We start from the raw sequence: 101,991 nt of genomic DNA, 5'->3' as shown, positions 1-101,991 counted from the left end.
CAAACCTTCTTCGCCAGAACCACCGCTCTCCCGGCTAAAGCCGGTCCTACGGTTTGCAGGACCCTGTAGGACCGGCTTCAGCCGGGAGGACGTCGGAACATCCGACAAACCTTCTTCGCCAGAACCACCGCTCTCCCGGCTAAAGCCGGTCCTACGGTTTGCAGGACCCCGTAGNCGGCTTCAGCCGGGAGGACGTCGGAACATCCGCCAAACCTTCTTCGCCAGAACCACCGCTCTCCCGGCTAAAGCCAGTCCTACGGGGGTGGAGGCCATCGCGACCTCGCGGTGCACCTACAGGTCCGCGGTTTGATGCGAGACAGCGCGGTGTTATGGAGCAGCTAGTTTTGATAGAGGCAAAGTCGTCTATCTGTAACAAATCTTGAGTACCTTCAACCGTGCCCACTGATGGCGGGCACGCATATCGCAGTTTTTATCGGGGTTGTTCCTTAGGCAGGGGACAATCCCTTTTTTTTTGTCTTGCATATTCTTTTTGGATATTGGTTGATAGCTTCTTATTCCTTAACGAATATATGTCACCTCCTTATACTGCGCTCAATGAACGCACCCATGCAGGAGGCTGACCCCATGCATAACGAGTCGATCCGCTATTTGATCGTGCCAGGCTGGCAAGGGTCAGGCGATGAGCATTGGCAAACCCATTGGCAGAACAGCCTGCCAAACAGCACGCGTGTTGAACAAGCCGATTGGCTCAAGCCGCGTCGCGAAGACTGGGTTGGCGAGCTGCAACGCAGTATCGCGGCGGACAGCACGCCGGTGATTCTGATTGCTCATAGTCTGGGGTGCATAACCGTAGCGCATTGGGCACGGCTGGCTCCGCTGGAGTCGCTGCGGCAGGTGCAGGGCGCTTTGCTGGTCGCGCCTGCTGACGTCGAGCGGCCTGCCTGCTCGCCTGCGTTGCGTAACTTCGCGCCAATCCCTAAAGATCTGCTTCCCTTCCCGACCCAGATTGTCACCTCGGATAACGACGCGGCGGTCAGCACTCAGCGGGCCCTTGAGATGGCGCGGGACTGGGGCGCGGAAACCGGCATTCTCAGCCAGGCCGGGCATATCAATACCAAGTCAGGACATCGCCGCTGGGAGCAAGGCTTCGCTTACCTGTACCGCCTGCAGAGCCGAATGGAACAACACGCACTGCGTCGCGCATGAGCTTACGCAGCGCGAGACGTATCGCGCTTGCCTCACCGATCCACTTTGTTTTTTAGCGCTTGAGCCGTCGCAAGGCTCGGGCGGGAGTTTGCCATGAGTCTTAACGAAACCTTCGGTCAGCCCTTGTTGACCTTCCCCGATGCCGAAAAAAGCCCGCTGAGTATTCGCGCCAAAGCGTTGGTGTTCATCGATCCGCGTTCGCGGCAACTACGTGAAGAAATGGAGCAATTGGCGCCTCGTGCTCTGCCAGTGCTGATTCGAGGCGAGTCCGGCACCGGTAAAGAACTGCTCGCTCGGCACATTCATCGCGGCAGCGACCGCACCGGCTTGTTCGTGTCGGTCAACTGTGGCGCGATCAGCCCGACCTATGCCGACGCCGAACTGTTTGGCTATGCCGCCGGTGCCCACAGCGGTTCGGCCAGCAGCCGCGCGGGTTGGTTCGGCTCAGCCAATGGAGGCACGCTTTATCTGGATGAGATAGGCGACTTGCCGTTACCGATCCAGATCAAGTTACTGGCCGCCCTGGAGAATCACGAAGTCACCCGCGTCGGCGCGCAACAACCCAGCCCGGTAGACGTGCGACTGGTTGCTGCAACCAGCATCGATCTTGCCCAAGCCGTGGCCGCTGGCAAATTCCACGAGCGGCTTTTTCACTACCTCGGCGAAGGCCATCTGGAACTGCCGCCTTTGCGCGAGCAGCCGGGCAACATCTTGCCGCTGGCCGAATATTTCCTCGGCATCTATAGCCAGCGCTTGAACCTGGCTGTCCCGCTGATCAGCGAAGCCGCGCAGCAAGTCCTGGAGGGCCATTACTGGCCAGGTAACACCCGTGAGCTAGAGAACGTCATTCACTTTGCGCTGCTGGTCAGCAGTGGCGACGAAATCTTGCCGGAGCACCTGAACCTGCCTGCCAGCGTCGACCCGCTTGCGCAAGTGGAACAGCTTGTAGGAAAGCTTCTCCTTGACGCAAAGGTTGAGCAACTCTTTGCACTGCAACGGGTGCTAGGAGCGGTCGATTCCCGGTTGGATGATCTCGCTCGCTAGCCCACAACCCCCGGTTCCTCAGCGCCGCATCCTTGGCAGGGATGCGGCGTTTTTTTTTGGGGTGAAAACTAGGCGCTAGAGAGCTTTCAGAGATCGGGAAATAGTCCTACAGATAGCGACTCTTTATCCCCGATAAGTTGTTGTGATTTTGCCATTGAACTTGCGGTAAGTTCCATTTTTTAGGCACTGTTTATTACTTTCTATTTCGTACGCTAGACACTAAAAATTATTTAAACCAGTCTGGTGTTGAAGAGCGGGGATAGTTGCTCTTTTACTACGAGGGTTCCAGTTGATGCTAGTAAGGCTAACGCTGGCGTCGTTGATTTTAACTATGAATTTAATAAGTTCCCTTTTTAGGGTTTACAAGGAGTTTACATGACTGAAAAATGGGTTTCATTGGAAACATTCACGGTCGTCAGCGCAGCAGGTGGGGGACGTTTGTTTTGGAACGGTCTTCAGGCTGTAAAGTTACGAGTCGCTATCAAAGCCGTTGACATAAATAATCATCCGGTTGTTTTGAGCGAGAAAGAGTTGCGCTCTATTAAGTTGGTCAACCATCATGGTGGGGCGGCGATACATTACCGGAGGCCAGTGTCAGGCAAGCCCCAACCGGTGACACAGGAACAGGGCTGGGATTGGTCTGATGCCAATCTCGACGGTTATGACTATGTTCCGACTTCCTCCCAACAGCTAGCGTATGAAGAGCCCTCGGTAAAAAGTCGGAATACGCACTATGTAGATCTCTATGTTCGTACTGTTCGCCAGGTACCGTTAACTGTGAGTCTTACCGTTGAGCGCGACGATGGCATACAGTTTGATTCGCGGGGCCATGGCGAGGGCTATATGACGATTACCCCTCTTCGGCCGACGACTTACCCAGTAGACAGGTACAAGTTCGAGATTGTTCATACGATGGAGTTGGGACGGTGGGGGAGGCTGGATTATATCCCTCTCGTGCTCAATGATAATGGTGTGAACATCGAATTTAGAAGCATCAGTGTCTCACCCGTTGGCGTTGGATATCATGCAGGTAGCGCCACCGTAACCCGCGTGGGTATGATATCGGGTTACATGGCGCCAGGCGTTAACAGGATTACATATCTCCTTCCTCGTCCACCGGATGCACCGACCTCTGTTACCGGCATAACACCCCTCAGGGGGCAGCCTGCAATAGTTACATTTAGAGATCGCTGGCTTTCTCCTGGAAAAGTAAAAAATGCGACGATCACCGCTATCGATATGTACGGAAACTCTCATACTCTTCGGTTTCGTATTGTAAGCCCAGAGCGTGTGGACGGTCGTTTAGAACTGTATTGAGTTTTAGGTGTGCCCAGTTAGCTGGGCACGCCGCTTGTTATTTCAATGGCTGGACGATAATTATAAGGTAGGCCTCACGTGTATTCTAATGCGTATAATTTTCTAAGTTTTATCAATGCTGGAGTTGACCCCAGAACAGGCACGTACAGTTGCAATTTGTCGTTGTCTGATTTACTGGCCAACGCGTTAAGCGGTCCCTCTCTTCCACTGTCCATTTCCTTCAATGGGCTCAGCAACGCTAACATGGGCTTTGGTACAGGATGGTCGATGCCCTTAACCCGGTATAGCCGTACCACACGGCAACTGAATGTGTTTAACGGCGCAACCTATCTTGCCAATACTGCACCGGGCCTGTTCGTCATCGCTGATAAAAAAGTTCAAGACTTAAAAACCAGTCGCGTCGGTGATGAGTTGATTATCGAGCACAAATCAGGGGTCGTAGAGGTACTGTCTAACCCGGCGCTCAACTGGGAGGAGTGGACGATTTCAAAACTCTATTCTCCCGAAGGCCGGGTTTTAAATTTCTCATACCGTGTCATCGGCGGTCGGCGGATGCTGCGTGAGATTCGAGATGAAAGTCAGACGTTATTAACCGTCGATGTGCTTGACGGTTCATCGAGAGTCTCCAGTATCTCCCTCTGGCCTGACAGCCCCACGGACAAACTGGTGTTTACTCTTCAGATTCAGAGTAATGAGCTTACCAAGATCACCCTGCCGCTTGAAAATGGTAAGGCAGCGTCATGGCGTTTCACTTATCAATCTGTGGGTGGCCTGCGGCTAATCAGCAGGCTCGAATTGCCCACTGGGGGTGTTGAGCAAATTACTTATAGGGCTATGGAGTTACGGTTGCCGGCCGGAGCCCCGGTCAGGACTTTACCGGCGGTCGCTTCCCACGTCACATTTCCTCGCTCGAACCAGCCCCAGATAACCAGAAATTACAGTTACTCCAGCCGTAATTATCTGGGTAACGGGTCCGGCGCTCCTTGGCGAAACGACGGCGATAACCTTTATCGGGCAGCGGGTAATTATGAGTACGAGATTAACGAAGACCTGATGTTGGGGGTCGGGTCCAGTGCGCGTGTTGCGCGCAGAACCAAACGTGTCTACAACCGCTTTCATTTGCAGGTTGAGGAGACGGTCAATCAAAACGGCAAAACCGTGCGCACCCTTACCGAATATCATGCAAGAACAGGGCAGAGCTTTGAGAATCAACCTGGAAATTTCCAGTTGCCCGCAAAGGTTGAGGTGTCCTGGCTTGATGCTGCTAAACCCGGTGTCATCCGCACGGAAACCACGCTGACTGACTACGATGAAATGGGCAACATCCGCAGAAAAGTGTCGCCATCCGGGATTACAGAGGTTTTCGATTATTACTCGCCAGGAGCATCCGACGGCTGTCCGGCGGATGCTTTTGGATCGGAGCGCTGGCTCAAGCGCAAGACATTGATACCCGCAGCTGATTGCGCCCCCGCACCCACACTTGTCACCCAATACCGCTACACCGAACTACCATCGGCCAGCCCCGAGCGGGGAAGCTTTTTGGCACTGGAGCAAGAGTCGTTATTTCAGGGCGGGCAAATAACGCCACTGATGACCATCGCCCGACACTATGAAGCCGACTCCAAAAGCAAATTCCTGGGTCGCGTCAAGCGCAGGATCGAGACGGTTGAAGGCAGCAGTACGATTATGGAATATCGTTATGAGTTAAAGGGCGGCACTCTGTGTACGCAAACTACCTTGATGGCCAAGGATCGCACTGTCAGCACCCAATCCGTTTTGCAGAACGTTTTGACCGGGGCAGAAGTAAAAGTAGTCGAACAGATGGGCGTTGCCCTGGAAACGATCTATGACCGGTTAGGGCGCAAAACCTCTGAGATGCTGGCACCTGAAACCCCCGGCCAGGTTTCCAGAACGCACACCTACCAGTTGGCAAACACGTTGGCTGACGAGGTGTCCACGCGCACCACAGCCCCCAATGGTGCTCAAACGCTGACACGGCTTGACGGGTTGAATCGAAAAATTGCCGTTGAGGTTCAGGACATCGACGCTGTCGGTCAACCCATGCGTGCCGTTTACAGCGCTAACTACGATGGACTTGGCCAGTTGGTTGAAGAAACCAGCACTGACTGGCTCGACGGCAAAGCTGTTCAATTGAAGACCCGTTACACCTATGACGATTGGGGTAATCGCGTCTCGACCATCGGCCCGGATGGAGTCATCAGTCACGATCGACTCGATCCAGTCACGCTCGTCCAGACTCAGGGTATTGATCAGGCTGGTAAAACGGTCGTCAGCAAAAACTTATTTGGTAAAAACGATACGGTCGAACGCTTTGATCGCAAAGGTGTTTCATGTGGCGCCACAGAGTATATCTACGACGGCCTGGGGCGATGCGTTCAGCAAATTGACCCTCAAGGACGTACGACCAGGTTCGTGTACGACTTTGCTGATCGCCTGGTCATCACGCAATTGCCCGACGGCACACGGATCAAAAGAGCATTCTTGCGACGTAGTACGGAAGACCTGGCGACCCATATCTGGGTCAATGAATATCTGGCAGGCGAGCGTACCTACGACGGCCTGTTGCGAGTGACCAGCATCACGGTCGGTGGACGCACTGAAATCTTCACGTACGTAGGGGCTCAGCCAAACCCGGCTACCCATGTCAAAGCCAGCGGTAAAGTCATTTCCTATCAATATGACCCGTCACTGAATAATCAGATGACTGAGCGTAGAGTTGCCGGTGACAGCAGTCTCGCTGCCAGCTTCCGCTACGACAATGCGCACGCGAAATTGATTCAGGCCTCCTGCCCAGGTAACCAGCAGCAGCGCATTTACCTGCCGTCCGGCAAGCTGCAAAACGACAAGATAACTGAAGCTCAGGGCACACTGAATGCCACGCATCGCACCTCGCTTAAAGGCTTGCCACTGGAATATGTAGATGCATCGGGCGTTAAACAGATCACCCACTATGACGCGCTGTGTCGGATTGCCAAGGTCGTAAGGGGGGCTGTCACAGCGGACTACAGCTATGACTCATTCGGGCGTGTCAGCAAAATCGAAACGGTCGATAGCCAAAGTAAACGCACACTTGTCACGCAACTTGAATATGACGACTTCGGCCGTGAGGTGCGTCGGGTGCTGACGGTTGACTCCAGTCAGCCGGAAGAACTGTCCCAACAATTCGACAATAAAGACAAGCTCATCAGACGCCTCTTGCTGCGCGGGAGCACCGTGCTGCGTGATGAGTCATTTGCCTATGACTCGCGTGGTCGTCTAGAGCACTACGAGTGCGCCGGCCTGCATTTACCGGTGGATGCGGCAGGGAAAGAAATTCTTATGCAGGACTATCTGTTCGATGAACTCGATAACATCCGCCAGTTGAAAACCGTGTTCGCGGGTGGCGAAAACATCGCTACTTACGAATATGAGAACTTCGATAAAACCCAACTAAGCCAAGTTCGCCATAGTCATCCGGACTATGCAGCGCAACAAGCCAGATTTTCTTACGACCGGGACGGTAATCAGCTCAATGATGAGCGCCGTCGCCACCTGAACTATGACGACCTGGGCCGTCTTGAATCGGTCTCGGAGGCACAAGCATGAATCAGTTGATCAGTTATCGCTACGACGCTCTGGATCGCTTGATCGGTGTCGAGCCGGTGGGCGCTCCTGCCAGCACGCGAGTTTATCGGGATGGCCGGATCGCCACACAACTGGAGGGCGAGCAGCAACGTAGCGTGCTGGAGTCGGGCGGCTACGTATTGGCACAGTCGACCCACTCGGGTAGCTCCATAGTGAACAGCCTGTTGGGCTGCGACCAGCAAGGCAGCGTTTTACAGTCAGTCACGGGCAATCAGATACAGCGCAGTGTTTACACTCCGTATGGTGGCAGTGCCGTCGTAGGCGGGCTGCAAAGTTTGCTGGGCTTTAACGGCGAGCAACCCGACCCGGTGACCGGCTGTTATTTGCTGGGCAACGGATATCGAGCTTACAACCCGGTCCTGATGCGCTTCCACAGCCCAGATAGCATGAGCCCGTTCGATTCTGGTGGCGTTAATCCTTACGCCTATTGCGAGGGTGACCCAGTCAACATGACTGATCCGACGGGGCATTTTTCCTGGAGGAAGCTTTTGGGGATCGTGATCTCGGTCGCTGCCATTGCTCTTACGGTCGCTACCCTTGGTTCCTCGGCCCCTCTTACAGGTCCACTAATTGTGGCGGCGGCACTCAACATTGGCGCGGAGGTACTGAGCATCGCGGGGGAGGTGACGAGCCTATTAGCACCCACTTCCAAAGCGGGATCTATCCTGGGCTACCTCAGTCTTGGTCTTGCGGCTGTTTCATTTTCGGCCCCCTATACGGCAAAGCTTGCTGGGTCGGGCACTGCTCGAGCTGTGGGCAAGTTTTTCAAAGCGACTCCCTCGGCAGCTTTCCAGGCCATTGGACAACCCATTGGCGTACAGGGAGTGAAAAGTGCTGGTAGCTTGGCAAAGCTTGGGAGAGGTGCAAAAAGAACAGCGGCAGCGCTGGAACTGCTGGATGCCGGTATGCCGAAATATTTTGGTTACGCCAAATGGGCTGGACGTGCCGTAAAGGGAGCCACTTATGTAGAGGAGAACGGCATCCCGTACTTATACTCACCCTCTACCGGCCAGTCTGACGAAGCTCCCTCCACACTCGACGCCTTTGTGCGCGGCGATACCGATAAGGGCGCGCAAGGGCCGGGGCAAACCAATATCAAACCAGGCGACTTCCTGACTGCTGATCAGGATCGAATGCAGGCGCTACGCGAGTTTTGATTTGCGCTCGGCGGCTGGAGCCTTCCTGGCGGATAACTACAAAAAAGCATAAGTACTTGATAAAAAAGTATTGTATTGGAATAAAAAATATCGGTAATGTCCGTTCCACGCCCCCGACCGCGCCAGCAGTCCGGGGGCAACTCATTGAAGAGCTGTCGTACAGACCGACCTCGATTTTCTCTAAGGACATTGCATGAAAAAGACATTGCTGTTGACCGCTCTGGCGGCCGTATTTTCGGTAAGCGTGGCTCAAGCAGCCGAGAAACTGGTGGTCGGTGCTACGCCAGTTCCTCACGCGGAAATCCTTGAACTGATCAAGCCTGACCTGGCTAAAGAAGGCGTGGACCTGGAAATCAAGGTGTTCACCGACTATGTGCAGCCAAACGTACAACTCAATGAAAAGCGTCTGGACGCCAACTACTTCCAGACCAAGCCTTACCTGGATGGCTTCAACAAAGGCAAAGGTGCAACGCTGGTGACCGGTGTTGGCGTACACGTTGAACCGTTCGGTGGCTACTCCACCAAGTACAAGAACATCGCTGACCTGCCAGAAGGCGCAACCGTCGCCATCCCTAACGAAGGCAGCAACGCCGGTCGTGCCCTGCTGCTGTTGCAGAAAAATGGCTTGATCACACTGAAAAACCCGACCGACGCACTGGCGACTCCGAAAGACATCGCCACCAACCCGAAGAAACTCAAGTTCCGCGAGCTGGAATCGGCCGTACTGCCACGCGCACTGGGCCAGGTTGATCTGGCGCTGATCAACACCAACTACGCGCTGGAAGCGAAGCTGAACCCGAAGAAAGACGCGCTGATCATCGAAGGTGCTGATTCGCCTTACGTGAACTTCCTGGTGACCCGTTCCGATAACGCTCACACCGACGCTATCGAGAAACTGTCCAAGGCCCTGACCAGCCAGAAAGTTAAAGACTTCATCAACAAGAAGTACGAAGGCGCGGTACTGCCAGCGTTCTGATTGCTGAGCTGAACATGTGATCCCCAACGCCGACGCTGGCAACAGCGTCGGCGTTTTTGTTTCTGGTAAATATCGTTAGGAGCGCGCTTGCCCGCGATAAGGGCCGAAGGACCTTCATTTGGCGTCAACAGCGGTCTGCTGCGCAGCCCATCGCGGGCAAGCGCGCTCCTAAAGTCAGCGGATCTAGCCCCTAGCTCAATCCGGACTATCCATATGCAATAACGATATTTAAATTTCGATTCTTATACCTATAAAGTCGTGGCTCATTACCACCAGTCTTCTGGAGTCCGAGCCATGTCGTCAGCGTCTCTCGCGTCATCACCCGTTCAAGCTGCATCTCAACAGTTTGAAGTGCGTCCTTTCGCCGCCAACGTGGGCGCAGAGATCGTCGGGCTCGACCTGTCCCGACCGCTGAATGACGCCGATTTCGCTCGCGTACATCGCGCGCATCTGGATTACCACGTCGTGGTGTTCCGCGATCAGCAGATCACCCCGCAACAGCAGATCGACTTCAGCCGCCGTTTTGGCGTGTTGCAGATCCACGTGCTCAAACAGTTCCTGCTCGCCAACCACCCGGAAATCCTCATCGTTTCCAACATTGTGGAAAACGGTCAGCCGCTGGGCCTGGGCGACGCGGGCAAGTATTGGCACTCCGATCTTTCCTACAAGGAGCTGCCAAGCCTCGGCTCGATGCTCTACGCGCAAGAACTGCCAAGCGAAGGCGGCGACACCTTGTTCGCCAACATGCACCTGGCCTGGGACACCTTGCCTGAGCATTTGCGCAAAGCTGTTGAAGGCCGCTCTGCCGTGCACAGCTACACCTCGCGCTACCGCGACGGGCACAACGCTCAAAACTGGCGGCCAACCCTGACTCCCGAGCAACTGGCGCAAGTCGTTGTGGTCAGCCATCCGATCGTGCGCACACACCCTGAAAACGGTCGCAAAGCGCTATTCGTCAGTGAAGGCTTCACCACGCATATCGTCGGTCTGCCGGAAGACGAGAGCCAGCAGATTCTCAACGAACTGTACGCCCACAGCGTGCGCCCTGAAGGGGTCTATCGCCACAAGTGGGCACACAACGACATGGTCTTCTGGGACAACCGCTCGCTGATCCACCTGGCCGGCGGCACGTCTGACCATCTGCGTCGCCGCCTGCATCGCACAACCATCCAGGGCGATGCGCCGTTCTAATTCCGGGAGCTTTTAATGACTGTTCTGCAAAGCCACACGGCTAGCGCAAACTCGCTTGCGCAACAGGTCGATCAGCCCGCTGCTGAAGCCCTGCTGCAAGTCCAGAATGTAAGCCTCGAATACCGCACGCCCGAGCGTGTAGTGCGGGCGACTCATCAAGTCAGCTTTGAAGTGGATCCGGCGGATCGCTTCGTGCTGCTCGGCCCATCGGGATGCGGCAAATCCACCTTGCTCAAGGCCGTGGCGGGTTTCATCAAACCCAGCGAGGGGCAGATTCGTCTGGCGGGCACCGAAGTTCATGAGCCAGGCCCGGACCGCATCGTGGTGTTCCAGGAGTTCGACCAACTGCCGCCCTGGAAAACCGTCATCGAAAACGTGATTTTCCCGCTGCTGGCCTCGCGCACCTTGAAGCGCAAGGAGGCACTTGAGCGCGCGCACTATTATTTGGCAAAAGTCGGTTTGAGTGCCTTCGCCGATGCCTACCCGCACACCTTGTCTGGCGGCATGAAAGCCCGTGTGGCGATTGCCCGCGCGTTGGCAATGCAACCGAAAATCCTGCTCATGGATGAGCCGTTCGCCGCTCTTGATGCTTTGACCCGTCGCAAGATGCAGGAAGAGCTGCTGGAGCTGTGGGAAGAAGTGCGCTTCACCCTGCTGTTCGTCACGCACTCCATTGAAGAAGCACTGGTTGTGGGCAACCGCATCCTTTTGCTGTCGCCGCATCCGGGCCGGGTTCGCGCTGAAATCAACAGCCATCAATATGACCTGAAGAGCCTCGGCGGCGTTGGTTTCCAGCACACCGCCCAGCGTATCCACCGGCTGCTGTTCGATGAAGGCGAAGAGCAGGCGGTCGACCGCGAGCTGAATTTCCAGGACATCCGGATCGCTTATTAACACCGCCAACCCCGGTAGGAGCGAACTTGTTCGCGAGGCGATCTTCCTGGCGACACAGGTCGAATCTCTCGCTAACAAGTTAGCTCCTACCTGTGGGATGGTGAATTCAGAGAACACACCATGAACATCCGTCAAGAATACGAAGTTACGCTGGAGCCTTTCACTCAGGAAGACCTGGCCCGTGACATCCCGCTGGTGCAACGCATCTGGCAGGTGAGCTGGGTGCGTAAAACTGTGATCCTGATCGTGCTGGCCATCCTTTGGGAAGTCGCCGCGCGTATTCAGAACAACGACCTGCTGCTGCCCAGCTTTCTGCAGACCGCGGCCGCTTTTTACGAAGGAATTCTGTCTGGCGAACTGATCAGCAAGGTCTGGATTTCCCTGACCGTGCTCATTCAGGGCTACCTGATTGGTATCGTCCTGGCCTTCGCCCTGACCACGCTGGCGGTATCGACGCAGTTGGGTCGGGACCTGCTCGGCACTTTGACCGCCATGTTCAACCCATTGCCTGCCATTGCGCTGCTGCCACTGGCGCTGCTGTGGTTTGGTTTGGGGCAGAACAGCCTGATTTTTGTGCTGGTGCACTCGGTGTTGTGGGCGTTGGCGCTCAATACCTACGCGGGCTTTTTGGGTGTTTCGGAAACCCAGCGCATGGCCGGGCGCAACTACGGCCTCAAAGGCTTGCGCTTTGTCTGGCACATCCTGATCCCTGCGGCGTTGCCGTCGATTCTGGCGGGTTTGAAAATCGGCTGGGCGTTCGCCTGGCGGACCCTGATCGCGGCCGAACTTGTCTTCGGCGCATCGTCCGGCAAAGGCGGCCTGGGCTGGTACATCTTCCAGAACCGCAACGAGCTGTACACCGACAAAGTTTTTGCTGGCCTGGCTGCCGTCATCATGATCGGTCTGCTGGTGGAAAACCTGCTGTTCGCCAACGTCGAGCGCCTGACCGTCAAGCGCTGGGGTATGCAGCGCTGATTTAACTGAAAACACTCAACTCCCGTTGGAGCGAGGCTTGCCCGCGAATTAGTCAATGCGGTCAATCAGATACACCGCGGTATCGTTCTTCGCGGGCAAGCCTCGCTCCAACAAACTTTCCACGAGGTTTCAAATGGCAATTCCTTTCAAGCGCTCAGCCATCATCGCGCTCGCCGCAACCATCGGCCTGCTCAGCGGCGGCGCACAGGCCGAAGGCAAGATCAGCATCGCTCAGCAATTCGGGATCGGTTACCTGATTCTGGACGTGGTCCGTGATCAAAAACTGATTGAAAAGCACGGTAAAGAGCAGGGCATCGACATCAAGGTCGACTGGAACAGCATTTCCGGCGCGACCGCCATGAACGAAGCGCTGCTGGCTGGCGCGCTGGATGTGGTGTCCGCAGGCGTACCTCCGATGCTGACCATCTGGGACCGCACCAAGGGCAAACAGAACGTCAAAGCCATCGCGTCGCTGGGCTCAATGCCCAACTACCTGCTGACCAACAACCCGAACGTGAAAACCCTCAAGGACTTCACCGACAAAGACCGCATCGCCGTGCCAGCCGCTGGCGTGGGCTTCCAGTCGCGTACCTTGCAGATCGAAACCGCCAAAGAGTTCGGTAACGAGAACTTCAAGAAATTCGACAACATCTCGGTAAGCCTGCCGCACCCGGACGCGACCTCTGCGTTGATCTCGGGCGGCTCGGAAATCAATTCGCACTTCTCCAGCCCACCGTTCCAGTATCAGGCGCTGGAAAACAAGAACGTGCATAAAGTGCTGAGTTCTTATGACGTACTAGGTGGTCAGGCAACTTTCAACGTGCTGTACACCACCGAGAAATTCCACGACGAAAACCCGAAAACCTACAAAGCGTTTTATGACGCACTGGCTGAAGCCGAGAAGATCATCAAGGCCGACAAGCCTGCCGCTGCCCAGACCTACATCCGCGTAGAGCAATCCAAGCTGGCGCTGCCATTTGTAGAGAAGATCGTTTCCGATCCGGAAATCGACTTCACCATCACCCCGCAGCGCACCTTTATTTATGCTGAAAAACTGCAAGAGCTGGGCGTGCTGAAAAACAAGGCGGCGAGCTGGAAGGATTACTTCTTCGAAGAAGCGCATGGTGGTGCGGGTAGCTAACCTACGCCGATTCTGTTGGAGCGAGGCTTGCCCGCGAATTGGCCGCCTCGTTGGGTCAGGCGCACCGCGTAATCGTTCTTCGCGGGCAAGTCGGATCGCCGCCCGCTCGCTCCAACAGAGTCAAGTTGTAACTTCACCTCACGAAAAACCCAACTTTGAAGGCCATTTCCTGCGGTCCTTTCCCTTTCTTCTGTGCGAACTTTCCTAGAAAATCCTGAGCCCTTGCGCGTGCCAAATTCGGACACTAGGCTGCGTCCGTCACTGACTCATCAGTGATCGGGTTTAGCAGCCTGTCTGGGTTTACACGATATGCAAGTACCGCTACGGCGGCTTTGCGTGGGGCATCTTCGGGTGCGCCGGTAAATCGTGTCTCCACCGGTCTGCTAACCCGCGACAAAGCCGCCACCCTTTTTTCGTTTAGCAGCGATTATCCGGTGGTCTCACTTGTAAGGAGAGCACGATGATCAAAGTAACACCGGATCCACCGCTACCAACCCTCGAAGAATCGCTGCTCCACGTCAGCGATCTACTACGCTGCGCAGCCGCCACTGCCTACGAAACCGGCGACACCCTCAACGGCCCCAAACGCGACCTGGCCTTCTCGGTCGTCCACCTGATCGCCATGGCAAAAGCCGAACTCGACCGCTCACTGGAATGCGTCGAACCCCGCTGAAGCCCGCATAACAACTCAATCCTGAGGCCGAAACGCTATCTCTGTGGGAGCTGGGCTTGCCCGCGATACAGGCACCGCAGTTATCAGGTCAACCGTGTCCAGCCTTATCGCCGCCAAGCCCAGCTCCCACAAGTTCTGCGGATCCCGCGACACGCATGCACTCTGTGACAGTCGAGCTTGCTTGCGATACGAGCGCCACAGAGATCAGTCATGCCTATCTCCCACGTCTAGACCGCAAGCCCCGCTGTCTCAATCCGGCCAATGCCACGCCGGCGCATCCAGCACCCCTTGACCGACGATCCCGGTTTGCCCCAGCACCTTTTCAAGCTCGATCGCATTGCATTCCGGGCTTTGCTCCAGTGCTGCGATCAATCGGCTGGCATGGGATACGACCCACACCTGACAATTGTTGGAAGCTTTGATAATCAGGCGTGCCAGCGCAGGCAACAAATCAGGGTGCAGGCTGGTTTCCGGTTCGTTGAGCACCATCATGGTGGGTGGGCGCGGGGTGAGCAGGGCGGCGATCAGCAGCAGATAACGCAGCGTGCCGTCCGACAGTTCCGCGGCCGACAGCGGGCGCAACAAACCTTCTTGGTAAAACTCCACGGCGAAAAGCCCGCCAGGCACGACATTGATTTTCAGGCTCGCACCCGGGAAGGCGTCGTTGATCGCAGCATGTAATGCATTCGGGTCGCCAATCTCCAGAATGGTTTGCAACGCTGCGGCCAGGTCGCGTCCATCGTGATGCAAAACAGGCGTAAAGGTACCCAGTTGCGCCCTGCGTGCCGGTGCATCGGAGTCGGTGCGAAAGTGATCGTAAAAACGCCAGCCGCGGATGGTTTCACGCAGCTGTAGTACTTCCGGACAACCGCGCATGCTGCCCACCTGATCAAACATGCTGTCGAACGCAGGTGTGTGTTGTGCCAGCACGTCCCAGTCACGGCCATCGCGTGCGCGGATCATCGGGCCGCTGCGTTGTACCAACAGGCTGGCGGGTCGATACAACGGCCCGGCCCAGATGCATTCCTTCTTGATCTCCGGGTCCAGGGCGAACGCCGTCAGTGTGCTTTCAGGCAGGCCCAATGAAATGGCGTAGCTGAAATCCTCACCAGCAAAACCGAGTCGCAAGCGTTTAACTTTTTGCCGCGGCCCGCCCCGTACCTCGACCTCGCCCGCAAGCATGGCCCGGCTGATTTTCTCCGGCCCTGCCCAGAAGGTTGATTCCAGCCCGCCTTCACGAGCCAACGCATTGATGACCCCACCCTGAGCTGTTTCGCCTAGCAACCGCAACGAGCGATAGAGATTGGACTTACCGCTGCCATTGGGCCCGGTGATGACATTCAGACGCTCAAGCGGCACGACCAGGTTGTTGATCGACCGGTAATTAGCGACCGCGAGAGTTTTAAGCATGGCTGCTTCCTTGCCGGTGAGAAGAAGGGAGTTTAACCAGATCGCTTGGCGAATGATGGACCTGCGATTGTGCGAAATTGCCTGGATAACTGTGGGAGCTGGACTTGCCCGCGATGGACCGATACCGCGGTATGACTGAAAACCGCGGCGACCTCATCGCGGGCAAGCACCACATAGACCGCGCATTCCGTAGGACTGGCCGGGCGGCGCTCCGCTTTAGCCGGGAGGGCGTAGGGACATTTACTACATATTCCTCGTCAGAAATACCGCTCTCCCGGCTAAAGCGGGTCCTGCGGGATTGCAAGCAAACATAGAATCTCCCACAAGGGACATGGGTTACATCTGTAACTTAACCTCACGAAAAACCCAACTTTGAAGGCCATTTCCTGCGGTCCTTTCCCTTTCTTCTGTGCGAACTTTCCTAGAAAATCCTGAGCCCTTGCGCGTGCCAAATTCGGACACTAGGCTGCGTCCGTCACTGACTTATCAGTGATCGGGTTTAGCAGCCTGCTTCGTGAATTGACAGCGCAAGTACCGCGTTATGGCGGCTTTGCGTGGGGCATCTTCGGGTGCGCCGGTCTTGTTGATTCCACCGGTCTGCTAACCCGCGACAAAGCCGCCACCTTCTATTTGTTTAGCAGCGAACATTCGGTGGCTCCTTCAACACAAGGAATCAACGATGAAAAAGTTAACACCAGATCCACCGCTGCCAACCCTCGAAGAATCGCTGCTCCATGTCAGCGATCTTCTCCGCTGCGCAGCCGCCACTGCCTACGAAACCGGCGACACCCTCAACGGCCCGAAACGCGACCTGGCCTTCTCGGTCGTCCACCTGATCGCCATGGCCAAGGCCGAACTTGACCGTTCACTGGAACGCGTCGAACCCCGCTGATTTCAGGGCAGCGCAATAAAACTACCAACATACCCGCCATGCCTATGGTGGCCTCGGTCCACTACGCACAAATCGTGCGGGTTTTTACTACGCTGCCGCGCAGCAAACACCGGACCTGTTGGAGCGAGGCTTGCCCGCGAATCAGACGCATCGGTAAACCAGACACACCGAGTTATCGTTCTTCGCGGGCAAGCCTCGCTCCAACAGGTCAAGTGTTTGCCCAAAGCGACGCTTTGTATGCACAACCAATCACACACCCCAAGGAACCCTGATCTACGCTTAGAGTCGCATAGTCACGGCGCCACCCACTGTTTACAGCGAGGCACGCGCACGGCATCCGCATAAGGAGTCTGCATGCCCGCTTTCCCCCCAAGATTGGCGTTGTTTGGCCTGACATTGTCGCTGGCGATTCTGGCTGGCTGCGGCGAGGAAAAACCTGCTGACGCCAACCTGCCACGTGTCTATGTACAAGAAGTCGCGAGCATCGATTACGCCGCTCAGGTTGCATTGACCGGTGACGTTCAGGCCCGGGTGCAGACTCAGCTTTCATTCCGCGTGGGCGGCAAGATCATTCAGCGAATGGTGGATGTGGGTGATCGGGTCACGGCCAGGCAAGTGCTGGCGCGACTTGATCCCAAAGACTTGCAGACCAACGTCGATTCCGCCGTGGCGGCTGTCGCCGCCGAGCAAGCGCGGGTGACGCAGACCCGTGCTGCGTTCGTGCGACAGGAAAAACTGCTGCCCAAGGGCTATACCAGCCGCAGCGAATACGATTCCGCACAGGCCGCATTGCGCAGCAGCCAGAGCGCGCTCAATGCTGCGCAAGCTCAGCTGGCCAGTGCCCGTGAGCAATTGAGTTACACCGCGTTGGTCGCCGACGCGCCTGGGGTGATTACTGAGCGTCAGGCGGAAGTCGGGCAAGTGGTACAGGCCACCGTGCCGATTTTCAGCCTGGCCCGGGATGGGGAGCGTGACGCGGTATTCAACGTCTATGAGTCACTGTTCGCCCAGGCATCCGGTGATGAACCCGTGGTGGTGACGCTGCTCGATAACCCGCAAATCAAAACGGTCGGCAAAGTCCGTGAAGTGACCCCTGCCGTGTCAGCCGAAACCGGCACCGTACAAGTAAAAATCGGCCTCCAGAAATTACCCGCTGGCATGGACCTCGGCTCGGTGGTCAGCGGGGCGTTGACCACGCCGGGCAAGGCCAGCGTCGAACTGCCATGGGCTGCGCTGACCAAGGGGTTGGGCGATCAATTGGGCAAGCCGGCAGTGTGGGTAGTGGACGATCAAGGCCAAGCCAATTTGCGCGCCGTCACAGTCGGCCGCTACCTGACCGCCAAAGTCATCATCACCGATGGCTTGAAGTCTGGTGAGAAAGTGGTGGTCGCCGGGGGGCAGTTGTTGCACCCCGACATGCACGTGGAAATCGCCGCCAGTGAACAGCAGAAACCCGCGAAGGTGCAGCCATGAAGCGTTTGTCGTGGTTGTTATTGCTGCCGCTGTTGAGCGCGTGCAGTAAGGAAGAGCACGCGCCGGAGCCAGTGCGCCCCGTGCTGCATGTCGAAGCGAAGGCGATTTCTGAGGAAAGCCTTGGACGTTTTGCGGGCAACATTGAAGCGCGTTATGAAAGCACCCTCGGTTTCCGGGTCGCTGGGCGAATCGCTCAACGCAGTGTCGACGTCGGCAGTGAAGTCGCCCAAGGCGCATTGCTTGCCACTCTGGACCCCACCGACCAGCAGAATAATGTGCGCGCTCGCCAAGGTGATCTGGCGCGCATTCAAGCGCAGTGGATCAACGCCCAAGCCAATGCCCGTCGCCAACAGGAGTTGTTTGACCGGGGCGTGGGTGCCCAGGCACAACTGGACATCGCTCAGACCGATCTGAAAACCACCAACTCATCACTCGAACAGGCACGCGCGGCACTGAGCCAGGCCCAGGATCAGTTGGGGTACAGCGAGTTGCGCTCCGATCACGCTGCCGTCGTTACCCGCTGGCAGGTTGAAGCCGGTCAGGTTGTCACCGCCGGGCAAGAGGTCGTGACCCTGGCTCGCCCGGACGTCAAAGAAGCGGTAATCGATTTGCCCGGATCCCTGGCTGACCAGTTGCCCCAAGGTGTCGAGTTCAAGGTCGCCAGCCAGCTTGATCCGCAGATCAATACCACCGCGACGCTGCGCGAGATTGAACCGCAAGCCGAGCGCACCACCCGCACCCGCCGTGCTCGACTGACCCTGAAAGAGACGCCGGAAGCGTTCAGGCTGGGTACCGCTATCAGCGTCAGCCTGAGTTCAGCTATTGCTTCGCGCACTGAGCTACCGATCAATGCGCTGCAGGAAGTGGATGGCAAAGCGCAGGTGTGGATCATCGACCGGCAAAACCAGACGGTTAATCCTCGCGCTGTGAACGTCATCAGCCGTACGGGCGACAGTTTTGTATTGAATAACGGGATCAAACCCGGCGAGTGGGTGGTGAGTGCCGGGGTCAACAGCCTCAAGCCGGGCCAGAAAGTTAAAGTCGATGAGGAAAGCCCGCGATGAAAGGGAGTTTTAACCTGTCCGAATGGGCCATCAAGCATCAGTCTTTTGTCTGGTACCTGATGTTCGTTGCGCTGTTGATGGGCGTCTTTTCCTACATGAATCTTGGCCGTGAGGAGGATCCGTCCTTCACGATCAAAACCATGGTCGTACAAACCCGCTGGCCGGGTGCGACGGTGGATGAAACCCTTGAGCAAGTCACCGACCGCATCGAGAAGAAACTCGAAGAACTGGACTCGCTGGACTACGTGAAAAGCTACACGCGTCCCGGTGAGTCCACGATCATGATTTTCCTGCACGACACCACCTCTGCCGGTGACATCCCGGAGATCTGGTATCAGGTGCGCAAGAAGATTGACGACATCCGCGCACAATTCCCGCAAGGCACTCAAGGGCCGTTTTACAACGACGAATTCGGGGATGTTTACGGGTCGATTTACGCATTCACGGCGGATGGTTTTTCCATGCGTCAGTTGCGTGATTACGTCGAGCAAGTCCGTACGGAAATCCGCGAAGTGCCTGGGCTGGGCAAGGTCGAAATGATCGGCCAGCAGGACGAAGTGGTGTACCTGAATTTTTCTACCCGCAAGCTCGCGGCACTGGGCCTGGATCAAAGCCAGGTGGTGCAAAGCCTGCAATCGCAAAACGCGGTCACGCCAGCGGGGGTGATCGAAGCCGGGCCGGAGCGAATTTCGGTGCGCACTTCCGGGCAGTTTGCGTCGGAAAAAGATCTGGCCGAGGTCAACCTGCGTCTCAATGATCGCTTCTATCGTTTGAGTGATATCGCCGACATCACGCGCGGCTATGTCGACCCACCGAAACCGATGTTCCGCTTCAACGGCAAGCCCGCCATCGGCCTGGCCATTGCGATGAAGAAGGGCGGCAACATTCAGTCATTTGGCAAGGCGCTGCATGAGCGCATGGACGCCGCCACGGCCAATCTGCCGTTGGGCGTTGGCGTGCACAACGTCTCGGATCAGGCCGAAGTGGTCGAGAAGGCGGTCGGCGGCTTCACCAGCGCGCTGTTCGAGGCGGTGGTGATCGTGTTGATCGTCAGCTTTGTCAGTCTGGGCGTGCGTGCTGGATTGGTGGTCGCTTGCTCAATTCCGCTGGTGCTGGCAATGGTCTTTGTGTTCATGGAATACAGCGGCATCACCATGCAGCGGATTTCCCTCGGCGCGTTGATCATTGCTCTCGGCCTGCTGGTGGACGACGCGATGATCACGGTGGAGATGATGGTCACGCGCCTGGAAATGGGCGAAACCAAAGAACAGGCCGCGACTTACGCCTACACCTCGACGGCCTTCCCGATGCTCACCGGTACGCTGGTGACCGTCGCCGGGTTCGTGCCCATCGGCCTCAATGCCAGCTCGGCGGGGGAATACACCTTCACGCTGTTTGCGGTGATTGCCGTGGCGATGCTGGTGTCGTGGGTGGTTGCGGTGTTGTTCGCGCCGGTCATTGGCGTGCATATCCTGAGCGCCAACATCAAAAAGAAAGACGAAAAAGAGAAGGAAGGGCGCATTGCCCGCGGCTTCAATAACAGCATGTTCTGGGCGATGCGTCATCGCTGGATCACCCTCATTTTCACCATCCTGATGTTTGTGGCCGCGGTGTTCTCCATGCAGTTCGTGCAGAACCAGTTCTTCCCCTCTTCAGATCGGCCGGAAATTCTCGTCGACCTGAACCTGCCGCAAAACGCGTCGATCAACGAAACCCGCAAGGTTGTGGACCGCTTTGAAGCGACGTTGAAGGATGATCCGGACATCGAGCGCTGGAGCACTTACATCGGCCAGGGCGCTCTGCGCTTTTACCTGCCGTTGGATCAGCAACTGGAAAATCCGTACTACGCGCAGTTGGTGATTGTCAGCAAAAGTCTTGAGCAGCGCGCTGCGTTAAGTGAACGCTTGAACAAGCGCTTGCGCGAAGAGTTTGTCGGCATTGGCAGCTTCGTTCAGCCACTGGAAATGGGGCCGCCAGTGGGGCGTCCGTTGCAGTATCGGGTCAGTGGCGAAAACATCGACAAGGTGCGCCAGCACGCCATCGAACTGGCTACGCTGCTGGACGCTAATCCGCATGTGGGCGAGATGATTTACGATTGGAACGAGCCGGGTAAAGTCCTGCGTATCGACATCAATCAGGACAAGGCGCGTCAGTTAGGCTTGTCGTCTGAAGACGTAGCCAAGCTGATGAACAGCATCGTCAGCGGCTCGCCGGTGACGCAGGTGCGCGATGATATTTATCTGATTGATGTGGTTGGGCGCGCTGAGGACGCTGAACGTGGCTCGCCGGAAACCCTGCAGAATCTGCAGATTGTGACGCCGGGCGGCACGTCGATTCCATTGCTGGCGTTTGCGACGGTGCGTTATGAACTGGAGCAGCCGTTGGTATGGCGTCGTGACCGCAAGCCGACTATCACGGTTAAAGCAGCGGTAGCGGATGACATGCAGCCGACGGATCTGGTCAAGCAGCTCAAGCCTGAGATCGACAAGTTTGCTGCCGGTTTACCGGCTGGCTACAAGGTCGCTACGGGCGGTACCGTCGAGGAAAGTGGCAAGGCTCAAGGACCGATTGCCAGCGTCGTGCCGCTGATGATCTTCCTGATGGCGACGTTCCTGATGATTCAGCTGCACAGCGTGCAGAAGATGTTTCTGGTCGCCAGCGTCGCGCCTTTGGGCTTGATTGGCGTGGTGTTGGCGCTGATCCCGACCGGTACGCCCATGGGCTTTGTGGCGATCCTCGGGATACTGGCGCTGATCGGGATCATCATCCGTAACTCGGTGATTCTGGTGACGCAGATTGATGCCTATGAGCGTGATGGATACTTGCCGTGGGATGCCGTGGCCGAAGCCACCCAGCATCGCCGTCGCCCAATCCTGCTGACCGCAGCAGCCGCCAGCCTGGGCATGATCCCCATCGCCCGCGAAGTATTCTGGGGCCCGATGGCCTACGCCATGATCGGCGGCATCATCATCGCGACCTTGCTGACGCTGCTGTTTTTGCCAGCGCTGTATGTGGCGTGGTATCGGATTAAAGAGCCGAGTGATGAGCAGCGTAAAGACGCTGATCGTGAGGGGGGTGAGCCAGTTGTAAACCATTGACTCAACTGCTGGCAGGCCGGATCAGTCATTCAGCTTGCCAGTCGCACCGCGTAATAGTTCTTCGCGGGCAAGCCTCGCTCCAACATATTGCGTTGGAGCGAGGCTTGCCCGCGAAAAGAACGACTCGGTTTTTCAGAATGGACACATTCCGCCAAGCAATTCAGCGCACTCCTGAATCAGCTTGGGCTAGCTTTTGAACTCCAATCTCAAAAGCAATGGAATGCTGATGCGCTACCAAACCAGTCAAACCCGAGTCGGTCGATACAGCGAGCGTGGTCAGATTTATCTGCTGACCTCTGTCACCAAAGACCGAACCGCTTTTTTCTCCAACTGGCAAGTTGGAAGGCTTGTCGCCACACAGTTTGCAGCCGTTGAGCGGGAAGATTGGGTGTGCTCACTTGCATGGGTAGTGATGCCTGATCATTTCCACTGGTTAATCGAACTCAGAGAGAGAACGTCGAGCGAGGTCGCTGCACGGACAAAGTCTAGAAGCAATCATCTGGTCAACAAGGCAATGGGGCGCACTGGAAGTGTGTGGCAGCGAGGGTTTTATGATCGGGCGATCCGCCGGGAAGAGGATTTGAAAGCAGTCGCTCGTTATGTCGTCTTGAATCCTGTAAGGGCCGGGTTAGTCAGGCGAGTTGGGGATTATCCGCTTTGGGATGCTGTTTGGATTTAGTCAAACTCGGAAACCGTGGCGCGGCCTTCGCGGGCAAGCCTCGCTCCAACAGCGGCGATTCGCGTTAGAGCGGGCTTGCCCGCGAATAGGTCGACTCGGTCTGAAGTCTTACGTTAAACCGTAGCCCACGATGATGTCTTCACACTAAATAGGTGCAGAGTATTCAAAGTTTCATTTGTCTTTAGGTTGCTCAAATGCAAAGTTTCTGAAAAGTACAGGTGTGAGAATGCCTGTTGTCTTCATGTCTCGCTTACTACCGTCCTTGGTCCTGTCAGAAACGTCTACCATGACACTGCCTGAAACAATGGGGTTATCAGACTCAGTCACGCTAAGTGAAAAACGCTCCCACTCCGAGGCAACAGTCCGTTGTTCATAAATAGCGGCTCCGCCGCCAGTTGAAGTACCGTAAGAAATGCCCAAGGTGAATTCAGCGTCTTCCCCACTCGGCGCCACACGTTTAGCTTCAAACTCAAATGTGCCTGGCCAGTTCATCCGTATGTCTTGCTCAAGGAATATTGGCCGCCCGTTGTTGGGCGTGAGTTCAATGCAGAATCCGCCCGTGGTGCTATCGGTGTCACGGATAAATTTGAATGAGGGGTTCTCGCCGCGGAACGTCCAAGGATGCAGTTGGGCGTTTTGAAAAGTTCCGTTTTGTATGAGGTTAGTCATGGTCGTTACCTGATAGATTTAAATTAACTACTGTCAGTCAGGTTAGTTGAGTCGCCCGAAGTTGCCCCGGGGGGGTTATACGTTGTTGGAATGGTTAATTTTTATTAAATCACTGTTTGCTATTAATAAAGGTTGCGGTGCAGATTAAATTTACACGACGCAGGTCGCCACGCTGCTGTCTTATCCTTCGACCCAGGCTAATTAGTATCAAACCTTACGCCAAACACTCGCCAACCAAGGCTGTTGTTCTCTCGGCAACCCTGCTGGGCGGTAGTAGTGTTCGAGCTCGACAAACCCCGCTGCGCTGAGCAATTCGCGCCAGGATTCCAGGTCGTGATACGAGCCATACCGTGGGCCGTTCCAGCCTTCCTGGTTGTCTCCACGTGGGTTAGAGCTGAACAGCACTCCGCCCGGTTTTAGCGTGGCATGAAGTTCACCCAGCACACGGAGCAGTTCCTGCTTGGGGATGTGAAACAGCACGGCGTTGGCGAAGATGCCATCGAAGCGCTTAGCAGGCAGGTCCAGCTCAAGGAAGTTTTGTTGCCAGACTTCGCAGCCCGTTTCAGCCCGAGCCATTTCAGCGAAGCGTTCGGAGCCGTCCAGACCCACCGGGACATGACCCATGGCGCTAAAGGTCTTCAAGTCGCGCCCTGGCCCGCAGCCGAAATCCAGGATCTGCCACGGTGCCTGGCCTTCAATATGGCGCAGCAGTGCGGCAATGTTCTGGCTGACGTCGTGGTCGCGGGTGCCTTCGCGGAAGTCCTCGGCCACCTGGTTGTAGTGGCCGAGAGTTTGGTCGGTGATTTGTGCGAGGTCTTGCGCTTGGAGCTTCATGGCGAGTCTGTCTGAGCAGTGAGGCGCCAAATATAACTCACTCAGCGCTTGTTCAGACCTCTGGCCAGACGATCGCCGCCCAGTTGAATGACGGCGACCAGAATCACCAGCAGCACGATCACGGTCAGCATGATCTGGGTATCGAAGCGCTGATAGCCATAACGGTAAGCGATGTCCCCCAACCCGCCCGCGCCAATCGCACCGGCCATGGCCGAGGAGTTGATCATGGTCACCAGCGTGATGGTGAAACCACCGACAATGCCCGGTAGCGCTTCAGGCAGCAGCACGTGCCAGATGATGTGCCAGCGGCGGCAGCCCATGGCTTGCGCGGCTTCGATCAGCCCGTGATCGACTTCACGCAAGCTGACTTCCGCGATGCGCGCAAAGAATGGCGTGGCAGCAATGGTCAGAGGCACCACGGCAGCCCAGACGCCATACGTGGTGCCGACGATCATCCGGGTGAACGGAATCAGCGCCACCATCAGGATCAGAAACGGAATGGAGCGGAACAGGTTCACGAAGCCGCCCAGTACCTGATTAAGTGCGGGCGCTTCATAAATCCCGCCTTTGCCGCTGGTGACCAGAATGACTGCCAGCGGAATGCCCAGCACCAGTGCGATGAACGACGAGACGCCGACCATCAGGAAGGTATCGATGGCGCCTTGCAGCAAGCGATCAAACCACATAGCCCAGTACCTCCGCGTGTTGCGCCTGTTTGCGCGCCTGGCTCAACAGTGTGTCGATGCTGTGCGGCGAGCCTGTCACCGACAGCAGCAGGTGGCCCAGCGCATGTCCCTGAATCCGTTCAACTCCGCCTTGTAGCAAACTGACGCGGCCACCCAGGGCCGCAAACAGTGCAGCCAGATCAGGCTCTTCGCCGCTGTCACCGGTGAAGTGCAGATCCAGCACGACTTTGGCGTCTGGCGTTTGCGGTTCGGCAGCAAGTCGTGCCCGCAAGTCTTCCGGCAAGCCGTGTTGCAGAGGTGCTAGCAGGGTTTTACTCACCTCATGCTGCGGGTTGCCGAACACTTGCCAAACCGGGCCTTGCTCGACAACGCGGCCCTGCTCAAGGACCACAACGCGGTCGCAGATATCGCGGATCACGGCCATTTCGTGGGTGATCAAAATGATCGTCAGGCCGAGGCGCTGGTTGATCTCGCGCAGCAGACCGAGGATCGATTGAGTTGTCTCAGGGTCCAGCGCTGAAGTGGCTTCATCGCAGAGCAGAATAGCTGGGTCATGCACCAGTGAGCGGGCAATGCCGACACGCTGTTTCTGGCCGCCGGACAATTGCGCCGGGTATGCCTTGTGCTTGTCCTGCAGGCCCACCAGTTCCAGCAGCTCGGTGACTTTGCGCTGGCGATGTTCCTTGGGTACGCCTGCCACCTTGAGGGGCAGCTCGACGTTTTGCCACACGGTTTTGGCTGACATCAGGTTGAAGTGCTGGAAGATCATGCCGATGCGACGGCGCAGCTCCACCAGCTTGTCTTCGTTGAGCTCGCCGATGTCAGTCTGTTCGATCAGCACCCGCCCGCTGCTGGGTTGTTCCAGGCGATTAATAGTGCGGATCAGCGAGGATTTGCCGGCACCGCTGCGGCCGATGATGCCGAAGATTTCACCCTTCTGAATCGCCAGATCGATGTTTTGCAGCGCATCGACGGGGCCTTGCTGACCCTGATAGGTTTTACCCAGATTGATGAATCGCACGTGCGCGCGATTTAGTTCGGCGTGCAGTTCGGCCTTGGCTGCCGAATGCGCTGCGCCCGTGGTTTCGAGTGGCAGTTGGCGTTGCACGGATGCATTCATGTCAACCTTCCCAACCGGCTTGGTAGAGCTTGCCATTGACCTTGTCCAGGGTGGCGCGCACGACTGGCGAGTGCTGATAGATGTCGATGAATTTAGCCAGGCGTGGATCGTCTTTGCTTTGCGGCTTGATCACGAACTGGATGACGTATTCCGGGTGATCAAGACCATCAAAGAGAATCGCCGATTCTGCATCGAAGGTTTTCGACAGGCGAATATACGCTGGGTAGCCTTGGACCAGATCAGCGTCGTCATAGGCGCGAACCAGTTGTACGGCCTCTACCTGAATGATCTTTATTTTTTTCGGGTTGGCGACGATGTCTTCTTCGGTGGCCTTGTAACCCACGCCTTGCTTGAGGGTGATCAAGCCAGCCTTGGCCAGCAGTTGCAGACCGCGACCGCTGTTGATCGGATCGTTTGCGATGGCCACGGTGGCGCCGGTTGGCAGTTCATCGAAGCTTTTGTACTTCTTGGAGTACAGGCCGACGTTGTTGATGATCCCCGGCGCGTACGGTACCAGATCAAACCCGGCGGCTTCTTTGGCATTGGTCAGAAATGGAATGTGCTGGAAGTAGTTCACGTCGATATCACCCGCCGCGAGGCTGACGTTGGGTGCAATCCAGTCGGTGAATTCCACCAGCTCGACCTTAAGGCCTTGCTTGGCGGCTTCCTGAACAGCGGCTTCGAGGGGAATGGCGAAGGCGGCGGTGGTGCCGACTTTCAGCGGCGCGTCGGCGGCGTGGGCGGTGAGGGCTAACAGGCTCAGGGCCAGGGTGCTGATGAGTTTTTTCATGGTGGATGTCCGGTGTGTGGCAGGGGGTAGTTGTGTTGTTTGTTTGGTTTGATCGCATTCCATTGTGGGAGCCAGGCTTGCCTGCGATTGGGTTTTCACGCCATCGCGGGCAAGCCTCGCTCCCACAGGATCTACGCCATCAGCGGGATCTGTAACTGGCTCCGACATGCCGCTCTGGCAATCGCGCGCCGCCCTCTGGAAACAGCTTCTCGCGCAGGCTGCCGGTGTCGTAAGCGGTTTTGTATGAGCCGCGTTTTTGCAGTTCGGGGATCACCAGATCGATGAAATCCACGTAGCTTTCCGGGGTGACAATGCGGGTCAGGTTGAAGCCGTCCAGGCCGGTTTCGGCGATCCACGACTCCAGCTCGTCCGCGACGTGTTCAGGCGAGCCAACCAGGGTGATGTAGCGTCCGCCCAAGGCGTGTTGGTCGAGCAGTTTTTGCCGCGTCCAGTCGTTGTTTTTGAGGTTTTTGGTGGCTGATTGAATGGCGTTGCTCTTCACGTACTGAATGGGCTCATCCAGCTCGTACTGAGAGAAATCGATACCGGTTGAAGCGGCAAAGTGCGCGACACCGGCTTCGGCGCTAGCGAATTCGCGATACTCCGCAAGCTTGGCCTGCGCGTCGGCTTCGGTCTTGCCGACGATCACGTTCAGGCCCATGAACACTTTGATGTCTTCAGGATTACGGCCAGCCGCTACGGCGCTGCCGCGGACTTTGTCCACTTGCTCCCGGGTCGCGGCCTTGTTCTGGCCGCTGATGAACACGCACTCAGCATGTTGCCCGGCAAACTGCAGGCCGCGCTCCGAACTGCCTGCCTGAAACAGGACCGGCGTACGTTGAGCAGAGGGTTCACACAGGTGATACCCCTCGACCTGATAGAACTCGCCCTTGTGGTGAACCTTGTGCACTTTGTCCGGCTGGGCGTAAACCCGCTGCTCGCGGTCGTTGATGACCGCGTCGTCTTCCCAGCTGCCTTCCCAGAGTTTGTAGAGCACTTGCAGGTATTCATCGGCCTGATCGTATCGACGGTCATGCTCGACTTGCTCGGTCAGGCCCATGGCCCGCGCAGCGCTGTCCAGATAACCGGTGACGATGTTCCAGCCCACCCGACCACGACTCAGATGATCCAGCGTCGACATGCGTCGGGCGAACAGATAAGGCGCTTCGTAGGTCAGGTTGGCGGTCAGGCCGAAGCCGAGGTTTTTGGTGACTGCGGCCATGGCTGATACCAGCAGCAGCGGATCATTGACCGGCAACTGGATGGACTCTTTGAGCGTCACATCCACCGAGTTCTGATAGACGTCATACACGCCGACGATATCGGCGATGAACAGGCCGTCGAAAAGGCCGCGCTCCAGCAGCTGTGCCAGTTCGGTCCAGTATTCGAGTGTGTTGTATTGGCTCGAGTTATCCCGTGGGTGAGTCCACAAACCATGATTGATGTGGCCAATGCAGTTCATGTTGAAGGCATTGAGCAGGATCTTTTTCTTCGCCATCAAATCGTCCCCCGCAGCGGAGGATTCTTGTCATTGAGGTAGTAATTACCGATGGCGTGGAACTTCCAGCGTACCGGGTCGTGCAGCGTATGGACGCGCGCGTTGCGCCAGTGCCGATCCAGGCCATGTTCGGCCAGAGTTGCCTGGCTGCCCGCCAGTTCAAACAGCGTGCTACCAGCAGCGAGCGAGATTTCAGTGCTGATCGCGCGGGCTTCGGCGACGGCAATCGATGCGGCTGCGACGTTATCGGCATTGCTGTCGGCCTGAGCGATATCAAGGATTTCCCCGGCGCGATCCAGTAATGCTTCGGCGGCGAATAAGCGAATGCTGAGTTTGCCAAAGCTGCTCAGGGTCAGTGGGTCGTCCACGGCTTTTTCGATGCCGGAATCGATCCATGGGCGGGTGCGGGTACGAACGAAATGCAGGGCTTCTTCGAAGGCGGCGCGGGCGATACCGGTGTCGATGGCTGCGTGAAGAATCTGTGCCAATGGCCCAACGGTGGTCGGGCGCTCGAAAGCGCTCTGGAATGCCACGACATCGCGGGCATCCACATAGACGTTTTCAAACACTACTGAGCCGCTGCCGGTGTTGCGCTGACCGAAGCCGCTCCAATCGTCGATGACGGTCAGGCCTTCACTGTCAGCGGGCACGAATGCCAACTGCTGGACGCCATTTTCGTCGATCACTGAAGTGGGAATACGTTGCGCATACAGTGCGCCAGTGGAGTAAAATTTGCGGCCGTTGATGCGATAGCCTTCGCCGTCTCGAGTCAGGCGAGTGGCGCGATCGTGGGCTGTCTTTGTGCCTAACTCTGCGAGTGCATTACCGAAACGCAACCCGGCCAACGCTTCGGCATACAGACGCTTCTGTTGATCGGCATTGCCGTTAACGCGCAGCACTTCCAGTGCGTAGAAATGGTTCTGCGGGATCTGCCCCAAAGACCCATCCGCCTCGGCGATCAGGCGGATGACTTTTGCCAGCGTGACGTTTGACACGCCCGCGCCGCCAAATGCCTTGGGCACGCTGATGCCCCACAGGCCCGAGGCGCTGAAAAGGTCCAGTTCAGCATGGGGTAGCCGACGCTCCTGATCACGTGCCGCGCTCTCACGTTTGAAGTGGGCGGCCAGTTCCTGAGCAATGTGCAGGGCCTGTTGATCGTTTTCGATCAGGGCCGCACGGTCCCGCAGTGGGGATTGCAAACTCATAACGCTGTACTCCAGTGGTCTGGTTTAAATCCACGAATGGCGGGCGGGCAGGGTGCCGTTCAGGTGCCATGCGCCGACGGCGTGGTATTTCCAGCGCACGGGATCATGGAGGGTGTGGACGCGAGCGTTGCGCCAGTGCCGGTCCAGGTTGAACTCGGCCAGGGTGGCGCGGCTGCCAGCCAGTTCGAACAGCTTCTCGCTGGCCAGCAGTGACACTTCAGTGGTCAGGACTTTGGCGCGAGCCACTGCGATTGATGCGCGTGCTGCCGAGAATTCATCGATGGGACCGGCGTTGACCTCATCCAGGACTTTCGCCGCTTCGCGCAGCAGTGCTTCTGCTGCATGCAGTTCCAGCTTGAGTTTGCCGATGTCGGCGATCACATACAGGTCATCGCTGGCTCGTTCTACCTGAGCGTCAACCCAAGGGCGCGAACGCTCGCGCACAAACTCGATGGTGTCGTCGATGGCTCCACGGGCAATGCCTGCGTCGATGGCCGCCTGGATCAATTGCGAGACTGCGCCCTGAATATTGGGTGTCAGTGCCAGGCGCCAGTTTTCGACCACCAGTTCGCTTTGCACCTCTACGTTTTCCAGCAGGACCGTGCCGCTGGCGGTGGTGCGTTGGCCGAAGCCCGACCAGTCATCGACGATGCTCAAGCCTGAGCTGCCGCGCGGCACAAAGGCCATGATTTGCTGACCTTGGTCGTTCAATGCTTTGACGGCGACCCAATGCGCGAACAGGGCGCCAGTGGAGTAGAACTTCTGGCCGTTCAGGACCAGACGTCCTTTGTGATTAGTGATACGAGCCTTCAGCTCCAGGGTATTTTTAGTGCCGCGCTCAGGCCCGGCATTACCGATCCGCCAGCCGTCCAGCACGCTTTTGAGCAAGGCTCTTTTCTGCTGCTCGTAGGCACTGCCCAACAGCAGATGAATGATGCCGAACTGGTTCTGTGGGATTTGGCCCAACGCCGGGTCTGCTGCGGAGATAATTTTGAAGACTTCAGCGATGGTCACGAACGAGACTTGCGGCCCGCCATACGCACGCGGGATAGAAATACTGCCCAGGCCGCTGCGGGTGAATGCTTCGATCTGCTGCCAGGGGAGCAAGCGCTGAGCATCGCGCTCGGCAGCCTGCAAGCGGGCTTGTGCAGCCAATACATAGGCGGCTTCGATTGCCTGGGCGTCATTTTGTAATATCCGCGCAGGGTGCAATGGCGGCGCGATATCCGAGCCGTGCTCAGCCAAGGGGGTGTGAGACGTTGAAGCGACCATTCGAACCTCGCAAAAACGCCCTCCAAAGAAGGCGAAGAAAAAACACGATGTCCGGTGGTCCGGTGCATATACCCTAAGGCGACTAAAAAATTAAATATACGAATTTTTTGGAATAAGCATAGAAGACTAAATCATGCCTTCTCAGACGGTTTGTGCGTAAGTCAGGCATGAGCCAAGCAGCACAATAAGGATGCATGATTTTATGGGTTTACTGACTTTCATGAACGTATGTCCCTAATGACGACAGGTCGTTCAGATAAGCCTAGTCAGTTGTTTGTATATGTTATGAGTATGCTTGTAGGGGAATATGCAGTTGGCTGTAGGAATTGTCTTGGGAATAGTGGGTTTGTGAGGCAGTTCGCGCTTGTAGAGCGAGCAGGCCAATACACGAAGCTTTGAAAACTTCGCATATTGGCTGGTATTAAAAAGTGTTCAATCATACCCGGGGCGATTATCCAGAGTACTGACGCTAATTTCCCGTGGCGGTGCCCAGCGAGAGTTATTACCGACTCGATCAATAACGCAATACGTCACCTCCAGTTGCGGCTCATCACCCGCCTCGCGAATCAAGGTGGCGGGCACAATCAGCTTGACGGGTTTACCAACGTTATCGGCATCCAGGGGTTCCAGATCCATGCGCAGATCACCCCAGCGCAGAGTAATTTCATCGCAAGGGGCCATGTTCAGGTAGGGCTCGATGGACAGTGGCAGGCCTTTTTTGACGTCACTGGTAACCAGCCCGTTCCTGATCACAGCGTCCGGCAGGCAGACCGGTGCAAGCCCCTGGTTTTCTTCGCAACTGTCATTGATCAACAGCCCGCCGGGCATGTCCAGCTTCACTCTCAGCCTGCGGCAGGGCGAAGTAATGGGCGCGCCGCCGATCTTCATCAGCCGGTAGTAGGTCTTGACAGTGCCGCTTTGCAGAAAGCTTTCCGGTACCCGCAGGACCATGGTGTAGCCAATATCGGACTCATCCAGAACTTTCGACGCGACGTAACAACCGCCCCAGTACAACTCGATCAGGTCGCCTGCGTCCATGTCCGGGTAAGGGTCGATGTTGACCAGCAAATGGGCAGCGGCGCGAATGCCGACACCATGCCTGTGGGCCTGTGGGACGTAAGGTGGGAACAGTTTTAGACCGCCTGTTTTGCCAAGTGTGTAAGTCATGTCTGAATGCCCGTCGTCATTAAGTTGATCATTGGTAGTTGTAACAAATTCATTGCTGGAATCATTGCTGTGCACCTCGAGTTCAACCTGTGGATAGTTAACGTATAGTTCGAGCTTATGGGAAGCATTACAAAGTGTCGGTAAATGCCGCTTGCAACTATTCGAGGGCGTTAGAAGTTTCTGTTGTTCTTGAGCTAATGTCGTTTGCGCTTATCTGTCAAGGCGCTAATGGATTGACCTAGGCGTGTACGAATAAATAAGATACTTCCTACAAGGTTTCGTCGAACTGTTGACCGTATCGGCTTGGTCCGTCCTACTTGAGGAAATAAACAGTTATGTTTACGAAGGATGAAAACCTGCTAGCCGACCGACCAGGTAAAAGAATTGAGCCCCCAGCCGCTGCCCTCTCTATTTCATTGAGTGGGATCAGAGGAGGGCGTCTGTTCAGGTTTTTAGATGATTTTTTAGCGATTCTGAAAGTGCATCAACGACGGGTTTGATCGATTGATTGATGTACAAATGTAAAGCCAGCAGGAACAGCGCCAGAAGGCGCAGGTTTCTGGTCTGTGCTTTGTAGGATCAGTTCCTGCTTCGCTCCAGAAATTGCCGTGTCCGTTCTTCGCGCGGGTTGGCGAACAGCTCCTTCGCGTCGCCTTGCTCGACAATCACCCCCTTGTCGATAAACACCACACGGTTAGCGACGTCCCGGGCGAAATTCATTTCGTGTGTGACGATGACCATGGTGCGGTTTTCTTCAGCCAGGGCGCGAATAGCCGTCAGCACTTCACCTACCAACTCAGGGTCCAGCGCAGAAGTGGGTTCGTCGAACAGAATCACTTCCGGCTCCATGGCCAGGGCGCGAGCAATGGCCACGCGTTGCTGCTGACCGCCCGACAAACGCCGCGGGTAGGCGTCTTCCTTGCCTGCCAGTCCGACTTTTGCCAGTAGTTTGCGACCCAGTTCGGACGCCTTTTCACGCGGCATCTTCTTGACCACAACCGGGCCTTCGATGACGTTTTCCAGCGCGGTGCGGTGCGGGAACAGATTGAAGTTCTGGAACACAAAACCCACGTGCTGACGAAGTTCTCGAATCAGGCTTTGCTGCTTGCTGAGCGGGCGGTTGCCGTCTATTTCGATGTTGCCCACGATGATCTTGCCGCTGGTGGGTTCTTCGAGAAAATTCAGGCAGCGCAGCAGGGTGGTTTTACCTGAACCGCTAGGGCCGATGATCGCTACGACTTCGCCGGCCTCGACCTTCAGGTCGATACCTTTGAGCACTTGTTGACCCTTGAATTCCTTGGTGAGCTTTTCAACCACGATCATGTTCAAGACTCCACATCATGGCGGTTGACTCTCTCTTCCAGACGATTCTGCAGGTACGAAAGCGCCGTGGCGAGGATCCAGTAGATCAAGGCGGCGGCCAGGTACATGGTGAAAATTTCGAAGGTGCGGGCGGTGATCAGTTGTGCCTGACGGAACAGTTCCGGCACCTGAATAGTGGCCGCCAGCGCGGTGTCTTTGACCAGCGAGATAAAGCTGTTGCCCAGTGGCGGCAAGGCAGTGCGGGCGGCCTGAGGCAGAATGGCCCGGCGCATGATCTGCGCGCGGGTCATGCCAATACTTGCCCCAGCCTCCCATTGACCACGATCCACCGAGGCAATCGCGGCACGCAGGATTTCACAGGCATAAGCACCCATGTTCAGCGAGAAGCCGATCAGCGCTGCGGTCAGCGGGTCCAGTTCAATGCCCAACTCCGGCAAGCCGTAATAGATCATGAACAGTTGAACCAGCAGCGGCGTGCCGCGGAAGAACGACACGTAAACCCGAGCGATGCCGCGCAGCAGCATCAACGGTGACAGGCGCATGAGCGCCAGCCCGAAGCCCAGCAGCAGGCCGAAAAACATGCCGCCCAGGCTCAGGAATATCGTGTAGTACGCGCCCTTTATAAGAAAGGGCGCGGAGTCCAGCGCAAGCTTCAGACCCTCTTCAATCATTTGGTCACGTCAGCCTGGAAGTACTTCTGCGACAGCTTGGCGAGCGTGCCGTCAGCGCGCAGTTTTTCGATGGCCTTGTTGATGGCCGCAACCAGTTCAGGCTCGCCTTTACGGATGGCAATACCGGACTCTTGGCGGGAGAAGGGTTCGCCGGAAACAGCCAGGCTGTCCTTGGTTTTGGCGATCAGTTCCAGAGCGGCCAGGCGGTCAACCAGGATGGCGTCGATACGACCGACACGCAGGTCCTGATATTTGGTTGGGTCATCGTCGTAGGTTTTGACGATGGCGGCTGGCACGTTTTCCTTGAGCCATTGCTCGTAGTTGGTGCCCAGACCTACGCCCACTTTGGCGCCTTTGAGGTCGGCTGCGGTTTTGAACTTGTCTGCATCTTTCTTCTGCACCAGCGCCTGAATACCGGAGATGGTGTACGGCTCGGAGAAGTCATACTTCTTCTTGCGCTCTTCGGAGATGGTCACCTGGTTGATCACTACGTCCAGACGCTTGGACTCCAGCGCCGCGAGGATGCCCGCCCATGGGGTCGCTTGCAGTTGCACTTTGACGCCCAGCTCTTTGGCCAGCGCTTCGGAGAACTCGACCTCGAAACCGGTCAGCTTGCCACTTTCATCCTGGAAGCTGAACGGAGGGTAGGTGCCTTCAAGGCCGACTTTGATCGTGCCAGCCTTTTTGATTTGATCCAGTTGCTCACCCGCAACCGCTTGACCCATCAAGGCGGAACCGAGCACCAGGCCCAGGGTGGAAAGCAGAACGGTGCGCCGAATGGCAGAAATAATCATGACGAGCCCCATTTAAGTTGTTTGGTTTCAGGCAAGAATCGGACCTGACGAACGCTACGTTGGCAGCGGATGTTTATCCAGCTTTTTCAGCGCTTTGATCCGTGCTGGCGGCGATCATAGAAGCAGCTGGTTATGGTTCAAAATAATTAAAAAATAATTTTATAGTCTTTTATGGAATATGAAATTGCTTCGGTAGGAGCGAACTTGTTCGCGAGCCGCTTGACGCGATGTGTCACGCAACAGCTTCGCCAACAAGTTGGCTCCTACCGATCTTCTTCAGTCGCGCAATTGCGTCAGATCCCAACCCTTACGCAAACACATCCGGGTAAGCAAACAGCGCAGGCGCACCACCGGTGTGCAGGAAAATCAGCGGGCCGTCGTCAAAACGTCCACGGCCGATGCCATCCAGTAGCCCGGCCATGGCTTTACCGGTGTAGACCGGGTCCAGCAACAGACCTTCATGACTGGCCACAAGTTTTATAGCTGACAGAGTGCCGGCATTGGGTTCGCCATAGCGCGGGCCGAAATACTCGTCCCATAGCTCCACTTTAAAAGCGTCGGGCAACGTGACGCCCATCAACTCGGCAGTGCGCTCGGCGAGGCCTTGCACTTTCGGCCGCTGAGTCTCTTCAGGGCGCGACACCGTTACACCAATGACGGGCAACTGCGGCAAGGCTTCGGCCAAGGCAAGGGCCAGACCGCTATGAGTCCCGGCACTACCGGAGGCCAGCACGACCGCGGCGAAATCCAGCCCGGTCTGCTTGATCTGCTCGGCCAGTTCAAAGCCTGCCTTCACATAACCCAGTGCTCCAACCGGGCTGGAGCCACCAATAGGCACCAGATAAGGCTTTTTGCCGCTGTTACGCAGGCGGGCGGCGAGTGCGTGCAATTGCTCGTCGGCGTTGTCGAGGTTTTCCACCATCTCGACCTTGGCGTCGAACAGATCCAGCAGCAGGCGATTACCGTTGTGCAGATAACTGCTGTCTTCGGTAGCGATGGGGTTTTCCAGTAGAGCCACGCAGCTCAGACCCAGGCGGGCGGCCAGGGCAGCGGTCTGACGCACATGGTTGGACTGAATGGCACCGGCTGTGATCAGCGTGTCAGCCCCTTGCGCCAGCGCATCGGCGGCGAGGTATTCGAGCTTGCGAACCTTGTTGCCGCCCAGAGCCAGCGTCGTGGTGTCATCGCGCTTGATATAGATGTCGCGGCCCGCCCAGACCGACAGGCGCTCCAGTTTTTCCAGTGCCGTTGGAGCACCGATCAAGTCCAGGCGATTAAATTGAGCGAGCTGTTGTTTGATCATGAGGATAAGTAAGCCGTACAGAGAGTCGCAGGACTATAAGCAGACACTTCCTACAGGGCAACTTCTCACTGCTTATGCCCTCAGAGGAGAAGGCCTACTCAAATTGTTATTTTTTCCCCTGAAATCTTTGCCGTAGAGTGGCCGTATCAGCGGCCACCACTAGAAAGCCGTATCCCGAATCGAGGAGAGTCAGCGTGAGTGATACCCCAGAGGCATCCGCCGAAGGCCGATCCAGTCACTGGCAGTTGCAGCAGATCGTCAGTGAACTGCGCTCCGCGCGTGATGATTGGCGGGCACGTAACAAGCGGGTCAGCGGTGAGCATGGCGGCCGCGAACTGCCCTCCCGCGCCGCCATGCGCGACATTCTTGAAGCGCTCTGCGGCGCGCTGTTCCCCATGCGCCTTGGGCCAGTGGATCTGCGCGAAGAGAGTGAAGACTTCTATGTCGGTCATACCCTCGACGTCGCCCTCAATGCGTTGCTGGCTCAGGCTCGACTTGAACTGCGCTACGTGGCCCATCAACGCTCCGAAGACGTTCGAGCCCTCGATAAACAGGCACTGGACCTGATTCAGGGCTTTGCTCGGGCCTTGCCGGAGATGCGCAAGCTGCTCGACACTGACGTGCTGGCCGCTTATCACGGTGATCCGGCGGCGCGCAGCGTTGATGAAGTGCTGCTGTGCTATCCCGGCATCCTCGCTGTCATCCACCACCGCATCGCCCACCATCTGTATCGCGCAGGCTTGCCGCTGCTCGCACGGATCAGTTCGGAAATTGCCCACTCCGCCACCGGCATCGACATCCACCCCGGCGCGCAGATCGGCCCGAGCTTCTTCATTGACCACGGCACAGGTGTCGTCATCGGCGAAACCGCCATCATCGGCGAGGGCGTGCGCATCTACCAGGCCGTCACCCTGGGCGCCAAACGCTTCCCGGCGGACGAAGACGGCCAACTGCAAAAAGGACACGCCCGCCACCCGATCGTTGAAGACGACGTTGTTATTTACGCGGGTGCCACGATTCTGGGCCGCATCACGATTGGTAAAGGTTCGACTATTGGCGGCAACGTCTGGCTGACGCGTAGCGTGCCAGCGGGTTGCAACCTTACGCAGGCGAATTTGTTGCAGCAGGATGATGGGAGTCAGAAGTAGCCGTCGGCCTCTGATGTTTTGTCGCCTGTTAATAGGGATAAATCCTACGGATGCTGTTCGCAGCATCCGACTTCTTGTTATTGAGCGTTAGTGCAAAGTCCCGCCTTTTATTCAGGCCAAGGACTTGCCCATGTTCAACCCCGCCAACCGCGCTTCGTTCACGCTGGAAATTGCCGGGCTTGAGCATGACTTTCGAGTGCTGGCCTTTACGGCAAAGGAATCCATCAGCCGTCCGTTCAGTGTGCGCATCGAGCTGGTCAGCGAGCGGGCCAATCTCAAGCTGGAAGACGTGCTGCACCGACTGGCGTTTCTGAGGTTCGACGCTGACGGTAATGGTCTCCACGGACAGATCGGCGAAATCGCTCAGGGTGATTCCGGCAAGCGCTTTACTCACTATTTCATTCAGTTGGTGCCCAGCCTCAAGCGTCTGGAATACCGCAGCAATCATCGGATCTTTCAGGGTAAGACGGTTCCGGAAATCATCGCGCTGGTCCTCAAGGATCACGCCATTTTCAGCAACGGGTTTGCGTTCAGGTTGCGCGAGCCCTGCAAGCCTCGCGATTACTGCACCCAGTATCAGGAAACCGACCTGCATTTTGTGCGCAGGCTGTGCGAAGAAGAGGGCATCCACTTTCACTTCCAGCACAGCCCTGACGAGCATTTGCTGGTGTTTGCAGACGACCCTATTCAGTTGCCGGTGCTAAAGCCAGCAGTCGCATATGTGCAAAGCAGCGGACAGGTTGCAGCCGCGTCGGTTATCAACAGATTCAACGTGCGACTCGCCACGCGCTCGGGCAAGGCCAGCCATCAGACCTATCACTTTCAATTGCCTCAGGTGGACCTGCTCAGCAGTGCGGGCGGCGATGGTCGTAAGGAACTGGAGGATTATCAGTATCCGGCTCCGTTTACCGACCTGAGTGTTGGCGCTCGGCAAGCGCAAAAGGCGCTTGAGCGAAACCGCAGTGATGTCCGGTTGGCCAGTGGTTCGAGTGATCAAAGTGCGCTGGTCAGTGGCCACTTGTTTGAACTGACGCATCCTAATCCGGCGTGGAGCCAGCAGTGGCTATTAACCTCAGTTTTCCATGAAGGCAAACAGCCGCAGGTGCTGGAGGAATCCATGCCTCGGGCATCGGGAGCGTTTACTCAAGGCTATCGCAACCGTTTTGAAGCCATCCCCGGGAAGGTGCCGTTTCGTCCACCGCTTAGACACCGTAAGCCAAGAGTTTTAGGCAGCCAGCACGCGGTGGTCACCGGTCCGCACGGCGAAGAAATTTACTGCGACGAATACGGGCGGATCAAGGTCAAGTTCTTCTGGGATCGTGAAGGCTCGCGTAACGAGCATTCCAGCTGCTGGCTGCGGGTCGCCACCGGTTGGGCCCATGAGCAATACGGCACGGTGATGATTCCGCGAGTTGGCATGGAAGTGATCGTCGGTTACTTCGAAGCCGATCCCGACCAGCCTTACGTGCAGGCCTGTCTGCCTAATACTGGTACGCGAGCGCCGCTGAACCTGCCTGTGCAGAACACCCAGACCGTGCTCAAGACCCAAAGCAGCCCAGGCGGCGCAGGTTTCAACGAACTGCGCATTGAAGACCGCAAAGGCGCTGAATCCATTTCCATCCGCGCTCAACGCAACTGGTCTGAGCATGTGCTCAACGATCAATCGATTCAGGTGGATAACCAGCGCAAGGTCAACGTCACCGGGCTGTCCAGCCACGAGCTGCATGGCGAAGAACACCACCTTACGCATGGGACACGTAAAACCCAGGTGCTGGCCGATGACTCGTTGACGGTGGTCGGTAATCAGCACATCAGTGTGACGAATCATCTGGTCAGCGCCGCGCAGGAAATACACCTGGCCGCCGGGCAGAACATGGTCATAGACGCCACGCTGAGTACGACGATCAAGGCGGGTGGTCACTGGATATCGATTACTCCTGCGGGGATTTTTACCAGCGTGCCGATTTTGTTGGGTGGGGTTCCTTTGCTGGGGATGCCTGCGGTTCCGCTCCCGCCGGTGCCTCTCGAAAAAAGAGTGGCGGTTCCGGGCGGTCCGTCCACACCGGTGATGGACGTCTCCGTTCAAGCCCTCCGTGACGAGTTCGAAGTTCTTCCTGCCCGCTGCGAGGCATGCGAAGCCGCCAAAGCAGAAGATCTGGCGCAGGGAGGTTAGTCATGAACAACGCCCCCTCCTTTGCCAATTACCTATTGATCGACGGCGCGTTAAGGCCTGGCGCACTGGCCAGCCTTTATCAGCGTCATGAAATGTTTGAAATCGACCCGCTGTATTTGGGGACTCGCTGGAAAGACCTTTACGACCTCGGGCCGATTCTGGTCAAGCCTATGTCGGGCAGTACGCTTCTGTCGGATTGGCTCGTTGATGAGGCGCTATGGGCAGACTCCACGCTGATTTTTAGCGAGGCTTCGATTCAGGAAGTCGCCACTCACCTTCGTCGGCTCATCAGCCCGCTCGACTGTAACGGTGGGAGCGGTTTACTGCGCTTCGCCGATCCGCTGGTGGCGCACTTTTGGCTGTCGAGTTTTTCTGGATCGGAAAACCTGCATCTGGGACCCATCCAGCATTGGTGGGTAGCCACGCCAAAGCAGACTTGGGCGCCACGTTCGCAGTTGTCGTGGCAGACATTCAGTGGACGCCATACCGGATTGCCTTGGGACAACCACTGCGCACTCTTGGGCCCCGACCAAATTCTCGCGCTTGAGCGAACCCAACAATGGCGGTTTCTTGGGCGTGTCCACGCCTGGATCAGTGAGCGAACCCCTTCGTTCTTTCTCGACATGAGTAGCCAGCAGATCACTGACTGGTTGGACTCAAGCCTGGCAGCAGGCCTGGAGTGGGGACTTGTCAGCGAGCGAGGGCTGGTTATCTGGATCGAGGCCTGCGCCGACGATGGTCAGGACTTCGCCACTCGCCCACATGACCATTACCAAAGCTGGCTGACCCTCGATCCGGCACACGCCCGCCTGTCTCCCGAAGCACGAATCAAAGCTTTCGACGCGCACCGCTATGCGCAAAAGGATAACGCTCATGGCTGATAAAAACGGCAACCCTCAGCAGTGTCGCAACGCTCAGTTCTCCGATAAGCCCATGGCTAATCCGGGAGTCTGCCCGTTCAAAGGTCCGGACATCGCCATTGTGCCCATGCGCTATGCGTTGGATCGCTCCCGCTATGACGTCGATCCGAGTCAGCTCACGCCACTGAGTGCAGAAGGCAAATGGAAATGCCCTCCCAAACTGCAAAGCCGCGGCTACACCTTGCGACAGCTGCGCGATGGTTTTGTGTACGTCTACGACGAGACGGATGAAGTGCTGCACGAGTACCGCTTTCAGGCGCATGACGCGAGTCTCACGCGGATTGTCTGGGACGACGCTGCATCGCTACCGGACATCCGCTCTGCTGAGGGTGAAAGCCGAACGCATCTGTTGTATCCCCGCACTCACAAGTTGCGCATGGCCTTTTCGCCGTATCAATGGACCTGGCGCATGTGCCAGTTGATGAGTGCCAGCGGCGTGAAGCGTGCCTCATGGCTGCGGGAGCTGGACTTACGCGACTACAGCAGACAGATGAGCGCATGGCATACGCTGCCTTTGACCCGCCTGAGCAAAGGGGTAGTGGCAGACGTAGATCCCCATCCCGTCAAACACGACGGGCGCTTTGCTGATTCCGCCCATCCCCCTAAGGCGGACGACGAGGGCAAATATCCCTTTGTCGCTCTCGCCGCCGATGTTGTCTGGACCGGCAGCGTCGATGACAAATTCAGCGCCGTGCTGATTGCGCTGGACGATCCGTTGGCGATGCTCGAAGACCTGGGCATGCAGCTCGCGACTGATCAAGCCGCGCTTCATGCGTTTCGGCTGGAGCATGAGCACGCGCTGAATATCGCGGGCGTTGTGGAGAAGCTATGCGGTGCCGCGGGAGACAAGTCGCTACTGCCTGCTGCGGTACTCAAGGACGAAGCGAAGACCCGGCAGTACCTCCAGGATATCGAGTCGTATTTCGAGCAGCTTCAGGTGGAGGATGACCTCAAGCAAAGTGCTGATGGTCAGGTTTTGGGGCTCATTGAGTTGCCATCTGCCGCGTTGGGCGATGAGCTCAAGGCTAATTACGGCAGTTTGCCGAATCCCGACCTGCGCAAAAGCTGGCAGGACCGCAGCAAGTGGCGACGTGAGGTCGACTTGCAAGCGGCGCGGGAATACTCCGACACCCAGAACGCGCAACTGAAGATCTTTCGTGCTCACGTCACTGAAACCCAGAATGACATCAAGGCATTAGTTGGCTATGTCGGCACCGATCCGATTCGGCTGTTCATCGACACCACTCATTCGACCTCGCTGTTGTGTTTGCTGGAAGTGGTTTCCGACCTGCTTTGCAACCTGAGTCAGGACCTCACTTTCTCTCGCTGGCTGCAAGCGGAGGAAGAGAGCAGCAAAACCCTGTTCGGCCATGCTCGTTTCGGCTTCTCCCATGTAATCAAAGATGCCATGACCAATGAAGCCAATCGCGTGATGCAGGGCATTTCCGATGTCACGGCATTGGTAGGCCGGGCAGGAGAACTGAACGGATTCCTCACCCACGATGCCTTGGCAGAAAAACCGTGGATCAAGGCGCTGAGCGAACCGGCGCAAATGACCCTGAATGCCTTGGTTGATCTGGCAAAAGGTGCAGGCAAGGCGACCCTGGAAAACATCCAGCTGGCGTTCTTTCCGGTCGACAGTCGTTTGGCCGGCGGTGCCATCAATCAAAACGCTGCCTTGATGCTGCGCAATCTGCTCATGGGGCATGTACTGCTCAACCACCCCGAGAAACTGCAAATCGACGAGGCTTTCACCAAACAACACGCCGCCTGGAAGGCTGAACTCGACAAGGGGCGTGATCTTTACAAAACCGCTCAATACCGCTGGCTCTACCAAGCCAAACAATACGACCGCCGTGCTCTTGCTTCGATCATGCAAGACATCCAGCACCGGTTGACACAGCACAGGCTCAACGAGCCGCTCCTGTTTGACTATCGCAGCAAGCGCTACGGTCAGGTCATGCAGACCAAGATCTCGAATTTCTTCGCCAAACACGGCCAGCTCACCCAGGAATGGAGCAAACAGGCCAAAGCCTGGAGCGCCGAATACGGCCTTAACGCTGGCGCTATCACCTGGGGTATTGCAGCCATCAACCTGCTTAACACCTTCGTTACCTACGAGACGGCCAGCCGGGATGGTGAGTTGAATAAGAAGGATTGGGCGAAGGTAGCGTCAGCTGCGGCCTATACCGGGAATGCGTTGATGGCGGTGTTTGTGGAGACTGGGTGGGGGGCGATTAAAAACCTGAGTGTCATAGAGGGCGAAACGGCTATCGGTATTCTGGAGCGTTCGGCATGGTATTGGGATAAAGGTCCATCCGCGACTGCCTCCTGGGGAAAAGCAATCCGTGGGTTTGGAGCAAAGCTGGTCGGGCTGGGAGCTTTGGCTGTGGTGGCTGCGTCGCTGGAGTGGTGGGACATTAGGGATGATATGGGTAGTACGGAAGCCGCCTTGGATTACGAAGTCACTAAGGTCAAAGGCGCTGCTGTATTAGGATTTCTGACGATAAGTAGTGCTCAATTGTTGGCTGGCATCTTCGCTATGGCTGGCTACGGATCGTTAGCAGGCTGGGTTATGCATCCATGGTTCCTGGCTGGGATTGTGGTGGTTGGTATGGTTTACCTATTGGCAACACTTGCACTTAACTATCTGAAACGTGATGAAGTCGGACGCTGGCTTCACAAATGCCGATGGACCCGCTATCCGGAGGAGTATTTCAAAAGCGAAGATGAGGAAAATCAGACGTTTCTCGAAATCCAGTTAGCACCTGCGATTTTCGTAAAGCCTACATTCGAAATCAAACAACAGTATTCCTCTAGTGTTGGGTATCTTGCGCGAGAAACCCAAAACGGTGCTTGGGTACAGTTACTGTTGCCCGAAATTGTCAGAGGTCAGATTATTCAGGTGAACCTCGTCGCTAGCGGCCGCGCTTTCTCGGTGTTACCTATCGCCAAAGTGGGCGGAAGCTTAAAGGAGCAATTAATAGGTTACGGAACGCCTGAGTCAATCGAGCAGTGGAGTAAGGTGTCCAGCTCACCAACGCAAATCCGCTACAACGACCCAGCTGAAAAAGAATTGCCACCTGTGGACGAGGGTATTATTTGGGAAGCCTGGGTTACATTGGGTGAGAATGCTCAATACGTCGAGCTGCAAATTTGGTACTCCACGGAAACTCTCGCGGCACGTGAGGGGGACAAAGGTTATCGCTATCAGATTGAGCTGGCTCCCGAGGGGGAGTCTGACAATAGTGATAGTCGAGTCATAGGTTCAGCCAAAAAACGTCTGGAGGTTGAATGCCTGGGAGGACGAGATGAAGCTACATTGTTGCCTGTGCCGCTTTAGGAAGATCCTATCCAGATAATCCTAGGATTACTAGCGGTTATGCTGAGGTGCGATACTTAAAGGGGTATTAACGTGGGTGGGACGTACGAGGTGTTAAATGCTCAGGGAATTACGAAGCGTTGTTGTGTCGACTGAATTTCAGCTTGACACCAACCTGATGAGCTGGGAAATAAAAGCTTTGCCATATCCGACGATTTATGTCGAATTTGGTCTGGCTTTTCTTATGTTTTTTTTTGGATGTTTTTATTTTTATGGATGGTCTCACGAGGATGAGAACACCAAAAATCTAATTCTAGCTTCAGGTCCGGTACCCATGATTATGTTATTTATTTTCTGGATAGGTATCGTGCGCCAAAAAACGTGCTACCACTATCGCTTTACTGAGAAGGGTGGAGAGGTAGATTACTGGCTGCACTTTCCAAAATGGGCGCCTTGGGTTTTTAAAGGGGTTTCCATATCGGCTTTCATTGTTGTAACGACCATATTCGCGATATTTCCGATCTCATTACTCTCACTGGTTGGCCCGGCAGGCGGTATGTTGATTGCTGCCCGTTTACTATTTAGCTGGAAAAATGAAATCAAGCATCGGAAATTCGAATGGAACCGCTTTCATTACGTAGTCATTGATCGCAAGAGGAAGAAAATCGTTTTTGAGGGATTCCCATTTTTCTTTGAGGTTTTTCTCATGGAAGATCAGATGGAGTGTTTTCTAGAGGTTATGCGGCCACGTATGCCTTTAGATACTACGTATGTCGAAGGAACCTGGAAGCGCTAGGTGCTTTGGAGTGCACTAAGCCGGTGTGGTCTCTGGGTATCATTCATATACGCACGTTATCCCCCTCCGCAAGCAAGGTGATGAGCTCTGTTTACATAGAGTGGTGAAGTAAAATGAGTACAAAAGATAATGCACAAGTACGTGAAGCTTCCATTGGCGCAGATGTATCTCTGGAGAAGGAAGCGAGCTCTATCTTTATAAGCTGGGAGATAAAGGCTCATGCGCATCCGACAATGTTTATGGATGTTGGAATGGCTGTCCTTGGAGCATTTCCGTTCATTTTTTGTATCTACGGCGTTTTTTTTCATGAGAACGAAAATACAAGGCACTCATTTATAAATTCAGGTGCGTTTGGCATGGCGCTGGTTTTTTTCATATGGATTGTAATCGTTCGACAAAAGACCTTCTATTCCTACCGTATTTCTGAGAAGGGTGGAGAAGTCGACTATTGGCTGTACTTTCCAAAGTGCGCCGGTTGGATATTCAAAGGCATCGCGGTTTTTGTATTGGTCACCGTGCTGGCCATAATCTCAATCATGCCAATGATGATTTTTGCTTTGGTCGGCGTCGGCGCTATTACCATCCCGGCTGCGCTGAAGTTGCTGGCCTGGGAGAATGAGATTGATAGCGGCAGTTTTGAGTGGGGTAGAGTGCAGTTGATAGTGGCGGATCGAAAGAGAAGTCTCGTGGTCCTTCAACGAAGATACGATCCCGATATTCCGTTTGAAAAAAACTACATGTATTTCGAGGTTTTTTTGCCCAAGCAGCGGTTTGATGAGTTTATTAGAGCTTGCAAGCATTATGCCCCTTCCACGGTGGATTTTGAAGAGGGGGATGCTGGGTATTAGTATTTTGGTCCGCATATTTTGGGGGGCAATGGAAGGGGAGGTATGGTCGTAAGTTGCTAGTTTAAGTATCGATTTTGGATAGCTATATGTCGAAGTTGAAAAAAAGGGTTAAGAGCAAGCCTTGTGTTCGCAAAGCTCCTCTGGTCTGGAAGGTAAGAGCGCACGCACGACCTACTCTGCCTGCGGATATCGGAATGGGTGTGCTGTTTGTGATTCCGATAATCTTATTTGCTTATGGGTGGCAAGGGGATGTTAGTGATGAAGCGAAAGAGACCCTTATTAGTGGTGGTATAATCTCCGTTTTTATCTACTCATATCTCTGGTCCTTTGGTGTTAGGCAAAAGACAGTATTTGAATATCGTGTAAATGAGTTAGGGGGAAGTATGGCCTGCCAGCTATATTATCCAAAATACGCGGGACGCTTTTTCAAAGGCCTCGCCATCTTCGCCTTCATAGCCATCCTCTCCATTATCTCAATAGACCCAAGCCTGATTTGGATCGCTGCGGGGCCGGCGGGTATTTCCATCGCTGCGGCAGTTAAGCTTCTCAACTGGGAAAACCCCGTCGAGCATCACGCCACTGACTGGGCGCGCTATGACCTCGTCTTCATCGATCGCAGGCGAAAAATGGTCGTGCCCAGCTTTCATGCCGATCCCTTGGCAGGCTTCGAAGTCCACCTCGAAAAGGCCAGAATCGATGACTTCGTTGCCTTCCTGAAGACGGTGATTCCACATGCTGAATTCCGCGAAGCCGAGTGGAAGTGGTAACCCCTCAGCCACCTCGAATTCCCCAACCCGACAAGCGGTCCCACCACGGAACGATTCCCGTGAACCGGGCGTCATAACCTCCCTTGAGCCAGCCTCCATCGGCCTCGCGATTAGCCGTCGCGGGGCTTCCATGTTTTAATTGAACGCTCGTTCAACTAAAACCGGTGGTTCGCTGCCCGCTCATAACAGGAGGCTTACCCTTGCTTAATCCGTTTGTTGCTGTCTTTGCCTACGACCTTGAGGTGCATGGCTCATGAGTGCACCTGCTAGCCAATCCAGCGGTATGGTTCGCATGAATCCGCCGGTGTTTTATTTCGCGGCGACGGTTATTTTGCTGTTCGGTGTGTTGGTTATTTCCTTCCCTGAGACCGCTGGCCAGTGGTTGCTGGCGGCGCAGAACTGGGCGGCCAATACGGTCGGCTGGTATTACATGCTGGCGATGACGATCTATCTGGTCTTCGTGGTGGTCACCGCCTTGTCTGGTTACGGCAAGATCAAGCTCGGTGCCGACCACGACGAACCCGAATTCAGTTATCTGTCCTGGGCGGGCATGCTGTTCGCTGCCGGGATCAGCATCACGCTGTTCTTCTTCTGCGTCTCTGAACCGCTGACTCACATGCTGCAGCCGCCGCAAGGCGAGGGTGGCACGACTGAGGCGGCGCGTCAGGCGATGCAGTTGCTGTTTCTGCACTGGGGCCTGCATGGCTGGGGTGTGTTTGCGTTTGTCGGCATGGCGCTGGCGTATTTTGCGTATCGCCACAACCTGCCGTTGGCGCTGCGCTCCGCGCTGTACCCGCTGATCGGTAAGCGCATCAACGGCCCTATCGGTTATGCGGTGGATGGCTTCGGCATCATCGCGACTATTTTTGGTCTCGGTGCTGATATGGGCTTTGGGGTCTTGCACCTCAATTCCGGGCTGGATTATCTGTTTGATATTCCCCATACCCAATGGATTCAGGTCGGGCTGATCACGCTGATGATGGGCGCCGCGATCCTGGTGGCGATAGCCGGTGTCGACAAGGGCGTGCGCGTCATGTCCGACATCAACATGCTGCTGGCCTGTGCGCTGCTGCTGTTTGTGTTGTTTGCCGGCCCGACGCAGCATTTGCTTAACACGCTGGTGCAGAATATCGGTGATTACCTCGGGGCGATTACCACCAAGAGTTTTGATGTGTATGCCTACGACAAACCGAGCGAATGGCTGGGTGGTTGGACGGTGTTTTACTGGGCCTGGTGGATTGCCTGGTCGCCGTTTGTAGGTCTGTTCATTGCGCGTATTTCCCGTGGTCGGACCATTCGTGAGTTCGTGTTCGGTGTACTGCTGATTCCGCTGGGCTTTACGTTGGCGTGGATGTCGATTTTCGGTAACAGCGCCATCGATCAGGTGCTCAATCACGGCATGGTCGCGCTGGGCCAGTCGGCCATTGATGATCCGTCGCGCACGCTTTATTTGCTGTTGGAAACCTATCCATGGAGCAAAACCGTTATTGCGGTGACGGTGTTCATCAGCTTTGTCTTCTTCGTCACCTCGGCAGACTCGGGCACAGTGGTGCTTTCGACGCTGTCGGCCAAAGGCGGTAACGCTGATGAAGACGGTCCGAAGTGGCTCCGTGTGTTCTGGGGTGTGGCGACTGCGCTGGTGACCAGTGGCTTGCTGTTCTCTGGCAGCATCGATGCGTTGAAATCAGCGGTGGTGCTGACGTCGTTGCCGTTCTCGCTGATTCTGCTGTTGATGATGTGGGGGCTGCACAAGGCGTTCTTCATGGAGTCTCAGCGTCAGATCGCCCAGCTGTATTCGTTGGCTCCGGTGTCAGGGGCGCGACGTGGCGGTTGGCGTCAGCGTTTGAGCCAGGCCGTGCATTATCCGTCGCGAGACGAGGTGTACCGCTTCCTCGACCAAACCGTGCGCCCGGCTATCGAAGACGTGACTGCCGTGTTTGCCGAGAAAGGCCTGAACGTTGTCACTCAGCCGGACCCGGCCAACGACAGCGTCAGCCTGGAAATCGGCCATGGCGAAGAGCGGCCGTTCATTTATCAGGTGATGATGAAGGGCTTCTTCACGCCGTCGTTTGCGCGCGGCGGGATGGGCTCCAAGCAGTTGAACAATCGTCGCTATTACCGCGCCGAAGTGCATCTGAGCGAGGGCAGTCAGGATTATGACCTGGTGGGCTACACCAAAGAGCAGGTCATCAACGACATCCTCGACCAGTACGAACGCCATATGCAGTTCCTGCATTTGGTGCGGTAGGCCGGTTAACCATCTAACCTCGGTCCCACAGAGTTGCGTAGATTCTGTGGGAGCCGAGCTTGCTCGCGATAAGTCTGGACGCGGTTGCCAGTCAAATCGCGTCATCGTTCAGCGCTGGCAAGCACTGCCTACAGGCTGGCTTCGTTTGTGAAGGCGGTGTTTCAGTCAATATACGGCTGCGGATGTACCTGCCCCTTCGCGAATGAATTCGCTCCCACGGATTTGTGTGCGGCTTCAGGTTCATGATGAGCCTGTGGGACCGAATTCATTCTGCAGGCCAACATAGAGTCTCCTTCAGGGCTTAGAGTTGGCAGCTCGGTTCACATCGATCTACGCCAACCCGCCGTTGGCGCGCAGGATCTGCCCGTTGACCCAGCCTGATTCCGGCCCGGCCAGAAAGGACACGACATTGGCGATGTCTTCAGGCTGACCCAGGCGTTGCAGCGGCGGCATGTTTGCGAAGTTCTTGATTTGCTCTTCGGTTTTGCCATTCAGGAACAGCTCGGTAGCGACGGGGCCGGGTGCTACTGCGTTGACGGTGATGTTGCGTCCGCGCAGTTCTTTGGCGAACACATGGGTGAACGATTCAACCGCGGCTTTGGTTGCGTTGTAGATCGCGTAGCCAGGAATGTTCAGCGCCAGCGCCGAGCTGGAGAAGTTGATGATCCGCCCGCCGTCGTTCATTCGAGCACTGGCTTCACGCAATGTGTTGAAGGTGCCGCGGGTGTTGATGGCGAAGGTCTGTTCGAAGAGTTCGTCGCTGGTATCCGCAATGGGCATGGTTTTCATGATCCCGGCGTTGTTGACCAGCACGTCGATCTTGCCCAGTTTTTGCTCGGTCAGATCAAACATGGCGCGGACTTCGTTAGTGTCGGCCACGTTGGCTTTGACCGCGATGGCCTGACCGCCATCGGCGAGCAACTCTGCCACCAGTGAGTCAGCTTCGCGGGCGCTGTTGGCGTAGTTGACGACCACTGCAAAACCATCGGCTGACAAGCGTTTGGCGATCTCTGCACCGATGCCGCGAGACGCTCCAGTGACAATGGCGACTTTGCGAGGATTGTTCTGATTCATGGTCCACCTCCATTTTGAATGTGCCGATACTTTTACATGCTGTACGCAGTTATAAACAGGCATGGATTGGCATTGATGTTGGGTAAACCTGAGCAAACACAGGACCTGTAGCTGCCGAAGGCTGCGATCGCGGCGTGTCAGGATAAATGCTTCGCAGCCTTCGGCAGCTCTCGTCAAACAAGATATAAATCAATGAGTAGATGCGGTTTTTTGTGGGAGCGGTGCTTGCCCGCGATAAGAACACCGCAATTCCCATTTAAATCGCGTCGCCCTTATCGCGGGCAAGCACCGCTCCCACATTGATATCTGTTTGCTGCGTGACAGCACGGTGTCAGTGACACCGGGGCGGCTCAGAGAGTGCATTTCAATCCAGTTGTTTTGCATTTTTGATGAGAGATTAGCTTGCTCGTGAAGCGTTGTAGCAGGCAATCCGGTTATTACGGTGAGATCGCAATCGCGAGCAAGCTCACTCCTACAGGTGCCCATGCTTGATGCGAGACAGCGCGGTGTCTGCATCCAGCAGCGTGCAAAAGCAAAAAAGCCCAGAGCTGCATACGCAACCCTGGGCTTTTGGGTGAGGGCTTTAATCAGCCTTCATCACCCTCGTCATCGTCACCACCATCGATCTTCATGCCCAGCTCCTTGATCTTGCGAGTCAAGGTGTTGCGGCCCCAGCCCAGCAGCACGGCGGCGTCGCGACGACGGCCAGCGGTATGCTTGAGGGCAGTTTCGATCATGATGCGCTCGAAGGTCGGCACGGCGCTGTCCAGCAGGCTGGATTGGCCGCGGGCCAACGCCTGATCGGCCCATTGACGCAATGCCTGTTCCCAGTTGGTCACCGGCGCTGCGTCTTGCGGCAGGCTCAGCAGCTCGGGTGGCAGGTCGCTGATGTGCACTTCACGGCCCGAGGCCATGACGGTGATCCAGCGGCAGGTGTTTTCCAGCTGACGCACGTTACCTGGCCAAGGCAGGTGTTTGAGGTATTCCTCGGTTTCCGCCTTGAGCAGTTTCGGTTCGACCGCCAGTTCCTGTGCCGCGCGGCTGAGGAAGTGTTTGGCCAGGGTCGGAATGTCTTCACGACGATCTGACATGCGCGGGATGTGGATACGGATCACGTTCAGACGGTGAAACAAGTCTTCCCGGAATTTGCCAGCCTGCACCAGTGTTTCCAGATTCTGGTGAGTCGCCGCGATGATACGTACGTCGACTTTGACCGGCGTGTGGCCGCCCACGCGATAGAACTCGCCGTCAGCCAGAACCCGTAGCAAACGGGTTTGAGTGTCAGCAGGCATGTCGCCGATTTCATCGAGGAACAGGGTGCCGCCATCCGCCTGTTCGAAACGGCCGCGACGCAGGTTTGCTGCGCCGGTAAACGCGCCTTTTTCATGGCCGAACAGTTCTGATTCCATCAAGTCTTTTGGAATCGCAGCCATGTTCAGCGCAATGAACGGCGAGGCCGAGCGTGGGCTGTGGCGATGCAAGGCGTGGGCAACCAGTTCTTTACCGGTCCCTGACTCGCCGTTGATCAACACGGTGATGTTGGAGTGGCTCAGACGGCCGATGGCCCGAAACACTTCCTGCATCGCTGGCGCTTCGCCAATGATTTCAGGGGTGCGTGTCAGTGTCGGCGCAACGTCCATCCCTTGCTGTTCCTGGGCATGCAGGTTGGCACGCTTGACCAGAGAAACGGCTTCATCGACGTCGAATGGTTTTGGCAGGTACTCGAACGCGCCGCCTTGATAAGAGGCAACAGCGCTGTCGAGGTCTGAATGGGCGGTCATGATGATGACCGGCAGGCGTGGGTGTTGCTCGCGAATGCGCGCCAACAGGTCCAGGCCACTGGCACCCGGCATGCGGATGTCGGAGATGATCACATCCGGTTGTTGACGAGCCAGACGACTCATCACGCCGTCGGCGCTGTCGAAGCTTTGTGTGGTCATGCCTTCTTGCTGCAAGGCTTTTTCCAGAACCCAACGAATGGAACGATCGTCATCTACGATCCAGACAGTTTCACTACGGCTCATGTCGAAGCTGCTCCTTGTTCCAGCGGCAGGAAGATCGAGAAGGTGGTGTGGCCAGGATGGCTGTCACACTCGATCAGCCCCTGGTGCTGACTAATGATGTTCTGCGTTATCGCAAGACCGAGCCCAGTGCCGTCAGGGCGGCCACTGACCATCGGGTAGAAAATGGTTTCCTGAAGCTCCGCGGGAATTCCAGGACCGTTGTCGATGATTTCGATTTTGCTGACCAGCCGGTGACGCACATGGCCAATGGTGAACTGACGCATCGCACGAGTACGCAGGCTGATCCGGCCCAGACGCAGCTCGTTCTGGCTACTGATGGCCTGCATCGCGTTTCGCACGATATTGAGCACGGCCTGAATCATCTGTTCGCGGTCGATCAATACGTCGGGAATACTTGGATCATAGTCGCGCACCAGCGTGATGCACCCTTGGCTTTCTGCTTCGACCAGGCTGCAGACGCGTTCGAGCACTTCGTGCACGTTGGTCATGGCCAGCGAAGGCAACTTGTTCGATCCGAGCATGCGATCCACCAGGTTTCTCAGGCGGTCGGCTTCCTCGATGATGACGTTGGTGTAGTCCTTCAAACTCTCTTCAGGCAGCTCCCGGGCCAGTAATTGCGCTGCGCCACGAATACCGCCGAGTGGATTCTTGATTTCGTGAGCCAGGCCACGCACCAGCATTTTGGTGGTTTCCTGCTTGGACAGTTGCGCTTCTTCTTTGGTGATGCGCAACAGACGGTCACGCGGATGGACCTCCAGCAGCAACAAGGTCTCGCCCTGGCTGAGGATGGGCGTTACCGCGTAATCAACTGTCAGTGTCTGGCCGGTAAGGGCGGTGAGCATGGCTTCGCGTTTGGTGAACGGGTGCGCTTGTTCCACCGCCTGGCGCAGGGAGCTCAGGGCTTCTGCAGATTCAGTGAACAGCTCGCTGATGAATTGCCCATGGCTGCGCTGACCGCTGATGGCCAGCAGCATCTCCGCTGCCGGGTTCATGTACTCAAGGCGCAGGTCGGCATTGAGCAGAATGGTGGCAGTGGTCAGGTTGTCGAGTAACAAACGGTGCAGCGCGTCGCTGATAGTCATTAAAGTCGTTGACCTCTTTTGGCTCATTGCGATTCCAGGCGAGCCTCGGGTCGCAGGCGCTGGTTGGTCTTCTCCAGCGTGGGTAACGCCACTGATACATTTGTATCCAGTGCAGATAAAGGTGCTGTTATAGCCAAGTTGCAAAAACCAAACCAAGGCTCCGAAAAGAAGCGTTTAATCTGCAAAATCGGGCTTTTTTTGGACAGTGCGTTTGAATGGTTCATTGGTGCGGACCATTTTCGAACCAAAATGGGGTGGTGGGTCCACTGGCTTGCAATATCCTGCACCAATTTAGGGCTTTGGTGTTTGGGGAGGGGATCTGAATCAAAAGAAAGGCAGGATGCTGCTCTCTTCTTCTGGTTTGTCCTTTATAGGGCACTCAGGCCGGATGCCGTATTCGGCGGTTTTGCAGGGATTGGCGAGACGCTTTTGCGCCAGTGAAATACGCAGCATGTGGAAGGGCTGATTCGGCGTTTTTTCCAGCACGCGTCCTGTCTCATCGAGAATCTCCACCGCGAGCTGGTGAGTACCTCGATCTACATTCTTCAACGGGAAGACAGGGCTTCGTCCGGCTTGGGCGTAAGGCTGACCATCAACCAGGAGCCGATAGCTATGACCCGGCTGCAAGGCGGGGTCGCTGGTGACGGTGACAATGAGTTCGCCCTGGGCGCTGCGCACCGTTGCGTCCGGTTCTGGCACCAGAATCCGTAGCAGGTCGTAACGAAACATCGCTTTGGGTTTTGCCTTGGGCGGCGCGCTTTGCTGGACGGTGCGTTTGGGGGGCGATCCGGTGGTGTTATTGCTGGGCAGGATCTCCACACGTTTGGCGTTCTTGTGAGGCTGATCGGTGAAGACCCGGTTACCTTGTGCGTCCGTATAGGTATACACCTCCGCAAGCGCTGATGTGGGCAGGGTAATCAGCAGCCAGGCGAGCATGCTGATACTCAGCCGGGATTCAAGGTTTGCCGACATGAACGCGCTGCACCGTCAGAGTGATGGTTGGGCTTTGCTGGATGATGCGGCCGTTATCCAGCACAGCCACTGCAAAGCTGTGCTCTCCACGATCAATATTGACGACCTGCAGGCGCGGCACGTTGCCCGGTTGGCCATAGAGGTCGCCGTCGACCACCAGTTGCAGCAAATGCCCCTGCATCAATCTTGGTTTGATCGATACGCCAACGGTGAAGGTGCCGTTGTTGGCGCGTAACGCCTCGTCGGTCGGAAGATCGGCCAGTTCCAGCGTTTCGTAGCCCGCTTGCGCCTGAGCCTGGGGCGGCGGATTTTGCGGTGGTGTCGCCGGGGTCGCCATTTTCTGGGTATCAACGCTATTGAGCGGCGGCAGTTCGACAACCTTGGCCTTCACACCATCAGGCGGTTGATTGCTGAACGCGGCGTTGCCGTTGGCGTCGGTGTATTTGTAGATCTGCGCCGCTGCGGGCAAAGCGATAAACAGCAGCAGACAGATGAGGCTTCGGCGCATGCAGGCTCCGTGGCGTTGATGCGGTTGGCGGTGTACTGGGCGCAGCATAGAACATAAATCAGCTTAAGCGGCTCGTGATCATTTACGGATAACGCACAACTCGCCGACGGCGCGAGTCAGTGCAAGATCATGAATCGGATCTTTGGCTTGCAGTCGGGACTGTTGAATCAGCCAATTTGGGCATTGTGGGTCCTGACGGTATGTCGCGAAGGCTGAGTATTCGCTCAGTAATCGCGTCTGTAGCTGATCCAGTTGTGGGCGAATCTGCCCGACCAGATCCGGCCGTGGAGTGTCTGGCGCCTTACCGGCTTCGTGCCATTTCGCGAGAAGTGCGTACTGCACCAGCTTGTTCGCTTCGATCTGCGCAGCGAGGAATTGGCTGACGTCCTGTGGATCCAGATTGTAGGTCGGTGCGAGCTTTGCGGCAGCGGCGATGACTTGGGCTTCACGCGGGCTGTCCTGAATCGGTTTTCCGCTGTCCCATTTGGTCAGCGCGACCTGGTCTGCGATGGCAAGGCGCTCGCTGATCGTCGCCATCAGAGGTGCCAGCGGCGCAGGGGCGGGTGAAGTCGTGGGTGTGACTGCGCAGGCGGCCAGGCTGGTGAAGGTGGCGCAGAGGAAAAGCAGGCGTGGTTTATTGGTCATCTCTCTTTTTCTCTTCTGAGTCGGGATGTAATTTGATAATGAATCTGTAGGAACGCACGAGCACCGCGAGGCCGCGATGGTGGCGTATCAGACAGACCGCCATCGCGGCCTCGCGGTGCTCGTGCGCTCCTACAAGCGGCGGTGTTCGCGATACGACAGCATGCGCTTGCTGGTAGCGCGTGGGGCAACAAATAGATATCGCATGTTAAATACCGCCCATAAAAAAGGCCTCCCGAAGGAGGCCTCTTTTGTGCGTCGCAATTACTGACGCGACTGGATCAGCAGCTGTAGTACAGCTCGTATTCCAGTGGGTGTACGAAGGTACGTACTTTGATTTCTTCTTCGCTTTTCAGGGCGATGTAAGCGTCGATGAAGTCGTCGCTGAAAACGCCGCCTTTGGTCAGGAACGCACGACCTTTGTCCAGCTCTTCCAGGGCTTCTTTCAGGCTGCCGCAAACTTGTGGGATCTCTTTGGCCTCTTCAGGCGGCAGGTCATACAGGTTTTTGTCAGCTGCGTCGCCAGGGTGGATCTTGTTCTGGATGCCGTCCAGGCCAGCCATCAGCAGTGCTGCGAAGGCCAGGTATGGGTTGGCAGATGGATCCGGGAAGCGAGCTTCGATACGGCGGCCTTTAGGGCTGCTGACGTAAGGAATACGGATCGAAGCGGAACGGTTGCGAGCCGAGTAGGCCAGCATGACCGGAGCTTCGAAGCCTGGAACCAGACGCTTGTAGGAGTTGGTAGCCGGGTTGGTGAAGCCGTTCAGTGCCTTACCGTGCTTGATGATGCCGCCGATGAAGTACAGAGCGGTGTCGGACAGGCCGGCATAGCCTTCGCCTGCGAAGGTGTTCTTGCCATCTTTGGAGATGGACATGTGAACGTGCATACCCGAACCGTTATCGCCGTACAGAGGCTTAGGCATGAAGGTAGCGGTGCGGCCGTAAGCGTCAGCAACGTTGTGAACAACGTATTTCAGGGTCTGAACTTCGTCAGCCTTTTTAACCAGCGTGTTGAATTTCACGCCGATTTCGTTCTGACCAGCAGTCGCCACTTCGTGGTGGTGAACTTCTACGGTCTGGCCCATTTCTTCCAGAGCGTTGCACATTGCGGTGCGGATTTCGTGGTCATGGTCGAATGGTGGAACCGGGAAGTAACCGCCTTTGATGCCTGGACGGTGGCCCTTGTTACCGCCTTCGATGTCGGCGTCGGACATCCACGAACCTTGCTCAGAGTAGATCTTGAACATGGAGCCGGAGATATCGGATTTGAACTTCACTTCGTCGAAGATGAAGAATTCTGGCTCTGGACCGGCGAATACAGTGTCACCAATACCGGTCGATTTCAGGTATTCCTCGGCGCGGTGAGCGATAGCGCGTGGGTCGCGGTCGTAACCTTGCATGGTCGAAGGTTCGATGATGTCGCAAACCAGGATCAGGGTTGGGTCTTCGGTGAACGGATCGAGAACGGCAGTTTCGTCGTCCGGCAGCAGGATCATGTCGGAGGCTTCGATGCCTTTCCAGCCAGAGATGGAGGAGCCGTCGAACATCTTGCCGACTTCGAAGAAGTCGTCTTCCAGCGCATCACGAGCCGGCATGGTCACGTGGTGCTGTGTACCTTTAGTGTCCGTGAAGCGCAGATCAATCCACTTAACGTCATGATCTTTGATGAGTTGAACCGACTTCGACATGGTGTCCTCCGGGTGGCTTCGGGCCTATTTAATGGTTTGGGCCCTTAGAATTTGGGTGATGCCGGCGCAAATACTCTGCCAAGGCAACCTGCCTCACAAGGGAGCAAATTGCATGCCAGTGCCCCGAGATGGGTTTTATGCCCGAAACGCTAGCAATTCAGGGATAAAAATCGTCGATTTGAAAATTTAACGCACCACAATGAGGCTGCATATTGTCCGGCAGGTCTTTTTTGGTGCGTCGATGATCGGTTGCACGATAACTGGTTAAACCTTGAGCAATTTCCGCTATAATCCCGCCCCCTCTTTTTCGGCTGGCACCTCGCGCGCTGTTTTCATGAAACTAATCGTAAAAGTCTTCCCCGAAATCATCATCAAAAGCCCGCCGGTGCGTAAGCAATTCATCCGCCAGCTGGCCAAGAACATCCGTACCGTGCTCCGTGATCTGGACCCGGTACTGGTGGTGGATGGCTCGTGGGACAACCTCGAGGTTCAGACGAAACTGACCGACCCCAAGGTCCTGCAGGACATGACCGACCGCCTGAGCTGCATGCCGGGCATCGCCAATTTCCTTCAGGTGGCCGAATACCCGCTGGGCGACATGGACGACATCGTTGCCAAGTGCAAGCTGCACTACGCCGATCTGCTGCCGGGCAAGATGTTTTCGGTGCGCTGCAAGCGAGCGGGCAAGCATGCATTCAGCTCCATGGATGTCGAAAAATACGTCGGTAGCCAGTTGCGCAAGCAGTGCGGTGCTGCCGGTATCGAGCTGAAAAAGCCGGAAATCGTGGTGCGAATGGAAATTCGCGACAAACGGTTGTTTGTCATCCACAGCCAGCACAATGGTGTCGGCGGATACCCGTTAGGCGCCCTTGAACAAACCCTCGTGTTGATGTCCGGTGGTTTCGATTCGACCGTGGCGGCCTATCAGGTCATGCGTCGCGGGCTGATGGCGCATTTCTGCTTCTTCAATCTGGGCGGTCGCGCCCATGAACTGGGCGTGATGGAAGTCGCGCATTTCATCTGGAAGAAGTACGGCAGCTCCCAGCGCGTGCTGTTTATCAGCGTGCCTTTCGAGGAAGTTCTCGGAGAAATCCTGCAGAAAGTCGATAACAGTCATATGGGTGTAGTTTTGAAGCGTATGATGTTACGCGCTGCATCCTCTATCGCTGACCGTCTTGATATCGATGTGCTGGTTACCGGCGAAGCGATTTCACAGGTTGCCAGCCAGACGTTGCCGAACCTGTCGTTGATTGACGCCGCGACTGACAAGCTGGTTTTGCGTCCGTTGATCACCAGCCACAAGCAGGACATCGTCGATCAGGCGGTTGAAATCGGTACTGCCGATTTCGCCAGGCATATGCCTGAGTATTGCGGGGTGATTTCGATCAACCCCAAGACCAACGCCAAGCGCAACCGCGTTGAGTACGAAGAGCAACAGTTCGACATGGCGGTTCTCGAGCGAGCGCTGGAGAACGCCAAACTGGTTTCGATCGATCGTGTGATTGACGATCTGAGCCAGAGTGTCGAGATAGAAGAAGTCAGTCAGGCACTGGCAGGGCAGGTCATCGTTGACATCCGTCACCCGGATGCTCAGGAAGATCAGCCGCTGGTATTGCCTGGTATTGAAGTACAGGCGCTGCCGTTCTATGCACTGAACAGCCGCTTCAAGGAACTGGATAACACGCGCCAGTACCTGTTGTATTGCGACAAAGGCGTCATGAGTCGCCTGCATGCTCACCATTTGCTCAGTGAGGGGTATGCCAATGTGCGCGTTTATAGACCGAGCTAAGTGCCCGGGGCTGTTTGCCTGTGGCTTGCGTCACCGGCCCCCCGACGCCAGTCGTCTAGCCGTAACGGCTTTGGCCGACTCTGACGTTATAAATAGCTGTTTAGCAGTATTCAGCTAACCGAATCCTCTGATCGAGATACACAAGTGATCGAAAATCTACGCAACATCGCCATCATTGCTCACGTTGACCATGGTAAAACCACCCTGGTAGACAAACTCTTGCGCCAATCCGGCACTCTGGAGCGTAACGAGCTCAACGACGAGCGCGTGATGGACTCCAACGACCAGGAGAAAGAGCGCGGTATTACCATTCTGGCGAAAAACACCGCCATCAACTGGAACGGCTACCACATCAACATCGTGGACACCCCGGGCCACGCCGACTTCGGTGGTGAAGTTGAGCGCGTAATGTCGATGGTTGACTCCGTGCTGCTGCTGGTTGACGCTCAAGACGGCCCTATGCCGCAAACCCGTTTCGTGACCAAGAAGGCTTTCGAAGCCGGCCTGCGTCCAATCGTGGTCATCAACAAGGTTGACCGTCCAGGCGCGCGTCCGGACTGGGTTCTGGATCAGATCTTCGACCTGTTCGACAACCTGGGTGCTACCGAAGAACAGCTGGACTTCAAAGTCGTCTACGCCTCGGCCCTGAACGGTATTGCCGGTCTGGACCACGCTGAAATGGCTGAAGACATGACCCCGCTGTACCAGTCGATCGTCGACAACGTACCAGCGCCGTCTGTTGACCGTGACGGTCCTTTCCAGATGCAGATCTCCGCTCTGGACTACAACAGCTTCCTGGGTGTTATCGGCGTTGGCCGTATCGCTCGTGGTCGCGTCAAGCCGAACACCCCGGTTGTAGCGATCAGCGCCGACGGCAAACGCCGTAACGGTCGTATCCTGAAGCTGATGGGTCACCACGGTCTGCACCGCATCGACGTTGAAGAAGCCGCCGCTGGCGACATCGTCTGCATCAGCGGTATGGATTCGCTGTTCATCTCCGACACCCTGTGCGATCCACTGAACGTGGAAGCAATGGTGCCGTTGACCGTTGACGAACCTACCGTTTCGATGACCTTCCAGGTAAACGACTCGCCGTTCTGCGGTAAAGAAGGCAAGTTCGTGACGTCCCGTAACATCAAGGAACGTCTGGACAAGGAGCTGCTGTACAACGTTGCTCTGCGCGTTGAAGAAGGCGACACCGCTGACAAGTTCAAGGTCTCGGGCCGTGGTGAGCTGCACTTGTCGGTACTGATCGAAACCATGCGTCGCGAAGGCTTCGAAATGGGTGTCGGTCGTCCAGAAGTGATCATCCGTGTTGTTGACGGCGTGAAGCAGGAACCGTTTGAAAACGTCACCATCGACCTGCCAGAAGAATCCCAGGGTTCCATCATGGAGCAAATGGGTCTGCGTAAAGGCGATCTGACCAACATGGTTCCGGATGGCAAGGGCCGTGTGCGCCTTGAGTACAACATCCCTGCTCGTGGCCTGATCGGTTTCCGTAACGAGTTCCTGACCCTCACCTCCGGTGCAGGCATCCTGACCTCGATCTTCGACCGTTACGACACCATGAAGTCGGGCGATGTGTCTGGCCGTCAGAACGGCGTTCTGGTTTCGGTTGAAACCGGCAAGGCTCTGACCTACTCGCTGGAAACCCTGCAGGCTCGTGGCAAGCTGTTCGTTGAACACGGTCAAGAGATCTACTGCGGTCAGATCGTTGGCTTGAACAGCCGCGACAACGACCTGGGTATCAACCCAACCAAAGGCAAGAAGCTCGACAACATGCGTGCTTCGGGTAAAGACGAGACTATCGCTCTGGTTCCGCCGGTCAAGTTCACCCTTGAACAGGCTCTGGAATTCATCCAGGACGACGAGCTGTGCGAAGTGACTCCTAAGTCCATCCGTCTTCGTAAGAAGATCCTGGACGAAAGCGAGCGTACCCGCGCTGCCAAGAAAGCCAAGAACTGATTAGTTTTTAATCAGGCTAAAAAAAACGCCCCCGACCGCAAGGTCGGGGGCGTTTTTGTTTGTGTGGTGCGAGGGAGTAGCGTTTGTCTTGGTAGGAGCCAACTTGTTGGCGAGGCTTCGGTCCTGCTTGATCAGAAATATTGCCTCGCGAACAAGTTCGCTCCTACCGGGATCCGGGTATAGATCCCTTTAAAACTTCGGAAACGGCGTGCTGGTGTTGTTCTTCAGCGTGCCGCTCGCCTGACGAACCACATCTTTAGGCTTGTAAGCACAGTAGCCGGGACGCGGGCCGACCTTGGGGTGGTTGCGGCAGGTATCCGGGCGTTTGTCGTAGATGGTGCACAGGCGGCTCTTGCGATCCAGATACAGGCAGTCGTTGTTGCTCATGCGCTGCAAGGTGAAGATTTCTGATTTCTGGTTGTAGCGCTCGACAATCCCTTCCTTCTGCAAACGCTTGGCGATGTTCTTCGCAGGTTCGCCGCGCTCGAAGTCATCGACGATGCCGATGCGGATCAAGTCCTTGATCTTCACTTCAACAGGCAGCGTGCAGCAGCTGGAAATACAGCCTCCGCACATATGGCTGGAGTATTTGGCCCAGGTATCGATACGGTCGATTTCTGCGGCGGCGATCAAGGTCGGTTTCATGAGCAATACGGTTCCGGGTGTATCGGGCGCGCGATGATACCGGTGCTTGTTGATTTCGCGTAGGCAAAATTTTGCAAAGCGACTACCGGTGGTGGCCGAGCGCTATTCCTGTAGGAGCGCGCTTGCCCGCGATGACTTTCCTCCATCCAACATCAAAGTGCCGGAAGAAACGCGATCGCGGGCAAGCGCGCTCCTACAGGCAGGGAAAATTTTTCAGGATTCGAATATCACTTTCGCCAATTCTTCAATCTGCTCCTGCCGCTCAGCCTGATTCAGCTTCGCCCCAGGATTCAGCGACGACCATTGCGGATGAGCGCGGGCTTTTTGCAGTGCGTCGGGCAGTTTGCCTTCGCGCCAGGTTTTATCCTGTGGTGTGGTTAACTGGATGCTTTCCATGGCGGCATGGCCTCTGGCGCCCAAGGCAATCAGCAAATGGCGTTGACGCAGCGCAAGCAGGCGAAGTACGGCATCGTCCACCGTCAGTTCGCGTTGGCCTTTGATCTTGCCGAGCAATCGTCCGCCGTAACTGCGGGCAGTCTGTAATGCACCACCGGCAATCGCCCCGGCCAAAGCCGCTGCGCCCATGGTGAGGCCACCCACCAGCAAATCGACACCGGCACCCGCTGCCGCGCCTGCCGCTATCCCGCCGCCGACCCGTACGCCCAGTTGCTTGAGGGTTTCCGGGTTGAACAAATCGTCGCCCCAGCGCCCGTCCAGCAGTGGCAAATCGCTGGCTGCCGCGTCCTGAACGCGAAACGCGTAAAGCTTGAGCAGCTCTTCCACGCAGCGCTGTTCGCGCTGGCGCACCGCTTTGCGCAACTCATCGATAGCTTGTTGCTCATGGCCCGATTCAGTGGAAACGCTGCGACGGCAGGCTGCGCAGTCGATGAGTAACTGCGCGATCAACCGGCTAGCACTTTGTCGTCGGATTTCGCGCTGGGCCTCAATATCCAGAATCAGCCGTTCTAGTTGATCTCTGAAGTTTTCCAGCAGCAGGGCAAGGCTTTCATACAGGCGCCGCTCGCCATCTTCTGGCGGCGCGACGCTGTCAAAGCGAACCAGCGCATGCAGACCCAGTCGTGCAAGTGCCTCGCGCCATGCGGGCTCCCGGTGTTCTGCGCTGCTGACAAAATTCAGGACTGGCAGCAACGGTTTGCCACAACTGGCCAGGATCGACAGCTCGTCGCGGTACTTGGCCAGCACCGGCTCGCGGGCGTCGATGATGTACAAACCGGCGTCAGAGGCCAGTAACTGGCGCATGACTTTGGCTTCCTGCTCAAAGCGCTGTCTTGCTTCACTGCCTTCCAGAAAGCGTGCCAGCCGTGCGGGGCCGTCCAGCCGCTCGCCCGGTCGATCCTGGCGTTCGAGAAAGTCCAGTAGCGCGATGGCGTCTTCCAGGCCCGGCGTGTCGTAGAGCTCAAGCAGCGCCTGACCATCTACCGACAACCGCGCGCCTTCCACATGGCGGGTGGTGCTTGGCCTATGGGAGACTTCCCCGAAGCCTACGTCGCGAGTGAGCGTTCTTAGCAGCGAGGTCTTGCCGACATTGGTGTGGCCAACCACCGCCAGTTTCAGCGGGCGGATCTTGTCCTTGTCAGTCATGACCCGTCTCCAGCCAGTTCAGTGGCGCACTGTCGCTCCACTCGAGATCCAGTTGCTGCAGCGCCGCGTGCCAGTCGCTGACTCGCTCTGCGTTCAGATGTTGCCCGGCAGGGGCCGATAGCAACCAGACTCGTGTTGCGCCCGCACAGCGAGCCAGTTCGGCAACCAGTGCAAGGCTGCCTCGATCAGGTGAGCGACGTGGGTCGCAGGCAATCACCAACCGGGCAGGCGGAAAGCGGGTCAGTTGATCTAGCAGTTTTTGCCTGGATTCCCGGCTGTCGAGAATGCCTGCATCGACCACGTTTTCCGGCAATAGCGGCGGCCATGGCTGTTCATCGTCCAGCTCGATAGCGACCAACAATGCGCCGTTGCTTTGTTGTGCCGTGCCATTGGGCTGTACTTGATGCAGTTGTTCTGGCGCAGCGTCGCTGACCCCCAGTCTCTCGCTGCTGGGCATCAGGCGTTCGCGAAGCTGGCTGTAACCTGGCAAGGTCAGGTCCAGACTCAGTGCAGCCCGGCCGATGCGCCAGCACCACAGGCAGACCAACGCAAGGATCAGGCGCGGCACGATGCCATAGACCAATAGCACGCCGACCAGCCATGCCGCCCAGGCCTGACGACCTGATTCAACAACCAGGGCGCTGTCGCCGCTGGCGCGGATCATGGACTCGTCCGGTACGCTGAAGCCCAGCATGGCCGGGAGAATGCCGAGGGTCTGGGTCAGGCTGACGAAGGTGTCGCTACCTAAAATAGTGGTTTCCCACACAAAGCCATAACGTCGGGTCGCCATCAGCATCAATAGCAGCACCAGCGCGCTGACCAGTGCCAGCAGCCATAAACCATGTATCGCCGCACCCAGTACCCATCGATTCAAGCGTTTGCGCTGCAACAGCACAATCAGCGCAGGGGCAAGTTGGGCGGCCTGGGCATCGCGGGCAAGCTTTTCACTGAGCCATAGCCAGAGGCGTCCAAGGCTTGCAGTGTTTTGCCCGGCGACGCTAAAACTCATCGCCCAGCTGAAGAGCATAATCAGGTTCAGCCCGAGCAGGCTGCCCAGCGCCCAGAACACATTGACCGGCGTTTGGCCGTCGCCCAGCGCCGCGAAGGCGAGCCCGGCACCGCTGAGTACCGAGAGAATCGCCAGTGCAATCAGGGCCAGTCGGGCGCCTTGTTTCCAGTGTGGCAGTGCGGAGCGCATGCCATCGCGTTCGGCCAGCCACAGGGCCCGGCTTTGCACGCGGTTCGTCAGATCGCCACCGTTGGCCCGGGCGCGACGGTTGGCTTCAAGGTCTTCCAGCGGGCCGGCCTGTTCTTCGCGCAGGCGCACGGCTTCGGTCAGCCAGAGGGTATCGAGGGGAGTCAGAGCAGTCACACAGCGTCTCGTCGAATGAATCAGTAAAGGAGCATAACCTCTGCGCCCTGTATTCGAGCAAATCGGCCGCTACGAATTCAGTGTCAGCGTCTGTTATTCTCGCCGCCATGAAAAATCAACTTCCGCTTAGCCTGATTGCCGCCCTTGGTGAGAACCGAGTGATTGGCGTCGACAATTCCATGCCCTGGCACTTGCCGGGGGATTTCAAATACTTCAAAGCCACGACTCTGGGCAAGCCGATCATCATGGGTCGCAAGACCTGGGATTCGCTGGGGCGGCCGCTGCCAGGTCGCCTTAATCTGGTGGTCACGCGCCAAGCGGATCTGCAGCTTGAGGGTGCCGAGGTCTTTACGTCGCTGGAGTCCGCTGTTGCCCGCGCTGAAGAATGGGCGCTGGAGCAGGGCGTTGCGGAAGTGATGCTGATCGGCGGTGCGCAGTTATACGCCCAGGGGCTGGCTGAGGCCGATCGCTTGTACCTGACCCGTGTGGCATTGAGTCCCGAAGGCGATGCGTGGTTTCCGGAGTTTGATCTGGCCGAATGGGCGTTGGTGTCCGAGGTGTTGAACCCAGCGGTGGATGACAAGCCTGCGTATAGCTTTGAGGTTTGGGAGCGCCGGTAGGAGGCAACTTGTTGGCGAGGCATTGTTCCTGTCGCCGTCTGGAATATCGCCTCGCGAACAAGTTCGCTCCTACCGAGGATCGATTGCTTCTGTCACAAAAATGTCGTAATCGGAAATCTGCGTCGCGAATCGCTTCCAGTGTGACGCCCTCGGAACGTACACAGTCGCTGGCATCCCCAATCAGTCATCATAATTTGTTACGGTCCATCCTCTTAACTTTCAGGGGGATACCACGATGAAGTTCGCTCCACGATTGCTTGCCGCCGCACTCTGCCTTGGTCTGGCCGGGCAGGCGTTTGCTGCCACCGAGTTGAAACACTGGCCTGAGCCCGCCGCCAAAGCACTCGATGCGATGATTGCCGCCAATGCCAACAAGGGCAATTACGCGGTTTTCGACATGGACAACACCAGTTACCGCTTCGACCTCGAAGAGTCGCTGCTGCCGTACATGGAAAGCAAAGGGCTGATCACCCGAGAGAAGCTCGATCCATCCCTCAAGCTGATGCCTTTCAAGGACACGGCTGATCACAAGGAAAGCCTGTTCAGCTACTACTACCGCCTGTGTGAAGTCGACGACATGGTTTGCTATCCATGGGTCGCTCAAGTGTTCTCGGGCTTTACCCTCAAGGAGCTCAAAGGCTATGTCGATGAGCTGATGGCCCTGGGTAAACCGATCCCTGCCACTTACTACGATGGCGATGTGGTCAAGAAGCTCGATGTCGAGCCGCCGCGCATCTTTACCGGCCAGAAAGAACTGTTCAACAAACTGATGGAAAACGGCATTGAGGTCTACGTGATGACCGCTGCTTCTGAAGAGCTGGTGCGGATGGTCGCCGCTGATCCCAAGTACGGCTACAACGTCAAACCGCAGAACGTGATTGGCGTGACCATGCTGCTCAAGGACAAGAAGACCGGCGAGCTGACTACTGCGCGCAAGCAGATCACGGCGGGCAAGTACGACGAGAAGGCCAACCTCGGCTTGGAACTGACGCCTTATCTCTGGACTCCAGCGACCTGGATGGCGGGCAAGCAGGCAGCAATCCTCACCTACATCGACCAATGGAAGAAACCAGTGCTCGTAGCAGGCGATACGCCAACCAGCGATGGCTACATGCTGTTCCACGGCGTAGACGTCAACAAGGGCGGCGTGCATTTGTGGATCAACCGCAAAGACAAATACATGACCCAGTTGAACGGCATGATCAAAAGCAATGCAGAGGCTCAGGCCAAAGAAGGTTTGCCGGTGACCGCGGACAAGAACTGGGTGATCGTCAAGCCGGATGAGATTCAGTAAGCGCGTCATCTCGTAGGAGCGATCTACATACACTAACTGATGTGCCGAGGTCTTCAGTTGGAGCGAGGCTTGCCCGCGAAGTAGGCAACTCGGCAGGGCAGGTTCACCGCGTTATCGTTTTTCGCGGGCAAGCCTCGCTCCAACAAAAATCAGCAACAAAAAAACCCGGCATCGCTGCCGGGTTTTTTGTGTTCACTGAAAAAGCTTAAGGCACCAGCTTGTCCAGCAACGCCTTGTCGCGCACAGCGCCTTTGTCGGCGCTGGTAGCGAGCAGGGCGTAGGCTTTCAGCGCTGTCGTCACTTTACGTGGGCGCGCTTCAACCGGCTTCCAGCCTTTCTTGTCTTGTTCAGCACGGCGCGAGGCCATTTCTGCGTCGTCGATCAGCAGGTTGATCGAGCGGTTCGGGATGTCGATCAGTACTTTGTCGCCGTCGCGCACCAGACCAATCGCGCCACCCGCAGCTGCCTCAGGCGACGCGTGGCCGATGGACAGACCCGAAGTACCACCCGAGAAACGACCGTCGGTGAGCAATGCGCAGGCTTTGCCCAGACCTTTGGATTTCAGGTACGACGTCGGGTACAGCATCTCCTGCATGCCCGGGCCGCCTTTCGGGCCTTCGTAGCGGATGATCACGATGTCGCCGGCCTGGACTTCGTCAGCAAGGATGCCGCGCACAGCGCTGTCCTGGCTTTCGAAGATCTTGGCGTTGCCTTCGAATACGTGGATCGATTCGTCGACCCCTGCGGTTTTCACTACGCAGCCGTCCAGCGCGATATTGCCGTACAGCACGGCGAGACCGCCTTCTTGCGAGTAGGCGTGCTCGAAACTGCGGATGCAGCCATTTTCGCGGTCGTCATCCACTGTTTCCCAACGCGTCGACTGGCTGAATGCAGTCTGGGTCGGGATCCCGGCAGGGCCTGCACGGAAGAAGGTATGCACAGCTTCATCGTCAGTCTGTGTGATGTCCCATTTGGCGATCGCTTCTTCCATGGACGGGCTGTGGACGGTCGGCAGGTCGGTGTGCAGCAGACCGCCGCGGGCCAGTGAACCGAGGATGCTGAAGATACCGCCGGCGCGGTGCACATCTTCCATGTGGTACTTCTGGATGTTCGGCGCCACTTTGCACAGCTGCGGAACGGTGCGCGACAGGCGATCAATGTCACGCAGGTCGAAGGGGATCTCGGCTTCCTGAGCGGCAGCCAGCAAATGCAGGATGGTGTTGGTCGAGCCACCCATGGCGATGTCGAGCATCATGGCGTTTTCAAACGCCTTGAAGTTGGCGATGTTGCGCGGCAGGACGGCGTCGTTGTTTTCGATGTAGTACTGACGGCACAGGTCGACGATGGTGCGGCCAGCCTGCAGGAACAGTTGCTCGCGGTCGCTGTGAGTGGCCAGTGTCGAGCCGTTGCCCGGCAGTGCCAGACCCAGTGCTTCGGTCAGGCAGTTCATCGAGTTGGCGGTGAACATGCCGGAGCATGAACCGCAGGTCGGACAAGCGCTGCGCTCGTATTCGGCGACTTTTTCGTCGCTGGCCGTCGAGTCGGCTGCGATGACCATGGCATCGACCAGATCCAGACCGTGGGAGGCGAGCTTGGTCTTGCCGGCTTCCATCGGGCCGCCGGAAACGAAGATCACCGGGATGTTCAGGCGCAAAGCAGCCATCAACATGCCTGGGGTGATCTTGTCGCAGTTGGAGATGCAGACGATGGCGTCAGCGCAGTGGGCGTTGACCATGTATTCGACGGAGTCGGCGATGATCTCGCGGCTCGGCAGCGAATACAGCATGCCGTCGTGGCCCATGGCAATGCCGTCATCCACGGCAATGGTGTTGAATTCTTTGGCGACGCCACCGGCCCGCTCGATTTCACGGGCAACCAATTGGCCCATGTCCTTGAGGTGGACGTGGCCCGGTACGAACTGGGTGAACGAGTTGGCAACGGCGATAATCGGTTTCTTGAAGTCTGCGTCCTTCATCCCGGTTGCGCGCCACAAGGCACGAGCGCCGGCCATGTTGCGGCCGTGGGTGGACGTTTTAGAGCGGTAATCAGGCATGGAGCACTCCGGGCGGCTAACCAGGTAAATAGAAAGGGATTGAGCCTCTAGTGTCGTCACGGACAAACGGCAGTGACCGCTTGCTGCGAGGGAAACCGACACGCCACGGGATCACCGTGCGCTCGGCCTGAGCTCATAAACCCGCCGGGGATGACTGGCGATGAATAGCGCCGATTCTACACCTGTAGGGCGCAGAAGGGATGCTAAGCGGGGGGATTTATGGATGAATGTCTTCGGCGATACATCCGGCAGTAGTTGAGCTGCGGTGATGTTGAAACCCTCGACTAGCCTTTTATTTTTGGGTGGAGGGCAATGGATTGCCAGATTTACATCGCAGTAAACAAGCTCGCATCGGAAGGTACTCGGAAATCGGCCGCATCTACTCACTCACTTCCGTCGTGCAGAACCGGCAGGCGGTTTTTACGGATTGGAGGCTTGGGCGTTTGGTCGAGGAGGAGTTTCGACGTGCTCAGGATCAGGATTTGGTGAGATCACTCGCGTGGGTCGTAATGCCGGATCATTTTCACTGGCTGGTCGAGCTCAGGTCCGGAACGTTGCAGGCGCTTATGCAGGGTGTGAAATCTCGTAGCGCTATATCGGTGAATCGTGCGCGCGGACGCAGCGAGCCGTTATGGCAAAAGGGTTATCACGACAGGGCTATTCGATACGATGAGGATCTAGAAAAGGTTGCCGATTACATCCTTGCCAATCCGTTTCGGGCAGGTTTGGTGGCGCGAATTGAGGACTACCCGCTTTGGGACAATGTGTGGCTTTGAATGCGTCATCGCGAGCAAGCTCGCTCCTACAGATGACCCGGTTCCAATTGTAGGAGCGAGCTTGCTCGCGATGGCGTCAGCGGCCGTTACGCATCAAGGCCAGTCGTTTGGCGGCGCAAATTGAGGACTACCCGCTTTGGGACAATGTGTGGCTTTGAATGCGTCATCGCGAGCAAGCTCGCTCCTGCAGATGACCCGGTTCCAACTGTAGGAGCGAGCTTGCTCGCGACGGCGTCAGCGGCCGTTACGCATCAAGGCCAGTCGTTTGGTGGCGCGAATTGAGGACTACCCGCTTTGGGACAATGTGTGGTTTTGAATGCGTCATCGCGAGCAAGCTCGCTCCTACAGATGACCCGGTTCCAATTGTAGGAGCGAGCTTGCCCGCGATGGCGTCAGTTGCCGTTACGCAAATTCAAACCCAACCGTCATTCTTCTTACGCCCGCGAATCATTGCCGGGATGATCAAGCCGACGATCAAGCCTGCTACAGGATTTCAACTGTAGGAGCGCGCTTGCTCGCGATGACGTCAGTTGTCGTTACGCAAATTCAAACCCAACCATCATTCTTCTTACGCCCGCGTGTCATGGCCGGGATGATCAGGCCGACCAGCAGGCCTGCACCGGCGATGCTGCCGCCGTAGACCATATAGCGCATCAGGACGAGGTTGTTCTCATCGCCGAGTTTGGCCTGGGTCGTGCGCAGTTCTGACTGGGCCGCGGTGAGTTGCTCGTTGAGGTCTTTACTCCGGGCTTCTAGCTCGTCGATCAGCTTTTTACGGGTATCCAGGGTTTCCTGCATCCCTTGCACGCGCACCTTCCAGCCGTCATCGATGGTCTTGAGCTGGCCACTCAGATCAGCCACCTGCTGAGTCAGTTCCGGCAGACGTTCGGCCTGGCCGGGCTGGCTTTGCAGGTCGGCAGTCGGAATCCATACCGAGTTACCACCCTCACGCACCTGGCTGTACTCGCCTTGAGTACTGATCAGCTCAACCTTCTGGCCGGACTTAAGGGTACCAACAATCCGATAGCCGTCGGTTGGTCCGCTGCGCACATACGTATTGAGGCTGTCACTGACCCAGCGGTCATTGGCTTTGGGTTCTGCCGCATGGGCTGTAGTGCAAGCAGCGATCAGCAAGCCAGCGCCTAGAGTGCGGTAGTTGAAAACACGAGGAAGACGAGAAATGAGTGCTGAAAGATGACGAGACATAGACATGGTTATCTTCGATAAAAGGAAAGATAAAGGCGCCGATGGTCGGGCCGGTAAAGATGGGGCAGTGATCTGCAGGGCAAAAGCGCTGCAACTGCGATGGATGATCGGCATGGGCGAAAAGGGGAATACATGAGCCTTTTGGGGCTCAACGCCAGCAACGCCATCCTTTTTTATCCCCACACACTGACCGTCAAAAACCGTTCGGGTTCATTGCCGGGGTGTGACAGTGACGGAATTCTGACTTGCGGTAGAAAGTCTTGGCTAGGATGACAGCGAATAGCTCGGCAGATGATCGTGGTATCTAACGTACAGTTTTGTTTGTAGGAGGTTTCTGAAAGTGCTGCTGACGGATTTTTTACGTCCAGTCATCTCTATAGGATGCCGACGCACCGCAGCGCTTTCCACTAGGGAGGCCCGGTTTGGTCGGGAGGATGAAGTGGGCGACAATTTTGTTTGTGTCGTAGGCATGAAGGCGGATTGCGGTGATTGCGACAAAACGTTTTTACCAAGCAAGGAGCAGCAAAAGACATTGTTTATAAGGCAGCCTTTGGCCTGTCCACATTGTCGATGCATGTTGATCTCCCCTCAAGAGCAGCTTGATGCTCTAAGAGATAAGGGCAATCCTGGAATGAGCTATATCCCGACGATGATAATTATGGGTATCTGCAACATGGTGTTTTTCGGGATGGTTATAGCGGGGATAATCGATCAAGAGGCCGTGATTCTTCTAGGATTCGCGGTAGCAATTTTTGGTCTGATGATAGTGAGCTTCGGTTTCAGATCTGCTACTCGTGACCTGAAAATCCGGCTGGAGAAATACGACTCCCCTTGATTCAAAGGGAGTCGTTACAGCTTAGCTATTCGGCAACAACCGGCACGTGATGCTCTTGATGTAGCGCGTTTCGGCAATCGCCGGGTGTACCGGGTGATCCGGGCCCTGGCCGCCGCGTTCGAGCAGCTGGATGTTGCGATCCAGGTGGCGGGCGCTGGTCAGCAGGATGTTTTGCAGGTCATCTTCCGGCAAGTGCATTGAGCACGACGCGCTGATCAGGATGCCGTCCTTGCTGAGCAAACGCATGGCTTGCTCGTTCAGGCGACGGTATCCGGCTTCACCGTTTTTCAGGTCTTTCTTGCGTTTGATGAAGGCCGGAGGGTCGGCAACGATCACATCGAAGCGCTCTTCGCTGGCTTTCAGCTCTTTAAGGGCTGCGAACACATCACCTTCGATGCAGGTGAGTTTCTCCGCAAAACCGTTCAGTGCAGCGTTGCGCTCCACGCCGTCCAGTGCAAATGCAGATGCATCGACGCAGGTTACGTCAGTGGCGCCGAACGCTGCGGCCTGAATGCCCCAGCCACCGATGTAGCTGTAGAGGTCCAGAACACGTTTGCCTTTTACGTACGGGGCTATGCGGGCGCGGTTCATGCGGTGATCGTAGAACCAGCCGGTTTTCTGACCTTCCATGACCGGCGCTTCGAATTTCACGCCGTTCTCTTCCAGCGCGACCCACTCCGGAACCAGGCCAAATGCGGTTTCAACATAACGGTTCAGGCCTTCTGCATCGCGCGCGGCCGAGTCGTTCTTGAACAGGATGCCGCTTGGCTTGAGCACTTGAACCAGGGCGGCAAGGACGTCTTCCTTGTGTTTTTCCATGGTGGCAGACGCCAGCTGGACCACCAGAATGTCGCCGAAACGATCAACGACCAAGCCCGGCAGCAGGTCCGAGTCGCCATAGACCAGGCGATAGAACGGCTTGTCGAACAGGCGATCACGCAGAGACAAGGCTACGTTGAGGCGATGCACCAGCAACGATTTGTCCAGCGGCAACTTGACGTCCCGCGACAGCAGGCGGGCGCAGATCAGGTTGTTGGGGCTCATGGCGACGATGCCCAGCGGTTTGCCGCCTGCGGCTTCCAGCACGGCTTGATCACCTGCGGCAAAGCCGTGCAGCGGGGTCGCGGCTACGTCGATTTCGTTGCTGTAGACCCACAAGTGACCGGCGCGCAGGCGACGGTCGGCGTTGGCTTTGAGGCGCAAGCTAGGCAGGGACATGACGTCGCTCCGGAAAAAAGAGCGGGATTATAGCGCGTCATCTCGCTCTGGGGCGCGATGATGTGAATTAACCGGCTAGCGGTTGTGCAGCCGCAGGCTCGATCATCCCGACCGCACGAGTCCCTCTTTTGAAATGGATTTCTTCAGAATCTTCACAGTTTGAAATGGCTACACATCTCGATATTTTTTAGCGGCTTGCAAGGGCTGCTGCTTCAGTGTCGGGATAATTGACGCCTTTAAGGCGTTTACCGTCGGCATTGATGGCTATAAAGCCACGGGCATGAAGGAGTAGAATCCAGATCTGTCCTTGAGTGTTTACCTATGTCCCAAGAGCTTACGTCCGAGCAGATTCAGCACGTCTTGCAAGGCATCAGTGTGCCTCCGCAACCGCAAATCATGGTGGATTTGCAGATGGAGCAGTACATGCCCGACCCCGATCTTGATGTGATCGCGAAGCTGATTTCTCAAGATCCTGGTTTGTCAGGGGCTCTGCTGAAAATCGTCAACTCGGCTCACTACGGGCTTGCCAACAAGATTGCCTCGATCCAGAAGGCGGTCAATCTGTTGGGGATTCGCTCTGTGATCAACCTGATCAATGCGCAGTCGATCAAGGGCGAGATGAGCGATGAAACCATCGTGACGCTGAACCGTTTCTGGGATTCGACTCAGGACGTGGCGATGACCAGTCTGACGCTGGCCAAGCGCATTGGCTCTCAAACTGTGGACGAATCCTACGCGTTGGGTCTTTTCCATGACTGCGGCATTCCCCTGATGCTCAAGCGCTTCCCCAACTATATGGAGGTCTTGGAGCAGGCTTATACCAGTGCAAGTGGGGAGCGCCGGGTCGTGGACACTGAAAACGAAACGTTTGATACCAATCACGCCGTTGTCGGCTATTTCACGGCAAAGTCCTGGCGTTTGCCTGAACATGTCACCAATGCCATCGCTAATCACCATAATGCGCTGGCGATTTTTCAGGATGATTCCAACCGTAACGCCCCGCTGAAGAACCTGCTGGCGGTGCTGAAAATGGCCGAGCATATCTGCGCGTCGCACAAGGTGCTCGGCAACGAAGATGAAGATCACGAGTGGGATGCCATCGGGCATCTGATCCTCGATTACGTTGGTCTGTCCGATTACGATTTCGAAAACCTTAAAGAAAGCATTCGCGAACTGTCCGCGCACTGATCTCGCGCCGTTGCATCGCTTCGCGCATCACCGAGTTATCCATGCCTGAATTACCCGAAGTTGAAACCACCCGCCGGGGCATTGCGCCTCACCTCGAAGGCCAACGTGTCAGCCGCGTCATTGTACGTGACCGGCGTCTGCGCTGGCCGATCCCGGAAGATCTGGATGTGCGCCTCTCAGGGCAGAAGATTGTGGTGGTCGAGCGACGCGCCAAGTATTTACTGATTCAGGCCGAAGTCGGGACCTTGATCAGCCACTTGGGCATGTCAGGCAACCTGCGTCTGGTGGAGGCTGGCATGCCCGCGCTCAAGCATGAGCATGTGGATATCGAGCTGGAGTCCGGCATGGCGCTGCGCTATACCGATCCACGCAGGTTCGGCGCAATGCTCTGGAGCCTGGACCCGCTTAATCATGAGCTGCTGGTGCGCTTGGGGCCTGAGCCGCTGACCGATCTTTTTGATGGTCAGCGCCTGTTCGAGCGTTCGCGGGGCAAGTCCATTGCGGTCAAGCCATTCATCATGGACAACGCAGTGGTGGTGGGCGTGGGGAATATCTACGCCACCGAAGCGTTGTTTGCGGCCGGTATTGATCCGCGTCGAGAGGCAAAAACCATTTCTCGTGCCCGCTATCTGAGATTGGCGATTGAGATCAAACGCATCCTGGCCGCCGCCATCGAGCGTGGCGGTACGACATTGCGTGACTTCATTGGTGGCGATGGTCAGCCTGGTTACTTCCAGCAAGAGTTGTTTGCCTATGGCCGTGGCGAGCAGCCCTGCAAAATCTGTGGCACTACGTTGCGTGAAATCAAGCTGGGGCAGCGGGCGAGTGTGTATTGCCCGAAGTGTCAGAAGTGATGCGGGTAAACGCTCGGACGGTGGACGATTCGATGTTTGCCTGCAATCCCGTAGGACCGGCTTTAGCCGGGAGGACGGTATTTCTGGCGAAGAAGATTTGGTGGGTGTCCCGACGCCCTCCCGGCTAAAGCCGGTCCTACGGAAGAGCGCAATTTCATGTGTGGTGCTTATCGCGGGCAAGCCCGGCTCCCACAAGAGGGAGTCGCTTCAACATGTTGTTGTATTTGCCCCACTTGCTTAACCCTCATCGCTGTTTATAGTTAACGGCATCCCAACCCGCTGTACATGAAGGACCATGCCATGAAGCCGTTTCGACTGATCGCCGCCAGCCTGGCTTTGATTTTCGGCATGCAGGCAATGCCTGCCATGGCCAACGAGCCGGTGATTCACGGCAGCGGAGACCCGGTTTACAGCATCCAGAATCCACCGGCTTACGCCATGATCGGCGATTTGCTGATTGCCCGACCGCTACTCATCGCAGCCACTATTGTCGGCGCCGGTCTGTTTGTCATTGCTTCGCCATTCGCTGCCGCTGGCGGGAACCTCGGCGCAACCGGCAAAGCATTGGTGGTTGATCCTGGCAAAGCCGCTTTCGTGCGCTGCCTGGGTTGCACTGGGGACGGTTACGGTAAGCAAGAGTAAAACCTGCCATTCAAGGCGCGGTTTGCCTGACCTTCGGATCGAATGTTTCTGACACGCCGAGGCCTCTCGGGTCGCTGGCCGCTTCGATACGTTTCCCGGTCTTGTCCCACAGCAACACTTGTTGGTTGCCATAGCCTCGCGAAACTTCCTTGAAGTGATAACCGCGCGATTGCAGGGCTTTCATTTCTTCCTGGCTGAACGCTCCCGGCTCGTGCTCGACCACGTCCGGTAGGTACTGGTGATGGTAGCGCGGCACGGCTGGCCAACTGGCAATCGGCTGGCCATTCAGATACTCCAGCATCGACAGCAGCACCATGCTCGGAATACGGCTGCCGCCCGGCGTGCCGAATGCGGCGAACTCATCGGGGCTTTCCAGAAAGCTCGGGCTCATGCTGGACAGTGGACGTTTTCCTGCCGCAATCGAATTGGCTTTACTGCCTGCAAGTCCATAGGCGTTGCTGCCTTGTGGGTCGGCAGCGAAATCATCCATTTCGTCGTTCAGCACAACGCCTGTATCCGGCACGGTGAACGCCGCGCCGAATGGCAAATTGACTGACAGCGTCGCCGCGACTGCATTGCCGTCTGTGTCCAGAACGGCAAAATGGGTGGTGTGCTCACCTTCACGCCAGCGCGGTGACGGCTCGAGGCTGCTGCTTGGCGTCGCGTCTTGTGGGTTGATGCTGCCCGCCATATGCACCAGATACTCGCGATCCAGCAGATTATTCAGAGGATTGGCGACGAAGTCCGGATCGCCCAGCAAACCACGGTCACGATAGGCGCGCCGCAGCACTTCCAGCACATAGTGGGCGCGCTGCACTTTGTCTGACTGCTGCCATGGGAGTTGTTGCAACATCATCAGGCTTTGGGCCAACGCTACGCCGCCTGCGGAGGGTGGCGGGGCGCTGATCAGCTCTCGCTGATCATCCAGGCGAAAACGCAGCGGCGCTCTTGTCGCGACCTGATACTGATCCAGATCCTCTGAATTCCAGATGCCGCCTGCCGTTTTCACGCCATGAACCAACGACTGAGCCGTCAGACCAGCGTAGAAACCATCGCGGCCATTGTTGGCCAGCCGGTTCAGCGTCGCGGCCAGCTCCGGCTGCTGGATGATCGCGCCCATCGCCGGGACTTCGCCGTTACGCAGAAACAGACGCGCGCTTTCCGGGTCGTCGCGCAGTGCCGAAAGGCGAGCGGTGGCGCGTTGCTGGTAAATTCTGTCGACCGGGAAGCCCTGATACGCCAGGCGAATGGCCGGTGCCATGGAGATGTTCAGCGGTAGCTTGCCATAACGCTCGGCCAATTCGACCAATGCTGCGGGCAGGCCCGGAATGGCGGCGGCCAGAGGGCCGTTCAGTGAGAGGCCAGGTTGTATCTTGCCGTTGCGGCGATAGAGATCGTAAGTCGCTTTGAGCGGTGCTTTTTCTCGCGCATCCAGAAACACATAGCCTGTCTGCGCGCCGCTTTGGCGTAACAGGAAGAACCCGCCGCCGCCCAATCCCGAACCATAAGGTTCAACCACGGCCAGCGCGGCGCTGATGGCCACGGCAGCGTCGAAGGCATTGCCGCCCGCCACCATGATCTCCCGGCCCGCTGCAGTGGCTTCTGGATGCGGGCTGGCAATGGCGGATTTTGCTGGGCGGGGAAACGCCGCTTCAGCAGCGAAAGTCGTCTGCGCTGATAAAGCGCAAAGCAAAAAAACACTGGATAGAACGTGCTTGAGGGTCATGCCGGGTTCGCTTTGGTCGGCCGGCAAGATAGCTGGATGTCAGCGATTCAGCGCCGAGGGGTCAAGCCTTGCCGGTGATGATCAGGTATTTGTTCATTAGCTCGTCTTTGCTTTCGACGCGGCTTTCATCCAGCGGGATGCAATCCACGGGGCAGACTTGCTGACATTGCGGCTCGTCGTAATGGCCAACGCATTCGGTGCACAGGTTCGGATTGATCACGTAGATCTCCTCACCTTGAGAAATCGCCTCGTTCGGGCACTCGGGTTCGCAGACGTCGCAATTGATGCAATCGTCAGTGATGATCAGGGACATGGAACACTCCTGCCACGGTCAAAGCCGGGGCATATGAAATCTAATGCGGCGAATTGTGCCGCATTAGTCGTTTCGTTGCACCCGGACGTTACCGTAAAACTTAGCGTTTGAAGCGTTCAGTCAGCGCCTCGGCGACAGCCGGGTGGACAAACTTGGTGATATCTCCGCCCAAGGCCGCGATTTCACGGACCAGCGTCGAGGAAATGAACGAGTACCGTTCGGATGGCGTGAGGAAAAGACTTTCGACGTCCGGTGCCAATTGGCGGTTCATATTGGCCAGCTGGAACTCGTATTCAAAGTCAGAGACGGCGCGCAGACCACGCAGAAACACATTGGCGTTCTGTTCTTTGGCAAAGTGCGCCAGTAGTGTCGAAAAGCCTACCACTTCGACATTCGGCAAGTGTTTAGTGACCTCTTGGGCCAGCTCCACGCGCTGTTCCAGTGGGAAAAGCGGGTTTTTCTTCGGGCTGGCGGCAACCGCAATGATCACATGATCGAACAGGCGCGATGCGCGCTCGACCAGATCGCCGTGGCCCTTGGTAATAGGGTCGAAGGTGCCTGGATACAACACTCGGTTCATCGCGTCGTCCTGGTCGGAGTCCTTGGGGAGTCGGATGGTAGCGCAGCATTCCCGGTGGGCCAAGTCGAAGTGCTGAAGGCTAAGGTCGTATTGCCATTGAAATTGAGCGTTAGAGCTGTGTATGCCCTGTCCCTGCCGGACATCGCGAAACGGTAGATATGTAGGAGTGAGCTTGCTCGCGATAGCGGTCTTTCTGTCACAAAATAGTTGATTGGCAGAACGTTATCGCGAGCAAGCTCACTCCTACAGGGGCCATGTTTGCCGCGAGTCAGGGCGGTGTGATGGACATCGGGGCAGCTCCCATCAAACTACATGTATGCAATTGAATTGGAATGCGTTCTGTAGGAGCGCACGAGCACCGCGAGGCCGCGAAAGCGGTGTCTCAGGTAGAACGCCATCGCTGCCTCGCGTTGCTCGTAGGCTCCTACAGTGCGGTGTCGATTCGGATGCACTAAACAGAGTCCCGCCATCACCGGATAAACACTTTATAGACCAACCTTAGCATCGCTTTCCCATAAGGCGGATAGATCAGCCGGGCAGCATTGAGGCGTTGTTTGATCAGCACGCCTTTGGCCTTGCTGAAGGTCAGGAAGCCTTCATGACCGTGGTAATGGCCCATGCCTGAAGGGCCGACGCCGCCAAACGGCAAGTCATCCTGGGCGACATGCAGCAGGGTGTCATTCAGGCACACACCGCCGGAATGAGTCTGTTCCAGCACGCGTTGTTGTTCGGCTTTGTCGTAGCCGAAGTAATACAAGGCCAGTGGGCGAGGGCGCTGATTTACGTAGGCGAATGCCTCGTCGATCCCTGAGTACGGCACGATGGGCAGGAGTGGGCCGAAGATTTCGTCCTGCATCACCAGCATATCTTCGCTGACATCAAGCAGCAGGCTGAACGGCATGCGTCGATCCTGGCCGCTTTCGTAAAGCGAAATAATCTGTGCGCCTTTGTCTGCGGCGTCATCCAGATAGCGGTTCAGTCGAGCCAACTGACGCTGATTGATGATCGCCGTGTAATCCGGGTTGTCAGCCAGCGTGGGGTAAAACCTGAGGACGGCGGTTTTGTACGCTTCGATGAATTCCTCAACACGATCCTCCGGCACTAGCACGTAATCAGGCGCGACACAGGTTTGCCCGGCGTTGAGTGTCTTGCCGAAAGCGATGCGCTCGGCCGCGTCTTTCAGCGGCACATCACGGGACACGATGGCCGGGGACTTGCCGCCAAGCTCAAGCGTAACCGGCGTGAGGTTTTCCGCGGCGGCACGCATGACATGCTTGCCAACGCTGGTTGCGCCCGTGAACAACAAGTGATCGAACGGCAACCCTGAGAATGCGATGCCGACGTCCGCTTCGCCCAGCACTACGGCGACCAGATCTTCCGGGAACACCTGCGCGAAAAGACGTTTGAGCAGTTCACCGGTGGCCGGTGTCGATTCGCTGAGTTTGAGCATCACCCGATTACCTGCCGCCAGCGCCCCAATCATCGGCCCGATTGCCAGAAACAGCGGGTAATTCCAGGGCACGATAACGCCGACGACGCCCAGCGGTTGATACACCACCTTGGCCGATGCGGGCTGGAAGGCGATGCCCACTTTTCGTCTGGCAGGCTTCATCCATTTTTTCAGGTGCTTACGGGCGTCCTTGATGCCGAACAGGCTGGGCATCAACTCGGCGAGCAACGTCTCATCAGCGCTGCGATGGCTGAAGTCACTGCTGATTGCCTCGATCAAAGCCTGCTGCTCGGTGCAGAGCAGGTCATGCAGACTGGCAAGCCATTGCAGGCGCTGGTCTGCGGTAGGCATCGGATTGGCGGCAAAGGCTTTGCGCTGCTCGGCAAACACTCGCTCAAGTTCGCTGGTGGGTTGTGAGCGATCCGATAACCAGGCGAGTTCGGCAGGCATGTGGCAATTCCGTTTGGAGTTATCCACTGTTTTTAGAGTCATTGCCCTAGGAAGTCAAATTCCGTGTTGGGTTGCTATGTTTTCCGAGATTCTATGCTTTGAGTGAGCAGTGATTCGTCAGCATCCAGGGGCGTTTGCCCGGGTTTCAGGGTCGTCTCTAACGCCACAGTCGGCTCCATGCACCCGCTAGCAACTCCTGACGCCGCTCATTCACCTTACGTTCGACGAATGCGTCAGAGGGGCGCTGATCTTCAAGGGCCATGGTGTGTGAAACCCCCATCACTTCTTTCTGTGCCAGCCATTGCGCACGGTCTTCGACCATTTCGTGCAGTGGCTTTTTTGGCACAAGTGCATAGACCAGCTCGCAATCCAGTCCATTTGCCAACTTTCGCAGCTGACCGAGCGTGATCCGGTCCTCGGCTTCAGACTTTTCGGATTTCTGAAGGGTCGTTGGTGACAGGTCCAGACATGCAGCCTGACTCCTTAAAGAGCGGCCGAGCGACTCTCGGATTGAACGCAGCCAACCCCCGGGCGGTACGGTTTTGCCTTTTAAAGCAGTGAATGGTTCCAATGCACGCTCTACCTGATTCAGACGCAGCTTGTTCAGTGACGAAGTACCCATGGAATCCCCCTTTTGGCAGCCATCAGGCAGCTTTGCAGAAATAACCGTAGGCCTATAGGTTGTGATTTTAGAAAAAATCGTAAGCCTTCAGGCGTACATATGTATTTTTATGTTAGCTCATAGGCGTGCATCTATATAAATAATGTAACTCTATAGGCCTACACTTATTTGCGAGGTGTACGCCTATAGGGTGTCATTCAGGATGTGCCAAGAGATGGCGGTATTACGCCTTATCTGAAAGTAGCGGCGATGGCCGAGCAGGCCAGATTGATGCTGGCATCGCACTTTGCCATGGGGTCATGTTCATCTGGCAGCGGCTTATCCGACAGAGTCGTTGAGCGAGCAGGTCAAGCCCTGGACCGCGCAGCAAGTGGAAATTGGCAAGCGCCCTTGAAGGAAAGTGATGTCCGGACGGTTGATGCCCGGACATCATGCTTGCGTTAAGATCGCTGGATACCGATAACAGCCGAGCGATCAAGTGTGAGCCTGACCCCGCGTATCAAAACCCGTGAACGGATCGTGCTGAACAGTCTGGAACTGTTCAATCAATTGGGCGAACGCAGTGTCAGCACCAACCATATCGCGGCGCATCTGGAAATGTCGCCGGGCAATCTGTATTACCACTTCCTCAATAAGCAGGCGATCATCGCCGAGCTCTTCACCGAATACGAAACTCTGGTGAACACCTTTCTGCGTCCGCCCAAAGGTCGCTTGCCCAGTGTCGAAGACAAACGTTATTACCTGTTGGAAATTCTCGACGGGATGTGGCGTTATCGTTTTTTGCATCGCGATCTGGAGCATCTGCTGGATTGCGATGTGGAGCTGGCCGCGCGTTATCGACGCTTCTCCCAGCATTGCCTGATTCAGGCCATGGCCATTTATGGTGGATTCGTTGAGGCTGGCATCCTGCAGATGAACAAGGTGCAAATCGAGTCGCTGACGCTCAATACCTGGATCGTTCTGACGTCTTGGGTGCGTTTCCTCTGTACTACGCGGGAAACCAGCACTCACCTGAGTGCGGACGCCATGCGCCGTGGCGTTTATCAGGTGCTGATGCTTGAGTCGGGCTATGTCACCCCACAGGCGCAAGACGAAGTGAAAGCGCTGTGCGAAGAATTTTATGTACCGTTGCATCAAGCGCTGGCGGATGGAGTCTGAACATCATCAGCCGCAACGATCTGGAAAAGTGCTGAATCTTTCAATTGTCCACAGGAGCCTGTCATGCCTATCGCGCAACTGATCAGCCCGCAGCAGCTGGCGGCTCGCCAGCTACAGCCGGGGCTGGTGATTCTCGATTGTCGTTTTGCTCTGGAAGATACCTCCTACGGCCAGCGCAGCTATGCCGACGGGCACATCGACGGCTCGTCTTTCGCCGATCTGGAGCGTGATCTCAGCGGTCCGGTCAGCAAGGGGAAAACCGGACGTCATCCCTTGCCGGATCCACAGAAGCTGGTTGAGCGCTTGCAGTACTGGGGCATTAACGCCGACAGCGATATCGTGCTGTACGACGACGGACCTGGCGCTTTCGCTGCTCGGGCCTGGTGGCTGCTGGCCTGGCTAGGCAAGCGTGACGGAGTATTTATCCTCGATGGTGGGCTGAAGGCCTGGCACGCTGCAGGTTTGCCGTTAAGCCTTGATCCTCCGGGCAAAGAACCGGGGAATTTTAAGGCCCAGCCTGATGACTCGCTGGTGTTGAGTGCCGATCAATTGCAGAAACGTCTCAATAAACCAGGGCTGACCCTGATCGATGCTCGCGCCGAAGCTCGCTTTCGCGGGGAAGTGGAGCCTATTGATCCGGTTGCCGGACACATTCCGGGTGCGCAATGTGCGGCGTTCAACGAGAACCTCGGCCCGGACGGACGCTTTTTACCACCAGAGCAACTCAAGCAACGTTTCGCCGAAAAGCTTCAGGGACGCCCACCAGAGAGTCTGGTTGCCTATTGCGGGTCTGGTGTGACGGCGTGTCATAACCTGTTTGCGTTGTGTCTGGCGGGTTATCCGCTGGGGGCGTTGTACGCGGGGTCGTGGAGTGAGTGGATTACCGATCCGGGGCGTGAGGTTGCGACGGGGGCGTAACACAGTTTTCTGTAGAGATTGCCATGTTACCGCTTGAAGGTAGGAGGCAACTTGTTGGCGAGAGGGTTTGACGCGTTTCTTCAGGGACGCTGCCTCGCGAACAAGTTCGCTCCTACCTTGGATATGGGTTTCAAGCCTGAGATTGATGTGAGCTAAAGCCCTGTCCCATGCGCACTCGTCAGCCACAACGGAATCCGCCGCTCAAGGTAATAGCCGGGATTCTTCATCGAGCCGTCGACGAACCCTACGTGCCCGCCTTTTTCCTGTAGCTCGAACTCGGTGCTGGCAGACAGTTCTTCCGGTTCTGGCAGACTGTGCTTGAACACGAACGGATCGTCTGCCGCCTGGATAATCAGCGTCGGTGTGCGGATGTCTCCCAGGTAATAGCGACTGGACGCGCGGCGGTAGTAATCCTTGGCGTCGGCGAATCCATGCAGGGGGGCGGTTACCCGGCCATCGAAATCCCAGAACGTGCGCATGTTTTCCAGCGATCCCAGTGCGGACAATTCAGCCAGCCCTTCGCTGATCCCTTCGTCCTTGAAGTGACGCTGTTTGTCCTTTACGTAGGTAACCATTTCGCGCATGAAATGCCGCTGGTAGACCCTGGAAAAGCCCATGCCAATGCGGTCGGCGCACTCATCCAGCCGGAACGGCACGGACACGGCCACTGCGCCTTGCAGATCACTGTTCTCGCCCGACTCACCCAGATATTTGAGCAGCACGTTGCCGCCCAGTGAGTAACCCACCGCGTAAAGCGGTGCCAAGGGACGTTTGGCCCTGAGGTGGGCAATGACTGACGCGAGGTCTTCGCTGGCGCCGGAGTGATAACTGCGCGACAGCAAGTTCGGCTCACCGGAACACCCTCGCCAGTTCAGTGCGACGCTGGCCCAACCTTCCAGAGCGATCGCCTTTTGTAAGCCGACCACATAAGGCGAGTTCGATGAGCCGGTCAGGCCGTGCAGCACCAGCACCAGTGGAGTGTTCAGCTCATGCGGGCCAAACCAGTCAAGATCGAGAAAGTCCCCATCGGCCAGCCAGATACGCTCACGTTGTCGTTCGATTCGATTTTTTCTTCGCCATAGCGGGCCCCATAAGGTCTGCAGATGGGGATTGCCCAGGCCTGATGCGGGAATGAAGCGGTTGGCGAAGGAGGATTTAGCTGGGCGTGTGAACACGATTGTCCTCTCTCGGCGGGTTGCGTTTTCGTATGAGGCTTACGTTGCCACAAGTGATAGATGTCGTGAGCAGAATTTTTGCTCAGCGGTAGGGGCGAGGGATAGGTGGTTTGGCATTGGTGTAATGGCTTATGACCTGTAGGACTGGCTTTAGCCGGGAGAGTGACGGCACATTCGCTGCATCTCTTTCGTCAGGAAAATGCTCTCCCGGCTGAAGCCGGTCCTACGGGGTGTTTCAAAGCAGCTTATGCAGGTTCAACCCCGCTGCCACAGCGCGTAGTACACCTGCCCGGCCTTTTTTTCCCGGTGCAGACGCCAGCTACCCGGCAAACCGGTGGTCGATGGCGGGGTTTCGCTTTCGGTGTAGATCCACGCGTTTTCCGCCAGCCAGCCGTGTGATTCCAGCAGCGCGCAGGCCGAAGCCAGCAGGTTCTGGTGGAACGGCGGGTCGAGGAACACCACATCGAATGGCTCTGCGGTCTGGGTTTCCAGATGGCGCAGCGAGTCGGCCTGTGTGACCTGACCGGTGGTGCAGTTCAGCATGCTCAGATTCTGACGCAGGCTGGTGATCGCTGCGGCACTGTTATCCAGAGCGAGGCCTTTACTCGCGCCACGTGACAGCGCTTCGAAGAACAGCGCGCCGCTACCAGTGAAAACATCCAGCACCTTCGCGCCGGCAATGTCCATTGCCAGCCAGTTGAACAGGGTTTCGCGGACGCGATCCGGTGTCGGGCGCAGACCTGGGGCGTCGGGGAACGTCAGCTTGCGACTGCCCCATTCGCCACCAATGATGCGCAGTTGACCCAGGCCGTTGTGGCCCTTAGGGCGTGGATTGGCCATTAATGCTCCGGGACCCCGAGAGGGCGTTCAGCAGGTTTGTCGGTAGGCGGCGGCAGCGGCTTTTGCGCCACGGTCGGCCCGGCGGTGACGATTACCATCTTGTCAGCGCTCAAGTGCTTGTTCATCACCTCTTTGACTTGCTCGACAGTCACGCTTTGCGACTGGGTGATGAAGTCTTCGAGGAACGTCAGCGGCAAGTCGTAGAAGCCGATGGCGCCCAGTTGCGCAACGATCGACGAGTTGCTGGCCGCGGTTAGCGGGAAGCTGCCGGTCAGTTCGCGCTTGGCGTCGTCCAGTTCTTTTTGGGTCGGGCCGTTGGCAAGGAAGTCGCGGACGATGTCCTGCACCAGCTTGAGGGTGTTCTCGCTCAGTTCCGCACGGGTCTGCAGGCCAATCATGAACGGGCCCTGAGTCTGCATCGGGGTGAAGCCCGAAGAGACGCCATACGTCAGGCCGCGTTTTTCACGGACTTCAGTCATCAAACGGCTGCCGAAACCACCACCGCCGAGTACCGAGTTGCCCAACGACAGTGCCGCATAGTCAGGATCGTTACGCGTGATGCCCAATTGGGCGAGCATCAGGTGAGTCTGTTTCGAAGGAAACTCGATGTGCGTTTCGCCAGCCTTGGGTTCGGCAGGGGTTGGCAGTTTAGCCAATGCCGGGCCTTTGGGCAGCGATGCCGAGACTTGCGCAGCGATGGCCTGCGCTTCGTCGCGGGAAAGATCACCCACCAGCGCAATCACCGCGTTGCCTGCCGCATAAGCCTTGGCGTGGAACGCTTTGAGCTGCGCGAGAGTGATCGGTTTGATGGACTCGGCAGTGCCTTCGCTTGGATGACCATAAGGGTGGTTGCCGTACAGACGCTTGAAGAGCTCTTCGCCTGCCAGCGAACCCGGGTTCTGCTTCTTGTATTCGAAGCTGGCCAGCAATTGGTTCTTGATGCGAGTCAGCGAGTCGGCAGGGAAGGTCGGCTTGCCCACCACTTCGGAGAACAACTTCAACGCAGGCTCGCGTTTGTCCGTCGCGCTCAGGCTGCGGATCGAAGCCACTGCCATATCGCGATAGGCACCGTTGCTGAAGTCCGCGCCGAGGCCTTCGAAGCCCTGAGCGATAGCGGTTACATCCTTACCTTTTACGCCTTCGTTGAGCATGGCGTTGGTCAGCACCGCGACGCCCGGCAGGTTTTGATCCTGACTGCTGCCTGCTGCGAAAGTCAGGCGCATATCAAACATCGGCAACTCGTGAGCTTCGACGAACAGGACTTTGGCGCCCTCTGCGGTTTGCCAGGTCTGAATATCCAGGCTGCGGCGCGCCGGCGCCTTGCCATCGAGCTCTTTCAAGGACTCCAGAGCCGGGCGTGCGGGCGTGGCGTCGCTGGCGGCTTCTTCAGCCAGTGCCGACTGTGCAGCGAAAACACCGAGGCTGGTGGTCAACAGCAGGCCAAACAGCATCTTACGTGGGCCGTTGCGCTCACTCATTTTGCTTTCTCCTCAGGTAGAACGTGCGCAACGCTGAGGCGCTCACGGGTGAAATAGGTGCTGGCGGCTTTCTGAATGTCTGCCGGAGTCACGCTTTGCAGCGCGGCCAGTTCCTCGTCGATCAACTTCCACGACAGGCCGACGGTTTCCAGTTCGCCAATGGTGCTGGCCTGACTGGTGATCGAGTCGCGCTCGTAGACCAGGCTCGCGATTACCTGAGCACGTACGCGTTCCAGCTCTTCGTTGGTTGGCGGCTTGGTTTTCAGCTCGTTGAGCAAACGCCAGATGCCGGCTTCGACGTCAGCTAGGGTTTTCTTCTTCTGAGTGTTGGGCGTGGCGCTGATCATGAACAGGCTGTCGCCCCGGGCGAAGGCGTCATAGTTCGAGCCTGCGCCGGATACCAGCTCTTCACCGCGCTCAAGGCGCGTCGGGATGCGCGCGCTGTAGCCGCCATCCAGCAAGGCTGCGATCAGGCGCAGTGCGTTGACCGAACGCGGATCCTCGGCGGTGGCCAGGCTTGGCACGTTAAAGCCGTACATCAGGCTCGGCAGCTGAGTCTGTACATGCAGAGTGATGCGGCGCTCGCCAGGTTCGGCCAGCTCCAGCGGCTTCTTCGAAGGCGGTACGTCACGGCGCGCAATCGGCCCGAAGAAACGTTCAGCCAAGGCTTTGACTTCGTCGGGTTTGACGTCGCCCACTACCACCAGCGTGGCGTTGTTCGGTACATACCAGGATTCATACCAGTGGCGCAGCTCTTCGACCTTCATGCGTTCAAGATCAGCCATCCAGCCAATGGTTGGCGTGTGATAGCCGCTGGCTGGATAAGCCATGGCCTTGAAGCGCTCGAAGGCTTTGGACGTCGGCTTATCGTCGGTACGCAGGCGGCGTTCTTCCTTGATCACCTCGATTTCGCGGCTGAACTCGTCAGCCGGTAGCTTCAGACTGGCCATGCGGTCAGCTTCCAGCTCAAAGGCCACGGCCAGACGATCACGCGCCAGCACTTGGTAGTAGGCGGTGTAATCGTCGCTGGTGAATGCGTTCTCTTCGGCGCCCAGATCCCGCAGGATCAGCGACGCTTCGCCAGGGCCGGTTTTCGAGCTGCCTTTGAACATCATGTGTTCAAGGGCGTGGGACAAGCCGGTCTGGCCCGGGGTCTCGTAGCTCGAACCCACTTTGTACCAGACCTGCGACACCACAACCGGAGCGCGGTGATCTTCGCGAACGATGACCTTCAGGCCATTGGCGAGAGTGAATTCATGGGTAGGTTGCGGATCGGCGGCCATTGCGCCGAATGGCAGACAAATTGTGCCGAACAGCAGGCCTGCGGCACGGCGGGCTAGAGCATTCATTCGTAATTTGAACCTGTAAGACGGCCCGTTTGAACTTAGCGTCCACGGGCGCGGGGGTGTTAGGATAGCGGCCTGTTTGCTCTGCGACCATGACAAAGATGCAGGAATGCGCGGGTTGGAGATCGGCAAAGACCTCTGTAGGAGTGAGCTTGCTCGCGATCCAGTGCGCAGCGCTGGCAAAAGGGTTTGAATTCAAATCAGCCAGAAGGCTGTTCCAGCCTTATCGCGAGCAAGCTCACTCCTACAGGAAACTGCGGATTATGCTCGGCCAGCAGATGAACAAGCAGACTGAAATGTAGTCTGTTTCGCATATCAGAATTTTTCAGAGGCGCCGCTCTGGCGCGTCGCTACCTTGAGATAGCCGTCCTCCATGTTTGGTTCCAACGACGACAAGAAGACCCCAGCCCCGGCTGGCGAGAAGAAAGGCCTGTTCGGATGGCTGCGCAAAAAGCCGCAGGAAACCACTGCCGAACAGCCTCAAGACTTATCCACAGCAGCGCCGGAGCCGGTGATTGAATCGACTCCGCTGACGGCTGAGTCGCAACTTGCTCCGGCATTGACGCCCGAGCCTGCGCACGAAATCGCTGTTGAGCCTGTCGCGGAACAGGTCCAGCCGGGCGAGCCGACGTCAGAGCCTTGGCTGACCTTGCCGGTCGCCGAAGAGCCTGTCGCGCTGGTCAATGAGTACGAGCTGCACGTTACGCCGCCGATTGCGCCTGTTGCCGATCCGGTTGAACCGCACCCTGAGTCGCCTCGTATTGACGTGCCGATTGCCGAGCCGGAATCGACCATCACTCCAGAGCCAGAGCCAGAGCCAGAGCCAGAGCCAGAGCCGGTTGCGATAGAACCCGAGCCGCAACCTGAGCCGGTTGTTCCTCCCGTGGTTGCTGCCATGGCTCCGGCCGCTGCTGCAGCTGTTGCACCCATCATCGAACCCCCGCCAGCGCCTGTTGCCGCTCAGCCTGAAGCGACCAAGGCTGGCTTCTTTGCTCGCCTCAAACAAGGTTTGTCCAAAACCAGCGCCAGCATTGGCGAAGGTATGGCCAGCCTGTTCCTGGGCAAGAAAGCGATCGACGATGATTTGCTGGAAGAGATTGAAACCCGCCTGCTGACCTCCGACGTTGGCGTCGAGGCAACGGGTGTGATCATCCGCAGCCTGACCCAGAAAGTGGCACGCAAGCAGCTCACCGACGCCCAGGCGTTATACGCCTCGCTGCAGGAAGAGTTGGCGGCAATGCTCAAACCGGTTGAGCAACCGCTGGTCATCGACGCGTCGCACAAACCTTTCGTGATTCTGGTCGTCGGCGTCAACGGTGCGGGCAAAACCACCACGATTGGCAAGCTGGCGAAGAAGCTGCAACTGGAAGGCAAGAAAGTCATGCTCGCCGCCGGTGACACGTTCCGTGCCGCTGCCGTCGAGCAACTGCAGGTCTGGGGCGAGCGCAACAAGATTCCGGTCATCGCTCAACATACCGGTGCCGACTCCGCCTCGGTGATCTTCGATGCTGTGCAGGCCGCCAAGGCCCGCGGTATCGACGTGCTGATCGCTGACACCGCCGGTCGTCTACAAACCAAAGACAACCTGATGGAAGAATTGAAGAAGGTGCGCCGGGTCATCGGCAAACTGGACGCCGAAGCACCTCACGAAGTGCTGCTGGTGCTGGACGCCGGTACCGGACAGAACGCGATCAGTCAGGCCAAGCATTTCCACCAGGCGGTGTCCCTGACCGGTCTGGCGTTGACCAAGCTGGACGGTACGGCCAAAGGCGGCGTGATCTTTGCGCTCGCCAAACAGTTTGATCTGCCTATCCGCTATATCGGCGTGGGCGAAGGCATTGATGACCTGCGTACTTTTGAGGCCGAGCCGTTTGTTCAGGCCCTGTTTGCGGAGCGCGAGCGCACATGATTCGTTTCGAACAGGTCGGTAAACGCTATCCGAACGGACACGTCGGCTTGCATGAGCTGAGCTTTCGAGTGCGTCGTGGCGAGTTTCTGTTCGTGACCGGCCACTCCGGCGCGGGCAAAAGCACCTTGCTGCGCCTGCTGCTGGCCATGGAGCGTCCGACCACCGGCAAACTGCTGTTGGCGGGGCAGGATCTTGGTCAGATCAGCAATGCACAGATTCCATTTCTGCGCCGCCAGATCGGCGTGGTGTTCCAGAATCACCAGTTGCTGTTTGATCGTACGGTCTTCAACAACGTCGCGTTGCCGCTGCAGATTCTTGGTTTGTCCAAGCTGGAAGTCACGAAACGCGTGGACTCCGCTTTGGAGCGCGTGGCTCTTTCCGACAAGGCCGAGCTGTACCCCGGCGATCTGTCTACCGGCCAGCAACAACGGGTCGGCATTGCTCGCGCCATTGTGCATCGTCCAGCTTTGCTGCTCGCGGATGAACCCACCGGTAACCTCGATCCACGGCTCGCAGCGGAAATCATGGGTGTATTCGAAGACATTAATCGCCTCGGCACCAGCGTGCTGATTGCCAGTCACGATTTGGCGCTGATCGCCCGTATGCGTCACCGAATGCTCACTCTGCAACGCGGTCGCCTCATCGGTGACGGGGAGGCTGGGGTATGAGTGCCACACGTTCCCCTAAGGTTTCCGAGCGCGTATCGCCGAAAGCCGCCGATCCTGCTCCGAAAAAGTCAAAAAACAGCCATGACGATGACGGTCCAGACTTCGGTACGCTGTTCAACGCCTGGCTGGAAGCGCATCGTTCAAGCTTGATCGACAGCTTGCGTCGCTTGGGCAAGCAACCGATCGGCAGCTTCTTCACTTGTCTGGTGATGGCGATTGCCTTGAGTCTGCCCATGGGCTTGTCGTTGTTGCTCAACAATGTCGAGCGGTTAGGTGGTTCCTGGCAGCGCGCTGCACAAATCTCGATCTACCTGAAGCTGAATACCAGCGCCAGCGAGGGCGAAAAATTACGTAACGAAATTCGTCTGATGCCAGGCGTCTCCGAGGCTGAATACATCAGCCGGGAACAGGCGTTGGCGGAGTTTCAGCAGCAATCCGGCTTGGGTGAAGCGCTCAAGGAATTGCCGGAAAACCCGCTGCCGGGCGTCGTGCTGGTGACTCCGGATGAGGTGGACAAACCTGCGCTAGAGGCCTTGCGGACTCAACTTGCAGGCATGCCCAACGTCGAGCAGGCGCAACTGGACCTGGTCTGGGTAGAGCGTCTGGCGGCGATTCTCAAGCTAGGCGACCGCTTTGTGTTTGGCCTGACCGTGTTATTGGTGGCGGCATTGCTGCTGGTGATTGGTAACACCATTCGTCTGCACATCGAGAACCGGCGCACCGAAATCGAAGTCATTAAGCTGGTAGGCGGCACCGATAGTTATGTACGGCGTCCCTTCCTTTATATGGGCGCATTGTATGGGCTTGGCGCAGGTTTTCTGTCTTGGGGTGTGTTGGCTTTCGGGCTGGACTGGCTCAACGACGCGGTAATTGGACTGGCCGGATTGTACGGAAGTGATTTTTCTCTGGCTGGCGTTCCAGCGTCCGATGGTCTATCACTCTTGCTTGGAGCGGTGTTGTTAGGGTATATCGGTGCCTGGATTGCAGTAGCACGCCATTTGAGAGAGCTGGCACCTCGGTAAATTTTTCTTCATGTATTGACTTTTTTATACAGGGAACTTGTATAGCGGTTCCCGAGTCAATTTCGCAGTGCTGAACTGCACGAGTCATGTGACGGAGGTAACATTTCGTATGACCACTTCTTTGCAACCTGCGTATGCCTTAGTCCCGGGTGCGAACCTGGAAGCCTATGTGCACACGGTGAACAGCATTCCTTTGCTGACCCCTGAGCAGGAGCGTGAACTGGCTGAGAGTCTCTATTATGAGCAGGATCTGGGGGCGGCTCGGCAGATGGTCCTCGCCCACCTGCGTTTTGTTGTGCACATCGCACGCAGTTATTCCGGTTACGGCCTGGCTCAGTCAGATCTGATTCAGGAAGGTAACGTCGGCCTGATGAAGGCCGTTAAACGCTTCAACCCGGAAATGGGTGTGCGTCTGGTTTCGTTCGCTGTTCACTGGATCAAGGCGGAAATTCACGAGTTCATCCTGCGTAACTGGCGCATCGTGAAAGTCGCGACCACCAAAGCCCAGCGCAAGCTGTTCTTCAACCTGCGTGGCCAGAAGAAACGTTTGGCGTGGCTGAACAATGAAGAAGTTCATCGCGTGGCTGAAAGCCTCGGCGTTGAGCCGCGTGAAGTGCGGGAGATGGAAAGTCGTCTGACCGGTCACGACATGGCGTTCGACCCGGCTGCTGAAGCCGACGACGACAGCGCGTTCCAGTCGCCAGCGAACTATCTGGAAGACCATCGTTACGATCCGGCACGTCAGTTGGAAGATTCCGACTGGACTGACAACTCCACTGCCAATCTGCATCAGGCTTTGGAAGTGCTGGACGACCGCAGCCGTGACATCCTCTATCAGCGCTGGCTGGCTGAAGAGAAAGCGACGCTGCATGACCTGGCGCAGAAGTACAACGTCTCCGCCGAGCGTATTCGCCAGCTTGAGAAAAGCGCGATGAACAAGCTCAAGTTGTCGATAGCCGCGTAATAACGGCTCATCGATAAAGAAACGCCCTGACCGGGAAACCGGTCGGGGCGTTTTTGTTTGTGTGTCTGGATCTGCTCCCACAGTTTCGTGTGTGTGCTCGTTCAGGCGTAGGCGTAATGAGTTCGCATCCTGGGTAGGAGCGAACTTGTTCGCGAACTGGCGCGAAGCGGCAGCAAAACCTGCTACCCGATACATGTGCTGGAGTCGGGTCGCCAGATTTGCGACTGCTGCGCAGCCGTTCGCGAATGAATTCGCTCCTACCGGTTCGAGTCCGCCTGTCAGAGCTTACGGCTGTTATTCAAACCCAGCAGGTAATCGTCCCCACCCAACTGCTGCATCTGCCGGCGAATCCAGCTGGCGCGGCCTGCGACGTAACTGGTTGGACGGCTGGCGCTCCATTCGCGGGGGTTGGGAAGCACCGCTGCCAGATAGCTGGCCTGCTGCACCGAAAGGGCGCTGGCATTCACGCCGAAGTGATGCTGCGCTGCCGCTTGAGCGCCGAACACACCGTCATCCCACTCGACACTGTTCAGGTAGACCTCGAGGATCCGCTGCTTGGACCAAAGGATTTCGATCAGCCCGGTAAACCACGCTTCCAGGCCTTTGCGCAGATAGCTGCGGCCCGACCACAGAAACAGGTTCTTGGAGACTTGCTGGCTCAGGGTGCTGGCACCGCGAATAGAGCCGCCCATCTCATTGTGGGCAATGGCAGCCTGAATGGCCTCAACATCAAAGCCCCAATGCTCAGCGAACTTCTGATCTTCGCCCGCGATAACCGCGACCTTCAGGTCATTGGAAATCTTGTCCCATGGCTGCCAGGTGCGCTGCAGATCAATAGGCTTGCCGTCGACCCACGATTCAACCTTGCGCTCAACCATCAGCGCCGTGCCCGGTGGCGGCACGAAGCGGAAGATCAGGACCAGCAACACGCTGCCCGCAGCAAACAGGAGCAGGGCTTTGATAAGACGACGTACTAGTGAACGCAGCATAGAGATGGCTTGGCCGAACCCGTTGAGCGGGCCATTATACAGACCGTGCGCCTTTGGACGATTTTTGAACGGAGTTAGTTATGGTTCGTAGCTTTTTAATGTTGGCAGCGTTCTTCGGTTTTACCGGCGTTGCCCTCGGAGCCTTTGCCGCGCATGCCCTTAAAAACCGCCTGAGCCCTGAGTATCTGGCGATTTTCCATACCGGTGTGCTCTATCAACTGATCCATGCATTGGCGATTCTGGGCGTGGCAGTGCTGGCCGCTCAGCTTCCCGGCAGGCTCATGACCTGGGCCGGTTTCTCGTTTGCGCTGGGGATTGTGTTGTTTTCGGGCAGCCTGTATCTGTTGACCCTGACCGGCATCAGCAAATTGGGCATCATCACGCCATTTGGTGGGCTGGCGTTTCTGGTGGGCTGGGCGTTGCTGGGCCTGACCGCGTGGCGGCTGGGTGGGGTTTGATACTGGTCAGACTCGGGACCGGTAGGAGCGAACTTGTTCGCGAGGCGTCGTTACAGGCTGTAGATGGACTTCGCCAGCTAAACCGCCTCGCGAACAAGTTCGCTCCTACCGGGTGAGGTCCCACACATCGCTTTACCTTGGTCATACCGGCTGATCGGGCTAGAATGCTCGCCCCCAAAAATGATGGCTGCTCCCGCGCATGCACATTCAGTTGAACGGTGAACCCTTTGAATTGCCCGACGGCGCGACCGTTCTGGCATTGCTGACCCGCCTTGATCTTGTCGGGCGTCGTGTCGCAGTCGAGCTGAACCTGGATATCGTGCCGCGTAGCCAGCATGAGACCACGGCCTTGAACGAAGGCGATCAGGTCGAAGTCGTCCACGCGATTGGCGGCGGCTAGGCTTGGACGTTTCCTGATTCAACTGCAAGACCTCAACTTCCAAGAGGATTTCCAATGAGCAATGTTCGCAGCGACAAGCCGTTTGTTCTGGCCGGTCGGACTTTCGAGTCGCGCCTGCTGGTGGGTACCGGCAAGTACGTGGATATGGAGCAGACCCGTCTGGCCATCGAAGCGTCGGGTGCCGAGATCGTCACCGTCGCAGTACGCCGGACAAATCTGGGCCAGAACCCGGGCGAGCCGAACCTGCTGGATGTCCTGCCGCCGGATCGCTATACCATCCTGCCGAACACGGCGGGCTGCTTCGACGCCATTGAGGCGGTGCGCACTTGCCGCTTGGCCCGTGAACTGCTCGACGGCAAGAATCTGGTCAAACTGGAAGTGCTGGCGGATCAGAAAACCCTGTTCCCGAACGTGATCGAAACCCTCAAGGCCGCCGAAGTGCTGGTCAGGGAAGGTTTCGACGTGATGGTTTACACCAGCGATGACCCGATCATTGCGCGTCAACTCGCTGAAATCGGCTGTATCGCGATCATGCCGCTGGCTGGTCTGATTGGTAGCGGGTTGGGTATTTGCAACCCGTACAACCTGCAGATCATCCTGGAAGAAACCAAAGTGCCGGTGCTGGTGGATGCTGGTGTCGGCACTGCTTCCGACGCCACCATCGCCATGGAACTGGGCTGTGAGGCGGTGTTGATGAATTCGGCTATTGCCCATGCTCAGGACCCGATCCTGATGGGCGCTGCCATGAAGCACGCAGTGATTGCCGGTCGTATGGCTTACCTCGCCGGGCGCATGCCTAGAAAACTCTATGCCAGCGCGTCTTCGCCGCTGGATGGGTTGATTCGGTAAAGCAACGCTGCACCGTAGGACCGGCTTTAGCCGGGAGGGCGTCATTCTGATCAAGGAATTTCGTCGTGTGTACTGGCCCTCTCCCGGCTAAAGCCGGTCCTACGGTCCAATAGATAATGTGTCGTTCGATATAGAGCCCGTTGATGACTGATCCACTCGTTCCAAACCCAGAGCTGCCTGTTGCCGAAGAAGGCGAAGAGCGCCAGCACCGCCGTATCAAGAGTTTCGTGATGCGCGCCGGCCGCATGACTGAAGGCCAGCAGCGTGGTCTGGATCAAGGCCGTCCGCTGTATGTGTTGCCATTGACCGACGCGCCAGTGGATTACGATCAGGTGTTCGGTCGTTCTGCGCCGCGCACGCTGGAAATTGGTTTCGGCATGGGTCACTCACTGCTGGAGATGGCTGCTGCTGCGCCGGATCAGGACTTCATCGGCGTTGAAGTGCATTACCCAGGTGTTGGCGCGCTGCTTAACGGCGTGCTTACTCAGGGCCTGACCAACGTAAGGGTCTACGATTGCGATGCGATTGAAGTGCTCAACCGTTGCATCGCCGATAACAGTCTTGATCGTCTGATGCTGTTTTTCCCGGATCCGTGGCACAAGAGCCGTCACCACAAGCGCCGCATCGTGCAGCCTGCGTTTGCCGAGCTGGTACGCAGCAAGCTGAAGGTCGGCGGTGTTCTGCACATGGCCACTGACTGGGAACCCTATGCTGAATTCATGCTGGAAGTGATGAATGTCGCACCGGGTTATCGCAACCAGGCCGAAGACGGCAAATGCGTGCCACGCCCGGCCGAGCGCCCGATCACCAAGTTCGAACGCCGTGGTGAGCGTTTGGGGCACGGGGTTTGGGATTTGAAGTTCGAGAAGGTGGATTAATCCGCCGATCCTTCGGTAGGAGCGAACTTGTTCGCGAGGCGATATCCCTGTGTTCGCAGGACCAACGTCTCGCCAACAAGTTGGCTCCTACCGCTTCTACTGAGCGTTACTTCCTGTCCGCAACAACCCCGATCAACACCAGCACCACCAACAACACGGGCGCAAGGCTGTAGTTGTTGAACTGGCTCAGGCCACGAATCACCCACGGTGTGGCATAGATCAGCGCTGCGCCGCTGCCGATGGTGACCAGCAAGGCCATCAACGGGATGCGCAAGGCACCCGCGAAGCTGCTGATGCGTTGTTCGACCCAGCCCTTGAAGTCAGCGCCAAACAACACCAGCAGACAGCCCACCAGGGCGAGGGATATTTCCGAGAGGTTGCTGCGGCTCCAGCGGGAGATGGTGGCGAGCAGGTCGAGTATCAAATCCATGCAGGGTCCTTAGATCAGAAAGTGTTGCAGCAGGTCGTTGAGAAACAACTGACCCTGCGGCGTTGCGACCAATCGGGTCGGATCAGCTTGCAGCAGGCCACGTTGCTCGGCTTGCTGGCGCGCACTGGCCAGCGAATCGAGGCTTAGACCGGTGCGTTCACGAAATAATGCAGCGTCCACACCATTTGTCAGGCGCAGTGCGTTCATCAGGAATTCGAAGGGCAATTCTTCAACGCTGAGCAGCTTCTCACCGGCCTTGAATGGCTTGGCCGGATTCAGATAGTCCTTGGGCAAGCGGGTTTTCCAGGTGCGCACAATGCGCCCGTCCGGATGGCTGAGCTTGCCATGGGCCCCGGCACCGATGCCGATGAAGTCTCCAAAGCTCCAGTAATTCAGGTTATGCCGCGCGGGTCTGCCGGGTTGCGCATAGGCCGAGACTTCGTACTGTGCGTAGCCGTTCTGCGCGAGCAACAACTGGCCTGCCTCCTGAATGTCCCAGAGGATGTCGTCTTCCGGCAGCGTCGGCGGCTGGTTCCAGAACACCGTGTTGGGCTCCAGCGTCAGCTGATACCAGGACAAATGCGTCGGTTTCAGGTCGATGGCTTGTTGCAGGTCGCCCAATGCATCCTCAGGCGACTGATCCGGCAGGCCGTGCATCAAGTCCATGTTGAAGTTATCAAAGCCCGCCTGGCGCGCCATGTCGGCGGCCCGAATGGCTTCATCGCCGTTGTGAATACGCCCCAGTGCCTTGAGTTTGGCTTCCTGGAAGCTCTGGATACCAATGGACAGGCGATTGATGCCCAGCCCGCGATAGGCGCTGAACTTGACCTGCTCGAAGGTGCCGGGATTAGCCTCCAGGGTGATCTCGATGTCACTGGCAAAACGAATACGTTGCTCGACTCCCTGGAGCAAGCGGCCCAGCGCTTCTGCACTGAACAGACTCGGCGTGCCGCCGCCGAAGAAGATCGAACTGAGTTCGCGGCCATAAACGTAAGGCAGGTCCAGATCCAGATCGGCCAGCAGCGCGTCGATGTACTCCGCTTCCGGCAGCACGGGGCTGGCGGTGTGGGAATTGAAATCGCAGTACGGGCATTTGCGTACGCACCACGGGATGTGGATGTACAACGACAACGGCGGCAGTTGCAGCAAGGCTGTCCTCGGCTCGGTCGATGAGAAACCGGTTGCGCTGAGGAACAGCGGTTTTGCAGGTGTTTCGTGGGTCATGTCAAGCCCAGACGCGTAAGCAGGATCGCCATGGCGCGGGCGCGGTGGCTGAGCTGGTTCTTCTCGGCGGGACTTAGTTCGGCGCTGGAGCAATCGCGCTCCGGCACCCAGAACAGCGGATCGTAACCGAAGCCGTGCTCGCCGCTGGCAGCGGTCAGGATGCGCCCGTGCCACAGGCCTTCACAGAGGATCGGCAATGGATCATCGGCATGACGCACCAGCGCCAGTACGCAAACGAACTGCGCGCCGCGTTGCTCTTGAGGTACGTCTTTGAGGGCGTCGAGCAGCTTGACGTTATTCGCCGCATCGCCTTGGCCGTCGGCATAGCGCGCGGAGTAGATGCCTGGTGCACCGCCCAGGAAATCCACCGCCAGCCCCGAATCGTCAGCCAGCGCTGGCAAGCCGGAAATCCTCGCCGCGTTGCGAGCCTTGAGAATGGCATTCTCGACGAACGAAAGACCGGTTTCTTCAGGCTCCACGCTGCTGAATTCGCCGATAGAGCGCAGTTTTACGCTGTCGCCGAGCATGGCCTGGAGTTCTTTGAGCTTGCCAGCGTTGTGGCTGGCCAATACGAGCTGCGGGAAAGTCATCATTCGCCTGGATAGAGTTCTTGATTGAAGCTGAAGGAATGTTTGTCCTGATTCCCGGCTTTCACATCAATGTTGAAGGTGTAGGTTCCGGCCTGTTCAAGCGGGAACTGCGCGATGTAGCTGATCCAGCCTTTGTCCGTTACCTGCTTGAAGGTCAGTGGTTCAGGGCGTCCGGTCAGGTCCTTGTAGGTACCTGTCACCACAGACGGCGCTGGCTTGCCCGCCTTGAGCACGGTGATGTTCATTACGTTCAGCTGTTTGCTGCGGATCAAACCGGATGCTTTCGCCACGTCCGCTGACAAAGTGGTTGAAGCAAAAGCATTGTAGTGGACCGTCACGTCTCCGAACGTTTCCTGCCGATTCGGCCTGGCGTAGTCAGCAGCAAATGCCGACAGGCTGAGGGCGCACATCAACATGATTGCCAGACGATGCATGGTCGTTCTCCTTATCAAACTTGTAGGAGCGCGCTTGCCCGCGATGGCATTCGTTCAGGCGACCAATAGGCCAAGTTCAAAATCGAATCGCGGGCAAGCGCGCTCCTACAGGGTTTGTGCGTAATTTTTAGATCGCGATCTTGTGTTCCTGCAACCCCGGGCTGCTGACCCGGTAGATACCGATCTCACCCAACAGGTTCGGCCATTGTTTGCTGGCCCAGCCATGCCGATGCTGTTGATCCACTGCCAGCCGATCAATGACCTTCGCGTGGCGGCCACGGCACAGCTCTTCGAAGTCTTCGAAGGTGCAGAAGTGGATGTTTGGCGTGTTGTACCAGGTGTAAGGCAGAAAGTCCGAAACCGGCATCCGGCCCTTGGTTGCAAGGTACCAGCGGCAGCGCCAGTGACCGAAATTCGGGAAGGTGATGATGCACTGTCGGCCCACGCGCAGCATTTCGTCGAGGATCTTGTCCGGGTAATGCACCGCTTGCAGCGCTTGGGTCATGACCACGACGTCGAAGCTGTTGCTGGCGAAGTTACCCAGGCCCTTGTCCAGATCCTGTTCGATGACGTTGACGCCTTTGCTGATGCAGCGAGCAATGTTATCGGCGTCGTTTTCAAGGCCGTAGCCGGTGACTTGCTTGTTGTCGCGCAGCCACGCCAGCAGTTCGCCGTCGCCGCAACCAAGGTCGAGCACGCGGCTGCCCGCAGGGATCCATTCTTGGATGATTTCCAGATCGGCTCTCATGGCGTCCTCAAAGTACAATTCGGTTCATGTAGCTGGAGAAGGCCTGCAAGTAGCGCGGGATCGGGATCAGGAACGCATCGTGGCCCTGAGGTGCGTCGATCTCCAGATAGCAGACGTTCTTCTTGGCCGCCATGAGTGCGTCCACCAGTTCCCGGGAGCGGGCAGGCGAGAAGCGCCAGTCGGTGGTGAACGACATGACGCAGAAGTCTGCAGTCACGTTGGCGAAGGTCGCAGCCAGGTTATCGTTGAACGCGCCTGCCGGGTCGAAGTAATCCAGCGCTTTGGTCATCAACAGGTAAGTGTTGGCATCAAAGCGGCCGGAGAACTCTTCACCCTGATAGCGCAGATAGCTTTCAACCTGGAATTCCACACTGTGGAAGTCGTAGTTGAGCTTCTCGCTTTTCAGGCCACGACCAAATTTCTCGCCCATGGAGTCATCGGACAGGTAGGTGATGTGCCCGACCATTCGCGCGAGCATCAAGCCGCGTTTGGGAATGACACCAAACTCCTGAAAGTCGCCGCCATGGAATTCCGGGTCCGAAAGGATGGCCTGACGCGCCACTTCGTTGAAGGCAATGTTCTGCGCCGACAATTTTGGGGCCGAGGCGATCGCCAGGCAGTGACGAACCCGGTCAGGGTAAGTCATGGTCCATTGTAGAGCTTGCATGCCGCCCAGGCTGCCGCCGACTACCGCTGCCCATTGCTGGATGCCCAGCGAGTCAGCGAGCCGCGCCTGGCTGTGTACCCAGTCCTCAACGGTCAGGACCGGGAAGTTGGCGCCGAAAGGTTTTCCGGTTTCCGGGTTGATACTGCTTGGCCCTGTTGAGCCATTGCAGCCCCCCAGATTATTCAGGCTGACGACGAAGAAGCGATTGGTATCGATAGGCTTGCCGGGACCGATGCAGCTGTCCCACCAACCGGGCTTGCGGTCATCGACGCTGTTATAGCCTGCCGCGTGGTGGTGACCGGAAAGGGCATGGCAGATCAACACGGCATTGCTGCGCGCGGCGTTGAGCTGGCCATAGGTTTCATAGATCAGATCGTAGGCAGGCAAAGAGCGGCCACAGGCCAGTGCCAGAGGCTCGCTGAAATGTGCCGTTTGCGGCGTGACTAGACCGACAGAATCTTCGGGAAAGACCGTGGACATCGACCCTGCTCTCGCTTAAATGAGGCGTAAGTCTAATGACCACGGGGGGGAGGGGCAACAGAGGAATTCGGTGGGGGCTCAAGGTGGTGCAAAACCCTGCCGGAGCTGAGCTTGCTCGCGATAAAGCTGGGCGCGATTCACTTCAAATCGGCGGTGTCATCATCGCGTGCAAGCCTGGCTCCCACCGGGTCTCGGTCGGCTGCATCATCTGGCGTGGTGGCCTTTTGGGGCCGTTGTACTCAAATTTTTATGCACAAGTGGCAGGCCAAAATAACCAAATGGAATGAAATTTCCGGAAATGTTCTCGTTTAAATACAACTGTATGTTTTTAAAAGATTTTTATGAAGCGAAAAGTCGAACACCTGACCGTTCGGATAAGTAGCCTGCTAAGCAAATGGGACGTCTGTCAATTTTTCATCAACAGAGTTATCCACAGGCTATGCAATTGATAACTGTCAATGCAACTGCGCAATCATCAGCAAATTACGAGGCGTAATGCGGCTCTCGCAGAAGGTCCCTACGTTCACGCGATAGTGGTGTTCTTGCAGATAAAGCGCCTTGTCGAGCACCAGCCACAGCTCCAGTGGACGGCGGAACAAGTTGCGCACCAATTCCAGATTGCGCACTTGAGCCAAGCGCTCCCAGCCCGCAGCCTCAAGGGTGGACCAATGTTGTTCGCCGACAGCGGGCAGACCCTTGAGCGCTGCCAGATCACGGCAATAGTCAGCGAAAGGCTTATCCAGCCAGGCGCTGGGCAGCGACGGCGTAGGCAAGTAATCCTGACTGTTTTGCAGTCGTCGCTGCAGCAAGTCGAACGATAGGCGACGGGCCATGGATTGGTCGCGCTGTCGACGCACGCGCGCGCCGGCAGTTACCGTTTCGCTCAGAGGCAGGCCGAGATCGTCCCGGGACAGCTTCAACGCTGACGCCTGTCCCTCACTTGATACCGGTTGGTAGTACTCGGTCTCGATGCGGTTGTAGCAGCACGGCGCAATTGCCAATTGATTGCAGCCGACCTGACTGGCCAGCCGCATCAACTGCACGTGCAAATCCCCACAGGCATGCAGGGCGACAGGTGTGTGATGTGCTTGAAGCCGACGCCATGCATCGTCAGCCATGACGTCTTGCTGCACATGAGCGGCGTTTACGTTCAAACGCGCGCTGAGCTGGTCTCCTGCTTCGACCAGAGCCGGGTCGCGCTCCAGGCAAGTAAGGCCCTGGCTGGGTTCGAGCAGACGCCGTCCCAGATGGCCTTTGCCCGAACACCAGTCCAGCCAGTGGGCCGGTTTGTGTTCGAAGCTCAGGCAACTGGCGAACGCTTCGATCTGCTGCCATTTGCGGCCTGGCACGTCGACACTCATGCGCGGCTCAACAGGGGGAAGCTCAAAGGCGGCCAGCGCGTGTACCTGACTTAGCGCCTGTGCCTCACCTGCCAGCTGTGGAAAGGGGAACGGTGCTGCCAGATGCTCCGGGTGGTTGTGGGCTGCTTCGGCCTGGTCCAGCGAGCGATGGCGTAACCAGTCAGCCAGTTCCGGGTACTGATGCTCCCAAGGCAACTGCAGATGGGTGAAGGGGCGTGGCCGCCACAATCCCTGCCAGGCGAACAGGAAGCTGTCCAAAGCCCGGAATCGACTGCGAAGCTGTTCATCGTGCAAAGCGAGGTCGTTGGCCATGGTCAGCTGTCGGGTTCAAACGCGTAAGAGGGCTGGCTGTGGAAAGCCAGCCCTCTTCATAACAGCGCCCTGATCGGGCGTCTACGCGTAAAGGACGTCTGAGCGCAGAAAAATATTAATACGTAAGTGTTATCAGGCGCTTTGAATCACAGAATGCTGAACGGGAAGTACTTGTCGTTGATCTTCTTGTAGGTGCCGTCTTCGATGATTTCCTTGATCGCCAGATTGAGTCGAGCGCGCAGCGGGTCGTTCAGACGCACGGCAATACCGATCTTGTCATTGTCCAGAACAGGATCGCCTTTGAACTCGAAGCTTGAACCGGGCTGGCCCTTGAGCCATTCGTAGCTGGCGTATTTGTCGGCGAGAACCGCGTCCACATGCCCTTCGGCAAGATCCGTGAAGGCACTTTCCTGAGTGTCGTAAAGCTTCAGGGTGATATCCATGCCCAGGTTTTCCTGCAGCCAGGACGCCGAAAGCGTCGACGCCTGCGCACCGATGGTCTTGCCCAGCAGCGAATCGCGAATGGAGTCCTTGTCGGTTTTGAGCTCGGTGCCTTTTGGCGCCACAAACTGCAATTTGCTGGAGTAGTACGGCGCGGTGAAGTCCACCTGCTCGGCGCGTTCTTTGGTAATCGACATGGATGAAATCAGGAAATCGAATTTGTTGTCATTGAGCGCCGGGATGATGCCTTCCCATTCGGAGGTGACCACTTCGCACTCGACTTTCATTTTTGCGCACAGTGCGTGTCCGATTTCCACATCAAAGCCCACTGCCTGCCCGCTGGCATCCTTCCCGTTGAACGGTGGATAAGCGCCTTCGACGCCGAATTTCATCTTCTCCACCGCAAAAGCGCTGGTCGTCAGGGCCAGAGTGGCGGCTGCGACCAGCAGGAATTTTTTATACATCTGCATGGGTGTTGCTCCGTTGCAATTGCGGGACTTATTGGGCGGCTATGAAGACGACTGTTGTTGGACATGAGTTACCGCAAAATGTCGCTGTCGGCCTGAAGCATTTGTTAAGCCATGTATCGGCGAGGTCAGCACTCGCGCATCAATACACGATGTCCTTATGAAACCTGTCACCTGTGGGAGATTCTATGGTTGTGATCAAGCCATAACCCACCCTTTGGGTTGATATTCGCTCTGATTTTTCA

At 56.8% G+C, this 101,991-nt stretch carries 90 protein-coding genes and 1 pseudogene; 45 read left to right on the top strand and 46 right to left on the bottom strand.

What is annotated here, in order from left to right; all coding sequences use genetic code 11:
- The first annotated feature begins 585 nt into the window (after positions 1 to 585).
- From AO242_RS14145 to AO242_RS14090, 11 genes are all read left to right on the top strand, one after another.
- Entirely contained in the window at positions 586 to 1,167 is a 582-nt protein-coding gene (locus tag AO242_RS14145; protein ID WP_099269205.1) for an alpha/beta hydrolase, read from the top strand.
- 93 nt (positions 1,168 to 1,260) lie between these two features.
- The gene (locus AO242_RS14140) at positions 1,261 to 2,211 is read left to right on the top strand and encodes a sigma 54-interacting transcriptional regulator (protein ID WP_099269200.1); all 951 of its coding nucleotides are present in this window, start codon (positions 1,261 to 1,263) and stop codon (positions 2,209 to 2,211) included.
- Between the two features lie 375 nt (positions 2,212 to 2,586).
- Positions 2,587 to 3,528 carry a hypothetical protein gene (locus AO242_RS14135; RefSeq protein ID WP_099269199.1) on the top strand — a complete coding sequence of 314 codons (942 nt, stop codon included), beginning with the start codon at positions 2,587 to 2,589 and terminating at the stop codon, positions 3,526 to 3,528.
- Between the two features lie 162 nt (positions 3,529 to 3,690).
- Positions 3,691 to 7,134, top strand: a complete 3,444-nt coding sequence (locus AO242_RS14130) for an RHS repeat protein (protein WP_141562216.1) — start codon at positions 3,691 to 3,693, stop codon at positions 7,132 to 7,134.
- A complete protein-coding gene (locus AO242_RS14125) occupies positions 7,131 to 8,330 on the top strand; it encodes an RHS repeat-associated core domain-containing protein (RefSeq protein ID WP_099269197.1) in 1,200 nt (399 codons plus the stop codon). The genes AO242_RS14130 and AO242_RS14125 overlap by 4 nt, the downstream gene beginning before the upstream one ends.
- A gap of 193 nt (positions 8,331 to 8,523) precedes the next feature.
- The gene (locus AO242_RS14120; RefSeq protein WP_099269196.1) at positions 8,524 to 9,306 is read left to right on the top strand and encodes a MetQ/NlpA family ABC transporter substrate-binding protein; all 783 of its coding nucleotides are present in this window, start codon (positions 8,524 to 8,526) and stop codon (positions 9,304 to 9,306) included.
- 294 nt (positions 9,307 to 9,600) lie between these two features.
- On the top strand, positions 9,601 to 10,497 hold the full coding sequence (locus tag AO242_RS14115) for a TauD/TfdA dioxygenase family protein (RefSeq protein ID WP_099269195.1): 897 nt from the start codon (positions 9,601 to 9,603) through the stop codon (positions 10,495 to 10,497).
- Positions 10,498 to 10,512: 15 nt separating this feature from the next.
- The gene (locus tag AO242_RS14110) at positions 10,513 to 11,391 is read left to right on the top strand and encodes an ABC transporter ATP-binding protein (RefSeq protein ID WP_027898470.1); all 879 of its coding nucleotides are present in this window, start codon (positions 10,513 to 10,515) and stop codon (positions 11,389 to 11,391) included.
- Positions 11,392 to 11,511: 120 nt separating this feature from the next.
- Positions 11,512 to 12,366, top strand: a complete 855-nt coding sequence (locus tag AO242_RS14105) for an ABC transporter permease (RefSeq protein WP_099269194.1) — start codon at positions 11,512 to 11,514, stop codon at positions 12,364 to 12,366.
- A gap of 133 nt (positions 12,367 to 12,499) precedes the next feature.
- Positions 12,500 to 13,507, top strand: coding sequence for an ABC transporter substrate-binding protein (locus AO242_RS14095; RefSeq protein WP_099269193.1), 1,008 nt, complete (start codon positions 12,500 to 12,502; stop codon positions 13,505 to 13,507).
- A gap of 460 nt (positions 13,508 to 13,967) precedes the next feature.
- Positions 13,968 to 14,180: a DUF6124 family protein gene (locus tag AO242_RS14090; protein ID WP_099269192.1), complete on the top strand. Its 213-nt coding sequence runs from the start codon at positions 13,968 to 13,970 to the stop codon at positions 14,178 to 14,180.
- 249 nt (positions 14,181 to 14,429) lie between these two features.
- Here AO242_RS14090 and AO242_RS14085 read toward each other — a convergent pair whose 3' ends face one another.
- Entirely contained in the window at positions 14,430 to 15,590 is a 1,161-nt protein-coding gene (locus AO242_RS14085; RefSeq protein WP_099269191.1) for an AAA family ATPase, read from the bottom strand.
- Positions 15,591 to 16,269: 679 nt separating this feature from the next.
- On the opposite strand from AO242_RS14085, the gene AO242_RS14080 reads away from it, so the two are divergent.
- From AO242_RS14080 to AO242_RS14055, 5 genes are all read left to right on the top strand, one after another.
- Positions 16,270 to 16,482, top strand: coding sequence for a DUF6124 family protein (locus AO242_RS14080; RefSeq protein WP_095092925.1), 213 nt, complete (start codon positions 16,270 to 16,272; stop codon positions 16,480 to 16,482).
- A gap of 354 nt (positions 16,483 to 16,836) precedes the next feature.
- Complete coding sequence (locus AO242_RS14070; protein WP_099269190.1) at positions 16,837 to 17,955, top strand: efflux RND transporter periplasmic adaptor subunit; 1,119 nt, start codon at positions 16,837 to 16,839, stop codon at positions 17,953 to 17,955.
- On the top strand, positions 17,952 to 19,019 hold the full coding sequence (locus tag AO242_RS14065) for an efflux RND transporter periplasmic adaptor subunit (RefSeq protein WP_099269189.1): 1,068 nt from the start codon (positions 17,952 to 17,954) through the stop codon (positions 19,017 to 19,019). The genes AO242_RS14070 and AO242_RS14065 overlap by 4 nt, the downstream gene beginning before the upstream one ends.
- Entirely contained in the window at positions 19,016 to 22,117 is a 3,102-nt protein-coding gene (locus AO242_RS14060; protein ID WP_099269188.1) for an efflux RND transporter permease subunit, read from the top strand. The genes AO242_RS14065 and AO242_RS14060 overlap by 4 nt, the downstream gene beginning before the upstream one ends.
- Positions 22,118 to 22,337: 220 nt before the next feature.
- Entirely contained in the window at positions 22,338 to 22,796 is a 459-nt protein-coding gene (locus AO242_RS14055; protein ID WP_099269187.1) for an REP-associated tyrosine transposase, read from the top strand.
- Between the two features lie 171 nt (positions 22,797 to 22,967).
- Here the strand turns inward: AO242_RS14055 and AO242_RS14050 are convergent, their stop codons facing one another.
- The 13 genes from AO242_RS14050 to AO242_RS13990 form a co-directional block, all read right to left on the bottom strand.
- Positions 22,968 to 23,465, bottom strand: coding sequence for a carbohydrate binding domain-containing protein (locus tag AO242_RS14050; RefSeq protein WP_099269186.1), 498 nt, complete (start codon positions 23,463 to 23,465; stop codon positions 22,968 to 22,970).
- A 207-nt stretch (positions 23,466 to 23,672) separates the two neighbouring features.
- The gene (locus AO242_RS14045) at positions 23,673 to 24,299 is read right to left on the bottom strand and encodes a class I SAM-dependent DNA methyltransferase (RefSeq protein ID WP_099269185.1); all 627 of its coding nucleotides are present in this window, start codon (positions 24,297 to 24,299) and stop codon (positions 23,673 to 23,675) included.
- Positions 24,300 to 24,340: 41 nt separating this feature from the next.
- Positions 24,341 to 24,985, bottom strand: a complete 645-nt coding sequence (locus AO242_RS14040; RefSeq protein ID WP_027899910.1) for a methionine ABC transporter permease — start codon at positions 24,983 to 24,985, stop codon at positions 24,341 to 24,343.
- Complete coding sequence (locus AO242_RS14035; RefSeq protein WP_099269184.1) at positions 24,975 to 26,105, bottom strand: methionine ABC transporter ATP-binding protein; 1,131 nt, start codon at positions 26,103 to 26,105, stop codon at positions 24,975 to 24,977. Before AO242_RS14035 ends, AO242_RS14040 begins: the two co-directional genes overlap by 11 nt.
- A 1-nt stretch (position 26,106) precedes the next feature.
- Complete coding sequence (locus AO242_RS14030) at positions 26,107 to 26,895, bottom strand: MetQ/NlpA family ABC transporter substrate-binding protein (protein WP_099269183.1); 789 nt, start codon at positions 26,893 to 26,895, stop codon at positions 26,107 to 26,109.
- A gap of 139 nt (positions 26,896 to 27,034) precedes the next feature.
- Positions 27,035 to 28,393, bottom strand: coding sequence for an LLM class flavin-dependent oxidoreductase (locus AO242_RS14025; RefSeq protein WP_099269182.1), 1,359 nt, complete (start codon positions 28,391 to 28,393; stop codon positions 27,035 to 27,037).
- A complete protein-coding gene (locus AO242_RS14020; protein WP_099269181.1) occupies positions 28,393 to 29,598 on the bottom strand; it encodes an SfnB family sulfur acquisition oxidoreductase in 1,206 nt (401 codons plus the stop codon). The genes AO242_RS14025 and AO242_RS14020 overlap by 1 nt, the downstream gene beginning before the upstream one ends.
- 24 nt (positions 29,599 to 29,622) lie before the next feature.
- On the bottom strand, positions 29,623 to 30,870 hold the full coding sequence (locus tag AO242_RS14015; protein WP_099269180.1) for an SfnB family sulfur acquisition oxidoreductase: 1,248 nt from the start codon (positions 30,868 to 30,870) through the stop codon (positions 29,623 to 29,625).
- A 432-nt stretch (positions 30,871 to 31,302) separates the two neighbouring features.
- Positions 31,303 to 32,037, bottom strand: coding sequence for a hypothetical protein (locus tag AO242_RS14010; protein ID WP_099269203.1), 735 nt, complete (start codon positions 32,035 to 32,037; stop codon positions 31,303 to 31,305).
- A gap of 579 nt (positions 32,038 to 32,616) precedes the next feature.
- Positions 32,617 to 33,360: an L-cystine ABC transporter ATP-binding protein TcyN gene (gene tcyN, locus AO242_RS14005; RefSeq protein ID WP_027899903.1), complete on the bottom strand. Its 744-nt coding sequence runs from the start codon at positions 33,358 to 33,360 to the stop codon at positions 32,617 to 32,619.
- Between the two features lie 2 nt (positions 33,361 to 33,362).
- Positions 33,363 to 34,031: a cystine ABC transporter permease gene (gene tcyL, locus AO242_RS14000; protein WP_027899902.1), complete on the bottom strand. Its 669-nt coding sequence runs from the start codon at positions 34,029 to 34,031 to the stop codon at positions 33,363 to 33,365.
- On the bottom strand, positions 34,028 to 34,825 hold the full coding sequence (tcyJ, locus tag AO242_RS13995) for a cystine ABC transporter substrate-binding protein (protein WP_099269179.1): 798 nt from the start codon (positions 34,823 to 34,825) through the stop codon (positions 34,028 to 34,030). The genes tcyL and tcyJ overlap by 4 nt, the downstream gene beginning before the upstream one ends.
- Positions 34,826 to 35,132: 307 nt before the next feature.
- The gene (locus AO242_RS13990) at positions 35,133 to 36,128 is read right to left on the bottom strand and encodes a D-cysteine desulfhydrase (protein WP_099269178.1); all 996 of its coding nucleotides are present in this window, start codon (positions 36,126 to 36,128) and stop codon (positions 35,133 to 35,135) included.
- Between the two features lie 194 nt (positions 36,129 to 36,322).
- Between AO242_RS13990 and epsC the strand changes: the two genes are divergently transcribed.
- The 8 genes from epsC (at position 36,323) to betT (ending at position 48,350) form a co-directional block, all read left to right on the top strand.
- The gene (epsC, locus tag AO242_RS13985) at positions 36,323 to 37,276 is read left to right on the top strand and encodes a serine O-acetyltransferase EpsC (RefSeq protein WP_099269177.1); all 954 of its coding nucleotides are present in this window, start codon (positions 36,323 to 36,325) and stop codon (positions 37,274 to 37,276) included.
- Positions 37,277 to 37,406: 130 nt separating this feature from the next.
- Entirely contained in the window at positions 37,407 to 39,449 is a 2,043-nt protein-coding gene (gene tssI, locus AO242_RS13980; protein ID WP_099269176.1) for a type VI secretion system tip protein TssI/VgrG, read from the top strand.
- A 2-nt stretch (positions 39,450 to 39,451) separates the two neighbouring features.
- Positions 39,452 to 40,330, top strand: coding sequence for a DUF4123 domain-containing protein (locus tag AO242_RS13975; protein WP_099269175.1), 879 nt, complete (start codon positions 39,452 to 39,454; stop codon positions 40,328 to 40,330).
- Positions 40,302 to 43,712 carry a toxin VasX gene (locus AO242_RS13970; RefSeq protein WP_306475054.1) on the top strand — a complete coding sequence of 1,137 codons (3,411 nt, stop codon included), beginning with the start codon at positions 40,302 to 40,304 and terminating at the stop codon, positions 43,710 to 43,712. The genes AO242_RS13975 and AO242_RS13970 overlap by 29 nt, the downstream gene beginning before the upstream one ends.
- 97 nt (positions 43,713 to 43,809) lie before the next feature.
- Entirely contained in the window at positions 43,810 to 44,487 is a 678-nt protein-coding gene (locus tag AO242_RS13965) for a hypothetical protein (RefSeq protein WP_099269173.1), read from the top strand.
- 113 nt (positions 44,488 to 44,600) lie between these two features.
- Positions 44,601 to 45,335 carry a hypothetical protein gene (locus AO242_RS13960; RefSeq protein ID WP_099269172.1) on the top strand — a complete coding sequence of 245 codons (735 nt, stop codon included), beginning with the start codon at positions 44,601 to 44,603 and terminating at the stop codon, positions 45,333 to 45,335.
- A gap of 86 nt (positions 45,336 to 45,421) precedes the next feature.
- A complete protein-coding gene (locus AO242_RS13955; protein WP_099269171.1) occupies positions 45,422 to 46,102 on the top strand; it encodes a hypothetical protein in 681 nt (226 codons plus the stop codon).
- A gap of 292 nt (positions 46,103 to 46,394) precedes the next feature.
- A complete protein-coding gene (gene betT, locus AO242_RS13950; protein WP_206197242.1) occupies positions 46,395 to 48,350 on the top strand; it encodes a choline BCCT transporter BetT in 1,956 nt (651 codons plus the stop codon).
- 330 nt (positions 48,351 to 48,680) lie between these two features.
- Here the strand turns inward: betT and AO242_RS13945 are convergent, their stop codons facing one another.
- The 8 genes from AO242_RS13945 to glnA form a co-directional block, all read right to left on the bottom strand.
- Positions 48,681 to 49,424 (bottom strand): SDR family oxidoreductase, encoded by a 744-nt coding sequence (locus tag AO242_RS13945; protein ID WP_099269169.1) that lies wholly within the window; start codon positions 49,422 to 49,424, stop codon positions 48,681 to 48,683.
- Between the two features lie 587 nt (positions 49,425 to 50,011).
- Positions 50,012 to 51,448: a nitrogen regulation protein NR(I) gene (ntrC, locus tag AO242_RS13940; protein ID WP_027902131.1), complete on the bottom strand. Its 1,437-nt coding sequence runs from the start codon at positions 51,446 to 51,448 to the stop codon at positions 50,012 to 50,014.
- The gene (gene glnL, locus AO242_RS13935; RefSeq protein ID WP_027902132.1) at positions 51,445 to 52,530 is read right to left on the bottom strand and encodes a nitrogen regulation protein NR(II); all 1,086 of its coding nucleotides are present in this window, start codon (positions 52,528 to 52,530) and stop codon (positions 51,445 to 51,447) included. The genes ntrC and glnL overlap by 4 nt, the downstream gene beginning before the upstream one ends.
- Positions 52,531 to 52,553: 23 nt before the next feature.
- Complete coding sequence (locus AO242_RS29425; protein WP_161628614.1) at positions 52,554 to 52,754, bottom strand: hypothetical protein; 201 nt, start codon at positions 52,752 to 52,754, stop codon at positions 52,554 to 52,556.
- 100 nt (positions 52,755 to 52,854) lie between these two features.
- Positions 52,855 to 53,502 (bottom strand): DUF4124 domain-containing protein, encoded by a 648-nt coding sequence (locus tag AO242_RS13930; protein ID WP_257153436.1) that lies wholly within the window; start codon positions 53,500 to 53,502, stop codon positions 52,855 to 52,857.
- Positions 53,486 to 54,010, bottom strand: coding sequence for a DUF4124 domain-containing protein (locus tag AO242_RS13925; RefSeq protein ID WP_099269168.1), 525 nt, complete (start codon positions 54,008 to 54,010; stop codon positions 53,486 to 53,488). Before AO242_RS13925 ends, AO242_RS13930 begins: the two co-directional genes overlap by 17 nt.
- Positions 54,011 to 54,088: 78 nt before the next feature.
- Positions 54,089 to 54,655: a chorismate mutase gene (locus tag AO242_RS13920; protein ID WP_099269167.1), complete on the bottom strand. Its 567-nt coding sequence runs from the start codon at positions 54,653 to 54,655 to the stop codon at positions 54,089 to 54,091.
- A gap of 278 nt (positions 54,656 to 54,933) precedes the next feature.
- Positions 54,934 to 56,340: a glutamate--ammonia ligase gene (gene glnA / locus AO242_RS13915; protein WP_095100975.1), complete on the bottom strand. Its 1,407-nt coding sequence runs from the start codon at positions 56,338 to 56,340 to the stop codon at positions 54,934 to 54,936.
- Positions 56,341 to 56,674: 334 nt separating this feature from the next.
- Between glnA and thiI the strand changes: the two genes are divergently transcribed.
- Together thiI and typA are read left to right on the top strand one after the other, a co-directional pair.
- Positions 56,675 to 58,129: a tRNA uracil 4-sulfurtransferase ThiI gene (gene thiI / locus AO242_RS13905; RefSeq protein ID WP_027902137.1), complete on the top strand. Its 1,455-nt coding sequence runs from the start codon at positions 56,675 to 56,677 to the stop codon at positions 58,127 to 58,129.
- 144 nt (positions 58,130 to 58,273) lie between these two features.
- On the top strand, positions 58,274 to 60,094 hold the full coding sequence (typA, locus tag AO242_RS13900; RefSeq protein ID WP_095100978.1) for a translational GTPase TypA: 1,821 nt from the start codon (positions 58,274 to 58,276) through the stop codon (positions 60,092 to 60,094).
- Between the two features lie 189 nt (positions 60,095 to 60,283).
- Here the strand turns inward: typA and AO242_RS13895 are convergent, their stop codons facing one another.
- The 3 genes from AO242_RS13895 to AO242_RS13885 all read right to left on the bottom strand — a co-directional run bounded on the left by AO242_RS13895 (position 60,284) and on the right by AO242_RS13885 (position 63,713).
- A complete protein-coding gene (locus AO242_RS13895; protein ID WP_027899672.1) occupies positions 60,284 to 60,739 on the bottom strand; it encodes a YkgJ family cysteine cluster protein in 456 nt (151 codons plus the stop codon).
- Between the two features lie 213 nt (positions 60,740 to 60,952).
- Positions 60,953 to 62,341 carry a GTPase/DUF3482 domain-containing protein gene (locus tag AO242_RS13890; RefSeq protein WP_099269166.1) on the bottom strand — a complete coding sequence of 463 codons (1,389 nt, stop codon included), beginning with the start codon at positions 62,339 to 62,341 and terminating at the stop codon, positions 60,953 to 60,955.
- The gene (locus AO242_RS13885) at positions 62,334 to 63,713 is read right to left on the bottom strand and encodes a DUF2868 domain-containing protein (protein WP_099269165.1); all 1,380 of its coding nucleotides are present in this window, start codon (positions 63,711 to 63,713) and stop codon (positions 62,334 to 62,336) included. The genes AO242_RS13890 and AO242_RS13885 overlap by 8 nt, the downstream gene beginning before the upstream one ends.
- A gap of 107 nt (positions 63,714 to 63,820) precedes the next feature.
- On the opposite strand from AO242_RS13885, the gene AO242_RS13880 reads away from it, so the two are divergent.
- Together AO242_RS13880 and AO242_RS13875 are read left to right on the top strand one after the other, a co-directional pair.
- Positions 63,821 to 64,333: a dihydrofolate reductase gene (locus AO242_RS13880; RefSeq protein ID WP_099269164.1), complete on the top strand. Its 513-nt coding sequence runs from the start codon at positions 63,821 to 63,823 to the stop codon at positions 64,331 to 64,333.
- A 235-nt stretch (positions 64,334 to 64,568) separates the two neighbouring features.
- A complete protein-coding gene (locus tag AO242_RS13875) occupies positions 64,569 to 65,627 on the top strand; it encodes a phosphorylcholine phosphatase (RefSeq protein WP_099269163.1) in 1,059 nt (352 codons plus the stop codon).
- A gap of 205 nt (positions 65,628 to 65,832) precedes the next feature.
- Here the strand turns inward: AO242_RS13875 and ilvD are convergent, their stop codons facing one another.
- Positions 65,833 to 67,680 carry a dihydroxy-acid dehydratase gene (ilvD, locus tag AO242_RS13870; protein ID WP_099269162.1) on the bottom strand — a complete coding sequence of 616 codons (1,848 nt, stop codon included), beginning with the start codon at positions 67,678 to 67,680 and terminating at the stop codon, positions 65,833 to 65,835.
- A gap of 317 nt (positions 67,681 to 67,997) precedes the next feature.
- Here ilvD and AO242_RS13865 point away from each other — a divergent pair, with 317 nt between their 5' ends.
- Positions 67,998 to 68,456, top strand: coding sequence for an REP-associated tyrosine transposase (locus AO242_RS13865; RefSeq protein WP_099269161.1), 459 nt, complete (start codon positions 67,998 to 68,000; stop codon positions 68,454 to 68,456).
- 546 nt (positions 68,457 to 69,002) lie between these two features.
- Here AO242_RS13865 and AO242_RS13855 read toward each other — a convergent pair.
- Positions 69,003 to 69,662 (bottom strand): TIGR04211 family SH3 domain-containing protein, encoded by a 660-nt coding sequence (locus AO242_RS13855; RefSeq protein WP_176560624.1) that lies wholly within the window; start codon positions 69,660 to 69,662, stop codon positions 69,003 to 69,005.
- A gap of 4 nt (positions 69,663 to 69,666) precedes the next feature.
- Here AO242_RS13855 and AO242_RS29720 point away from each other — a divergent pair, with 4 nt between their 5' ends.
- On the top strand, positions 69,667 to 69,798 hold the full coding sequence (locus tag AO242_RS29720) for a hypothetical protein (protein ID WP_255879654.1): 132 nt from the start codon (positions 69,667 to 69,669) through the stop codon (positions 69,796 to 69,798).
- A 204-nt stretch (positions 69,799 to 70,002) separates the two neighbouring features.
- The gene (locus AO242_RS13850) at positions 70,003 to 70,497 is read left to right on the top strand and encodes a hypothetical protein (RefSeq protein WP_141562213.1); all 495 of its coding nucleotides are present in this window, start codon (positions 70,003 to 70,005) and stop codon (positions 70,495 to 70,497) included.
- A 21-nt stretch (positions 70,498 to 70,518) separates the two neighbouring features.
- Here AO242_RS13850 and AO242_RS13845 read toward each other — a convergent pair whose 3' ends face one another.
- Positions 70,519 to 71,715 carry a class I SAM-dependent rRNA methyltransferase gene (locus AO242_RS13845; protein ID WP_099269158.1) on the bottom strand — a complete coding sequence of 399 codons (1,197 nt, stop codon included), beginning with the start codon at positions 71,713 to 71,715 and terminating at the stop codon, positions 70,519 to 70,521.
- A gap of 375 nt (positions 71,716 to 72,090) precedes the next feature.
- On the opposite strand from AO242_RS13845, the gene AO242_RS13840 reads away from it, so the two are divergent.
- The 3 genes from AO242_RS13840 (at position 72,091) to AO242_RS13830 (ending at position 74,399) form a co-directional block, all read left to right on the top strand.
- The gene (locus AO242_RS13840) at positions 72,091 to 72,903 is read left to right on the top strand and encodes an HDOD domain-containing protein (protein WP_161628575.1); all 813 of its coding nucleotides are present in this window, start codon (positions 72,091 to 72,093) and stop codon (positions 72,901 to 72,903) included.
- A 41-nt stretch (positions 72,904 to 72,944) separates the two neighbouring features.
- The gene (mutM, locus tag AO242_RS13835) at positions 72,945 to 73,757 is read left to right on the top strand and encodes a bifunctional DNA-formamidopyrimidine glycosylase/DNA-(apurinic or apyrimidinic site) lyase (RefSeq protein ID WP_027899682.1); all 813 of its coding nucleotides are present in this window, start codon (positions 72,945 to 72,947) and stop codon (positions 73,755 to 73,757) included.
- Between the two features lie 300 nt (positions 73,758 to 74,057).
- Positions 74,058 to 74,399, top strand: a complete 342-nt coding sequence (locus AO242_RS13830; RefSeq protein ID WP_099269157.1) for a multidrug transporter — start codon at positions 74,058 to 74,060, stop codon at positions 74,397 to 74,399.
- 10 nt (positions 74,400 to 74,409) lie between these two features.
- Here the strand turns inward: AO242_RS13830 and ggt are convergent, their stop codons facing one another.
- The 5 genes from ggt to AO242_RS13805 form a co-directional block, all read right to left on the bottom strand.
- Positions 74,410 to 76,125, bottom strand: coding sequence for a gamma-glutamyltransferase (gene ggt / locus AO242_RS13825; protein WP_099269156.1), 1,716 nt, complete (start codon positions 76,123 to 76,125; stop codon positions 74,410 to 74,412).
- Between the two features lie 61 nt (positions 76,126 to 76,186).
- Positions 76,187 to 76,438, bottom strand: a complete 252-nt coding sequence (locus AO242_RS13820) for a YfhL family 4Fe-4S dicluster ferredoxin (protein ID WP_099269155.1) — start codon at positions 76,436 to 76,438, stop codon at positions 76,187 to 76,189.
- Positions 76,439 to 76,538: 100 nt separating this feature from the next.
- Positions 76,539 to 77,018 (bottom strand): pantetheine-phosphate adenylyltransferase, encoded by a 480-nt coding sequence (gene coaD / locus AO242_RS13815; protein ID WP_027899686.1) that lies wholly within the window; start codon positions 77,016 to 77,018, stop codon positions 76,539 to 76,541.
- A gap of 469 nt (positions 77,019 to 77,487) precedes the next feature.
- On the bottom strand, positions 77,488 to 78,918 hold the full coding sequence (locus AO242_RS13810; protein WP_099269154.1) for a coniferyl aldehyde dehydrogenase: 1,431 nt from the start codon (positions 78,916 to 78,918) through the stop codon (positions 77,488 to 77,490).
- A 157-nt stretch (positions 78,919 to 79,075) separates the two neighbouring features.
- Positions 79,076 to 79,540, bottom strand: coding sequence for a mobile mystery protein A (locus AO242_RS13805; RefSeq protein ID WP_099269153.1), 465 nt, complete (start codon positions 79,538 to 79,540; stop codon positions 79,076 to 79,078).
- A 192-nt stretch (positions 79,541 to 79,732) separates the two neighbouring features.
- Between AO242_RS13805 and AO242_RS29715 the strand changes: the two are divergent.
- From AO242_RS29715 to AO242_RS13790, 3 genes and pseudogenes are all read left to right on the top strand, one after another.
- A pseudogene (locus tag AO242_RS29715) lies at positions 79,733 to 79,934 on the top strand (enolase C-terminal domain-like protein); the annotation flags it as partial.
- A 92-nt stretch (positions 79,935 to 80,026) separates the two neighbouring features.
- Complete coding sequence (locus AO242_RS13795) at positions 80,027 to 80,698, top strand: TetR/AcrR family transcriptional regulator (protein ID WP_099269201.1); 672 nt, start codon at positions 80,027 to 80,029, stop codon at positions 80,696 to 80,698.
- A 63-nt stretch (positions 80,699 to 80,761) separates the two neighbouring features.
- Entirely contained in the window at positions 80,762 to 81,616 is an 855-nt protein-coding gene (locus AO242_RS13790; protein WP_099269152.1) for a sulfurtransferase, read from the top strand.
- Between the two features lie 152 nt (positions 81,617 to 81,768).
- Here AO242_RS13790 and AO242_RS13785 read toward each other — a convergent pair whose 3' ends face one another.
- The 4 genes from AO242_RS13785 to AO242_RS13770 form a co-directional block, all read right to left on the bottom strand.
- Positions 81,769 to 82,791 carry a hydrolase gene (locus AO242_RS13785; protein ID WP_099269151.1) on the bottom strand — a complete coding sequence of 341 codons (1,023 nt, stop codon included), beginning with the start codon at positions 82,789 to 82,791 and terminating at the stop codon, positions 81,769 to 81,771.
- A gap of 255 nt (positions 82,792 to 83,046) precedes the next feature.
- A complete protein-coding gene (rsmD, locus tag AO242_RS13780) occupies positions 83,047 to 83,631 on the bottom strand; it encodes a 16S rRNA (guanine(966)-N(2))-methyltransferase RsmD (RefSeq protein ID WP_099269150.1) in 585 nt (194 codons plus the stop codon).
- Complete coding sequence (locus tag AO242_RS13775; protein ID WP_099269149.1) at positions 83,631 to 85,109, bottom strand: M16 family metallopeptidase; 1,479 nt, start codon at positions 85,107 to 85,109, stop codon at positions 83,631 to 83,633. The genes rsmD and AO242_RS13775 overlap by 1 nt, the downstream gene beginning before the upstream one ends.
- Positions 85,106 to 86,458 (bottom strand): M16 family metallopeptidase, encoded by a 1,353-nt coding sequence (locus AO242_RS13770; RefSeq protein ID WP_099269148.1) that lies wholly within the window; start codon positions 86,456 to 86,458, stop codon positions 85,106 to 85,108. Before AO242_RS13770 ends, AO242_RS13775 begins: the two co-directional genes overlap by 4 nt.
- A gap of 370 nt (positions 86,459 to 86,828) precedes the next feature.
- Here AO242_RS13770 and ftsY point away from each other — a divergent pair, with 370 nt between their 5' ends.
- From ftsY to rpoH, 4 genes are all read left to right on the top strand, one after another.
- Positions 86,829 to 88,364 (top strand): signal recognition particle-docking protein FtsY, encoded by a 1,536-nt coding sequence (gene ftsY, locus AO242_RS13760; protein ID WP_099269146.1) that lies wholly within the window; start codon positions 86,829 to 86,831, stop codon positions 88,362 to 88,364.
- Positions 88,361 to 89,032: a cell division ATP-binding protein FtsE gene (ftsE, locus tag AO242_RS13755; protein ID WP_027899698.1), complete on the top strand. Its 672-nt coding sequence runs from the start codon at positions 88,361 to 88,363 to the stop codon at positions 89,030 to 89,032. The genes ftsY and ftsE overlap by 4 nt, the downstream gene beginning before the upstream one ends.
- Positions 89,029 to 90,054 (top strand): permease-like cell division protein FtsX, encoded by a 1,026-nt coding sequence (gene ftsX / locus AO242_RS13750; RefSeq protein WP_099269145.1) that lies wholly within the window; start codon positions 89,029 to 89,031, stop codon positions 90,052 to 90,054. Before ftsE ends, ftsX begins: the two co-directional genes overlap by 4 nt.
- Positions 90,055 to 90,163: 109 nt before the next feature.
- A complete protein-coding gene (rpoH, locus tag AO242_RS13745) occupies positions 90,164 to 91,018 on the top strand; it encodes an RNA polymerase sigma factor RpoH (protein ID WP_027899700.1) in 855 nt (284 codons plus the stop codon).
- Between the two features lie 278 nt (positions 91,019 to 91,296).
- Here the strand turns inward: rpoH and mtgA are convergent, their stop codons facing one another.
- Complete coding sequence (mtgA, locus tag AO242_RS13740) at positions 91,297 to 92,007, bottom strand: monofunctional biosynthetic peptidoglycan transglycosylase (RefSeq protein ID WP_099269144.1); 711 nt, start codon at positions 92,005 to 92,007, stop codon at positions 91,297 to 91,299.
- 80 nt (positions 92,008 to 92,087) lie between these two features.
- Between mtgA and AO242_RS13735 the strand changes: the two genes are divergently transcribed.
- From AO242_RS13735 to trmB, 4 genes are all read left to right on the top strand, one after another.
- Positions 92,088 to 92,465, top strand: coding sequence for a DUF423 domain-containing protein (locus AO242_RS13735; RefSeq protein WP_027899702.1), 378 nt, complete (start codon positions 92,088 to 92,090; stop codon positions 92,463 to 92,465).
- 199 nt (positions 92,466 to 92,664) lie between these two features.
- The gene (gene thiS / locus AO242_RS13730; RefSeq protein WP_027899703.1) at positions 92,665 to 92,865 is read left to right on the top strand and encodes a sulfur carrier protein ThiS; all 201 of its coding nucleotides are present in this window, start codon (positions 92,665 to 92,667) and stop codon (positions 92,863 to 92,865) included.
- A gap of 54 nt (positions 92,866 to 92,919) precedes the next feature.
- Positions 92,920 to 93,714 (top strand): thiazole synthase, encoded by a 795-nt coding sequence (locus tag AO242_RS13725; protein ID WP_099269143.1) that lies wholly within the window; start codon positions 92,920 to 92,922, stop codon positions 93,712 to 93,714.
- A gap of 230 nt (positions 93,715 to 93,944) precedes the next feature.
- Entirely contained in the window at positions 93,945 to 94,592 is a 648-nt protein-coding gene (gene trmB, locus AO242_RS13720; protein WP_218927839.1) for a tRNA (guanosine(46)-N7)-methyltransferase TrmB, read from the top strand.
- A gap of 106 nt (positions 94,593 to 94,698) precedes the next feature.
- Here the strand turns inward: trmB and AO242_RS13715 are convergent, their stop codons facing one another.
- The 8 genes from AO242_RS13715 to AO242_RS13675 form a co-directional block, all read right to left on the bottom strand.
- The gene (locus AO242_RS13715) at positions 94,699 to 95,022 is read right to left on the bottom strand and encodes a DUF3392 family protein (RefSeq protein WP_027899507.1); all 324 of its coding nucleotides are present in this window, start codon (positions 95,020 to 95,022) and stop codon (positions 94,699 to 94,701) included.
- Between the two features lie 9 nt (positions 95,023 to 95,031).
- Positions 95,032 to 96,246: a radical SAM family heme chaperone HemW gene (gene hemW, locus AO242_RS13710; RefSeq protein ID WP_099269142.1), complete on the bottom strand. Its 1,215-nt coding sequence runs from the start codon at positions 96,244 to 96,246 to the stop codon at positions 95,032 to 95,034.
- Entirely contained in the window at positions 96,243 to 96,839 is a 597-nt protein-coding gene (gene rdgB / locus AO242_RS13705) for an RdgB/HAM1 family non-canonical purine NTP pyrophosphatase (protein ID WP_176560622.1), read from the bottom strand. The genes hemW and rdgB overlap by 4 nt, the downstream gene beginning before the upstream one ends.
- Complete coding sequence (locus tag AO242_RS13700; RefSeq protein ID WP_099269140.1) at positions 96,836 to 97,270, bottom strand: DUF4426 domain-containing protein; 435 nt, start codon at positions 97,268 to 97,270, stop codon at positions 96,836 to 96,838. Before AO242_RS13700 ends, rdgB begins: the two co-directional genes overlap by 4 nt.
- 127 nt (positions 97,271 to 97,397) lie before the next feature.
- Positions 97,398 to 98,018, bottom strand: coding sequence for a methionine biosynthesis protein MetW (gene metW / locus AO242_RS13695; RefSeq protein ID WP_099269139.1), 621 nt, complete (start codon positions 98,016 to 98,018; stop codon positions 97,398 to 97,400).
- Positions 98,019 to 98,025: 7 nt separating this feature from the next.
- Positions 98,026 to 99,165 (bottom strand): homoserine O-succinyltransferase MetX, encoded by a 1,140-nt coding sequence (gene metX / locus AO242_RS13690; protein ID WP_027899502.1) that lies wholly within the window; start codon positions 99,163 to 99,165, stop codon positions 98,026 to 98,028.
- 455 nt (positions 99,166 to 99,620) lie between these two features.
- On the bottom strand, positions 99,621 to 100,838 hold the full coding sequence (locus tag AO242_RS13680) for a methyltransferase (protein ID WP_099269137.1): 1,218 nt from the start codon (positions 100,836 to 100,838) through the stop codon (positions 99,621 to 99,623).
- Between the two features lie 146 nt (positions 100,839 to 100,984).
- Complete coding sequence (locus AO242_RS13675; RefSeq protein ID WP_099269136.1) at positions 100,985 to 101,749, bottom strand: transporter substrate-binding domain-containing protein; 765 nt, start codon at positions 101,747 to 101,749, stop codon at positions 100,985 to 100,987.
- Between the last annotated feature and the right edge of the window lie 242 nt (positions 101,750 to 101,991).

This window comes from Pseudomonas sp. ICMP 561 (assembly GCF_002699985.1).
Taxonomy (GTDB): Bacteria; Pseudomonadota; Gammaproteobacteria; order Pseudomonadales; family Pseudomonadaceae; genus Aquipseudomonas; species Aquipseudomonas quasicaspiana.
The sequence above is the reverse complement of the archived record's forward strand: the minus strand, read 5'-3'. Positions and strand labels throughout refer to the sequence as shown.

Bases quoted from the DNA above. Each gene is read 5' to 3' on its own strand.
- AO242_RS14145 (WP_099269205.1), top strand. From the start codon at position 586: ATGCATAACGAGTCGATCCGCTATTTGATCGTGCCAGGCTGGCAAGGG.
- AO242_RS14140 (WP_099269200.1), top strand. From the start codon at position 1,261: ATGAGTCTTAACGAAACCTTCGGTCAGCCCTTGTTGACCTTCCCCGAT.
- AO242_RS14135 (WP_099269199.1), top strand. From the start codon at position 2,587: ATGACTGAAAAATGGGTTTCATTGGAAACATTCACGGTCGTCAGCGCA.
- AO242_RS14125 (WP_099269197.1), top strand. From the start codon at position 7,131: ATGAATCAGTTGATCAGTTATCGCTACGACGCTCTGGATCGCTTGATC.
- AO242_RS14120 (WP_099269196.1), top strand. From the start codon at position 8,524: ATGAAAAAGACATTGCTGTTGACCGCTCTGGCGGCCGTATTTTCGGTA.
- AO242_RS14115 (WP_099269195.1), top strand. From the start codon at position 9,601: ATGTCGTCAGCGTCTCTCGCGTCATCACCCGTTCAAGCTGCATCTCAA.
- AO242_RS14110 (WP_027898470.1), top strand. From the start codon at position 10,513: ATGACTGTTCTGCAAAGCCACACGGCTAGCGCAAACTCGCTTGCGCAA.
- AO242_RS14105 (WP_099269194.1), top strand. From the start codon at position 11,512: ATGAACATCCGTCAAGAATACGAAGTTACGCTGGAGCCTTTCACTCAG.
- AO242_RS14095 (WP_099269193.1), top strand. From the start codon at position 12,500: ATGGCAATTCCTTTCAAGCGCTCAGCCATCATCGCGCTCGCCGCAACC.
- AO242_RS14090 (WP_099269192.1), top strand. From the start codon at position 13,968: ATGATCAAAGTAACACCGGATCCACCGCTACCAACCCTCGAAGAATCG.
- AO242_RS14085 (WP_099269191.1), bottom strand. From the start codon at position 15,590: ATGCTTAAAACTCTCGCGGTCGCTAATTACCGGTCGATCAACAACCTG.
- AO242_RS14080 (WP_095092925.1), top strand. From the start codon at position 16,270: ATGAAAAAGTTAACACCAGATCCACCGCTGCCAACCCTCGAAGAATCG.
- AO242_RS14070 (WP_099269190.1), top strand. From the start codon at position 16,837: ATGCCCGCTTTCCCCCCAAGATTGGCGTTGTTTGGCCTGACATTGTCG.
- AO242_RS14065 (WP_099269189.1), top strand. From the start codon at position 17,952: ATGAAGCGTTTGTCGTGGTTGTTATTGCTGCCGCTGTTGAGCGCGTGC.
- AO242_RS14060 (WP_099269188.1), top strand. From the start codon at position 19,016: ATGAAAGGGAGTTTTAACCTGTCCGAATGGGCCATCAAGCATCAGTCT.
- AO242_RS14055 (WP_099269187.1), top strand. From the start codon at position 22,338: ATGCTGATGCGCTACCAAACCAGTCAAACCCGAGTCGGTCGATACAGC.
- AO242_RS14050 (WP_099269186.1), bottom strand. From the start codon at position 23,465: ATGACTAACCTCATACAAAACGGAACTTTTCAAAACGCCCAACTGCAT.
- AO242_RS14045 (WP_099269185.1), bottom strand. From the start codon at position 24,299: ATGAAGCTCCAAGCGCAAGACCTCGCACAAATCACCGACCAAACTCTC.
- AO242_RS14040 (WP_027899910.1), bottom strand. From the start codon at position 24,985: ATGTGGTTTGATCGCTTGCTGCAAGGCGCCATCGATACCTTCCTGATG.
- AO242_RS14035 (WP_099269184.1), bottom strand. From the start codon at position 26,105: ATGAATGCATCCGTGCAACGCCAACTGCCACTCGAAACCACGGGCGCA.
- AO242_RS14030 (WP_099269183.1), bottom strand. From the start codon at position 26,895: ATGAAAAAACTCATCAGCACCCTGGCCCTGAGCCTGTTAGCCCTCACC.
- AO242_RS14025 (WP_099269182.1), bottom strand. From the start codon at position 28,393: ATGGCGAAGAAAAAGATCCTGCTCAATGCCTTCAACATGAACTGCATT.
- AO242_RS14020 (WP_099269181.1), bottom strand. From the start codon at position 29,598: ATGAGTTTGCAATCCCCACTGCGGGACCGTGCGGCCCTGATCGAAAAC.
- AO242_RS14015 (WP_099269180.1), bottom strand. From the start codon at position 30,870: ATGGTCGCTTCAACGTCTCACACCCCCTTGGCTGAGCACGGCTCGGAT.
- AO242_RS14010 (WP_099269203.1), bottom strand. From the start codon at position 32,037: ATGACTTACACACTTGGCAAAACAGGCGGTCTAAAACTGTTCCCACCT.
- tcyN (WP_027899903.1), bottom strand. From the start codon at position 33,360: ATGATCGTGGTTGAAAAGCTCACCAAGGAATTCAAGGGTCAACAAGTG.
- tcyL (WP_027899902.1), bottom strand. From the start codon at position 34,031: ATGATTGAAGAGGGTCTGAAGCTTGCGCTGGACTCCGCGCCCTTTCTT.
- tcyJ (WP_099269179.1), bottom strand. From the start codon at position 34,825: ATGATTATTTCTGCCATTCGGCGCACCGTTCTGCTTTCCACCCTGGGC.
- AO242_RS13990 (WP_099269178.1), bottom strand. From the start codon at position 36,128: ATGATCAAACAACAGCTCGCTCAATTTAATCGCCTGGACTTGATCGGT.
- tssI (WP_099269176.1), top strand. From the start codon at position 37,407: ATGTTCAACCCCGCCAACCGCGCTTCGTTCACGCTGGAAATTGCCGGG.
- AO242_RS13975 (WP_099269175.1), top strand. From the start codon at position 39,452: ATGAACAACGCCCCCTCCTTTGCCAATTACCTATTGATCGACGGCGCG.
- AO242_RS13970 (WP_306475054.1), top strand. From the start codon at position 40,302: ATGCGCAAAAGGATAACGCTCATGGCTGATAAAAACGGCAACCCTCAG.
- AO242_RS13965 (WP_099269173.1), top strand. From the start codon at position 43,810: ATGCTCAGGGAATTACGAAGCGTTGTTGTGTCGACTGAATTTCAGCTT.
- AO242_RS13960 (WP_099269172.1), top strand. From the start codon at position 44,601: ATGAGTACAAAAGATAATGCACAAGTACGTGAAGCTTCCATTGGCGCA.
- AO242_RS13955 (WP_099269171.1), top strand. From the start codon at position 45,422: ATGTCGAAGTTGAAAAAAAGGGTTAAGAGCAAGCCTTGTGTTCGCAAA.
- betT (WP_206197242.1), top strand. From the start codon at position 46,395: ATGAATCCGCCGGTGTTTTATTTCGCGGCGACGGTTATTTTGCTGTTC.
- AO242_RS13945 (WP_099269169.1), bottom strand. From the start codon at position 49,424: ATGAATCAGAACAATCCTCGCAAAGTCGCCATTGTCACTGGAGCGTCT.
- ntrC (WP_027902131.1), bottom strand. From the start codon at position 51,448: ATGAGCCGTAGTGAAACTGTCTGGATCGTAGATGACGATCGTTCCATT.
- glnL (WP_027902132.1), bottom strand. From the start codon at position 52,530: ATGACTATCAGCGACGCGCTGCACCGTTTGTTACTCGACAACCTGACC.
- AO242_RS29425 (WP_161628614.1), bottom strand. From the start codon at position 52,754: ATGAACCATTCAAACGCACTGTCCAAAAAAAGCCCGATTTTGCAGATT.
- AO242_RS13930 (WP_257153436.1), bottom strand. From the start codon at position 53,502: ATGTCGGCAAACCTTGAATCCCGGCTGAGTATCAGCATGCTCGCCTGG.
- AO242_RS13925 (WP_099269168.1), bottom strand. From the start codon at position 54,010: ATGCGCCGAAGCCTCATCTGTCTGCTGCTGTTTATCGCTTTGCCCGCA.
- AO242_RS13920 (WP_099269167.1), bottom strand. From the start codon at position 54,655: ATGACCAATAAACCACGCCTGCTTTTCCTCTGCGCCACCTTCACCAGC.
- glnA (WP_095100975.1), bottom strand. From the start codon at position 56,340: ATGTCGAAGTCGGTTCAACTCATCAAAGATCATGACGTTAAGTGGATT.
- thiI (WP_027902137.1), top strand. From the start codon at position 56,675: ATGAAACTAATCGTAAAAGTCTTCCCCGAAATCATCATCAAAAGCCCG.
- AO242_RS13895 (WP_027899672.1), bottom strand. From the start codon at position 60,739: ATGAAACCGACCTTGATCGCCGCCGCAGAAATCGACCGTATCGATACC.
- AO242_RS13890 (WP_099269166.1), bottom strand. From the start codon at position 62,341: ATGACTGACAAGGACAAGATCCGCCCGCTGAAACTGGCGGTGGTTGGC.
- AO242_RS13880 (WP_099269164.1), top strand. From the start codon at position 63,821: ATGAAAAATCAACTTCCGCTTAGCCTGATTGCCGCCCTTGGTGAGAAC.
- AO242_RS13875 (WP_099269163.1), top strand. From the start codon at position 64,569: ATGAAGTTCGCTCCACGATTGCTTGCCGCCGCACTCTGCCTTGGTCTG.
- ilvD (WP_099269162.1), bottom strand. From the start codon at position 67,680: ATGCCTGATTACCGCTCTAAAACGTCCACCCACGGCCGCAACATGGCC.
- AO242_RS13855 (WP_176560624.1), bottom strand. From the start codon at position 69,662: ATGTCTCGTCATCTTTCAGCACTCATTTCTCGTCTTCCTCGTGTTTTC.
- AO242_RS29720 (WP_255879654.1), top strand. From the start codon at position 69,667: ATGGTTATCTTCGATAAAAGGAAAGATAAAGGCGCCGATGGTCGGGCC.
- AO242_RS13845 (WP_099269158.1), bottom strand. From the start codon at position 71,715: ATGTCCCTGCCTAGCTTGCGCCTCAAAGCCAACGCCGACCGTCGCCTG.
- mutM (WP_027899682.1), top strand. From the start codon at position 72,945: ATGCCTGAATTACCCGAAGTTGAAACCACCCGCCGGGGCATTGCGCCT.
- AO242_RS13830 (WP_099269157.1), top strand. From the start codon at position 74,058: ATGAAGCCGTTTCGACTGATCGCCGCCAGCCTGGCTTTGATTTTCGGC.
- ggt (WP_099269156.1), bottom strand. From the start codon at position 76,125: ATGACCCTCAAGCACGTTCTATCCAGTGTTTTTTTGCTTTGCGCTTTA.
- AO242_RS13820 (WP_099269155.1), bottom strand. From the start codon at position 76,438: ATGTCCCTGATCATCACTGACGATTGCATCAATTGCGACGTCTGCGAA.
- coaD (WP_027899686.1), bottom strand. From the start codon at position 77,018: ATGAACCGAGTGTTGTATCCAGGCACCTTCGACCCTATTACCAAGGGC.
- AO242_RS13810 (WP_099269154.1), bottom strand. From the start codon at position 78,918: ATGCCTGCCGAACTCGCCTGGTTATCGGATCGCTCACAACCCACCAGC.
- AO242_RS13805 (WP_099269153.1), bottom strand. From the start codon at position 79,540: ATGGGTACTTCGTCACTGAACAAGCTGCGTCTGAATCAGGTAGAGCGT.
- AO242_RS13790 (WP_099269152.1), top strand. From the start codon at position 80,762: ATGCCTATCGCGCAACTGATCAGCCCGCAGCAGCTGGCGGCTCGCCAG.
- rsmD (WP_099269150.1), bottom strand. From the start codon at position 83,631: ATGGCCAATCCACGCCCTAAGGGCCACAACGGCCTGGGTCAACTGCGC.
- AO242_RS13775 (WP_099269149.1), bottom strand. From the start codon at position 85,109: ATGAGTGAGCGCAACGGCCCACGTAAGATGCTGTTTGGCCTGCTGTTG.
- AO242_RS13770 (WP_099269148.1), bottom strand. From the start codon at position 86,458: ATGAATGCTCTAGCCCGCCGTGCCGCAGGCCTGCTGTTCGGCACAATT.
- ftsY (WP_099269146.1), top strand. From the start codon at position 86,829: ATGTTTGGTTCCAACGACGACAAGAAGACCCCAGCCCCGGCTGGCGAG.
- ftsE (WP_027899698.1), top strand. From the start codon at position 88,361: ATGATTCGTTTCGAACAGGTCGGTAAACGCTATCCGAACGGACACGTC.
- ftsX (WP_099269145.1), top strand. From the start codon at position 89,029: ATGAGTGCCACACGTTCCCCTAAGGTTTCCGAGCGCGTATCGCCGAAA.
- rpoH (WP_027899700.1), top strand. From the start codon at position 90,164: ATGACCACTTCTTTGCAACCTGCGTATGCCTTAGTCCCGGGTGCGAAC.
- mtgA (WP_099269144.1), bottom strand. From the start codon at position 92,007: ATGCTGCGTTCACTAGTACGTCGTCTTATCAAAGCCCTGCTCCTGTTT.
- AO242_RS13735 (WP_027899702.1), top strand. From the start codon at position 92,088: ATGGTTCGTAGCTTTTTAATGTTGGCAGCGTTCTTCGGTTTTACCGGC.
- thiS (WP_027899703.1), top strand. From the start codon at position 92,665: ATGCACATTCAGTTGAACGGTGAACCCTTTGAATTGCCCGACGGCGCG.
- AO242_RS13725 (WP_099269143.1), top strand. From the start codon at position 92,920: ATGAGCAATGTTCGCAGCGACAAGCCGTTTGTTCTGGCCGGTCGGACT.
- trmB (WP_218927839.1), top strand. From the start codon at position 93,945: ATGCGCGCCGGCCGCATGACTGAAGGCCAGCAGCGTGGTCTGGATCAA.
- AO242_RS13715 (WP_027899507.1), bottom strand. From the start codon at position 95,022: ATGGATTTGATACTCGACCTGCTCGCCACCATCTCCCGCTGGAGCCGC.
- hemW (WP_099269142.1), bottom strand. From the start codon at position 96,246: ATGACCCACGAAACACCTGCAAAACCGCTGTTCCTCAGCGCAACCGGT.
- rdgB (WP_176560622.1), bottom strand. From the start codon at position 96,839: ATGATGACTTTCCCGCAGCTCGTATTGGCCAGCCACAACGCTGGCAAG.
- AO242_RS13700 (WP_099269140.1), bottom strand. From the start codon at position 97,270: ATGCATCGTCTGGCAATCATGTTGATGTGCGCCCTCAGCCTGTCGGCA.
- metW (WP_099269139.1), bottom strand. From the start codon at position 98,018: ATGAGAGCCGATCTGGAAATCATCCAAGAATGGATCCCTGCGGGCAGC.
- metX (WP_027899502.1), bottom strand. From the start codon at position 99,165: ATGTCCACGGTCTTTCCCGAAGATTCTGTCGGTCTAGTCACGCCGCAA.
- AO242_RS13680 (WP_099269137.1), bottom strand. From the start codon at position 100,838: ATGGCCAACGACCTCGCTTTGCACGATGAACAGCTTCGCAGTCGATTC.
- AO242_RS13675 (WP_099269136.1), bottom strand. From the start codon at position 101,749: ATGCAGATGTATAAAAAATTCCTGCTGGTCGCAGCCGCCACTCTGGCC.